This window comes from Simiduia aestuariiviva (assembly GCF_014192475.1).
In the GTDB taxonomy this organism is placed as follows: domain Bacteria; phylum Pseudomonadota; class Gammaproteobacteria; order Pseudomonadales; family Cellvibrionaceae; genus Simiduia; species Simiduia aestuariiviva.
Genome location: NZ_JACHXZ010000004.1, coordinates 171,019 through 286,361 on the forward strand (window position 1 = coordinate 171,019; position 115,343 = coordinate 286,361).

A 115,343-nucleotide genomic window follows, 5' to 3' on the forward strand; every position below is an offset into this window, starting at 1 on the left:
GCGCAAATACCAGCACGAAATCCTCGTGGGCCAGGTGGGCATCAACGTACCGGTTCCAGTGCCATTGCCCTTCTTCAGCTTCACGGGCTGGCGCGGGTCTTTCTTTGGCGATCAGCACGCCTACGGCAAACAAGCTGTGCGCTTCTACACCGAGACCAAAACCGTAACCGCACGCTGGTTCGACGACGATATTCCCGGTGGTCCAAACATGACCATTACCTTGAAGTAGTCCATTGCTCAATGCTGAACGGTTGGCAGGTGAGCGCCTTAGGGGCCGCGTGAATACATCCATGTAACTCGAGCGCCGGATCCCTCCGGCGACGCCCCTAAGACACTCACCCGCCACCCACCACCGACACAGTTTTAACAAAACATTCGCGATGTCTTAAAAAATAAAACGAGAGCGCAATGAATTTTGATCTAACCGAAGAACAACTCGCCTTCCAACAAGCCGCACGGGATTTCGCCGCCGGCGAAATGAAACCGCACGCCGCCGAGTGGGACGAGCAACAAATTTTCCCCGTAGACCTGTTCGCAAAAGCCGGCCCCATGGGTTTTATGGGCATCTACTCGCCGGAAGATTGTGGCGGCATGAATTTGTCCCGCGCCGACACCATGGTGATCGTGGAAGAATTGGCGCGCGCCTGCCCGAGCACTGCCGCGTTCATCACCATCCACAACATGGCTACGTGGATGTTGTGCAATTGGGGTGCCGACGCCCTCAAAGCCGAGTGGGCAGAACAGCTTACCAGCGGCGCCAAGCTCGCCTCCTACTGCCTCACCGAACCCGGTGCCGGTAGCGACGCGGCAAGCTTGCGCACCAAAGCCATAGTCGACGGCGATCACTATGTGATTAACGGCAGCAAGGCCTTTATTTCTGGCGCGGGCAGCACCGACATTCTGATTGCCATGGTGCGCACAGGCCAACAGGAAGACGGCGCCAAGGGCATCAGCTGCATCGCCATTCCGGCCGACTTACCCGGCATTAGCTACGGCAAAAAAGAAGTGAAAATGGGCTGGAACAGCCAGCCCACTCGCACCATCACCTTCGAAGATGTGCGCGTACCGGTGGCTAACCGCCTCGGCGCTGAGGGCGAGGGTTTTGCCATCGCCATGAAGGGCTTAGACGGCGGCCGCATCAATATCGCCACCTGTTCACTGGGCGCAGCCCAAGAGGCGCTGACCGTTGCGCAAGCTTATTTGCACGAGCGCAAACAATTCGGCAAACCGCTGTCGGCGTTTCAGGCACTGCAATTTAAACTGGCCGACATGGCCACGCGTTTAGTGGCAGCGCGCAACATGGTGGCACTGGCGGCGTTTAAGTTGGATCAAGATCACCCCGATAAATCCACCTACTGCGCCATGGCCAAACAGTTCGCCACCGATCACTGTTTTGATGTAGTCAATGACGCCCTGCAATTGCACGGCGGTTACGGTTACATTCGCGAATACCCACTGGAGCGCTTGCTGCGCGACTGTCGGGTGCACCAAATTCTGGAAGGCACCAACGAAATCATGCGCGTGATTGTGTCGCGCAAAATGTTAGCCGAACACGCAACGGAGACGATTCGATGAGCACTTGCGACCTATTGAAATTTGAAACCCGCGGCCACACCGCCATCATCACCATGAACAACCCGCCGGCGAACACTTGGACGCCGGAAAGCCTGAATTATTTAAAAGCATTGGTTGAACAATTAAACGCCGATAAAAATAACTACGCGCTGATTTTAGCCAGCGAGAGCGAAAAGTTTTTTTCCGCCGGCGCGGACCTCAATCGCTTCAACCACAACGACAAAGACCAAGCCTTTAGTTTTTGCGCAGCCTTTGGCGAAGCCTTTGAAGCGCTGACCAATTACAACGGCGTCTCCATTGCGGCCATCACCGGTTTCGCCATGGGCGGCGGCTTGGAAGCGGCGCTGTGCTGCGACATCCGCATTTGCGAAACCCAGTCACAGATGGCATTGCCAGAGGCCACCGTGGGCTTACTGCCCTGCGGCATCGGCACCCAACACCTGCCGTGGTTAGTGGGTGAAGGCTGGGCCAAGCGCATGATCTTGCTAGGTGAACGACTAAAAGCACCGAAAGCCGAGCAAATTGGGCTGGTGCAAGAAGTTGTGGAAACTGGAACAGTGTTGGCGCGCGCACTGGAATTGGCTGACAAAGTCGCCGGCCAATCGCCCACCTCAGTGACCCGCTGCAAGCAATTAATCATGGGCGCTCGCAACGCCACCTTGAACTCGCAGCTCGCCAAAGAGCGCGAAGAGTTCGTCAAATTGTGGGATACCCAAGATCAGAAAGAAGGCGTGGCCGCATTTATTGAAAAGCGCAAACCCGAGTGGAAAAACGCCTAGGGCGAGGAGCAACTGTGTCGGATCTACCCGTAATTTTTGAAACCCTCGCCACTGCCGATGGCAAACACATCGGCGTGGCGCGCCTGAACGCTGAAAAATCTCTTAACGCGCTAAACCTGCCGATGATTGATGCCTTGCATGCGCAACTGCAACGCTGGGAGCAAGACGATGCCATCGCGGCAGTGTGGTTAGAGGCTGCGGGCGAAAAGGCCTTTTGCGCCGGTGGCGATGTGGTGGCCCTGCACGCGGGATCAGCCGCCTACGGTGAGCAGTTACCCGATGACAGCGCACAAACATTTTTTGAACGCGAATATCGACTGGATCACTACCTGCACGTCTACCCCAAGCCTTTAATCGTTTGGGGCAGCGGTATCGTCATGGGCGGCGGCATGGGTTTGTTGTGCGGCGCCCCCGTGCGACTGGTCACCGAGACCACCCGCATGGCCATGCCAGAAATTACCATCGGCCTGTTTCCGGATGTGGGCGGCAGCTACTTTCTGAGCCGCACACCGGGCCGCGCCGGTTTATTTTTGGGGCTAACGGGCGCGCAATTCAATGGTACCGATGCGCTCTACTTAGGCTTCGCCGACGGCTTTGTGCCACAAGCGGAAAAAGCGGCCCTGCAGCACCATTTGTGCGCAGCCAAAGACTGGAGCAAAGACGCGGTATTCCAACACGTGCTGGGCTTTTGCAACGGCTTCAGTGACCAGCAACCCGCTGCACAAATTGAGCCGCATCAAGCGCACATCGACAGCGTCTGCAGCGGTGACAATCTGCTGGCGACCATCGACGCCATCACCGGTTACGACGGCGACGACGTCTGGCTGCAAAAAGCGGCTAAAACCTTGGCACGGGGCTGCCCTGTGACACCGTTTTTGGTGCAAAAACAATTGCAAAAAGCCTGCGAGCTCGATTTAGCCGACGTGTTTCGCATGGAGCTGACCATGGCCGTGAACAGCGCGCGCTTTGGCCACTTTAAAGAAGGTGTGCGCGCACTGCTGATCGATAAAGATCGCAGCCCTCACTGGACACCCGCCACCTTTGCCGAGGTGCAAAGTGCGCACATAGACGCCTTTTTCGAAGCACCCTTTAGCGTTCACCCCCTGGCCGACCTGTAACGGAGCACACTATGAGCAACACCCTAACAACTATTGCGTTTATCGGCCTGGGTAACATGGGTGGCGGCATGGCCGCCAACTTGGCCAAAAAAGGTTTCATCGTTAACGCCTTCGACTTAATGCCCGAACATTTGGAAAAAGCCCGCGCCGACGGCTGCAACACCTTCGGCAGCGCCGCCGATGCCGTGGCCACCTGCGACGCCGTGGTGTCCATGCTCCCCAACGGCAAAATTGTCGAGAGTCTGTACATCGACCAAGACGCCCTGCTCGATGCCATGCCCAAGGGCACACTGGTAATCGACTGCTCAACAGTCGCACCTGAAAATTCGCGCAGACTGGCACAAGTGGGCACTGAAAAAGGCATGCGTGTTATTGACGCACCGGTATCCGGCGGCGTTGCCGCTGCCGCTGCCGGCACACTGGCATTTATGTGTGGCGGCAGCGAAGCCGACGTAGACGCCGCTCGCCCCGTATTGGCAGCGATGGGCGCCAATATTTTCCGCGCCGGTGATCATGGCGCGGGTCAAGTGGCAAAAGTGTGTAACAACATGTTGCTGGCCATTCACATGGCAGGTACCGCCGAGGCGCTGCAATTGGGCGTCAATAATGGTTTGGATCCAAAAGTACTGAGCGACATTATGCTCAAGAGCTCCGGCTGCAATTGGAGCTTGGAGAAGTACAACCCCTACCCCGGCGTGCAAGAAAACTCCGCCGCAACGCGTGGCTACACCGGCGGTTTTATGGTGGATTTAATGCTCAAAGATTTGGGCTTGGCCATGCAATCAGCGCTGGCTAGCCAGTCGTCTATCCCCATGGGAGCCAGTGCGCGCAACTTGTTTAGTCTGCACAAAAAGAGCGGCGGCGAAGACAAAGGCGGGCTCGACTTCTCCAGCATTCAACAGTTCTACCAATAGCTGCGGGTGACATGCCACCCCGACTAGAGCGCTAGCTGCATGATCACATCGCAGCGGGCGTAGTCGGGGTGGCAGCGCTGCGGCAACACTGTAAAGCCATGCTTTCGATACAGCGCCAACGCGCGCTCCAAGCGCGAACTGGTGAGCAAGTCTAGGCGCACAGCGTTTAGTTCGCGCGCCAAATCAATACTGGCCGTCATTAATTGATGGCTGAGCCCTCGCCCCTGATGCGCGGGATCCACCGCCATTTTGGCCAACTCAAAGCTGTCAATGCCATTTTTTAGCAACGCACAACAGCCCAGCACCTCGCCCTCGTCTACCAAGGTCAAAATGTAACCGCCCTGCTCCACAATTACCTCGGGGCGCTCAAGCACCTTGCGATCCGACGCCTCAAGGGTGAAATGCGCCTCAATCCACGCGCGATTTAATGCCGAGAAACGCTCAAAGTCCGCGGCCACATTGACTCGAATGTCCAAACGCCCCCCCTTATAACCAGATATCCACCTATTGCGAACCTTATAACAATAGCGACCTAAAACGCACAATCAAGCAGGTTGAGCACCATGACCTATACTCAGTAGAAACCCCATATGACTATGACATGACTGCATCTTCCGCCCGAGAAAACGCCCTTTCGGACGCCCAACGCGTGGCTGAACTCGAAGCTCAGCTACGCGAGCGCGACGACGCCTTACGCACGCAACAAGCGCTGCTAGATATCGCGGATCTCGCCTATAAAGCGGGCAGCTTGGAACACCTGTTCGCCAGCAGCCACGCCATCATCCGCCAGTTCATGTACGCCAACAACTTCTACATCGCACTCGAACACAAAGACCGCAATACCATCAGTTTCCCGTATTACATAGACACCGAAGACCCATCCACCAGCGACGACATTGGGGAAATCCCCATTGGCGAAATGAATCGCAGCTTGACCGCCTACCTTATGCGCAACGATACCACCGTATTTGTGCGCAGCGCGGAGGAGTTCGAACAGTTACTGCACGACCGCGACCTGGAACTCGTGGGCAGCCCACCCCAGTGCCTGCTGGGCGTACCCATCAGGCGCACAGGTGGCCAGCAGGGCGCGATTGTGGTGCAGAGCTATGTGGAAAGTGCGCGTTTTACCCATGCCGATCGAGACATGCTGTCGTTTCTAGCTCAGCATATCGCCACGGCCTTTGATCGCTTTGAACAACGCGAATTACTGGAACTAGAAGTTGCCGAACGCACGCGCAGTCTGCAAGAAAAAAATCAACAATTAGAAGTTAATCTAAGAGAGCGGGAAGCCGACAAAAAACTGCAAGCCGCACTCTACAGTCTCGCGCAGCTGGCCCACGGCACCGACGACATCAACGCCACCTTTCCAAAACTGCATGAAATTTTAGGCAGCCTATTTTATGCGAAGAATTTTTACGTCGCCCTGATCAGTGATGACGGAGAGGAAATCACCTTCCCCTATTACTCCGACGACGTAGATATTAAAACCGAAACTCGAAAGCTCGGACATGGCGTCACAGAGTACACTCTGCATTCACTCAAGCCTGAGTTAATCCAACGCAATGACCTGATTCGATTAATTGAAGAAGGCGAGCTAGATCCACCCGGCACCCACCCAGAAAGCTGGATAGGCGCGCCCATAATTGTTGGCAATAGCGCCTTCGGCGTAATCGCGTCGCAAAGCTATGAAAAAGACCATATTTTTTCTGAAAAGGACTTGGAGCTCCTGAGTTTCGCCGCCGACCAGCTGGCCGAGACGCTCAAACGCCAACAGGATTCAGATGCCATCATGCTGGCCAACATTACCCTAGAGGCGCGAGTCGAACAGCGCACTTGGGAGCTGTCGCAAATCAACGAGCAAATGGAAAGTGAAATTGAGGAGCGTCGGCGTGCAGAAGAATTGCAAAAAACGCTGTTCACTATTGACGAGCTAACCCACCAAATCGACGATATCGGCCAGTTTTACAATGAAATCCATCAGCTCATTGGCAAGTTCATTCACGCCAAGCACTTCTTTATTGCTGAATACAATGATGACAACGGTAAGCTGTATTTCCCCTACTACGTAGATGACACGCAAAATCTAGCGGACTTTACAGAGTCTACTGACGACGACCCTATTCCGCACATGCCCTTCGAGCTCATTCGAAAAACCATGACGGCCTATGTCATACGCACCGGCAAGTCGCTGCTGGCCAATGACAAAATTCGCCGCGAGCTGGAGGCCGCTGGAGAAATTGGCTTAGTGGGCGTTGACCCCGTTGACTGGCTCGGCGTGCCGCTCATCAAAGACAACAAGGTCGCCGGGGTCATCGTCGTGCAAACTTACGACGAACAAAATCGGTTTGGAAAAATAGAACACGAGCTTTTACAGTTTGTGGCATCCCACATCACCACCGCCCTCGAGCGAAAAAGCTATCGCGATGCACTCGAAAAGCGCGTTGAAGAGCGCACACTAGAACTCGAACAAACCAACCACAAACTGCAAGAACAAATTTCCGTGCGCGAGCGCGCTGAAAATTTGCAGACAGCCCTGTTTCGCATCGCCGACATGACCAACAGCGCTACCGATATGACCACGTTTTATCGGCAAATTCATGAAATCATTGCGCGCTTAATGTATGCGAAATATTTCTTCATCGCGCTGCTGGATAGCGATCAGTCCAACACCCTCACCTTCCCTTACTACATCGACATTGAAACTCATATGCCCGAACCCAGGGCCATGGGCAACCACTTAACCGAACACGTTATTCGAACAGGTAAGCCACTACTCTTGACGCCTGACAATAGTGAAGACATACAAAAGGCGATCAAGATCAAAGGGAAGATTCCAGTTTCATGGCTGGGGGTACCGCTGATACTCGACGGCGAGATACTCGGCGCTCTGGTGGTACAAACCTACGACACCGCATTTGTATTAAGCAAAAACGAAGAAGAAATACTCACCTATGTGTCCCACCACGTGGCCACAGCACTCGACAGAAAGCGCGCGCGTGCCAAGCTAGAGCAGCGGGTTGAACAGCGCACCATGGAACTGCGTGAAGTTAACCTGTCGCTGGAGCGCCAAATAGACAAGCGCCGACAGATTGAAAAGCAACTGGAACACGATGCTTTTCACGATGCGCTTACACAGTTGCCTAACCGCATGTTGTTTATGGATCGGCTGAATCAACTGATCGCAAAAGGTGGCCGCGACACACGCTTTCGTTACGCTGTACTCTTTCTCGACCTCGATCGTTTCAAAGTCATTAACGACAGCCTTGGGCATTTAGCAGGCGATAAGTTACTACAAGAGGTGTCTAACCGATTGCTAAAACTAGTCAGGCCGCAAGATACCGTGGCGCGACTGGGCGGCGATGAATTCTGTATTCTCTTGGACGATATCCAAGGCCTCACCATGGCTGAATTAGTGGCCAAGCGCGTGTGCGATGACCTAACCCAGCCATTTAACATCGATGGCAATGAAGTGTTCACCTCTACCAGCATAGGCATAGCCTATAGCGCACTAAAATATACCGCCGCCGATGACATGTTACGCGACTCCGATGCCGCCATGTATCAAGCAAAAATGCTCGGCAAACGGCAATACTCCGTATTCGATAAAAGCATGCACGCCAAGGCGATGAATACGCTGAAGCTAGAAACCGAACTGCGCAACGCCATTCGCGCGGGTGACATTGATGTTTACTATCAACCCATCGTGCGACTCAGTGATCAACAAATTGACGGCTTTGAAGCCTTGGCGCGTTGGCACCACCCCAATCAGGGTTTGATCCACCCCGGTGATTTTATCCCACTGGCCGAAGAAAGCGGCTTGATTACTGAACTCGATCTCGCCATGTGTCTCAAGGCCTGCTTACAGGTTGCACAATGGCAGAGTGAAGAGCGGCCGCTTACCATCAGCGTAAACCTTTCTAGCAAACATTTTTCGCGCAATGATCTCGTCGAGAAAATTGCCGATATTTTAGAGGTGTCTTCGCTAAAGCCAAGCTTACTTAAGTTAGAAATAACTGAAAGCGCACTCATGGAGAATGTAACCACTGCACAAAAACTTCTTCGAGCGCTTAAGGATCTTGGCGTCACCTTGGCGATGGATGATTTTGGCACTGGCTATTCATCACTGAGCTACCTACATCGCTTCCCGCTAGATGTTCTTAAAGTCGATCGATGCTTCGTGGATGAAATTGACATCAAAAAAGAGAACAAAGCCATCGTCAGCACCATCGTCACACTGGCCAACACACTTGGCATGACTTCCGTTGCAGAAGGCATTGAAACAGCAGAGCAGTTAGCAACGGTAAAAGCCCTGGGGTGCGATCTTGGCCAAGGCTATTTATTTTCCAAACCCATGTCGCATCAAGACGCAGAGCGCGCGCTTAGAAGCGGCTAACCAATCGCCGTATATATTGCTAACGAATTCCATGGACGAGTTGAATGGACACGGTCCCACCAACACCTATACACGCGACACTCTCACTTACTGAAGCGTGCGCCCTCATGCTCTTGCAGCAGACACATCGCTGCAGAATTACCGACGACAGCAACCAAACATCTCACATACTCTATCGTGCAGATCTACTTCAGCTGTTGGCCAGCGAACCATCACGCGAATCTGAAACCCTGCTCAGCCTCATTAATTCCAGAGGCATTACAAACGCACGTTATCAACGACTGGCCACAATCCATCAGTGTCAACGCTACTATCTGGCTGATCAGGCAGGGCGTTTCATACATGTCAGCGATGCCCTTGCTGAATTGTTTAACACCACGTCAGAGGCACTATTAGGGCAATCAGCAGACACTGTTTTTCCGCTGGCGCAGGCACGAAGACTGAATCAATGGCACGCCGACGTCTTGCAGGCTAAGTCACCCACCGTTAAGCCACTGCCCTTTGCCGGCATCGATGGCACGCACATTACGCTGCTTACTTTGATGCCCATATCCGAGCCAGATTCACCCAGCGAAATTTTAGGGCTATTAACGTTAGCCCCGTCAGAGTGGCAACCCACCGAGGTCGACCGTATTACAGAAAACGAACTTGAAACCATTTTCCAATCGCTGCCAGATTTGTTTTTTCGATTGGCTAGTGACGGTACTATTCTCGACTATAGAGCACAGCAAAGCGCGGATCTGTATATGCCGCCGGAGCAATTTCTCGGAAAGCGCATGCAGGAAATTTTGCCCTGCGACTTGGCTGAGCTATTCACATGCCGAATGGACGAACAAAAATCCACAGGTGAGTTAATTACCTATGAATATGATTTACCCATTGGTACTGGCACAGCCCGCTTTGAAGCGCGGCTGCGAGATTTGCCTGGCACTGACGAAATCATCGTCATCGTGCGCAATATCACGGAGCAATATCGAGAACACCAGGCGCGCATTCGCGCAGAACAGCAGTTGAGCCTTGCGTTAGAGGCAGCAAAAGAAGGGGTATGGGACTGGGATATTCGCGCGGGACTGTGGAGCGCCAACGCGCGCTTTTTCACCATGCTCGGTTTCCCGCCTGCAGTTCAGCCGCAACCCATTCACCACTGGAATACCAAAATTCATAACGACGATGTCGAACGCCGCAAGCTGGCCTATGGATCATTGTTAACCGGTGACAGCGAAAATTTAGATGTGGACTTTAGGGTGCTCAATAGCGATGGCGGCTATCAGTGGGTACGAGCGCGCGGTAAGGTTGTCGAGCGAAGTCCTGATGGATTGGCCTTGCGCGCGGTGGGCACCCACGAAGAGGTTAGTGAGCGCAAGATGCTCGAGGAGCGCCTGAAACTGGCGGCGACCGTGTTCGAAAACACCGCAGAAGGCGTCATCATTGCAAACCCTCGTGGCCATATTATCGAGGTCAACCAAGGCTTTGTTGACGTCACCGGATTTAGCCGCGACGAGGTGCTAGGGCGGCACGTTCGCCTGTTAAATTCTGGCCGCCAAGCACCCGCCTTTTACCGCACAATATGGCGTGCACTGTTAACGGAGGGAAGCTGGCAGGGAGAGATTTGGAATCGTCGTAAGGACGGTCAAACCATTCCTGAGTGGCTAAATATTAATGCCGTCTACGACGACAACCAACAAATCAGTCACTTCGTTGCCGTCTTTTCAGATATTTCGGTGCTCAAACGCTCCGAAGAAAAACTCGATCACATGGCCCACCACGATGCGCTCACGGGCCTACCCAATCGACTCATGCTACAGGCGAGGCTCGGACGCGCGCTGGTGCACGCCAGTCGCAATCAAAGTTTATTGGCACTGCTGTTTCTCGATGTCGATCGGTTTAAGAAAATCAACGACAGCATGGGGCACACTATTGGTGACGGACTGCTAAAACAAGTGGGTAAACGCCTCAAATCTTGTGTGCGCGCAGAGGATACCGTGGCGCGATTGGGGGGCGACGAATTTGTAGTGCTCTTAGAAAACTTACCCAACGGTGAAGCGGCGGCGTTAATTGCGGAAAAAATACTACGGTCGATTCGCGAACCCTTTGATATTCAAGGCAAGGAGTTTTACACCACCACCAGCATTGGCATTAGCGTCTATCCAAACGATGGCAAATCGCCGGCCGACCTGCTGCGCAATGCAGACACGGCCATGTATCAAGTCAAGCAGAAGGGCCGCGATAGCTACAGCTTTTATACCGAACATCTCACCACCAACGCACAACGAAAAGCGGAAATGGAGTCTGAGTTGCATCGCGCGATTCTCAACAATGAGCTGATGCTTCAATATCAACCACAATTCAATCTCAACAATGAAGAGTTGGTCGGCATGGAGGCGTTAGTGCGTTGGAACCACCCCGTGAAGGGCATGATTCCGCCCGATTTATTCATCCCCCTTGCAGAGGAGAGTGGGCTGATAAATAAAATCAGTGAGTGGGTTTGCAATGCAGCCTGCCAACAGGTGCGCATCTGGCTGGACAAGGGCTTTCGCGTTCCGCGCGTCGCCGTGAATGTTTCAGGAGCCGAGCTAATGGGCGGCAATTTATTGACAAATTTTACCTCGGCCATGTCGACGCACCGCATTGCTGGCAGTCAGCTTGAGGCAGAGATCACCGAGAATTTTATGATGCAGGACGTAGAAAGAGCCGTAGGCTTGGTGAACGAACTGCGTGATTTAGGCATCGTTATTGCCGTTGACGATTTTGGCACGGGTTACTCCTCGCTGGCATACCTTAAAACACTCCCTATACACCGACTTAAAATTGACCGCACCTTTGTGCGTGAGATCCCCAACAATGTCAACGACATGGCCATCACCCATGCCATCATCGCCATGGGCGAGAGTCTTGGATTAGAAATTTTGGCAGAGGGCATTGAGACGCGGGAACAACAGGCCTTTTTGCGCTCGAAAGGCTGCAGCCTCGGGCAGGGTTATTTGTTTGCAAGGCCGCTCTCGGCCGAAAATATTGAGGGCTGGCTCGCCCACTGATCGCCCCTGTCCATTGGCTTAGTCAGTAGCTCTGGCACAAGGGATTTTTGCGCGTACAAACGCGTTGCTAACGCCGAAAAACATACAGCCTCTATGTTCAGCCTCGCTCAAAGTAACAATTGAACGGCAAGCTTGATTGCCTGAGCAAAGACTGGAAAGATAGCTGCTTTGTCTACTGCGAATAAAATTGATGCTGCCGTTTATCAATCCCGAACTACCCTGTGCTGAAATTGCTAGCAAGCTCGCAGCACAAGACTACGTAGTTATAAAAGATTTCTTAGCACCCGCCGTCGCCAGCCACCTACAGCAACTGATGTTGCAGCAGCCTTGGGATTTAGCATTCAGCCAGTCTCGAAAAGGACAGATATTGCGCGCTGCCGACATAGCCAAAAACCCACAACGGGAACAGCAGGCCAGCGCTCAGGCGTGGGCGGAACAAGAGTCTTTTCGATTTTCTTACCACAACATTGATTTGGTCAAAGCCTGTATAGAAAAGCGGCCGGTGGCTCCGGATTTAATCGCGTTGCTGGAGATTTTTAATACGCCGGCCTATCACGCACTGATGGCGCAACTAACTGGTTGCAGCGACTTTACCCGAATTTCTGCGCAGGCTACCTGGTATAGGCCGGGCGACTTTTTAACACTACACAACGATTTTGTGCACGAAGAGCAGCGGTTTTTTGCCTACGTCTTGAGTTTATCCGACCGCTGGCAAGCGTCGTATGGCGGACTATTACACCTGTTTGATGAACAGGGCAACGAGCGCGCCAAAGTAGTGCCCCAATTCAACTGCCTGACCCTGTTCAAAACACCGCAACAGCACCTAGTGTCAAAAGTGATAGACAATACCGCTGGCGCTCGGCTGGCAATCACCGGCTGGTTGAGCAAACCCAACCCAGTCTCAAACTCCCAGTAATTTTGTACGAAGAATACCTGCGAGGACGTACCTGCAAAAGCGCCTTAGCAATGGCAATGTTTTGGTTCCATTTCTGCAGGGCTTGCTATCGCCGACGCGGTACAGTAAATTCAGTTTCCTATAGGAAACCAAATTTTACTATTGGAAACAAACACCTTGTTGCGCATCTGCATCCAGAAGACCGGCGTATTTTGACTAAATATTCGCCATAAATAAGGTACAATGCGCGCCTTCAAATTTTCACCTCGTCTGGCTATAGCAGGGCTACCCCATGTTTGATAAATCGCAAACCATCGCATCCTTTGACCCGGAACTCTGGGCGTCTATTCAGTCTGAAGAAGTTCGCCAGGAAGAACACATCGAGCTGATCGCCTCGGAAAACTACACCAGCCCCATGGTCATGGTGGCGCAGGGCACCAAGCTCACTAACAAGTACGCTGAAGGCTACCCGGGCAAGCGCTACTACGGTGGTTGTGAATACGTGGATACCGCTGAAACCCTGGCCATCGAGCGTGCCAAGGAGCTGTTTGGCGCCGACTACGCCAACGTTCAGCCGCACTCCGGCTCACAGGCCAACAACGCCGTTTACGCCGCCCTGTGCGAACCGGGCGACACGGTGTTGGGCATGAGCTTGGCCCACGGCGGCCACTTGACCCACGGTGCCTCCGTCAGCTTTTCTGGCAAGATTTACAAGGCGGTACAGTACGGCATCAACACCGACACCGGCCTGATTGACTACGACGAAGTGGAGCGCTTGGCCGTTGAGCACAAGCCAAAAATGATCGTAGCGGGCTTCTCTGCCTACTCACAGATCATGGACTGGCAGCGCTTTCGCGATATCGCCGACAAAGTGGGCGCCTACCTGTTTGTGGACATGGCCCACGTTGCGGGCTTGGTTGCCGCCGGCGTCTACCCCAACCCCGTGCAAATCGCCGACGTGACCACCACCACCACCCACAAAACCCTGCGCGGCCCCCGTGGCGGCTTGATCCTTGCCCGCAAGAACGAAGCCATCGAGAAGAAATTGAACTCCGCGGTTTTCCCCGGTGGTCAGGGCGGCCCCTTGATGCACGTGATCGCGGCGAAAGCGGTGAGCTTCAAAGAAGCCATGAGCGATGAATACAAAGCCTACCAGCAGCAAGTGGTTAAAAATGCCAAGGCCATGGCCGCTACCTTTATCGAGCGCGGCATCAAGATCGTCTCTGGCGGCACCGAGAACCACCTGATGCTGGTGGACTTGATCGGCAAGGAATACACCGGTAAAGACGCGGACGCCGCACTGGGCGCCGCCAACATCACCGTCAACAAAAATGCCGTGCCCAACGACCCGCGCTCACCTTTCGTGACCTCCGGGTTGCGCGTGGGCACCCCGGCCATCACCACCCGCGGTTTTAAAGAAGCCGAAACCATCGAGCTGACTCACTGGATGTGCGATGTGCTGGCAGCGTTAGAAGCTGGCAACGCCGATGCCAAGATCGAAGAAGTGAAAGCCAAGGTCCTTGAAGTGTGCAAACGCTTCCCAGTCTACGGCGCCTAAACTGTGCGGCTGCCGACTCGATAGCTCCACCCCTACGAATAACAAAGCCCGCAATGCGGGCTTTGTTATTTCTGAACGCTGCGTTATGACCTATAGACCTGCCCAGCTAGCTGATAAAAGCCTACACTTCAGGTACCCCAGCAACGCCGAAACTACACCAACACAACACCAACACAACACTAAAACAACGTGAGGCAAACACCCACACCCGCTCGACGGCCCAGTCATGCAGCATAATTGGCCGTTACGCATTCGTATGCATAGCCAGGCAGGCCTATGAATACGTATGTAAAGCCTTGTTACTAGGGGCCTTGCCTCATTAGCATGAATTTCTCATCACCATAATAACTAGGTAATCTGAGGGATACCCTATGAGCAGCCGTTACAATCCATCAAAAGGTCTGCGCTTTGCGCCCACCTTGCTATCTGCCGCCATCATGGCCGCCACCGGCGTTCCTGCCTTCGCTCAAACCAGCGCAGACGATCAGGAAGCCATTGACGCCATCGAAGAAATTGAAGTTACCGGCTTTCGCCGCAGCGTCATGGACTCCATCAGCACCAAGCGCGACGCCGCTGCGGTTGTTGAAGCCATCTCTGCGGAAGACATCGGCAAACTGCCCGACTCATCCATCGCCGAAGCCATTTCCCGCTTGCCGGGCCTGACTTCTCAGCGTCTGGACGGCCGAGCAAGTAAGGTAACCATTCGCGGTTTCGGTGAAAATGAAAGTGCCACCACCTTTAACGGTCGCGAGCAGGTGTCCATTGGCGACAACCGCGGCGTAGAATTCGACCTCTACCCCTCAGAAATCATGAGCGGCGTTACCGTTTATAAGACCCCATCTGCCAACATTGAAGCCGAAGGCATTGCCGGCGTCATCGACATGCAAACCGTCAAGCCATTGAGCCGCGACGAGCGCGTGATTCAGTTAAACGGTCAGTTGGAACAAACCAGCTTTGACAAGTTGAACCCCGATGGCGACAACCAAGGCCACCGCGGTACCTTTTCTTACATCGACAAGTTTGCCGACGATCGTTTGGGTGTCGCTTTTGCCTACTCCACCATGAGCTCACCCAACCAGGAAGAGCGTTGGAATGCTTGGGGCTACCCAGAGTTCACCGTCGATGGCCAAAATTACTCCATCCTCGGTGGCGCCAAACCTTTCGTGCGCTCTTCCACATTGGAGCGCGACTCCATGATGTTGGTTGTTGAAGCGCAGCCCATGGACAACCTGAAGACTACCTTCGATGCGCTGTATGTCGATTTCACCGACGAGAAAATTCTGCGTGGTATCGAGATCCCCTTCGCGTGGGGTCAAGGTGCAATTTCTGCACAGCCTGAAAATGTCGATGCGGCATCTGGCTTCATCACCAGCGGCACCACCACTGGCCAGCGCGTTGTGGTTCGCAACGATCTTGAAAAACGCGATGCCAAACTGAACTCCTTCGGCTTCAACGCCGAGTGGGATGTCTCTGACGAGCTCGTGGTGGAATTCGATGCCAGCATGTCTTCAGTTGAACGGGACATTTGGAGTTTCGAAAGCTACGCAGGAACTGGTCGCGGCAATGATGTAGGTGTGGCTGACACGCTGACCTACACGTTTGATGGCGGCAATACCGGCGCCACCTTCGACCACGGCTTGGACTACAGCGACTACAACTTGATTCAAATGGGTGGTCCACTCACTTGGGGTTGGAGCCAAGCGCTGAACGACAAGTACAACATCGGCGGCACCCCACTTGAAAACACTGCACAGGACGGTTTCTTAAACGCGCCTGAAATCGATGATGAGCTGTCGTCTCTGAAACTCGCCGCCACCCAAATGGTGGATGCAGGTATCGTCAACTCCATTCAGTACGGTTTGTCCTACCGCGATCGCGAAAAGACGAAAAAGTCGCAGGGTTATTACATGACTCTGAACGCCTTCCCCGAAATGCTGACTGTGCCTGAAGAATACCGCTTGGGTTCTGCGTCATTGGATTTCATCGGCATGGGTAACATGATTGCCATCGACTCTGGCGCCATGTTGCGTGACGGTTACTACGACCTCACCGATGAAGCGCTAACGGGCATTCAGCACTTAACGAAGTCTTGGTCTGTTGCAGAAACAGTGACAGCCGCCTTTGTACAAGCAGACTTTGAAAGTGATATCGCTGGCATGGCATTGACCGGTAACGTAGGCCTACGCTATGTACAAACCGAGCAACGCTCTAAAGGCAGCGCTGGCAACACCATCGACGGTTTAGTTGTTGCATCGCCTACAAACATCAGCCACGACTATGAAAACTGGTTGCCCAGCTTGAATCTGTCACTGGCCATTGATGATCAGCAAACAGTTCGCTTTGGTGCGGCGCAAACCCTTTCGCGCGCTCGCCTGGACGAAATGAACGCATCAGTACAGGTGAACTACAACCAGCAGCCTGACAGCAATGGTAATTACTGGTCCATTAATGGCGGCAACCCTGCGCTGGAACCTAAAGAGGCCACCGGCTTCGACGTGACCTATGAAAATTATTTCAGTCAGGAAGGTTACTTCTCAGTCGCTTTATTCCACAAAGAGTTGGACAGCTGGATTTTTGATGGCACCTACGAAACTGAACTGGTCGGCGTTGCTGATCCAGCCACCGGTAATGTACCTGCCAACTCCACTGCCACCGGCAGCGGTAAAGTCAACGGCGGCGGCGGCACTCTGCAGGGTTATGAACTTGCCGTAGCGCTTCCGTTCAACGTATTCAGTGAAAGCTTGGATGGTTTCGGCTTGTTGGCCAGCCACACCGGCGTTGAATCCGACGTGAAAGATTTGAACGGCAACGACTACGAACTGCCCGGTTTGTCGAAGAGCATCGAGTCACTGACCATGTACTACGAAAACCACGGCTTCCAAGTTCGCACCAGCATGCGCAAGCGCGCTGACTTCAAAGGCGATGTCTATGGCATTGGCTTCGATACCGTGCAAGTTGATGTTAAAGGCGAAACCATTTGGGATGCCCAAATTGGTTACAACTTTGAAGACTCCGGTGTTACCGGCTTGGAAGGGTTGTCTATCTTCCTGCAGGCCTACAACCTAACAGATGAGCCATTCACTACCTTGAGCGGCGATAACGCGCTACAGGTGCGTGACTATCAGTCCTACGGTAGCACCTACCTGATGGGCTTCAGCTACAAGCTGTAATGTATCGTCTGTAAACGAAAAACCCTTGCGGCCCAGCCGCAGGGGTTTTTTTATGTCCGGGGCCTGCTGAACAGCCGCGCCCAAAGGCCTATAATGAATTTAAAAAAATAAAGAGAGAATTCCGTGCAGACACAAGAACCCGTGCAAAATCTCGTTATTCTTGGCGGCGGCACCGCCGGCTGGATTACCGCCTCACTGATGGCCAAAGTGTTGGGCAAGGTCATCAACATCACGCTGGTTGAGTCCGATAAAATCGGCACGGTGGGCGTGGGCGAAGCCACTATTCCTCCCATCATCAATTTCAATCAAGCGCTGGGATTAGACGAACAGGCATTCCTCAAAGCCACCAAGGGCACCATTAAACTGGGCATCCAATTCGAACACTGGCACAAGCAGGGCGCCAGCTACATGCACGCCTTTGGCAGCATTGGCAAAAATTTCCCGTTTTGCGATTTTCACCATTTTTGGCGCAAGCACCAGCTGCAGGGCAAGGACACAAATTTTTGGGATTTTTCGCTGAACTACCAAGCCGCAATTCACAACAAATTTGCGCCGCTTGCGAATATTCAAGGCACGAACTTGCCCGGCCTCTCCTACGCCTATCACTTTGATGCCGGGCTCTACGCGCAGTACTTGCGGCAATACAGTGAGTCAAAAGGGGTAAGACGCATCGAAGGCACCGTCAAAGAGGTCGGCGTCAACGCCGAATCGGGCCACATCGAACGGCTGCTGCTCGACGACGGGCAGCAGATTGCCGGCGACTTGTTTGTCGACTGCACCGGCATGAGTGGCCTACTCATCAAGAAAACCTTGCAGACCGGCTACATCGATTGGTCGCACTGGCTGCCCTGCGATCGCGCCATCGCCGTGCCCAGCAGCGCGCAGCACCCCATTGCACCCTACACCCGCTCCATTGCTCACGCAGCCGGCTGGCAATGGCGCATCCCGCTGCAACACCGCACGGGCAATGGACTGGTATTTTCCAGTCAGCACTGGTCAGATGCGGAAGCCGAAGCGGCGCTGATGAATAATTTAGACGGCGAACCACTGGCCGTCCCTAAGGTCATCCCCTTCACCACCGGTCGTCGCGCACAGCAATGGAATAAAAATGTGGTCAGCATTGGCCTTTCCAGTGGCTTTCTCGAGCCCCTGGAATCCACCAGCATTCATTTAATTCAATCGGCGGCCACCCGACTGATTAAATGCTTTCCCCATAACGGCATCAAAACCGCCGATATTCAGGCGTTTAATCAACAATCAATCGTAGAAATTGAGCGTATCCGCGATTTTATTATTCTGCACTACAAGGCCACCGAACGGGATGACAGCCCGTTTTGGCGCCAGTGTAGAGAGATGGAAATTCCCGACACGCTGGCCGAAAAAATTGAATTGTTTCGCGCCACTGGCAAGGTGTTCCGCGATTTCGACGATTTGTTTACAGAGGCCGCCTGGCAACAAGTGCTTATCGGCCAAGGCATATTACCCAACGACTATCACAGCATTGTCGACTCGCTCACCGAACAGCAGTTACAGGAGCTCATGGATAACTTGAAGACACTTATCGATGGCACAGTAACCGCGCTACCGATGCACGATAATTTTTTACCTAAGTGAGCCACCTAATGGCGTATTAGCGCCACTTGCGCAGGCCCCATTGCATGAATACGTATGCAGATGGTTTTACCTGAGACAGGGGTTTCATAGCATGTGGGCTACCCCATGCGGAATGCCACTCGCCTTCGCAAGTCGCCTAAAAAGGAAAACCCATGCGCTCTACGCTCGCAATACTGGTCGCCGTTGGTTTTGCTGCCACCCTAGAGGCAGCGAATGCCGCTACGACGCAAATTAGCAGCCCCAATGGCAGCTTGACGCTCACCCTGTCTGACGAGGGCGATGCGCCCAACTATCACATCACATTAAACGGTGCCCCCGTCATTGAGGCTTCGAAATTAGGACTGGTGACGCTGGAGCGCGGCGAACTGGGTGCGCACTATAAATTGTCCGCCCATACGCGAAGCAGCCAAAACACGCGCTGGGAACAACCCTGGGGCGAGCGGCGCTGGGTGGCCGATCACCACAACGAATTGCTGGCCACCTTTGCGCATGTCAATGGCGGAAAATTCAATCTGCGCATTCGCGCCTTTGACGATGGCATTGGTTTTCGCTACGAAGTCCCTGCGCAAGAAAAATCTACGCGCACGAATATCACCGATGAGCTAACAGAGTTCGCGCTCGCCAATGCCGCCAATACGCGCGCGCTCTGGATTCCGGGCCGCGGGTGGAATCGCTACGAATACCCCTACCGCAATACGCCCCTTGCCGATATGGGTTTGGCCCATACGCCGGCAACATTTAAAAACGGCAATGGCGTGCACATCAGCATTCACGAGGCGGCGCTTGTGGACTACGCCGCCATGGTGTTAGACCAGCGTCGACCCGGCATCCTGAAAGCCAACCTCACGCCTTGGTCGGATGGCATTAAGGTAAAAACCGGTGCAAGTTTTGTCACGCCTTGGCGCACGCTGCAGATTAGCGAATCGGCAACCGGCTTACTCAACTCCGATTTAATTTTGAATCTCAATGAGCCCAATGCCTTGGGTGATGTCAGCTGGGTAAAACCCGGAAAATATGTGGGCATCTGGTGGGGCATGCACTTGGGCGTTAACACTTGGGGCAGCGGACCCAAACACGGTGCCACCACCAAAAACACGACGGCCATGATGGACTTCGCCGCCGAGCACGGTTTTGATGGGGTGTTGGTTGAAGGTTGGAATGAGGGCTGGGACGGCGACTGGTTTAACAATGGCGATCTGTTTAGCTTTACCAAAACCTACGCCGATTTTGATTTAGCCGCCGTCACTGCGCACGCCAAGGCCAAGGGCGTGCGGTTAATCGGACACCATGAAACTTCCGGCAACGTCACCAACTATCGCAATCAAATGGCGGGCGCGCTGGACCTCTATGCGAAGGTCGGTGTTACGCAAATTAAAACGGGTTATGTGGCCGACGGCGGCAATATCAAGCGCATCGATGAACGTGGCCTTGTGCGCAAGGAATGGCACGACGGCCAATTTATGGTGAACGAATACCTGCACAATATTCGCGCAGCCGCCCAGCGCAAGATCAGCATCAACACCCACGAGCCCATTAAGGACACCGGCCTGCGTCGCACCTACCCCAACTGGATCAGTCGCGAGGGCGCGCGCGGTCAGGAGTTCAACGCGTGGGGCAGCCCGCCGAACGCACCGGATCACACCGTTAATTTGGCCTTCACGCGAATGCTTGCCGGCCCCATGGATTTCACCCCAGGCATCTTTAATTTAGCGTGGGATGGGCTAGATGCAGAAAACCGGGTGCAAACCACCTTGGCAAAACAACTGGCCCTGTACGTGGTGCTCTATAGCCCCATTCAAATGGCCGCCGACCTGCCCGAGAATTATTTGGCGCGCCCCAAAGCGTTTCAGTTTATAAAAGATGTGGTCACGGATTGGGAGCAAAGCCATGCCATTGCAGGCGAGCTGGGCGACTATGCAGCCTTCGCGCGTAAAGATCGACACAGCAGCACCTGGTTCATTGGCGCCATCACCGACGAGCAGGCACGAACCGTCACCTTGCCACTGCACTACCTCAAACCAAACACAAACTACCGCGCAGAAATTTACCGCGATGGCGAACAGGCCCACTGGAAAACCGCGCCCTACGACCTGCTCATCGAAACCCGTCGCGTCACCCATGCCGACCAACTCACCTACCCACTGGCTGCCAGCGGCGGACTCGCCGTGCGCTTGGTGGAGGAGAACCAATGAAGATTTCAAGCGCTAAGATCGCAACGATTGTTGCCCTATGTTTTATGTGGACGCCATTGCAAAGCCACGCCGGCATCGAGCGGGTGGAACCACCACACTGGTGGGTAGGCATGCAGAATACGTCCGTCGAACTGCTGATCTACGGCGACAATATCGGCGCCTATGACGTACAACTAGCATCATCAGACACAGCGCGAGCAAAAATATCAAAACGCACGCGTACCGATAACCCCAACTACCTTTTTGTCACGCTGGATATCGCCACCAACGCCGCGGCCGGCGTGTTAACGCTCAACTTCACCCATCCAGACCGCGCGACGCTGCAACACCACTATGAATTGAAGGCACGTCAGTTTGACCCTCAGAAACATCAAGGCTTTAGCAATCGCGATTTGATTTACTTACTCACGCCAGATCGCTTTGCCAATGGCGATCCACGTAATGATTCGCACCCGAACTATCGCGATAGATTAAATCGAGCCGACCCCTACGGACGTCACGGTGGAGACCTACAAGGCATCATCGATCATTTGGATTATTTGCAATCACTGGGGGTAACACAGCTGTGGCTGAACCCCGTGGTTGAAAATGCCATGCAAGAGGCGTCCTACCACGGCTATGCCGGTACAGACTTTTACAAGGTAGATCCCCGGTACGGCAGCAACGCGCTCTATCAAACACTCGCAGCGCAGGCGCGCGCGCGCGGCATTGGTTTAATCATCGATCTGGTGCCCAACCACAGCGGCATTGACCACTGGTGGTTGCGCGATATGCCCGCTGCCGACTGGGTCAATCACGGCGGAAAATTTGTGGAAACCAATCACATGCGCGAAACGCTGCAAGACATTCACGCCGCGCGTGCCGACCAACAAGCCTTCACCGACGGTTGGTTTGTGCCCACCATGCCCGACCTGAATCAACGCAACCCATTACTCGCCAACTATCTCACGCAAAATGCCATCTGGTGGATCGAGAGCGCACAACTCAGCGGCATTCGCGTCGACACCTGGTCTTATTCAGACAAAGATTTTCTACGCCAGTGGGTGGCAAGCATTCTCACCGAATATCCGCGGCTAACTATCGTGGGCGAGGAGTGGAGCACTGACCCCAACATCCTAGCCTATTGGCAGCGCGGGCAAAAAAATGCCGACGGTTATAGCACGCAAATTCCCAGCCTGTTTGATTTTCCATTGCAAGCTGATCTCATCGCATCGCTCGCCGAACAAGAGAGCTGGAATAGCGGCTTGGTAAAACTCTATCGAAGCCTAAGCCGCGACCGAGTCTATGCCGATGCCAGTGCGCTCACCATCTTTGCCGACAATCACGACATGAGCCGCGTGCATACGCAGCTGGGTCACGACCCGGCACTGACTCGCATGGCACTCACACTCGTGGCTACGCTGCGTGGCATTCCGCAGATTTTTTACGGCACAGAAATTTTAATGGCCAACCCCGGCACTGATTCGCACGGCGTCATTCGCACAGACTTTCCGGGTGGTTGGTCAGGCGACAAGGTCAACGCCTTTACCGGCAAAGGTTTGTCGACCGAAGCCCGCGCCATGCAAGCCTATGTGCGGCAATTATTTAGCTGGCGTAAAACGGCCACCGCAATTCATACAGGTGCCCTGCGTCACTACGCACCCAAGGACGGCGTTTACACCTTTTTCCGCTTTAACAATGCCGAACGCTGGATGATTGTCGTCAACAAAAATGCAACGGCCAAAATGCTGGACACCAACCCCCTGCGAGAAGATTTGGCGGGCTACAAATCGGCCACAGAAGTGTTTTCCCAGCGCACCACACCGCTGCGCGAAGGCCTGAGTTTGGCGGCCAAAAGCGTCACCATTTTCCGCATCCAATAGCCAATGCAACTACTGAGTCATTGAACATGCATAACAACACTAAATCACTGCGTCATTGGCGCCGCCATGTACTCGCCCTGCTGCTACCGTTGTCGGTCATTACGCCGCAGAGCTACGCTGACTTTGGCAATTACCAGAGCCACTCACTGACCGATACCCAGTTAACGATCATTACTGACGAGGGACAGCTCAAGATTGCGCCCCAGGGTGACCACGCTCTGGAAGTTCACTACGCCCCAACCGGCGTTGCGCAATTGCCCAGCTTTGCACTGCCGGAACAACGCGCCACGGCATCGGCGCTTTCGCTAAAGAACTTTAATGATCGGCTAGAGCTCACCAGCCAATCACTCAAGGCGATCATCCAAAAACACAATCTCACTATCGCCTACGAATTTAAAAACAAACCGCTGGTGGCGGAGGAAGCTGGGCTATTTGTACAGGACAGCTTGCGAGGCTTTCGCTTTGCGCTCACACATGGTGAAAAAATCATCGGTGGTGGGCAGCGCGTCATGGGCATGGATCGACGCGGCCAGCGCATGCCGCTGTATAACAAAGCCCACTATGGTTATAAAACACAATCAAACCAAATGTACTACAGCCTGCCCGCGGTGCTTTCAACCAATAAGTACCTGTTGGTGTTTGATAACAGCGCCAGCGGCAACTTAGATATTGGCGCCACCGAAAGTGATGTGCTGCAATTTGAAGCCGTAGGCGGTCGCACCAGCTACCTGATTGTGGCCGGCGAGTCCTACCCATCGCTAATTGAAAACTACACTTTGGCCACCGGTCGCCAACCCTTGCCCCCGCGCTGGGCCTTTGGCAACTTCGCCTCACGCTTCGGCTATCGCACCGAGCAAGAGGTGCGCGACACCCTTGCAGCCTACCGCGAACACGACTTCCCCGTGGATGCGCTGGTATTGGATCTATACTGGTTTGGTAAAGACATCAAAGGTCACATGGGCAACCTCGAATGGGATCGAAAAGCTTTCCCCAACCCGACAGCCATGATGGCGGATCTAAAAAAGGCCGGTGTAAAAACCGTTTTGATTACCGAGCCATTTATTTTAACCAGCTCTAGTCGATGGCAGGAGGCGGTTGAAAATGATGTGCTCGCGCAGAATGCTGCGGGCAAGCCCAAAACGTTTAATTTTTATTTTGGCAATACGGGTCTCATCGACGTTTTCCACAGGCCCGCACAACACTGGTTTTGGTCGGTCTACCAAAACTTAATGCTACAGGGCGTAGACGGTTGGTGGGGCGATTTGGGCGAGCCCGAAGTGCATCCCGACGACACCTTGCATCGCCTGCCCGAGCGAGTGGCCGCCGGTAGCGAGGTGCACAATGTCTACGGTCATCAATGGGCCAAGCTCGTCTATGACCAGCAGCGCAAGCACTTTCCCGACACCCGCCCTCTGGTGATGATGCGCGCCGGTTTTGCGGGTAGCCAACGCTTCGGATTTATTCCCTGGACCGGCGACGTAGCGCGCAGTTGGGCTGGCCTTAAACCGCAAGTTGAGCTGTCACTGCAAATGTCTTTGCTAGGATTGGCCTATACCCACTCGGATCTCGGTGGTTTTGCGGGCGGCGAAACTTTTGATCAAGAATTGTATGTGCGCTGGTTGCAATACGGTGTGTTTCAGCCGGTGTATCGCCCGCACGCGCAGGACAACATTGCACCCGAGCCCGTGTTTCACGACCAAACCACCCGCGATCTGGTGCGCCCTTTCGTCAAACTTCGCTACCAGTTATTTCCCTACAACTACACGCTCGCCTATGAAAATAGCACGCGCGGTATGCCCTTGATGCGGCCGCTGTTTTTTGAAGATGAATCTGCACCGGCTTTGATCGACAACAGCACCAGCTATTTGTGGGGCGATGCGTTTCTGGTAACGCCGGTAACCGAGGCGGGTATCAAATCGGTTTCAGTGCAGTTACCTAAGGGCGTTTGGTTTGATTATTTCAGCGGCCAACGCTACCGCGGCGGCCAAATCATTGAACAACCTACGGAGTTAGCCACGCTGCCGGTCTTGGTGCGCGCGGGCAGTTTTATTCCCATGGTGGCCGCAACGCAAAGCACGCGCGACTACGACAGCAGCCAGCTAACCCTGCATTACTATCACGACAAGACCGTAGAACGTGCACACGGAAAAATGTATGAAGACGACGGCCGCAATCCTAACGCCTTGCGCGACGGTCAGTTTGAATTGCTTTCTTTCAATGCTAAGCAGCTGCGCAATCGTCTCGATATTTCACTGAGTCATGCAGGCGGCTATTCGGGCCAGCCGCCTCAACGCAACATTAAACTGGTGGTGCACAATCAATCGCGCAAACCGCGCAGGGTTGCCCTAGAGGGCGAGTCAGTGCCCTTTGCCTATGACGGCGATGCACAGCGGCTTATCGTGCCGTTCAACTGGCAACACCAAAATCTAACCGTCTCTATTCATTGATTGCGGAGTCTACATGCGCATTGTTTATTTTCTAGTGCAGGCGGCCCTTATCGGTTGCCTATTGAGTTGCGACAGCAAGCAAAACATCGCTAAAGCCGAACCCGTTGCGGCAGTGACCACCGAAACACCCAGCACGGAAAAGGCCGTGGTCTATCAGGTATTTACCCGCCTGTACGGCAACACCAACGACACCAATAAACCCTGGGGAACCGCAGAGGAAAACGGCGTTGGTAAGTTCAGCGATTTTACCGACACCGCACTTGCGGATATCAAATCCCTCGGCACCACGCACGTGTGGTACACCGGCGTGCCGCACCACGTGCTGGTGCGCGACTACACCGCCTACGGCATTAGCAACGATGATCCCGATGTGGTTAAAGGGCGCGCCGGTTCGCCCTACGCCGTGAAAGATTACTACAGCGTCAATCCCGATCTCGCCGACAACCCAGCGCAACGGCTCGAAGAATTTGATGCGTTGATCGCGCGCACCCATGCCCACGGCATGAAGGTGATTATTGATATCGTACCCAATCACGTGGCGCGCAACTATCAAAGCCTCGGCAGACCCGAGGGTATTAGTGATTTTGGCGCGCACGACGACACCAGTGTGACTTACGCGCGCGACAACAATTTCTATTATGTTGTAGGTGAAGATTTTGAGGTGCCCACCGCCGTCGATTACCAACCGCTGGGCGGCGAGGCACACCCGCTGGCCGATGGTAAATTTGATGAATCGCCAGCAAAGTGGACCGGTAACGGCGCCCGCGCCCCCCAGCCCGACATCAATGATTGGTACGAAACCGTCAAAGTCAATTACGGCGTTAAACCCGATGGCAGCTATGACTTTGCACGCTTACCTGCGCACTTGCGCGGCGCCCACTGGCGCCAGCACGCCGCCTTTTGGGTTGACAAAGACGTGCCCGATAGCTGGCGTAAATTTTACGACATTACCCAATTTTGGCTGGCCCGCGGCGTCGACGGCTTTCGCTACGACATGGCGGAAATGGTGCCGGTGGAATTCTGGAGCTATTTAAATTCTGCCATTAAGCAAACTAATCCAAACGCGTTCATTTTGGCGGAGGTGTACAACCCCGATGAATACCGCAACTATATCCAGTTGGGGCTGATGGATTACCTGTACGACAAAGTAGAACTCTACGACACGCTGAAAGCGATTATTCAGGGCGAAGCTAAACCCGCCGCAATCATACCCATTCAGGCGCGCATGCAAGACATTGAACATCACATGCTGCACTTTCTGGAAAACCACGACGAACAGCGCATCGCCAGCCCTGAATTCGCCGGTGATCCGTTCAAGGCACTGCCCGCTATGGTGGTCTCCGTCACCCTCAGCAGCAGCCCCACCATGATTTATTTTGGCCAGGAAGTCGGAGAGCCGGGCGCGCAGGACGCCGGTTTTGGCAAGCCGTCGCGCACCAGCATTTTTGATTATGTGGGCGTACCCAACCACCAGCGCTGGATGAATGACGGCGCTTTCGATGGCGGCCAATCTACAGATGATGAAAAAGCCTTACGCAACTATTACAAAAAATTGCTCAACCTCAGCGTCTCGGAGCCAGCATTTACCGGTCACTACGCGGAAATTCACCAATGGAATCTCGATCAATCCACGCGCTACAACGAACAGCTGTTTAGCTTCGTGCGCTGGCGCGCCGGCCAAAAAATCTTAGTGGTGGTGAATTTCTCTGCGCAAAACTCATCGGTGTCGCTAGAGCTGCCGCCAGCCATTGCCAACCAATGGGGCCCTGTGATCAGCGCCACCGACACCCTTGAACATCGCCCTGTGTCAATCGAGGGTCAACAGCTGTCGCTAGAGCTCGCGCCCTACGGTTCTAGCATTATTCACATTAAAACGGAGCGCTGATGATGCGGCAGTGGCGCCAGTTAATTTGCATTTTGTGGGTGGCGTTCGCCGCGTCAGTCGCCACGGAATCTGTGGCCCATGAGCGCTTAGATCCACAAGGCGCGATCAGCGGCCGCGTGCAAGTGACCGAACCCCTGCTGCTACCCACCTTGGACCGCAGCCGCCAGCTGCGCATTTACCTGCCACCGGGCTACCATGAACGCGCGGATCGCTACCCTGTGGTGTACATGCACGACGGGCAGAATCTATTTGATGAGGCCACCAGCTTTGCCGGTGAATGGGGAATTGATGAAACACTGGACGAGCTGGCCCGCACCAAGGGCACACGGCTTATCGTGGTGGGCATCGACAACGGCGGCGACAAGCGCACCCACGAACTCAACCCCTATGATCACGACAAGTATGGCAAAGGCGAAGGCGCGGCCTATGTGCAGGACTTGGTCAATACCATCAAACCCTACGTGGATCGCCACTATCGCACGCGGCCTCAGGTCCAGCATACGCTCATCATGGGCAGTTCACTGGGCGGCTTGATCAGTCACTATGCCGCCCTCAGCTATCCCTCTGTATTCGGCGGCGCAGGCATTTTTTCACCGGCTTATTGGATTGCCGAACCCATATTTGAGGCCACTGCAGACACCGGCTTTAAGCGCCATCAGCGGCTGTACTTTTTAATGGGCGGCGCCGAGGGCGACAGCATGGTGCCGGATTTTAAGCGCATGCAACGGCTAGTGGCAGCATCGACTCATGAGGCACAATTTGCGCTGGTGCCCCACGGCGAGCATCGCGAGGCGTTTTGGCGCGCGCAGTTTTTGACCGCCTTGAGCTGGCTGCTCGCCGACGGCTCAACGGCAGCGGTCGCCAGCCCCTGAATATTCAGGCCGCTTGCCATCCAATCTTCAGGTCAAACCTGTACGAGGGTACCAAGAATAGCCAGCTGTAAAACTGCCGCTAAATCACTGACTTTATTAGTATTTGCACGACTGCCCAATAATTTAGCAGGGGCGCGAAAATACTTTCCTATATGACTAGACAGTCACTAAAACCACTTCCAGTATCTACCCTGAAAATCAAATTTAGGTGCTGTATCAGTGCGGGCCTGAACCTGCCTTTTCCTCAATTATTTTCAGCATTTTGTCTGTACAAAAAAACATAACTAACAGATTAGAGAGCTTTGAAAATGAATACTTCATCTCCTACCCGGCGCCAACAGTCCGGGCGCTTTACGTTATCCATGGCATTATTCAGCTGCTTGCTTGCGCCCCATTTTGTGGAGGCGCAAGGCTACAAACACGTGGCCGTCGCACCTGAGGATGCTCAACAACAACAGCTACCCAATGCCCAGGCCACCGGCGTCTTTAGCCACGCCAGTATGGTGGCCATACGCGCAGAGGCCGGCAGCCAATCAACCGATGGCATCACGCAATCCTTGGTGGTGGACAACCTAGAGGCAAGCCCGGTGGCCTTCATTGGCCCCAATGCGGAGCAATGGGACCTGCAAGTTATTGACCCCGATGGCGTGGCGGTTATCGACGAGCGCCGCAATGGCCAGATGCGCGTGGCCCCAGTGCGCGTTGGCAGTGAATCCTTTCCCGGCAAGCAGTGGCAGCTCGACGCTAAGAAAACCGGCCGCTGGCAGATTACCTTGCGCCCTAGTGGCCAGCAGGCGCTGCAGGCCACTGAGCGCAAGTCTGCAGAGGTGCTCGGATACCTCATGGCGAAAGGCGATCCAAATTACAAACTCTATAGCTATCGCGATACCCAAATGACCCTGCAGGGCGAACGCGTAAACCTAGTGGCGTACCTGGTGGAGAGCGGTCAAGACCGCGGCAAGCGCGCCGCCATGACCCGCAAACCCGCACTACCCGCCAGCATCACTCGCGCAACCGTCACCCTGACCGCACCCGACAACAGCGAGCAAACATTGATACTCAACGACGCGGGTATCAACGGTGATGCCGTGGCCGGCGACGGTCATTACTCTGTGGCCCTGCCGACGCATCAATTGGGCGTATATACCCAATCGGTCCGCGTGGAAGGGGTGCGCCCAGACGGTCTGGCCTTTACCCGCACCGCAGCAGACCTCTATCCCGTTGTGGCGCGCAGTCACGACTTCGACAAACGCGACGCCCGCCTCCATATTGACAGTGATACAGACGCGCGCATCACCGTTCCCGTACAGCGCATCAGCGGCACAGAGGCTGTGTTTGTAGCTGCCGAAGTGTGGGGCACCAACCGACGGGGCGAGCCAGAATTGGCCACTTGGGTCGGAGGCTTAGCGAGTGTCGAAGCTGGCACCAGTGGCGAGCAATTAACGTTGCACACCGACAGCCGCTGGCTCATGCGCAAACAGTTACAGGCACCTTTCAGCCTGCGCAATTTGCGCCTGCAGCACAAAGAATTCCACACCCCCATGGCCGTGAGTGCAGAAAAAGCCTTGCTGGTGGACAGCAAGGGCGAGCGCAGTTTGAACCGCGCGCGCAGCGGTGTGCTTGCCGCCAGCGGCCAACAAGTGAGCCAAGACATGCGCGCCAAGCGCGTCGGCCACGGTCGGCCCAGCAGCGAGCCCACCATGGCGGCGGCCGGTGGCGTGCTGATGCTGGTACACGGCTATTGCTCCAGCAGTGCGTGGAGCACCAGCCACTTCAGCAACGCCGTCGAGTTCAAGGATTACAACGCCAACCGCAGCCACGAGGCCTTTGCCCAGCGCATTCGCGATTTTGGTGCTAGCTATCCATCCTTCGGCGTGGTGGCCCATAGTCAAGGTGGCGCAGCCGCGTTACACCTCTATGCGCGCTACTACAGCGGCTTGGATTACGCCAGCGGCGGCCGCCTGATTCAGTCGGTGGGCACGCCTTACCAGGGCACGGCGCTGGCCGGAAATCTCGCCGTGCTCGGGCAAATATTTGGCGCCGGCTGCGGTAAAAATACCGACCTCACCTACAGTGGTGCCGCCAATTGGCTAGCTACCATTCCTAGCTGGGCGCGATCTCAAGTGGACTACTACACCACCTCCTTTAAGGATCGCTGGTGGGCCTACGACTACTGTCACTTGGCCACCGATTTGTTGTTAGACGACCCGGAAGATGGCACCACGGAAAAGTGGGCAGGCCAACTCTCAGGCGCGGTCAACAAGGGTCACAAAACCGGCTGGTGCCACACTTCCGGCATGCGCGATCCGGCCCAAACCCGCGACACCAGCCGCAACAGCAGTATGAGTAACAACGCGGCGCGCTAGCTGAGTTGAGCTCACTGCGTTCATTAAACGCCGCGCATCTGCGCGGCGTTTTTCATTGCCCTTTTACATAGCCCTTTTACATAGCCCTTTTTCATTGCCCTTTTTCATTGCCTAAGCCCCGCTTGCACAGTTCGATGGGCAAAGTTACTGTGGCCATGACTACTTGCAAGGACACTTCCCATGAACGCATTCTCTTCCACAAAAACACCCCTTTGGTTTTGGTTCATTGGCGTCTTGGCACTGGTGTGGAATCTAGCAGGGCTGCTCGCGTTTGGTTTTCATTTGATGATGACGCCCGAAATGTTAGCGCAACTGCCACCAGAGCATGCGCGTTTATACACCGAGGCGCCCGAGTGGCTCGACGTCGCCTTTGGCATCGCGGTGGTGGGTGGATTTTTGGCGTCGGTAATGCTGCTGTTGCGCAATATATTTGCGGTGATGCTGTTTAGCCTGTCGCTGTTGGGCGTGCTGGCACAAAACAGCTACAGCTTTTTCATGAGCAACACCTTCGATGTGCTGGGCCCCAATGCCATGATTATGCCGGCGGTGGTAGTCCTGCTAGCGGCCGGCCTATTGGTCTATAGCATTGCCATGAAGAATCAAGGATGGTTGCGCTAGAACGGCTTTGGCGTTGGTGTTGGCATTGGCGCCTGCACCGGAGGCATTTGCCGGCGATAAAAATTGCACAATATCGGCCATTGATCTGTGCGCTGGCAGCGCTGCAATAAGGTCTCTTGGAGCTGGCGCTGCAGCGGCGCCAGCAACCGCAGATGGCGCTGGTGAACAACTAAAAACATTTCTGCCACCACCAGCGTGCCAGCACTTTCGATAGCAGGCACATCACCGTCCATATGCGCCAGTGCATGCAATACCTTATCGCGATTGTGCACAAAGGCCTGCACGCGGTCAGCGGCCAACATTGCCATGGCGTTATCAGTGCCTGTGATCGCCACAATTTGTTGGTGCGCAATCATGTCGTGTAATTTCTTATCCACAATCCATGCGCCGCGCTCGAAGCCCACCAAGCCGCCCCCGGCAATGACCTCAGCCAATGAGGGCAATTTGCCATCGCGAACCTTGATAAAAGCGTCGAATTCAAATTCCGCAATGACTACGGGAACCTGTAAAAGATTTGCATAGGGGCCACGGTTAATTAGCTCAGCGGTGCGCAGGCAATTGCCATCGGCAAAGCCGCGGGCCACATCGGTGATGGCGCGGCGATTGGTGGTGGGAACCAAAACCAACTGCAATCCCAGCTCAGAAAATACTTCGCGGTAGAGCGCAGACAGCTCGCGGTAGATGGGGGTTTGCTGTTCAAACTGACAGGTCATCACAAAGGAGCCCGTCGCCATCGCCGGGGCTCCACTGAGGGTCCACAGCCAAATACTCAGCCACGCAACATACACTCGCCTAATCAACAACTGCCAACCTGTCGCCACAACACTCGTCCTTGGAATGAACTTCTAGTGTAGCGCACGGAACTCTGTCCACGTAAATCTGACCACGGAACTCTGTCCACGGAACTCTGTCCACAGAACTCCGTCGAGCCGAGGTGTTCGGTGCAGGAGCTAGCAGAATATCCATTCGCCGCGCTCTGGCTCAACCAAAGAATCTTCGGTTTAGTCCTTTGTCGGCAAGCCAAACAGAATATTATTTGTTTTAATGGTCCTCCGACTTACTTTTAATCGAAAGAGAAACACCGATGGTAAACTATATTTCGGATGCCGCACCGCTCGACCGCACAGACATTGCCATCTTGCAGACCCTGCAAGCCCAGGGGCGCATCAGCAATGTTGAACTGGCCGAACGGGTGCACCTGTCACCGCCTGCCACCCTCGCTCGGGTGCGCCGGTTGGAACAGGAGGGGTTTATCGAGGGTTACACGGCCTTGTTAAGCCGCGAGAAGCTAGGGCACGACAATTTAGCGTTGATCGAGATCGCGCTGGAACTCCACCAGCACACCCGCATCGCCGAAATTCTGTCGCAACTGGTGGACATGCCCGAAGTTATGGAGTGTTACCACGTCACTGGCGAGTACGATTACATGCTGAAAGTGTCAGTGGCCAACACCAAAGCGCTGGACGGGTTCATCTCCAGCCGCTTGATTCCATTGCCAGGCATTGCCCGCATCCACACCAGCATCGTGCTGAAAGAGCTGAAGGCCACCACCCAAATTCAGCTACCCGATAATTGAGAGAGCGCCACAAGCGCTCCAAAAATCCGCTGCTACCCGCGGCCCCAACGAGAGACAAGCGCTATGTGGAAGTCTGATCACATCGAAACCAATACCATTCACGGCGGCAAGACCAGCCAGGGCGAATTCGGCCCGCTGTCCACGCCCATCTACCAAACCTCGACCTTTGTGTTCGATAGTGTCCAGCAGGGCGCCGATCGATTTGCCGGTGAGTCCCAGGGCCACATCTACTCGCGTTTAGGTAATCCAACCGTGGATGAATTGGAAGCGCGTATGGCGCTGCTGGAAGGCACCGAAGCCGCCGCTGCGTTCGGCTCCGGCATGGGCGCGGTGTCCGCTTCAGTACTCGGCTTGTTGAAGCAGGGCGATCACATGGTCACCTCGCACCGCCTCTACGGTTGCACCTTCGCGCTGTTCAACCACCAACTGCCCGCGTTTGGTATCGAGGTCAGCTTTGTGGATCTCAGCGATGAAGCGGCCGTGCGTGGAGCGCTGAAACCCAATACCAAAGTTATTTACGGCGAAACACCCATCAACCCCTGCCTGTCGGTTATCGATTTAGACATGATTGCCGCCATCGCCAAGCCGCGCGGCATCACGACCATTATCGACAACACCTTCATGTCACCCGTGTTGCAACAACCGGCTAAGCACGGCATCGATATCATTTTGCATTCGGCGACCAAGTTTTTGAATGGTCACGGCGATGTGGTTGCGGGCATCTTGTGCGGGCCAAAGGAAATGATGGACCACATTAAAATGACCACGCGCAAAGACATGGGCGCCATTATCAGCCCCCACGATGCGTGGCTAATTATTCGCGGGTTAAAAACATTGCACCTGCGGGTGGAACGACACAATCAAAATGCCTTGTCATTGGCCACCTATTTGAGCGAACACCCCCTCGTTGCCAAGGTGGACTACCCCGGCCTTCCCGGTCACCCCGGTTACAAATTATTGGGCAAGCAAATGCGCGGCGGTGGCGGCGTCTTGGCGTTCGAAATGAAGGGCACTTTCGATCAGGCCGTGGCATTTATGAACCAATTGCAGATGTGCAAGCGCGCAGTGAGTTTGGGCGACGCGGAAACCTTGATTCAGCACCCGGCCTCTATGACCCACTCCACCTACGAGCCGGAAGAGTTAGCCGCGGCCGGCATTCCTCGCACACTGATTCGTCTCGCTGCGGGGCTCGAGCATGTGGATGATATTATTGCCGACTTGGAACAAGCCCTGAGTGCAGCCAGCGCCGGCGAAGCCGCAGCCTAAGCTAGCGCGCGCCCACTGAATGCATCGCGCTCAGTGGGCGCCTAGCCCTCCTAACGCCAATCAAAAACACTAGCGCAACTGGCGCGTCAATAGCACATCCATTTCTGCATCTTCAGCAACCATCTGAGGGTCTGCCACACGCACGCAATTGCGGCCATCCTGCTTCGCGCGATAGAGCGCCACATCCGCACGCTTAAACAATCGCTCAGGCAAGCCCGGCTGATATTGTTTCAAGCGCTCGGAGGTCAAGCCAATGCTTACCGTTAACTGGGCACTTGCGCCGAGATATTCAATTTTATGCTGTGCCACACGCTCGCGGATTCGCTCGGCCACGAGTTCCGCACCGGCCAAATCGGTGCCCGCAAGAATTATGCTAAATTCTTCACCGCCGTAGCGCGCGCAAACATCTGTGGCGCGGGGTAGCGAATCGCTCAAAATTTTTCCCAGCTCGCGCAGACACTCGTCGCCAAAATCGTGGCCGTAGTTGTCGTTAATGGCTTTGAAATGATCGCAGTCCACAACCAAAACGGCCAGCTGCACGTGATCGCGCGACGATAAATGACACAACTCATTGAGCTTTTCATCAAAATAACGGCGATTATTGAGCGACGTTAACGCATCGGTGCGGCTTTGCATTTCCAAAATCATTTCGTTGCGCAATGACGCCCAATACTCTCGGTGTTGTTGGCCGGCTAAGTTCAACATGTAGAATAAATAGGTGGCTATTAAAATAGATTCAGCCCAAGAATCTAACAGCCAAATGCTCACCACCAGCGGCGGTAAGATAAACGATATGATGTACGCAAATGACAAGGACTTCACCGGCGAAAAACTATTTGAACCACCGGCGAGAATTCCAGAACTCGAAAACGCCATTAAAAACAAAAAGTCTGCCTGCCCCATGGTTAATGACAACGCAAACATTGCCCCCCAGCAAGTGCTGTGCGTCAAGACCACCACATACATACTGCATCGCCACAACGCAAAGCCCTGCTCGAGACAGCGTTCGAGTAGCCGCATGTGTATCACGCGCAGCACGCTCGCCACCGTCAACACGCCCATAACGGACCACGCCAACAGTGGCGCGGCAAACATAATGCCCGCACTCGCGCTAATGATTAGCCACAGAATCGGATACAGCGTGATGCCGGGACGCGCGCGCGTAATCACGTCGCGCCACAACCGCAGCCGTGTTTGGACAAATTCCTCTGGAAGATCCTTCATGGGTTGATCTGGGTTCATCTAAGGGGCGCCTTAGTGTTCTGTGTACAGCCGGCGGCTGAGGCCAAATGAATCAGTTCCGCCGCTGCAACTTCCACATCTCATCTAAAAACCAGTCTAGCAGTCAATGCCAAAGGTTCACGAATACTTGCAGACACTGGCAACCTCTCGCTGCCGTTCTACCTTTGGCTATGTGGTGCAGGGTGTACAACTGGCAGCGTCGCGAGCAACCAGCATCGAAATAGAGCATCAAGAACCAAAATGTAAGCGCTTTACATCGAGAAAAAACGACGTAGTATGGATTTTTCGATCCACTCATCGGATACAAGGAATAACAATGCAGCCCTATTTGACGCGCTGGTTGACGCGCTGGACACCCGCTCTCTTTTCAGGTTTCGCACTGCTCCTATCGGCCTGCGCGCACCATGAGCCAGCGCCGGTTGGCCAGACGGCGGCGGATCTATTGGTTTGGTCTGACGAATTTAACCGTATCGATAGCGACAATTGGAGCTTTGAAACCGGTGGTGAGGGCTGGGGAAACAAGGAGCTGCAGTACTATACCGCCGGTCACAATGCACACATTGAATTCGACCCGCACGCCAACAGTCACGTGCTGGTAATCGAGGCGCGCCAAGAGAACCCGGCAAACTATCGCTGCTGGTATGGCCCCTGCACCTACACCTCAACTCGCCTCATCACGCGCAATAAGCAATCCTTTCAGTACGGTCGGATTGAGGCGCGCATGAAGCTTCCGCAGACCCAGGGCATTTGGCCCGCGTTTTGGGCGCTCGGCAACAATTTCGAAACTGATGGCTGGCCGCTGGGCGGAGAGATCGACATCATGGAACACGTGGGTTCAGAGCCCTCACTCACCCACGGTGCCCTGCACGGCCCTGGCTATTCCGGTAAAACACCCATATTCGGGACCCACGACGTCGGCGAGCCAGTGGACGCCAACTACCACACCTATGCGGTCGAATGGGATCGCCAATCAATTCGCTGGCTGGTAGATGACCAGGTGTTTTATCAGGTCACACGCGCGCAAGTAGAAGCCCACGGACAATGGGTGTACGACCAGCCCTTCTGGCTATTGTTGAACGTCGCCGTGGGTGGTGAGTGGCCCGGCAGCCCTGATGCCAGCTCAAGCTTTCCACAGCGCTTATACGTGGACTATGTGCGGGTATACCAGGCGCGCTAGTGCCACAATCCCAATCCGCTACTCAAGTGCAGCAACAACTCAAGCCGCAAGATTGCAGGCTGCACGGAGGCGACTATCCTTGGTTTCGCATCAGCCGCTCAGGCTAGCCGTTTTGTGCACATTCAGATGGCTCTCACTTTGGGGAGCACTAAAAGTGGCACTTGACGTTGAAAAATGTCTAAATACGCACCCTGAAGGGCATAGACGGGCGTTTTTGTCTGCCTTCGGGTGTACCAATGTGGCTTGGTGTCCACAGGGAGCCTAAGTTGACCCTCACCCTTTTTGTATGGATCGCATCAGCCGCTGCTTGGCCGTCAACCTTGATGGTGAGCACCTAAAATGCAATCGCAACCTTTCGAGCCGGATTGAATTGCGCAGGGGAGTGAACTTAAACAGGCGGGGTGACATGCGGTTCAACTGCTGAGCCTTCACAGCCCAACACAGACATACACTGAAAAATTACATTCACACATCAATAGGCAATTACTTAGCGATCGAACCCAATTTTAACGATCATCTCTTTGCCTTATTACACAGCAACTAGGAACGAAACATGGCCAAAGGCACAATCAAACGTTACGACTTTCGCAAAGGCTTCGGCTTTATTGTGGACGATAAAACCGGTGAAGATCTGTTTTTCCACAAGAGTGCATGGCAGGGCGACGGCCCCATTCGCCAGGGCTTAGCGGTCAAATTTGTCAACAAAGATTCGGACAAGGGCCCGCAAGCAGAATCTGTTATCCCCCTGGACGGCGGCAGCAAATCGTCTAACAGCAAGCCGGCCGCCAAACCTGCCTCCCTGGAAGAGCGCGTAGAGGCACTGGAAGGCGCGCTGCGCACCTGGAAAGTGTTGAGCTTTTTGGCGCTCGCAGGCGTGATCGCGTTGGCGGTTGAAAAATTTCTGATGTAGGACATTTTGTCCGCGCCAAAAAAGGAGGGCCAACAGTCATGTTGGCCCTCCTATTTTATGGCGAACAACTTTTTGGCCAACTACTTTTTGGCCAACTACTTTTTGGCCAACTACTTTTTGGCGAACAACGCTTTGGTCGCCGACCTGTCAACATACCGAACATTTTGTGGCAGCCACCTTAGATCGCCTCTAAGGCCTCGGCTAAATTTTTTACCGTCACAATCTCCATACCTGCCACGCCACCTTTCGGCGCATTGGCCTTGGGCACAATGGCGCGTTTGAAGCCGTGCTTGGCCGCCTCGCGCAAGCGCTCTTGACCCGAGGGCACAGGGCGAATTTCACCGGACAGGCCCACCTCGCCAAAGGCAATTAAATCCTGTGGCAATGGGTGATCGCGAAAACTGGAGACAATAGCCAGCAACAGCGCCAAATCCACGCTGGTTTCGCCCACTTTGACGCCGCCCACCACATTCACAAACACATCCTGGTCGCCCACCATAATGCCGCCGTGGCGGTGCAGTACCGCGAGCAACATGGCCAGTCGATTTTGATCGAGGCCCACAGCCACTCGGCGCGGATTTCCTAGCGACGAGCCGTCCACCAATGCCTGCACTTCCACTAACAGCGGGCGCGTGCCCTCCCACACCACCATGACGATGGAACCGGAAGCCACATCTTCGGCGCGCTGCAAAAAAATGGCCGAAGGGTTGGTGACTTCGCGCAAGCCCTGCTCGGTCATGGCAAACACCCCCAGCTCATTGACGGCGCCAAAACGGTTTTTATTGCCGCGCAAGGTGCGGTAGCGGGAGTCGTGACTGCCCTCGAGCAAAATTGAACAGTCGATCATGTGTTCCAACACTTTCGGGCCCGCCAGTGACCCGTCTTTGGTGACGTGGCCCACTAACAACAATACCGTGCCCGTCTGTTTTGCAAAGCGGGTCAAAAAGGCCGCGCTCTCGCGCACTTGGGTAACCGAACCCGGCGCAGACTGCACATCGGCCATGTGCATCACCTGAATGGAATCCACCACCATCACCTTGGGCTGCATGGCATCGGCCTGTGCGGCTATCTGCTCGATGCTGGTTTCCGACAACATCGACAATTTATCGGTGGGCAGATTGAGCCGACGCGCGCGCATAGCCACCTGCTGAAGAGATTCTTCGCCGGTCACATAGAGGGCTGGCATGTGTTCCGCCAATTTGCACAGCGTTTGCAGCAGCAGCGTGGATTTACCAGCGCCGGGATGCCCGCCAATGAGCACCACCGAGCCCGGTACTAGCCCGCCACCCAGCACGCGATCAAACTCTTCCATCCCACTGCTAACCCGGGGCAAATCATCGAGGCTGATATCCGACAATTTTTGCACCTTGCCGGTGGTGGCCCCCGCGAAGCCTGAAAACTGCTCAGTGCGGGCGGTTTTGGCGGGCGCCAAGCGAATTTCTACGATGGTGTTCCACGCATTGCACTCACTGCACTGGCCCTGCCATTTGCGATAGTCCGCGCCACAGTCATTACACACAAATGCCATCTTTGCCTTGGCCACACTGCCTCCCGACGGGCTCATTCATTGTCCAGCGGGCAGTGTACCCTAAGCGCTCACCGACGAAAGCGCCGGAAGGCCCTCGACAGTGATGATCCGCACCGGCCTTCAGTGGTAAAGTAGCGCCATGACCCACTCACTTATTCCCGAACGCCCCATCTGCATCAGCCCGTCACTGGCCGCCACCTTGGGACTCGAAGAGGCCACCTTGTTGAGCCTGCTCAACGACGCCCAAAATTTTTACCCCAGCCAGTCCAGCAACGGCTACCAGTGGTGCCATTTGGAGGGTGATCAAGTGCGCAAATTAATGCCTTTCTGGCGCGATCACGATATTGCACGCATCGCTAAAAGCCTGCGCGACAAGGGCGTGTTACTGATGTCTACCGCGCCGTTCCACGAAAGTCAGTCGCTGCGTTTTGCCATCAATGAGCGCCGCCCCGACGCCAGTGACAATCAACCCACACGGCGCCAAAGCGCGCCCACACCCGGCGCGCAACCCATGGCACCCCACTGGCAGCCTGGGGAAGAAGTGTATGCACAGCTGGCGCAACACAATATTCCACAACAGTTTGCGCGCGCGCAGATCCCCGAATTTGTCACCTATTGGCGCGATCAGGGCCAGGCTGCGCACTCCTGGAATGCTAAGTTTATTCAGCAGGTGCTGCGCAAGTGGCGCGACCAAGAGACCGACTTCAGCCGTCGCGAACAGGAAATCCCCATGACCAGTGGCTGGCGCCCCAGTGCCGACGCCCTGGATGTGCTGGTGCGCCACGCGGGTATCAACCAATGCTTTGTGGAAGATGCCATTGCCGAATTCGTGCTCTATTGGAGTGAACGGGGCGAGCCCTCGCGCACGTGGAACAGCAAATTCATCCAACACGTGCGCCGCCAGTGGGCGCGCTACCAGACCACCCTGCAGTACGACACTGAACCGCGCCCCATCCCCGCCAACTGGGCGCCCTCGGCAGACGTCTACGAGGTATTGGCACTGGCCAATATCGATTTACAATTTGCCAAACAGCAACTCAAAGAATTTGTAATCTACTGGCGCGACACGCATCAATTGCACAGCTCTTGGAATACTAAATTTCTACAGCACGTAAAATTTCAATGGGCCAAGCGCCTGAACGGTACACTGCCAGCGCAAGGTAATGGACATGCAAGACAGCAAAACACTGCTCAATCAGGCCGAACACGCGATCGCTCAGTCAGCGAGCAACTCACAGACCGAAGCTGGGCGCTCTGACAACGCGGGCAACAAGCCCGGCGCGGATTACATCGACGCCATTAATCAGGTGTTCGAGCTGTTTCGGCTGAACTACCACAATCAATATTTTGCCGCCTTCCCCGACATGGAATCGCTGAGCCTGGCCAAGCGCCTGTGGTTAGAATCCTTGAGTAGTTTTGCGCCAGACGTGATATTGCGCGGCGCCAAACGCGTCATCCAGCAATCGGATTATTTACCCACGGTGCACAAAATGCTGGTGGCCTGTGAAGGCGACAACCGCAGCCACGGCCTGCCCGATGTGCACGCCGCCTACGTGGAGGCCTGCAACGCCCCCTCGCCCAAAGCCGACCAGAACTGGAGCCACCCCGCGGTCTATTTAGCGGGCAAAGCCAGCGACTGGTACTTTCTTGCCAACAACACTGAGCGCACCGCCCTCCCCGTGTTTTCAGAGCACTACAAAAACTATTGCGATCAGGTGCGCAAGGGCATCAAGCTGGCGCTGCCCGATCGCAAGGCGCTGCCCGAACACATCGAGCGGCCACTCAGCAAAGATGAAAACTTGGCGCGCTTAGATGCCTTAAAAAAGCAAATCGGCCTAGATTGAGCTAAACACCTACCTAACGTTCCGTTTTTTGGAGAAGCACTATGGGTCCATTGGGCCGAGGCAACGGGCTTGCCGCTATTTTCATGGGCTACGTCGTGGGCGTTGCGGCGCTCGCCTTTTGGTTACAGAGTTCACCGCTGGAGGAGCGACGCGGATTTTTGCGGGAACCGGGGCTTGCGCTAACCGGTGAGGGAGCGGAAGAGCGCTTGAACGCGGAGGCGGTGCTCGCGGCCATGGCACTTGACCCCGAAGCCACCCAATTTAGTGACTATGCCGATCAGTACCTCAGCCGTCTGCATTTAGTGGGTAAAGACGGCGCCTTAAAGCGGGAATTGAATAACACCTACGACTACCGGAGCCTGCCCGACTTCGGCGCTATTACCGACATCCCCGCGCGAAAAAAAGCGTTTTTTGACTACCTGCGGCCCGCAGTCCAATACCAAAATCAGCTGATTCGCGAGCGCCGCTTAATTCTAAAGGGTATTGAAATTTCGCTGGTTAACGAGCGGCCGCTCACCAAGGCGCAACGGCGCTACATGGCACTGGTGCGCGAGCGCTACAAGGTGGAGGAAGACGCCAGCGATCGCGAAGCCGTCGACACGCTCATGCGACGGATGGATACCATTCCCGTATCCATGGTGTTGGCACAGGCTGCCATGGAGTCGGCCTGGGGCCAGTCTCGCTTTGCCCGCGAGGCCAATAATTTATTTGGTCAGTGGTGTTTCAGCGTGGGCTGCGGGGTGGTGCCCCACAGCCGCCCTGAGGGCGAAACCTACGAGGTGGCTAAGTTCGACAGCGTTGAAGCCGCCATCGCCGCCTATTTCCAGAATATCAATGCCTTTCACCGCTACAGCAGCATTCGCGAAATCCGCGAGCGCGCGCGCGCCAACAACCAGCCCTTGCGCGGTTACGACATGGTGGCGGGTCTCGAAGCCTACTCCACCCGAGGCCAAGCCTACATTGACGAGCTGCGCAAAATGATTCGTTACAACAAATTGGAGTGAAGACACCGAGCGCTGGGCACAATTGATGGCTCTCGGGCGTCCTGCCCTACGCGGCATTCGTACTTCCTGTACATCTCGCCGTTCTTGGGCGTCCTGCCCTGCGCGGCATTCGTACTTCCTGTACATCTCGCCGCTCTCGGGCGTCCTGCCCTGCGCGGCATTCGTACTTCCTGTACATCTCGCCGCTCTTGGGCGTCCTGCCCTACGCGGCATTCGTACTTCCTGTACATCAAAAAAAACCCGGCGGTTGCCGGGTTTTTTAGAATACACGCTAGGCTTAGCCGGGCGTTACATTCTCTGCCTGAGGACCCTTCTGGCCCTGAGTGATTTCGAAAGTCACAGCTTGACCTTCTACCAGTGTCTTGCGGCCGTTACCATTGATGGCGCGAAAGTGTACAAACACGTCCGGACCTGATTCCTGCTGCAAAAAACCGTAACCTTTTTCGTCGTTAAACCACTTAACAACGCCATTGTGCAAATTAGACATTTAAGACCTCGTCTTACAAATAAACTGTGCCAGTTCCCTTGGCGATTTCCAAACTTATCCATCTAGCAGCGCAGAGCAAGGCAAAATGTCTTTCGGCTGAGCAGCAAAACGGTAAAGCATAACCATTCTAGGTGGGTCTTGACGGGAGTACAAGGCCGCTTTACCCAGCCAATTTGTGAGTGCGCCTCGCCTATGGCTCACGTGGCCAATGGCCATCGTCCGTGGGGCGTAGAAAGGCCTGTGAAAACCAATAGAATCGCCCACGTTCGCCACTGGGCGCTGTGCAATTATAGCGACTGCGCCCAGCTGGAAGCGGGCGCTTGGCTTGAAACGTGCGCTCGGCCCCCGCTCCATCGAGCACCTCGGCCAGCCCCTGCCCACTCACATAGCAATTCACCGTTTGCGCCAATCTTTCCTTGTTAAAGGTCAGTGACAATTGCGGCTGGCGCACGCCCAAAGGCAATACGCCATCTGCCAAGGAATGACCCGCCTCATCGGCCAACTCAACGCCTGCCAGCGGCAGTGGCAACGCCTGCAGCTTTTGCGCGAAATCGTCAATTTTCACATAGCGCCCCCCAAAGGGAAAACGCGGCAGCACCGGTAGATCGCGCAGCGCCGCTGCGCCCGACTGTTGACCGAAAGCAAGCCAACCCCATGTCTGCATTAAATTCACGAGTGAAGCGTCATATTCGCCATAGGGGAAGGCCAGCACGGGCCAGGTTTGCTTCAACTCCTCCTTTAAGCGCGCCTGCGCACTGAGTAGATCCGATTTCACGTGCGCCGCCCACTGCGCGGGGCCCACGTCAGTTGGCCGTCGCACCAAATGCGTGTGCTGGTGCCCGTGATTCGCCACCGCCGCCCCTTCGCGCGCCAACTGTCGCAACTGATCCCAGCTCATGACGTGTCGCTGTCCGTGGTCAACGGCCTCTGTGCTGGCGAAGATCACGTAGGGCCAACCGTTCGCCTTGAGGATCGGGTGCGCCACCTCCAAGACCGACACATAGGCATCGTCAAAGGTGATCAATACCGTTCGATCCGGCAGCGGCTGGCGCGCCTGCACCAACGCCAATAACTCGGGTAACCCTATGACCCGAAAACCACTGGCCTTTAAGTGCGCCATGTGGTCTGCGAAATTCGTTGGTGAAATACTGGTGGCGGAGGGGGTGTCGTCGCTCACGTGGTGATACTGCAGCACCACCAGTGCACTGGCGCTCGGTGCCCACAATAGACTGGCAGCCAGGGCCAGCATAGCCATCAATCGGTGCATGCCTAGGTATAGCGAATTCAAATAACCACTATGCATCAAAACATCGCTCCTGTTTATGTAGGGCCTGCATTTAGCCCGTATACTTGGGCGGTCATTCTGCAGCGAGGACATTGCCATGTCCAACGTTCCGCATCCGGCGAACAGCACCTCGAACGCACTGCTTACCCCCAGTGCAAAACGCATAGCAAAAACCATACTCAATGGTTTTGATGCCTATTTTGCCGACTTCCAAAATATCACACTGGGTGCGAAAGCTCGTTTTGAAACCTGTAACTGGCTGGCTGTACAAGAGGCGCATATCGCGCGCATCGAGTTGTATAAGCGCAAAGTGATGCAGGTGTGTTCATTGGTTAAGGGCGTTACCAGCAAAAATGTTTTAGCGCTCGACATCTGGCAACAGGCGCGGCAAGCCTATGCATTACTAGTCACCAATCATCGCAACTATGAAATTGCTGAAACTTTCTTCAATTCAGTTTTCTGCAATCTATTCAACCACCAACAAATTCACGATCGCTATCTCTTTGTCAAACCCTCGAAGCAAGAGGACAACAAACAGCTGCGAGAATACGCCATTTATTTCAGCTATAGCGCTGAATTCGGGCTGACCAATGTAATAAATCGCATCTTCGATGATTTCGAATTCTCTGTGCCCTGGGAGGACCGAGCCCGAGATGTACGGCGCATGGTCGACGCCATTGAACAAGCGACTCTTGCCCTCCAGGACCTGCCTACCAACGACATGCGCATCGATGTCCTGGAGTCCATTTTCTACCGCAACAAGGGCGCCTACTTGGTCGCACGCGCGGTGATTGGCGACATCATCATTCCGGTTATTGTCCCGTTTCAACACAATGAGCAGGGCGGAATTTATGCTGACGCTATTCTACTCGATGGCGACAGCGCCAGCCGTGTTTTTAGCTTCACGCGCTCCTATTTCATGGTGGACACCCCCATCCCCTCCCGCTTCGTTAAATTTTTGCGCTCCATCATGCCCCGCAAAGATGTATCTGAGCTTTACAACGCCATTGGTCTAAACAAACACGGCAAAACAGAATTTTACCGCCACGTGATTCAACACATGAAACGCAGTGATGACCAGTTCGTTATTGCACCGGGCATCAAGGGCATGGTCATGAGCGTATTTACGCTGCCCTCATACGACGTGGTGTTTAAAATTATTAAAGACCGCTTCGACCCGCCAAAGAAAGTAACCGAGGTCATAGTCAAAGAAAAATACAAGCTCGTTTCGCGGTCCGATCGCGCAGGGCGCATGGCAGACACTCAGGAGTACACCAACTTTATTTTTTACCGAAATCGATTTAGCACTGAGCTACTGGATGAACTGCAAAAAGTGGCGCCCTCTAAACTCATCATCACCGACAAACTCATCATCATTAAACATCTCTACACCGAGCGTCGCATGGTGCCGCTGAATATCTATTTAGCTAAAGCCACAGACGCCCAAATAGAAGATGTTATGGATGAGTATGGCAACGCCATCAAGCAACTTGCCGCCGCCAATATATTTACTGGCGACATGTTGCTTAAGAATTTTGGTGTCACTCGGCACGGGCGCGTGGTGTTTTACGATTATGACGAAATATGTTTAATCACAGAGTGTGTATTTCGAAAAATCCCCGCCGCTCAAAATGAAATCGACGAAATGTCCGATCGCCCCTGGTATACCGTAGGTGAATTTGACATTTTTCCCGAGGAGTTTCGACTGTTTTTCAGCGGCAACTCAACCGCACGCAAGGCCTTCGAAAAGCGGCACGCTGATTTATACGATTATCGATACTGGCAAACTATTCAGGATGAACTCAGGGCGGGGAAAATTAACGACACCTTTCCGTATCGTCGGCACCAGCGTTTTGCGCGGACCTAATAAATTGGCGCTGGTAGATTATGGCGGAAACCTGCGCTAGCAGCTAAGTACAAAACTTGAGCCCCAAACCACCCTCTTCTATGCGCACGATAATCATATCGACCACCGGTGCATCCACCAACATGCCCTGAACCTGTCCGCGCACTTCCGTGCCCACAGGGGGCATCACCTCGGGATTGGCGACGATAAATATGCCGCCATCAGAAATGTCGCGCGTTTGGGCCAACACTTCACCGCAACTCGCGTGCTGTATCAATACGCGACACCGCACGGGAATTCGAGGGTAGCGGCGATTATCTGTGCTCATTCAAGGCTCCAAACATGACCACCGATTGACGGTGGTTACGGCTGCAGCAGAATGCGATCCAAACGGCTGCGATAATAAGTTATTGAAAAACGGTTAGTACCATCTTTCACAACCTCAAGTACCAACTCCGATTCCCCCACCTTAAGCAACTGGCCCTGTACTTCTTTGGCGCCGGTCACAATGACCACGGTGCGACCTATGTGCTCGCGGGCCTCATCAAAGCTGATTTCTACTGGAGCTGGCGGCGGCGCGGCGCGTTTAGGCTGCAATGGCGCAGTGCGCGTTACCCGCTGTTTTGGCTCCACTCTATTAAATATAGGCGAAACTGCCGTACCTGCTAGTTCTAGCTCCAGACGATCCACGAGCATGGCCTCTATAACCTCGAGACTAGGAACTTCATTGAGATTAACACCCAACACCCAGCGCGCCTTGAGCCGGCCAGATCGGAGCAAATAGTTTTCATAGGCGCTGCGGGCAGCTTCGGTCATGCTGAGGCCCTGATAATTTAACGAGTTCTCAATGGCGGCCACGTGCTGCGTTACTAATGCCTCGGGCGACAGCTCATGGTGCTTGGCACAAAAGGTTCGCCAAGCATCAATGCTGCGCACGTCGTGGTAGTTAATGCGCACCATGTCCAGCGTGCCAGCAGTGCGCAAATTTGGCGCCACATTGCCCAATCGCAAGTGGGTATTCAGGGAGTAGGCATCGGGTACCTGCACATCCAAGTCCAGTGTTAAATCGCGATTTTCAGCGGAGTAGTCGTAGGTGAATACCAGATTGCTTTCTTGATTGAGGCCCAGCATCCAGTCGGCGGGTTGATGGGCGGGGTCCATGCAATTGACGTCCCGCTCGAAGGTTTCTACTAGGTTGCCAAAATTGGCTGTGACGCCGGTTACGCGAACCTGCATGCGCTCTGGTGGCTCGCCGCCCAGCCGACGCTGAAACAGCTCTGGCAGCGACTGAAGATCGACCTCAATCTGCTGAATAAAGGCATTGAAACCGTCCTCATCATTGCTATTGAGCGTTATGCGCTTGACCACCACCGTGCCGTCGAAGCCCACATCCAACCGATCGTAGTTGACATAAACTACCGAGCGCACACTGGCGATTGCGTCATCGACGCTATTTCGAATTTCCCATTGCAGCAACCAGCGGCCCGCTAACAACAGCGCTACTAGCACTAACAATAGTTTGAACAGTGTCTTGCCCATGCGGCACCTCATCTCATCCTTGTAAACCACCGGCGGTGGTGGGGCCGCATTCACGACCCGATATCTGGCCCAGTCTAGCGCATTCGCGCCGCTAGCCCACTAGCCCTTGCGCGCAACTGCGACGCTGTCAACTTTTTGAAAGCCCCGCGGCAGCTTATTGCCCCGCCGTCCGCGCTCACCTCGATAGTGCTCAAGATCACTGGCTTTAAGTGTCAAATGGCGCTTGCCCGAATAGACCGTCAACTCGTCTCCTGCGCCCAACACGGCGAGTGCCAACAGAAATTCTTCGCGCGCCTGCAGGCGCGCCGAAGGAATATTCATGATTTTATTGCCCTTACCGCGTGCCAATTCGGGCAATTCGGTCAATGGAAACACCAGCAAACGCCCTTCGTTGCTGACCGCGGCCAAAAGCGCCGTGGAGGGCTCAGATACCGCACAGGGCGGCATAATCTGCGCGCCTTTGGGCAGCGTCACCAAGGCTTTACCCGCGCGATTTTTGGAGGCCAAATCGGCCAGCTTAGCGACGAAGCCGTAGCCGGCATCGGAAGCTAGCAGCACTCGCTCATCATCCGCCCCCATTAAAGCGCCCTCAAAGGTGGCGCCACTGGGCGGATTCAAGCTGCCGGTAATGGGCTCCCCTTGCCCGCGCGCTGACGGTAAATTGTGACTGGCCAGTGAATAACTTCGGCCCGTGGAATCCAGCAACAACACCGGCTGGTTGCTCTTACCGCGCACCGCCAGCTTAAAGCCGTCTCCGGCTTTGTAATTGAGCGCCGCGGGATCGATATCGTGGCCTTTGGCCGCACGAATCCAACCCTTCTCGGAGATCACCACCGTGATGGGGTCGGCCGACATCAATTCCGTTTCACTAAAGGCTTTGGCCTCTTCGCGCGCGACGATGGGCGAACGGCGGTCATCGCCATGCTGCTCCATTACCGCTAATAACTCTTTCTTTACCAGCGTCTTCAAACGCACCGCCGAGCCCAGTGTTTTTTCAAGATCGGCCCGCTCTTTTTCGAGCGCCTCCTGCTCTTGAAGAATCTTCATTTCTTCCAAGCGCGCCAATTGGCGCAATTTGGTTTCTAAAATGTATTCCGCCTGCGCCTCGTTTAAATTGAAGCGCGCCATCAACACGGGCTTGGGTTCGTCCTCTGTGCGAATAATGTGAATCACTTCATCCACATTTAAAAAGACAATCATCAACGCCGCCAAGCGATCTAATCGCTCATTGACCTTCTCCAGTCGGTGCTGAAGCCGTTTGCGGGTGGTGACAAGACGGAAGCTCAACCACTCACTCAGCAGCGTATCGAGCGCTTTGACGGCGGGGCGGCCATCGATGCCGATCATGTTCATGTTGACGCGATAAGTGCGCTCTAAGTCCGTTGTGGCGAACAAATGCTGCATCATCTGCGCCAGATCCACGCGGTTTGAACGCGGGACAATGACTAAACGCGTGGGGTTTTCATGATCCGACTCATCGCGCAGATCGGCCACCATGGGCAGCTTTTTGGCCACCATTTGTGCAGCGATTTGCTCGAGCACCTTGGCCCCGCTCACTTGGTGTGGCAGTGCAGTTACCACCACGTCGCCATCCTCTTCAATCCACACGGCACGCATCCGTAGACTGCCGCGGCCGGTTTCGTACATCTTGATAATGTCGTCGCGGGGCGTGATGATCTCCGCCTCAGTGGGCATGTCAGGGCCGTGAATAAATTCTGCCAACTCGGTGACACTGGCCTTGGGATGGTCGATCAAATGAACACAGGCCCCCACCACCTCGCGCAAATTGTGCGGCGGAATATCGGTGGCCATGCCCACGGCAATGCCCGTGGTGCCATTTAAGAGCACGTGCGGCACTTGCGCTGGCAGCACCGCCGGCTCGTTTAACGTGCCATCGAAGTTGGGCAGCCAATCCACGGTGCCCTGCCCCAATTCCGATAGCAACACCTCGCTAAACTTGGTCAGGCGCGACTCCGTGTATCGCATGGCGGCGAAGGATTTGGGATCGTCGGGCGAGCCCCAGTTCCCCTGGCCGTCCACCAGTGGGTAGCGATAGGAGAACGGCTGGGCCATCAGCACCATGGCCTCATAGGCGGCTGAATCCCCATGCGGGTGAAACTTACCGATCACATCGCCCACGGTGCGCGCCGACTTCTTAAATTTTGCGCTCGCCTTTAATCCCAGTTCGCTCATGGCATAGATAATGCGGCGCTGAACCGGCTTTAGCCCGTCACCCACGTGGGGCAGCGCGCGGTCCAAAATGACGTACATGGAGTAGTCCAAGTAGGCCTTTTCGGTAAATTCTTTAAGGGCGAGGCGTTCATCCGCTGGCATGGCGGTGATCAGATCAGACATGCTACTTCCTGCAATTCAATATTCGGCGCGGGCAATCCCGTGCGAGTGCCATGGCTTATACCAAAATCGAGCCTGCGCTGCCACTGCCCAAACGGCTTCAGCACAGCTAGAATGAAAGTCTGAGTCATACGGTAGGGGCGGGAATGCACCAACAGAGATCGGCAATATGGCCCATAATCGCCATGATAGTTGCCACCCAGGGACAGGCAGAGCTAAATGACGAACCCAATTGGTTTGATACAGCCAGCGTGGAAGCATGGCTCGAGGTTAAATCCAATCAGTGCGAACTAGCGCAAACACCTACTGCGTTTACCATCGAGCAGTGGCCAAGTCTATACGACTACTCGCCTCGGCTGTCACCCAGCGAGCATCGCCACAACTCATTGAGGCTGGACACCAGATCCAGAGAGCCGGTAAAGCTCCGCGGCGTGGAGGATTTTACGCCCTATCAGTCCGCCGCAGCCTTTGTGGCGCATTCTGTACAACACACACGCGTGGCGCTCTCAGATCCCAATTTATGGCCCACTTACAGCATCGCTGAGGCCGATAAAAACTGGCTCGACAACACCCGAGAGTACCTGCACGAAACGGCCCAGGAGCCAGTCATTTGGTTTGATAACTTTTTTGCCGTCAAGCGCGGCCCCAGTCATGCCAGCCATGATTTGCGCTTAACCCCCAAATTCGATTGCAGCGACATTCAAGGCTGTGATTTTTCGTTCTCAGTGCGCAGCCGCGTCACCCTGCCCTACACCCAAGAACGATTGCGGTTGCTGCTAACCAACGAAGACCCAGACACGCTATTCGACAGCTTGGACCGTCGCTCGGTAACACCCTCGCAGTCAGAGCGGCGCAACCCTATCTCAGCGGCCCTGAGCTGGGCACTGCGCACCACCGAGGACTACAACATCTCCATCTCCTCTGGATTACAGTTGCGCACGCCCATACGCGCTTTCGTGCAGGCCAACACCACGGGGCGCCTCAAGCTCACCGACAAAGCCCAGGTGACCGGGGGCCAAAGCGTCTACTACCGCAGCGATGAAGGCGCGGGCGCGCGCACCCAAATCGATGTGGATCACTCCATGGCCGATAGCCGACAGGACATACTGCGCTGGCGCCAGCGCTATGATGTGAACGAGGAGACCACTGGCGTAGACTGGCACTCGAGTGTGGAATATCTGCACCAGGTGGATCGGGATTTGGCTTGGGGCGCCGGCGTGGCTTCGAACGGTAACATCCACACATCCGCGCTCGCGGACGGCCACCGCGTATGGCTGCGCTATCGCAAGCGCTTTTATCGCGAGTGGCTATTTTGGGAACTGCAACCCTATGTGCGGTGGGATCGTGAACACGGTTTCGATCACGATCCCGGTATCGAGCTGAGTCTCGAAATCTATCTCGATGAAAAGCCCTAACGCATGCACTTACAACGATTCGCGCGCGCCTTCTTCGCTCCTCGCTGCTGCGGCCTGCACGTAGTCGAGTAGCGGCAGGGAGTGGCCCGGGCGCGTCACCAAGCGCACATGTGCTGGGGTCATTTGTCGCGGCTCCGCTACCCCGCAGGCATGGGCAATCATATTCAAACTGTCCGTCATCTGCTGGTGATACTGCGCCACGCGCAGCGCTTTTTCAGCGGGCACTAAGCCTCGCTGTAGGCGCTTATCGTGAGTTGTCACACCGGTGGGGCAGGTGTTTTTATTACACTGCATGGCCTGAATACAACCGAGGGCAAACATGAATCCACGGGCGCTATTGATGGCGTCAGCGCCGACACACAGGGCCGTTGCGACCGCAGAAGGGGTTATCAACTTGCCCGCCACAACAACTTTAATGCGCTCGCGCAACCCGTATTTTTGCAACAGCGCCACCAATTGGGGCAGGCTTTCTTTGATGGGCAATCCCGTGGTGTCCATCAATGGCTGAGGCGCTGCACCCGATCCGCCATCGCCGCTGTCCAGAGTTATAAAATCAGGCGCACTCGGGTGGCCGCGCTCGCCAATAAGCAAAAACAATTCGTCGAGCCAGCGCGCGTCGCCCAGCACAAATTTTATCCCGGTCGGTTTCCCCGTCACCCGTCGAACGCGCGCCACTAAATCTAGCAGATCGGACACCTGTTTTACTTCGGTGTGACCGTTGGGACTGATGGACGCCTCGGCCACGGGAATACCTCGAATAGCGGCAATTTCCTGCGTGACTTTTTCAGCGGGCAATATGCCACCTTTGCCGGGCTTGGCGCCTTGGCTCAGCTTAATTTCAAACATTTTTACTTCTGTTAGCGCGGCAATGTCCGCAAGCTTGCTGTCATCCAGTTCTCCGGCGGCGTTGCGCACACCGTATTTGGCAGTGCCTATTTGAAATATCAAATCGCAATGGCCGCTTAAGTGATGCGGCGATAAGCCACCCTCGCCGGTATTCAACCAACAGCCGGCGCGCGCAGCGCCCTTCGACAGGGCTTCCACAGCCGGCGCCGACAAAGCGCCAAAACTCATGGCGGAAATATTGAATAGCGAGCGCGTGCTGTAGGGGTTGGGGCAATCGGGGCCAAAGGTCAGCAGGGCCGGGGGTTCGTGCGCCTCATGGCTGATGGGGATTAACGCATTGAGAAAAATGGGGGTTCCGGGCTTATCGATATCGCGCGTTGAACCAAAGGCCACATTTAAGGTTTCGTTTTTTGCTGCGCGATAAACCCAGCTGCGATCCGCGCGATTGAACGGCATCTCCTCCCGATCGAGCGAAAAGAAATACTGGCGGAAAAACACGCCCAGGTGCTCAAACCAATAGCGGAATCGCCCTATGACCGGGTAATTGCGCCGGATGGTATGGCGCGTTTGCGTGCGATCCACAACGAAAGCCACCAACACCCATAACAGCAACCCCAATATCGCCACTGCCAACAGGTCGCCCAATATCTCTAACATCCACAATCCCCAGCCCATCGCCGCCTCTCCAGTTCTGTGTGAGCGGACATTGTAAGTCAAGGGCTGTGCAAGATGGTCTATTCTAGAAGCACACCCTCCGACCACACGGGAAAATGTCATGCAAGCGTCCGACTTAATGGTGCAGTGCCTCGAAGAGGAAGGCATCGAATATATTTTTGGTGTCCCTGGCGAAGAGAACGCCGACTTTATGATGTCGCTGGAAAAGTCGGAGCGCATTCGATTTATACTCACCCGCCACGAGCAGGGTGCTGCATTTATGGCCGAAATCTATGGCCGACTTACCGGCAATCCCGCGGGCTGTCTCGGCACTCTAGGCCCCGGCGCCACCAACTTGATTACCGGCGTGGCCGATTCGAACATGGATCGCGCGCCCATGTTAGTCCTAACCGGACAGGGCGCCTCCACCCGTTTGCACAAAGAGTCACATCAGGTGATGGACGTTGTGCACATGTTTAAACCCGTTACAAAATGGGCCACCACCGTTTGGCACCCGGAAAACATTCCAGAAATTATGCGCAAAGCCGTGCGTGTAGCACGCACCGAAAAACCCGGCGCGGTACACGTGGAATTGCCCGAGGATATTGCCAAGTTGCCCACGGACAAACGTCCACTGGCCGTACATAAATTTCGCAGACCAGTACCCGACGACAAAGCCATAAACCGGATATTTGAACGTATCAAGAACGCCAAGCGCCCGATCATCATCGCGGGTAACGGCTGCATTCGCCGGCGCGCCTCCAAACAACTGCGCCTATTTTGTGAGGCCACGGGCATCGGTGTGTTGTCCACCTTTATGGCCAAGGGCTGCGTGGATATGGACGCACCCTATTGCCTCTATACCATTGGACTCGGCTCCAAAGACATTCCTGCCTGCGCCGTCGATGCCGCCGACTTGGTAATTTGCCTGGGCTACGACATGGTGGAATACCACCCCAAACTGTGGAATAACGACCATTCCAAAGAGGTCATCCACATCGACTTTTTACCGGCTGAGATTGACGAAAACTACCACCCGGAACTTGAAGCGGTGGGCGATCTGGCCCACGCACTGTGGATGCTCAACGAGCGCGTGGCGGCTGAGCCGAATGCGTTGCAATTTGATTTAAGCCAGCAACAAGCCGTGCGACGCGACATGAGCGAAGAGTTGGCCAAGCACAAAAACGACACCACCGAGGGTCTAATACGCCCGCAAAAGGTGCTGTGGGATGTGCGCCAAGCGATGGGCGCGCACGACATTCTGCTGTCGGATGTGGGCGCCCACAAAATGTGGATTGCCCGCCATTTTCAGTGTCACGAACCCAACACTTGTCTCATTCCAAATGGCTTTTGCTCCATGGGCTTTGCACTGCCGGGGGCCATTGCCGCAGCGCTAGTACACCCCGATCGCAATATCGTCGCCATTTGCGGCGACGCCGGCTTCATGATGAACGTGCAAGAAATGGAAACTGCGCGCCGCCTCAACCTCAATATTACCGTGATGGTGTGGGCCGACAACGCCTACGGCCTTATCGCCTGGAAGCAAGACAACGAATTTGGCCGCCACACCGATCTCGCATTTGGCAATCCAGACTGGATGAAATTGGCCGAGGCTTTCGACTGGCATGGGCACCTCGTGGAAAATGCGCAAGACGTTGAGAGTACATTGCACCAATGCTTTGCAGAATCGGGCCCCAGCCTGCTAGTCATTCCCATCGATTACCGCGAGAATAATCTACTCACCAAGCGTTTAGGTGAACTTACCTGCTCCATATAGTGTTGCGTGAACGGCCCGCCCCACTACTGCGGGGCGGGCACCGTTAGCAACTGACAAAGTCAAAATGTGCTATTGGCCGTCATTTTTGTTTAAATGGTGGCCTCATCGTCAGGTACCCACGCCACAACTAGGCCAATAACAGCTCGGACTGCCCGAGTAGAATAAGGGCCAAGGCGCGTATTTGATGCATTCACTCGCTGTTAACTCACGGAGCAAACATGCAATTAGGTGAATTTATTTCCCTAGGTCTCTATTTCGTTGTAATGATCGGTATCGGTATTTACGCCTACCGAAAAACTGCTAAAGATGTCTCGGGCTATATGCTTGGTGGCCGCCAATTGGGCCCCGCGGTGACGGCATTGTCTGCCGGGGCCTCAGACATGAGTGGCTGGATTTTAATGGGCTTGCCGGGTGCCATGTATGTATCGGGTATCTCCAGCAGCTGGATCGCCATAGGCCTTGTTACCGGCGCATGGCTCAACTATCTGGTGGTGGCGCCGCGCCTGCGCGCATATACCGAAATTGCCGAAGACGCGATTACCATTCCCGATTACTTTGAGAAGCGTTTTAATGATCACTCGCGCACACTGCGCATTATTTCATCGCTGGTGATCATTATTTTCTTTACCTTATACACCTCTTCAGGTGTAGTGGCCGGCGGTAAATTGTTTGAGTCCTCATTCGGCCTTAGTTATTACGCAGGTTTGTACATCACTGCCGGTGTCGTTGTGGCCTACACCTTATTTGGTGGCTTTTTAGCGGTCAGCATGACCGACTTTGTGCAGGGCTGCATTATGTTCGTGGCGCTCATCTTAGTACCGCTAATTGCATACAGTCAGTTTGACGGCTTGGCCGACCTCAATCAGCACGTCTCTGCCGTGGATCCAAATCTATTTGGCTTTTTCACCGGCATTTCTGCTCTGGGTATTATTTCTAGCCTCGCTTGGGGACTGGGTTATTTCGGCCAGCCTCATATCATAGTGCGCTTCATGGCTATTCGCTCGCTGGGCGACATTAAAGCCGCCCGCCGGATTGGCATGAGCTGGATGATCGTAACCATTGTCGGCGCCCTTGCGATCGGCTTTGTGGGTGTAGGCTTTGTGGCAAAAACACAGGCTAATTTCACCGACCCAGAAACAATTTTCATCTTCTTCGCGAAACTTTTGTTCCACCCGCTGATCAGTGGCTTTCTATTGGCCGCCATTTTGGCTGCGATCATGAGTACCATTTCCTCGCAATTGTTGGTCTCTTCCAGCTCGCTCACAGAAGATTTTTATAAATCGTTCCTGCGTAAAGACGCGTCGCAAACCGAGCTGCTGCTAGTGGGTCGCATATCAGTGGTTGTCGTCGCGGCGGTTGCCATTAGCTTGGCCTATGATCGTTCGAGCACGATTTTGACGCTAGTGAGCAATGCGTGGGCCGGCTTCGGCGCCGCCTTCGGACCGTTGATTATTTTCAGTTTGTTCTGGAAGCGGATGACCCGTGAAGGCGCAATTGCCGGCATGGTGACTGGCGCGGTGACTGTTTTGATTTGGCTGTACGCACCAATCACCGTCGACGGCCAAAGTCTCAGCAGTTTAATGTACGAAATCGTGCCCGGCTTCGTGCTCGCCAGTATTGCATTGGTCTCAGTCAGCTTGTTGACCGCGGCACCCAGCGCCGAGTTACAGGCAACCTTTGACAAGGCCGAAGCCGCCGTGCGCGCATAACGCCATACCACCTATAAAAAAACGGGCGCTAGCGCCCGTTTTTTTATGTTCAACCGTCAATAACTCGTGGCATCAGTGGTTAAAAAGCGCATATCGAACACTGAAAACCACTCAAAACGGCTATTACCTCTTCGACCGAAATCAACAGGGTCTATATTTTGTGTTGGCAACCGCAATGAACTGCAGTGCACATGCTTTGAATCACACCACTATTGCGCCGACAGCCCACGCACCTGACTAAAAGGCAATGGCCCGGATTCTTCGATGCGAATGGCGGGCATAAAAGTGCCCACATCTAATTTCGCTTTCAGGCTGTAGGTGAGCGTTTGTGGCCGCTCACGAGTTAGCTCACTGATTAGGCTCAATACATCCACTAAGCTCGCGGAGACTTCGACCGTTAAGGGTGTTTCTTCGTAGGCACGCAGCACCGGCACATTGCTGGCGACACCGCTAAAAATATCGTGCCCTAAGATGCCAATCTGGTAACTCATACCCTGCAACACGATATCCGTGGCGTTGGGGTTGGTCACTCGCAACCCCACCACAAAGCGATGCTGGAATCCATCGGCAGTGAGTGGCTTGATGCTCATGAGCTTGACCTGCGGTTGCTCTAAGCGTGGCTGTAGGCCCGCACACGCGGCTAAGCACACCGCCATCAATACACTCACCACAATTTTCATAGGATTCCTTGCGGCATCAGCCGCCGTAGGTGTAGCTCGATTGGATACCCAAGGGCAAACCAATGCTCCAGTAAATTAACAAAAACGCAGTCCAACAAACCAACAGCGTTAACGCATAGGGCAACATGATGGAAATCAATGTACCGATGCCCGTGCCTTTCACATAGCGCTGAGCGTAGACCACAACAAGGGGGAAGTAAGGCATCAACGGTGTAATGATGTTAGAACTGGAATCACCAATGCGGTAGGCCGCCTGGGTGAGATCTGGAGAGATACCCAATTGCATCAGCATAGGTACCAAAATTGGGCCAATCAGGGCCCACTTTGCGGAGGCTGAACCGACAAAAAGATTCACAAAGCCGGTCAACAAAATCATGCCTACCACCGTAACTGATGCAGGCAGCGCCAATTCTCGTAGCGTATCCGCGCCTTTAACAGCCAACAGGGCACCAATGTTTGATGTGTTAAATGCGCTGATAAAAAGTGCACAGAAAAACGCCATCACAATGTAGTAACTCATGCCATCCATAGACTTGGTCATGGCATTGATGACATCGCGGGAATTTTTAAAAGTGCCTGCTAGGTAGCCATACACCACGCCCGGAATCAAAAATAATAGAAATATCAACGGCACAATGGATTGCATTAAAGGCGCCGAATAAGACGCCAACTCGCCGTTGGGCGAACGCAATGCGGACGACTCCGACCACACGGAGGCCACCAATAAGCCAATGCCCACTGCCATTGCAAATAGCGCCCATCGCAATGCCGACTGCTCTTTGCCCGTCACTTCAGCAAACTTGGGAATATCTTCGGGATCACCATCGACAACCATTTTCTGCAGCCGTGGCTCGATGATTTTATCGTTTAAATACCAGCCCACTAGAATCACCAATACACTCGAGGCACTGGTAAAAAAGTAGTTGTTAAGCGGATTAATCTGTATTGCAGGATCGAGAATCTGTGCCGCACTTTGGGTAAAACTCTGCAACAGCGGATCAATTGCTGAGGGCACAAAGTTGGCAGAAAAACCGCCAGAAACACCGGCAAACGCCGCAGTAATACCCGCCAACGGATGGCGCCCCATGGCGTAATAGATTACACCGGCCAGTGGAATCACCAGCACGTAGCCCGCATCACTGGCGGTATGACTCACGATGGCTACGAGAATCACAATGGGTGTCAACAAAAACTGTGGCGTTCGATCCAGTATTTTCTTAATACCGGTGTTAATGAACCCCGAGTGCTCGGCCACGCCGACACCTAGCATAGCCACCAACACCACTCCCAATGGTGCAAAGCCCGTGAAGGTTTTCACCATATTGGCTAAAAATGTGGCCAGTGAGCTGCCGGTCAGTTGATTGTGTACCACAATCGCCTCACCCGTGCGTGGATCGATCTCGCCGAAACTCATGCTCGACAACAACCAACTTAATGCCCACACAATGAGCAGAGAAAAGAAAAATATCATGGCGGGGTCGGGCAATTTGTTGCCCGTGCGCTCAATCCAGTCGAGCACGCGTTGAAGTTTGGTATCGGTTGCAGCTGCGGTCGTATCCTGCACGGCAGACTCCTTTTTATTGTTTATATGTAATTGGTTTTGTTCGTTATCTGCGACAACTTCGGTCAGCGCTTCAATAGCTTATCGCACATAGAGTGTAAAAAGCCGATGGCCTTACTATCGGCTCTGGGCAAAAGCTCCATGGCCCACTTTGTCAACTTGCTGTCGGCGCCGTAGCGATGCTCCAGCAATAACTGCGAAACCTTTTCGCGTAAAGCTCGATATTGTTGCGCATCGGAGCCGTTTACCGACTGAATTTCTGGCTGCGTAGTCGCTCGCAGGCCTCGCAGTTCGTAGGCGTAGAGCATAACGGCCTGAGCCAAATTAAGCGACGGGTAAGGCGCCGGTAATTCGATACTGGAGACGAGATCGCACAGTGCCAGGTCCTCATTGGACAATCCGCTAGCCTCACAGCCGAAAACCAGTGCTACACGGGCCACCACGCCGGCTTTATCCGCAATAAGCTCGCCCAGTTCGTGCGCCCGCGTGAGACTGCGCCACTGGTGTCTAGCTTTAGCAGATGTGCCGATGGCCAGATCTACATCGGCAAGTGCATCAGCCAACCCGGTATAAACCCGAGCGTTACCCAATACATCGGTAGAGCCGTGGGCAAGTATGCGGGCCTGCTTGTGGGTATGGGCCTCGGTATCCACCAAGCGCAAATGTTGCAGCCCCATGGTCTTTAGTGCTCGACAACTTGCACCCACATTTTCTGGCACGGCCGGTGCCACTAAAATAAATACCACTTCCATAATATTCACTCACTCAATGGCCGCTATTCTAATGGCAATAGTGGCCTCTGGGGTATGTTGTCCGCACTGCCGCTCTGCTAGGCTTTGGCCATCGAACTGCACGCCGGAGTTTTGCAATGCGTAAGACCAAAATCATCTGCACTATCGGGCCCGCCACCGACAGCTATCCGATGCTGGAAAAACTGGCGCACGCGGGCATGAATGTGGTGCGGCTGAACATGTCCCATGGCGACCACGCCAGCCATACCAAAGTGATCAAAGCGGTACAGCGCTTGAATCGCCAGTTGACACATCCAGTTGCCATTTTACTTGACACCCAAGGGCCAGAGATTCGCACCGGCGAGCGCGACAATGATTTAAATCTGCAGACCGGCGACGTCATTTCCGTGGTAGCGCGCGGCACCCAGGACGTGGAAGAACATTCGTTAATGGTCAACTACGCCGACCTCATCGACGACATGGACGTGGGCGACCGGCTAACCGTGGACAATGGGCTAATCAACCTGGAGATTCTGGAAAAGCACGAACGCGTCATGCGCTGTAAAGTCATCGACGGAGGCGTGCTTAAAAGCAAGCGCCACGTAAATCTCCCCGGCATTCGCGTCAACCTGCCCGCCATCACCGAAAAAGACCGGCAGGATATTTTGTTCGGCCTCGAGATGGACGTGGACTACATAGCCCTGTCCTTCGTACGCGAGGCCAGTGATATAGCCCAACTCAAAGAGTTACTGGGCGAAAAAGCCGATAAAATTAAAGTTATCGCGAAAATTGAAAACCAAGAGGGCGTGGAAAATATTGACGCCATCATCGACGCAGCAGATGGCATTATGGTCGCACGCGGTGATCTAGGTTGCGAAGTTGATTTTTGGGAGCTTCCCAACATTCAACGGCGCATTGTGCGCGCCTGCGCACAACAAGGTAAGCGCGTTATCGTGGCCACCCATCTACTCGAAAGCATGATTGACAACCCCATGCCAACGCGGGCCGAAGTGACCGATGTCGCCAACGCAGTGTACGAAGAAGCCGATGCAATTATGTTGTCGGGCGAAACAACGGTGGGCAAATATCCCGTTAAGTGCGTGGAGGCAATGAACAACATCGCCCTCACTATCGAGAAGCACCGCGGCCTAAACTTTACCGCCGATTTAGAAACCCGCGATCACAAACAAAATTTGGCTGCCAGTGCCGTACACCTTGCCGAGTCGCTTAAAGCAGCAGCCATCGTGGTCATTACCCGTCGCGGGCGCATGGCAAACTATGTAACCAATTGCCATCCACAGCATTCGCCAATTCACGCCTTTACCAACGACGGTCGCACGCGCCGCCAAATGGCCCTCAACCGGAATGTCTTTGCGCACAAACTATTATTTAGTAAAGATCCGGAAAAAACCCTGTGTAAAGCCTTCCAACAGCTCATCGACGCCGGCATGAACAGCGCTGACCAGGTGGTGGTGATATCCGACACGCTAGGCCACTATGATGCAGACGCAGGCCAAGGCATTGAAGCGATTCAAGTACGCACCTTGGGTAAAGCCCTGTAATTTTCAGAGGAGAATGTTATGAAGCTCTACGGTTCGAATACCTCACCCTATGTGCGCCGACTGCGCGTATGGCTAGCCGATAAGCCCTACGAATATATCAACATGGACATATTCGGGGCCGAAGGCCGCAAGCTGCTAAAGTCAAAAAACCCCACCTTGAAAATTCCTATGCTGGAAGATGGCAGCAGAGTGATTTTTGATTCAAGCATCATCTATCGCTATCTCTCGGAAAAATTTAAAACGCCAGCACTGAACTGGGATCAAGAAAACCAATTAACCTTAATCAATGCGGCGAGCGACTCACTGATACAGCTGCTGTTGTGCGAACGTTCTAATTTAGACACCCACAGCGACGTCATGTTTTTCAAGTTGCAGCGCGAGCGTTTAGCCGAGTTGTTTAGCGAACTGGACAAACAAGTGAATGCAGAAAAATTCAACCAGTGGCACTACCCTACCATAAGTCTGTATTGCTTAATCGACTGGGTGAAGTTTCGCGCGCTGCACGAACTGGACAGCTTCGGCGGGCTTACTGCTTTTCACCAACAACACCAGCAAAGCTCATTCATAGCTGAAACAGATCCGCGCCATTAAGCCTGTTAGAACATGGTGTTATCGTTGGCTGATTGTGCAGGCACGGCCTGCACAACATCCCAATGCTCAACTATTTTGTGATCGGCAACGCGAAAAATATCCACCACTGCTCCGCCTTGGGGACCCGGCCATCCGTAATAGTTTACATGCAGCACTACGAGGTCACCTTCAGCGATTGCTCGGACAATTTTGCCAACCGCCTTATCAGGCTTGGGCAGTGCTTTAATTAGCGCCTTCAGGGCAGCCTTACCATCGGGCAAATTGGGGTTGTGTTGGATGTAGGTATCGCCAATAAATTGATCTATCGCATCGGCATTGCGCTCAAACAAAACCTGTTGATAGAAATCAACCACCAGCGCTTTATTTGCCAAGGCGGCATCAAGACTGGCTGGCTTCGAATTCGCTATCGCACCTGCACTCGAAAAAGCGAACAATGCCAAACAGCCCAAAAATAGAAATACCCGCATCGACCTGCTCCTACTCACACCACATTAAGTCCTGCGGAGCCTAGCGAATACGCTAACAAATTATAGGAAATATTCGTTGAAATGCAGGTTGTGTGCGGCAAGCAGCCTTTGCCGCACAAGCAGGGCGTTGGCGCTAGATGGTTTTAGGCATGTAGACGTATGAGAGGACCGGCACTTCCATTTTCGCCACTAATTTTATTCTATTTGCTGCTTTCAATTGTGTCAGCCGAGTGGAAAAAAGGGTAACCGGGCACGCAATATGTTCCAATTCTGCAATAGCATCAATGCGCTCTTCATCCTTTTCACACACTTCGCCCAGCAATTCATAAAAGCTATTTATAATTTCATCAGCCGTCATTTTCTGATGAACCACGACCATTCGCTCGCGTATTTGCTCCCAATTCGCTGCCGTCATATTAGCCCGCTCTGAAAGCCGCCGTAATATTTTTCGAGACAGCCACTCTGACTTTTCGCAACGCGCCTCCTCCAAAAGCCGCTGCAACAGATCCTCACTCAACTCAACACCTACCTTTTCAAGCAATGCGGCAACCGTGGGATCTCTTAACTGCGCCTCCTCCCACAACCAAGCGTTGTATTCCTCTACGAAATTCTGAAAGGCATTGACGACATTACCCAGCGCTTTAACGGGCACACCATTGGGCGCTTGCTGAACCAACACTTGGTGCAGCGCGCCCAAGGATTCAGATTCTTCAATCACCAAACGGTCTTTTTGCGGCCTAGGTAAGGTGCCCGCATCGGCACTATTGGAAACCGCTAAGCTGCTACCGTCTGCGTAGGTTTGAAAAAGCTCAGATGCATAAACGGTATGAAAATCATCTTGATCTTCCAAATACACTCGACACTCGTAAATGGCACAACAAATGGCCAAATCGGCGTGTCCCCATAAGGAAATCAGCGCCTCAGCCTGCCCCATAATGGTGTCGAAATCGCCTTCGTGGGTAAATCCCGAATCCCGCAACCACTGCTGATCGCGTAGCAGCCGCGCCTGCTGAGTCCAATTGGCCTCGGGTGCTGAATGAATCTCAAAATTTATTGGCGGCAATACCATCTGCACGATGGCCATTTCATTGAATTGATCCGCCGAACGCTTTATCCAGCGATAGAACTTGAAACCGAAGTAGGCGGCAATTAATAGCACACCCAAAAAGATCAAGCCCAAAATCTCCAACCAGCCCATATCAGCTCCTAATTATTATTGACACACCCCTGTGGCCGAGCCCTACGATACCAGAAGTTAATCGCTTGCCAAGCGCCTAGGCACGGTGGCGACAAACGCCAGTAAATCAAAGAGTTGATCCAGTGAGTGCAAAGGTCTATCGTCTGCCATTCAGCCCTCAAGACCCTGCGCCATGTACACCAATTATTTTGGACTAAGGGACACACCTTTTTCCATATCCCCCAATCCACACTATTTGTTTATGAGCGACAAGCATCGCGAGGCACTGGGGCACCTGCTTTATGGCGTAGGCGTGGGTGGCGGCTTTGTACTGCTGACCGGTGAAGTGGGCACGGGCAAAACCACGATTTGTCGGTGCCTGTTGGAGCAGCTACCCGACCACACAGACGTTGCCTTTATACTCAACCCACTGCAAAACGCCCGCGAATTGCTCGAGAGTGTCAGCGAAGAATTGGGCGTCGACATCACGGCTGACCAGCGCAACCTGCGCGGGCTATCCAACACCCTGTACAAGTTCCTACTCGACAACCACGCTCGCGGGCGCAATACCGTCTTGATTATTGACGAGGCACAGAACCTTGACACCAAAGTACTCGAAATTATTCGACTGCTAACCAATTTGGAAACGAACACTAAAAAGCTGCTGCAAATTATTTTTATCGGCCAGCCAGAACTACAAGACCTACTCGAAAAGCCCGAACTGCGCCAGCTGGCACAACGCATTACCGCGCGCTTTCACATTGACCCGCTCAACGAAGAAGAAACACAAGCTTATATTCGGCACCGACTGCAGGTGGCGGGGCTACCCGCTAGCCAGCCATTATTTTCCACTGCCATCATGCGCCGGATTCATCGGCACTGTGGCGGCATCCCACGCTTGATTAATGTCTTTTGTGATCGAGTATTGCTGGGCACCTATGCCGAAAACAAAACGCAAGTGGACCGACGCACCCTCGCACGCGCTGCAGAAGAAGTGCTGGGCAAACCAAAGCGCGGTCAGCGGGTCTATTGGGTAGCCGCAAGCCTTTTGGGCGCAATACTGTTGAGTGGAGTTGGCTGGCAACTGGCGCCCGCACTGACCACCGCTGACACGCCAAAGGCCGCACCCACGCAGGACAAAACCACGCAGGGGATAACAGAGGCACCTCCATCGCCCCTAGACCGACTGCTGAAGTCCACCTTTCGCACCGAAGCACAGGCCCTAAGCGCGCTGTTTAACCACCTGCAACTGCCGCAGCTGAGCGGACCAGCACCGTGCAAGGACACCGCGGGCACAGGCATGAATTGTTCACGAGTCAACGTCGATAACTGGAACGGCTTGTTGCGCTACAATCGGCCCGCGGTTCTCCCACTGCAAAACGATAACGGCGAAACGGGCTACGTTGCCGTGCTTGGCTTAGGGGGCGGTTCGGCGCTGTTGCTGCACCGATCGGGCACCCAACAGCTACCCCTTATCGCCCTGAGCCCGCTCTGGAATGGCGCCCTGACGTTTGCCTGGTCTGGACCGGAAAGCTACGAAAAACCCCTGGCACAGGGTGATACCAACCCCGCTGTCAGCTGGGTTGCCAAGCGTTTCGCGGAGCTGGACGGCCAAGCGTCCCCGCTAACCAACGAGTTTTTTAACAGTGCATTGACGCGGCGCGTCAAACTCTTTCAAAACGATCAAGGGCTCGAAAGTGACGGCATTGTCGGATTGCAAACCTTGCTAAAGCTGAATGAGGCACTGGGCCTGGACAACACGCTGAGCCAACAAGTCTCACAACTGATGGGGCCACCCAACGCACAGCTGGTGGATGAAACCTGATGTCATATATTCTCGACGCACTTAACAAGTCAGAACAAGAACGGCGGGAACAACAGCACCCGCCCAATTTAAATGCCATTCACCAGCCTCAGGCCACGGCATCGACACAGAAGTTGTGGTGGCTGGGTGCCGTCATCGCGCTGGCGATCGCCGTCGCCAGCGGCGCCTACATGTGGCTGACAGTGAGCGCTGCAAACTCGCCAAACCGCCTGTCGAATTTTGAGGAAGCGATCTCGGCGCCCCAAAATAGCCCATCAGCGGTATCTACGATCGAGCCACGCACGCAGGCGCCTGCTGCCACACCGCTTAAACAGGTCCCTGCAGCCTCGCCGCTCAAACAAGTGCCCACAGCGACATCTGCCCCCGTCGACGCGCGACGCAAAGCCACTGCAGCAACCGGCTCCTCATCGCCAAACCGCACCGAAGTAGAATCGCTATATACCGAACCCAAGCGCGATACAGTTTCGCGCTCAGCCTCGCCCGCCCTGCCCCCTGACATCACCCAGCATGTAAGGGCAGCACTGCAAAGACAATCCGAGACACTGTCCATCGACGCGCTACCGTTTGAGACGCAAGCAAAGTTACCCACCATGTACTATTCGGCCCATATTTTTTCCAACGAAGAGGGCAAAGGGTTCGCAATCATCAATGATCGCGCACGCTATAAGGGAGACGTGCTAGGGCCGGGACTGTTTGTGCAGGAAGTGCGCGAAGGGGGAGTAATTCTCAACCTCGATGGTCAATCATTTTTGCTAGACGCATTGACCGATTGGCCTCCCGAGTAAGCTCATGCGTGAGCCAAATCGATAGCGTATTTTTAGATAACATAACCAAGTTAATTGGCGGATGGTTGACTTAACTCATCAATAACACAGCAATTCCTACCCTGATCCTTTGCCTTGTAAAGGGCCTGATCGGCGCGCGCAAACAACTGACTGCCAGTTTCACCTGCGCAAACTTGCGCCAGGCCTGCGGAAAAGGTAATCGACAACTGCTGATCCTTAAATTTAAATTTTGTGGCGGCCACGGCCTGTCGAATTTTATCCATTTTAGTAAGCCCGCCCGACACCTCAGTCTCCGGAAATAAAACGACAAATTCTTCGCCGCCGTAGCGCGCCATAAAGTCTACGTCGCGCAGCTGTTTTTGAATGGCATTACTCACCACCTTTAACACGCGATCTCCCACCTGATGACTGTAATCGTCGTTAAATTTTTTGAAATGATCGATATCGCAAACCACCAACGTGAGGTGTCGGCCGTAGCGTCGAAAGCGCTCTATTTCATGGTGGAGTCGCTCGTTATAGGCCTCGCGATTTGGCAGCCCCGTAAGATTATCAGTACAGGCTTTCTTCCGCTGCGCCTCCAACTCCGCTTGACGTTGATTTGCATCAGCCTGTAGTTGAGCGATAGTCAACTCGAGGGCTTTAATTTTTTGTAGCGGACCATCGTCGGCAGCGCGGGCTTGGCGATGGCGACTTAAAACGCCGGCCAAGGTGTGCACCCGGGCTTCTATAGTGTTTTTTAGCTCCGCCAAATCCGACATTGATTGCAGCGCCTGATCAAAAGCGCCGACCTCTTCGTCTAAGTCCACCAGTAATTGTTCTTCGCTCGCGGCCACAGCGTTGGCGGCATCCACTGCGGTTCCGGCCATAGTGATCATTTGATTAATTTGTTCGAGCAGGTGCAACAAGTACTGTTGATAGTCTTGTTTCGCGTTGACGATAAGCGCCATCACTAAGTCGCGAATGTCTTCGAGAGTGGGTACCAATTCGTACCAATTTAGGCCCTTGTCAATGCGGCTTTTAGCCGCCTCGGCCTTATCCGCCACATTGGGTTCCGGTTCTATTTGCGCGAGCAAATCACCTAAGACGCGCGAAATGCGGTCGCTTATTTTTCCAAAGGGTGGCTCGTGAAGAGGCGCGCCCGAGGGATGCTCGATCAACTCCCCACTAATCCCCATCGGTGTCGGATCACTGTGCGTGGATTCACTGGTGCCGGCATTCGGAGTTGCTGGCGACGTAGCTTCCGCCAGTGGCATGGCCCCATCGCCGCCTTCAGAATCTATATTGGGATCTGGCTGTGGCGCTTGTCGCTCGCCAGCAGCATGGGTTAAGGGCACCTCTTCCGTGGAGCTATCGGCCTCCTGCTGCGCCTCGTTGAGCGTTTCGCGGCTCGGTGCGGGGGGATTCGCTTTTGCGCCAAACAGCTTATTCAAAAGACCCGGTTGCTCGCGCTCCGCCAAGTTCGGCTCGGGCTTTAGATTGCTGAGCGCCTCGAGCACGGGGGCCCACTCATTTGCGAACGACTGCTGTTTAAATAATTTGGTGGCGAGTTTCAGGTTTTTTTTACTGGCACCATCGAGGGGGAAAGCCGCCAGCGCTTTTTGCAGCTCGGAAACCGCCGTGCGCTCGCGCTCACGGGTAACACTCAACTGGCGCTGGAAGTCCTCCAGCGTTTGCTCCAGCAGGGCTAACTGGCCAGGCTTGCCCCAGCTTTGACGCTTGGCCTGCTGAAACACGGGATTGAGGCCCTGCGAGAGCCGCTGATCTAAAAGCGCGGCGGTGCGCGCCAGCTTCTCAATAGCGCGCTGAAGGTCCGGCGCACCTTGACCGCTATTGGGGCTTCGCTCCTGCAGCAATTCGCGGTATTTTTCGCGCCAGTAGGCCGCATCTTTTACAGGGGTCGTCACGGGCTGTCCTTGATTACGCTAGCGTGTATAGCAGTGTAGACAGCGCCCACAAAAAAGGGCCCGCAATGGGCCCTTTTAGGATTTTCGAAGCGAGCCGTTAATTATTTGGCGCGCTCAGCTCGAATTTTAGCCACTAGGAAGTCAGCTACATCCAACATTTCCTGCTGGCCACCGGCGGCCCGAGTAGAAATGCGATACTTGCCATCTACCACCAGCTCGGGCGTACCCGTGATGCGGTAGCTACGAGCGCGGGCATCGGCCTGGCGAACTTTGCCAGTCACGCCGAAGGAGTTGAATACCTTGGCAAAATTTGCGGCGTCGACACCATTGGCAACGAACAGCTCCGCAATCTCATCCTCAGACGCCAAGCGCTTTTTACGCACGTTCATGGCATCGAACAGTGGGTCATGCATGGTGTCTAGAACATTTAAGGCGGCGGCGGTGTAGAAAGCGCGAGCGTGCAACTCCATGGCTTTATTCCACATGGCGGGCGAGCGCACGAAGGCTACGTCATCAGCCTGCTTTTCCTTCCACGCTTTTACCAGCGGCTCAAAGTGAAAACAGTGGCCACAGCCATACCAAAACACTTCGGTCACTTCGATTTTGTCGGCACTGCTGGTGCGCACGGGGTTGTCGAGCACCACATAGTGTTTGCCCTCTTCATATTTTGCCGGTGTTTGCGCGTCGGCACAGGCTACCAGAGACACCATTAGGCCCACCAAGGCCACAAGAATTCGCATAACATTTCTCCCGCGATTAAAAAGATTTGGCTGAATTATTGGGGTTTACAGGCCTGCGTGCAAGACCGCAACCGTTAAAGTGAAGTCAGCATAGGGCCAGTCAGATTAACCCCAACTGAACACCAATAAAAAAGGCGACCGAGGTCGCCTTTTGCGCTGTTGATTGCTTAGGGGTGCAGACCGGCGATGAAGTTAGCCAAAGCGCTGATTTCGGCGTCGCTCAATTGAGCTGCCACGTCGCGCATGATCTTGTTGTCGCCGTCGTTGGTGCGATTACCTGCACGGAAGTCTTTCAACTGTTTTTCGATGTAGGCCGCGTGCTGACCACCCAAGCGTGGGTAACCGGCGGGATCGTTGCCGGTACCGCCAGGGGAGTGACAACCGAGGCAGGCCGGTACGTTTGTTTCCATGTTGCCGGCGCGGTAAGTGCGCGCACCCAGCGCGAGGCTGTTGACCTTGGCGCCACTGTTGAGCTGAACCTCGGCGTCTTTCTTAGAGCCAGACAGTTGAATGGCTGCGCCATTGAAGTAGGCTGCCATATCCGCCAGGTCCTGAGCCGACATACCGTCTAACTGGCCTGCCATCTCCGGAACGGCGCGCGCGCCCGACTGAATATCCAACAACTGCTTGAGCAGGTATTTTTCACCCAAACCAGCGAGCTTTGGGAAGTTGGGTGCTGGGCTGTTGCCGTCGGCACCGTGACAGGCCGCGCAAGCGGTAGATAATGATTCGCCATTTTTGGCATCGCCCGCGAAGGCTAACTGAGACATGGCCACGAGGCCCAGCATCGCTACAACCTGCTTAATCAGCTTGTTCATGTGATTAATCCGTTATTTTGCTAGTAAGTTGAACACTGCGTTAGCCGCGCCGACACCCACGGGCTACAATCGCCACCCAAATAGCGGGCGGCCACTGGGCGGGCATTATATACTAACCGCCTGATAACACACCAATTTTACGGATTTCCATGGCAGAGTTACTCAATTTCAATCTCGCGCGCTACCTGATGAGCGCACCCACTTTGGCCCAGTGCCCTCCAGAAACCGGCGTTGAAGTCTGTTTTGCCGGACGCTCCAACGCTGGGAAATCCTCCGCAATCAACACGCTGACCAACAATGGCAAGCTAGCGCGCACCAGTAAAACGCCAGGGCGCACGCAGATGATCAACTATTTTACGCTCGGCAATCCAGAACAACGGATCGTCGATTTGCCGGGCTACGGCTACGCCAAGGTGCCCCTGGCAATGAAGCGTGAATGGGATCGCCACATGTCTGAATACCTGCAAGAACGCCAGACTTTGGCAGGCATGGTATTGATGATGGATGTACGCCACCCGTTCCAAGAATTTGACACCACCATGATCAACTGGGCAGTGGAGGCTGAAATGCCCGTCCACATCCTGTTGACCAAGGCCGACAAACTGAAGAAAGGGCCCGCCCAGTCCACCCTTTTGGATGTGCGCAAACATTTAACAGAAGCTAAGGCGGACGACCTAGTGAGCGCCCAGCTGTTTTCTTCCTTGAAAAAAACGGGCCTGCCGGAGCTTATCGCGGTGCTGAACCGCTGGTTTGCCGAGGGGCGCAAAGGGGAGAGCTAATAGGAATTGGCAAACGGCCCGTGATAGCCCGTTGCTGTCGCTGAGCAACTAGGTGAACCACTAAAAAAACCAAGCGCTATCGCAGGTCAGCAATTCCCATGGGCGGGCGCATCACAGTCGTCGTGGGTGCAGCTTGGCGGCATTTGCACATCCCTGTGCGGCGCGCCGTTCTCGGGCGTCCTGCCCTACACGGCATTTGCACATCCCTGCGGTCGCGCCGCTCTCGGGCGTCCTGCCCTTCACGGCATTTGCACATCCCTGTGCGGCGCGCCGTTCTCGGGCGTCCTGCCCTTCACGGCATTTGCACATCCCTGTGCGGCATAAAAAACCCCGGTGCTGTGGGCTACCGGGGCTGAAAAGGCTGCACCCATGTTGGGGCTGGGGTGCAGCGCGTTGACTAGCGCTTGGGGAACCCTAGCCAACAGTGATTTGAACCTGCGAACGGCGGAAAGTTGCAATCTTATCCTTTGCTTGCGCCCAGTGGATGGCTGAATAAGACGAGTGAAGGTCGGGAGTGGCTAAGCACGGGAGAGACGCGCCGGCTGGGCCCCGAGTGCCCGGTATGCAGTCCGCTTGGTGGGTGCAGGGGTGCTGCGGACTACATAAACGCTACTTGGTTAAAATGAGTTTACCCGCCTTGGTCTGCCGCAAGAAATAATCTTGCCCATCATGCTCAATCACGATCAGGCTTTGCCCCCCCAACAACTCGGCGCTGCCGATGCGAGCCTTAGCATCCACCGGCTGTCGCACCACCACAGCGCGTACGCTAGTTAAACTGGCATTCATCCTTACACCTCGCTCGATGAGTAATTGTGCAATCAGTATGCCTTAATGAGAATGATTGTCAATAGCATTTAAAGTGCTTTCAACGGCAATCTTTGTTGGCCGCGTAAACGACCCGCTTACTGGCGGGCGTGCACAAGGAAATTAGCCTTTCCTACTGGGGGCAGGCGCGCCGTTCCCGGGCGTCCTGCCCTCCGCGGCATTTGCACATCCCTGTGCGGGCGCGCCGTTCTCGGGCGTCCTGCCCTCCGCGGCATTTGCACATCCTTGTGCGGGCGCGCCGCTCTCGGGCGTCCTGCCCTTCACGGCATTTGCACATCCTTGTGCGGCATAAAAAAACCCCGCGTTTTGGGCGGGGTTCAAGATTCAAACAATCAATGGAATCCAAGGGAGAGCAAAACATCACATGGTACTGATAGTTATGACTCGCTCGGTTTTCGAAAGTTCAAAATAAATGCGGTTAGTGCGCTTCATCCCAATTATTGCCAACGCCGGCCTCAACCAATAGCGGCACTTTCAGATCGGCAGCGGCCGCCATGCGCTCGCACAACGCGGTTTGCAAGGCAGCGACATCAGCTTCTGCGACCTCCAGTACCAACTCATCGTGCACCTGCATAATGATGCGCGCATCGGGGGCGCCCTCAGCATTTAGCCAATGGTGAACATCAATCATGGCGCGCTTGATGATATCCGCAGCGGTGCCTTGCATCGGGGCGTTAATGGCAGTGCGCTCAGCGGCTTGTTGGCGCATTTTGTTGCGGTCGTTGATTTCGGGTAGGTACAGGCGACGGCCAAACAGCGTTTCCACATAGCCCTGCTCATGGGCCAACCTGCGGGTATCGTCCATGTAGCGGGCAACCCCCGGGTAGCGCTCGAAGTAGGTGTCGATATATTGCTGTGCTTCGTGGCGACCGATGTGCAACTGTTTAGCCAAACCAAAGGCTGACATGCCGTAGATCAAGCCAAAGTTAATGGCCTTGGCACTGCGGCGCATGTCGCTCGTGACATCCTCCAACGACACGCCAAAGACTTCCGCGGCGGTGGCCTTGTGCACGTCCAAGCCTTGACTGAAGGCATCCAATAAGCCTTTGTCTTCAGACAGGTGGGCCATGATGCGGAGCTCAATTTGCGAATAGTCCGCCGCCATCAGCAGATAACCCTCCGGCGCCACAAACGCTTGGCGAATACGTCGACCCTCTTCAGTCCTAATGGGGATGTTCTGGAGATTTGGGTCCGACGAAGATAGGCGCCCAGTGGCCGTTACCGCCTGATGGTAGGAGGTGTGAATGCGCCCCGTACGCGGGTTGATCATTTGCGGCAGCTTGTCGGTGTAAGTGCTTTTTAACTTGGACAAACCGCGGTATTCCATCAGGATTTTTGGCAGCGGGTAGTCCAACGCCAACTCTTGCAGCACCTCCTCAGCGGTGGAGGGCGCGCCCTTGGGCGTTTTTTTCAGCACGGGCAGATTCAACTTCTCAAACAATATGGCGCCGAGCTGCTTGGGGGACGACAAGTTAAAGGGCTCACCGGCAATCTCAAACGCTTCTCGCTCCAGCTCCACCAAGCGATTGCCCAGCTCCACGCTCTGCTCTCCCAACCGCTTGGCATCCACTAGAGCCCCGGTGCGCTCGACGGCAGACAACACCGGCACCAAAGGCATTTCAATCGTTTCGAACACCTGCTGCAGGCTAGACTCAGCGGCTACCTGCGGTGCCAATTGGCGGTGCAGTCGCAGGGTGATGTCGGCATCTTCGGCGGCATAGGGTGCCGCCTGCTCCAGCGCAATTTGATTGAAGGTGAGCTGCTTAGCGCCCTTACCCGCGATCTCTTCAAACTTTACCGTGCTTTCGTTTAGATAGAGGTTGGCGAGGCTGTCCATGTCATGGCGGGTCGCAGTGGCGTTTAGCACGTAGGACTCGAGCATTGTGTCGAAAGCAATGCCGCCCATGGCAATGCCATAGTTGGCCAAGACGCTGGCGTCGTACTTTAAGTTTTGTCCCACTTTGGCTGGGGTTTGGGCCTCTAGCAGCGGTTTAAGCTGGGCCAACACCCAGTCGCGTTCGAGTTGTTGGGGCGCCTCCATATAGTCGTGAGCCACAGGCACATAGGCGGCCTTGCCCGGCTCAACGGCGAAAGACACACCGACAATCTCCGCCTGCATGTAATCCAAGCTGGTGGTTTCCGTATCGAAGGCAAACAGAGGCGCTGCTTCTAGCTTGGCCAACCAACGCTCAAAGTCGGCCCGCGTGAGCAGGGTTTCGTACTCGCGCTCAACCGGCGCACTAACAGGCGCAGCACCGCCTGCGTCGGGCTGAGCGGACGCTGAAACGCCATCCGATTGCAGCTCTGCGACCCACGTTTTGAACTCTAGCTCTTCGAACAATGCCAACAATCGCGCGGGGTCTGGTGAGCCATTGGCCAGCTCGGTGAGCTTTTGAGGCAAATCCACGTCCAGCTTAATGGTGGCTAGCTCGTAGGAGAGGTAGGCCTTGTCTTTGTGCTCCTCCAACTTGGCGGCCATGGTTTTTGCACCGCGAAAAGACAGGTCAGCCACCTTAGCGAGGTTCGCGTAAATACTGTCTAGCCCGCCCAAACCCTGCAGCAGCGCCAAGGCTGTCTTCTCACCCACGCCCGGCACACCGGGAATGTTGTCCACCTTATCGCCCATAAGCGCCAAATAATCGATGATCAGCGAGGGCGGCAGACCAAATTTTTCCTCAACACCTGCGGGGTCCATGACGGTGTTGGTCATGGTGTTAACCAGGGTGACGTGATCGTTCACCAACTGCGCCATGTCTTTGTCACCCGTCGATACCACGACCGGCAGCCCAGCGGCCTCAGCTTGGGCGCAATAGGTACCGATAACGTCGTCGGCCTCTACGCCTTCAATGACTAACAACGGCAAACCCATGGCCTCGACGATATCGTGAATGGGTTGCACCTGTGGGCGCAAATCATCGGGCATGGGCGGGCGCTGAGCCTTGTAGTCGGCGTAGAGATCATCGCGAAAGGTTTTACCCTTGGCATCAAAGATCACCACGATGGGGCTTTGGGCATAGTCCTTCTGCAATCGGCGAATCATATTGATGACGCCTTTCACTGCGCCCGTGGGATTGCCCTTGCTATTGGTTAAGGGTGGCAAGGCGTGAAAGGCGCGATAGAGATAGGAGGAACCGTCGACGAGGACAACCGGGGTAGACATAGCAGATCCGTTGTTTAAACAAAGGCGCAAGGATACACCAAATGCCCCCTCACTGGCCGCGCTAGCTCACTGCCGCAGACTGGTACGCAAGTGTTACCGATGTGTTACCCATAAAAATGCGATCGAAAAACGTACAATTCACGCGAATCGCAATGAAAATCTACGGTTAGCGCACATTTTTAATGTCGAACTGTCATATTTCTGAAAAAAAGATAGCCTAATCTTTAGCCAATTGTTACCATGCGTAACAATTGAAAGGCGACTACCGCCTACAACTGATTTTTAGTGGTATCGACAACCAAGGTCGGTAACACCTCAACCCCTTAACGGAGGGCCGCACCATGAAAAAGCTTGGTTTTCTGTTGTTAGCATTAACGACTCAGGCCGCCTTGGCGGCGCCGCAACCCAATGTATCTGCCGCCGTGGCAGTGACAGGAGCGAACGCCAGCTGGACTGCCGAAGCCGTAGAAAGCAATGCCAATACAACGCAATTGAAAGAACTGGACAGCGCCACAATCAATCTTGGCAACCTGATCAACGCCGATCTGGACGAGAAGATTGCCCAGCGTTTGCGCGAACAGGCCGAGGCCAAGTAGCACCAGATTCCGCCCCCTTGGGCAGCCCACCGGAGCATCCGGTTTCGCTAGTTTTGATATCGCACGTGTTATACATCGCTGATGTGGCCGGTGGCGCAAGCCCCGGCCTTTTTTGTGGGCGCTAGTTACGCCGGTGCAAGGCAGTCCTGCAGACCACTGGCCAACTGTTCGAGTAGCCGCTCGTAACGCTGTGGCGCAGGGCCCACGCCGGCACCCATGGGGTCGAGTACCACCTGCCGCAAACCCAGCTGCCGAGCCAGTTGCTGACTGTTGTGACTGTCATAGAAGGACTCTGTCACTAAACATTTAGCCCCAGCTGCTTGCTGTTGGAGCGCCATGAGGTGGCGAGCGCCCGGCTTTTGCTCCGGCGTCAGCGCCACCCACGCCAACTGTCGAAGTCCAAAGCGCTGGTTAAAGTGCCCATAGGCTGGGTGGTGGGCGATGAACGCCATTTCCCCGAGCGGCGACAACTGCTGTGCCAACCGCTCCGTCAGTGCGCTAAGGCGGGCGAGCGTTTGATCGCGCCGCACAGCAATGGCCGCGGCCTGATCGGGCGCCGCCAATATCAATTGCGCAGCCAACCAACGGATAATCAGCACGGCATTGTCAGGGTTTAGCCAAAGGTGTGGATCGCGGTCGCCATGGGCGTGATCGCTGTGCGCGTCTTGGTGCGGCCATTGCAACCCAGGTAATTGCATTACGGGTTGCGCAGCTGGGTGTTGGCGCAGCGGTTTTTCTAAAAAAGGCTCCAGTATAGGCCCCACCCAAAGCACCAGATCCGCCGACTGCAGCGCGCGCAAATCTGAGGCGCGCAGCGCGTAATGGTGGGGTGAGCGATTGGCCGGCAGCACCACTTGCAGCTGATCTTCGGGCCCCAAAAGGGGCTCCGCCAGCATCGCAAGCGGCTCGATGGACACCACCAATCTAGCTGCTTGTACACCACTTACACCGAGCGACACCCCTAGTGCTAAACACCATACCCAATAGCGATGCATACCCGCACTACCCCTAAAATGTTATATGATAACATATCATTTTCCCATATCAGCACGCCCATGCCCCAACACGCCTTGCCATTTCGGCGCCACAATCATCAACACTGCATCGCGGACGCCCTCGCGGCGGCCCGCGCACTCGCCAAGGCCCGCGGACTGCGCCTTACCTTACAGCGCGAACAGGTATTGCGGCTGATTTGGCAAAATCACAAGCCCGTGGGCGCCTATCAACTCATGGAGCAATTGGCCGAGCTCACGGGCAAGCAAGTGGCGCCGCCCACCGTCTATCGGGCCCTAGAATTCCTGTTGGAACACCGGCTGATCCATCGACTCAATAGTTTGAATGCGTTCATTGGATGCGCCTGCCCCGACACCGGCCACGCCGGCCAATTCGTTATTTGTCGCGCCTGCGGTATCGCGCTGGAGCTGAACGAGGCCAGCGTCCGCGTGCCCATTCAAGCGCTGGCGCAATCTGTGGGTTTTCAGATAGAGCAACAGACACTGGAACTCTCAGGCCTGTGCCCCAACTGCCAAACCGCGGATGCCATCACCGAGGAACCATCGTGACCCGTCTCATCGAAGCCAAGAATATCGGCTTAACACTGGCTGATCGGACTATTTTAGAGGGCGTGAATCTGCAGTTGCACGCTGGAAAAATCACCACCTTGATAGGCCCAAACGGCGCCGGCAAAACGAGTTTGGTGCGCCTGCTGCTGGGCCTGCAACCGGCGAGCCAAGGGGAGCTCTGGCGCAAACCGAGTTTGCGCATAGGATACATGCCGCAAAAATTGCATATCGATGCCTCGCTACCGCTCACCGTGCAACGCTTTTTGCAGCTGGGGGGCGCCGGCGCGGCCGCGCTCAAGAACGCACTGTCGCTCACCGGCATAGCGCATTTACTGGCCAGCCCAATGCAACGATTGTCGGGCGGAGAAGTTCAACGCGTGCTGCTCACGCGCGCACTGGCCCGCGAGCCGCAACTATTGGTATTGGATGAACCGGTACAGGGCGTAGACGTCAATGGTCAGGTGGCGCTCTATGATTTGATCGATCGCATCCGCGCGCAGCAGGGTTGTGGTGTACTCATGGTGTCGCACGACCTCCACCTGGTCATGGCGCACACCGACGAGGTGATCTGCCTGAATCAGCACGTCTGTTGCCACGGCCATCCAGAGAGCGTCACCAGTGACCCCGCCTATCTCGCACTGTTTGGCGCCAAGGCAGCACAGACCTTGGCCGTGTATACCCACCACCATGATCACAAGCACAACTTGCACGGCGACGTGGTGTGTAATCACGACCACAGCCTGCCGCTGGAAGACTGCCCGCCCGCTGCTCAAAAGGATGAATCCAATGCCTGATTTTATGCTCCACGCGTGGCTTGCCGGCGCCGCAGTTGCCGTGGTCGCCGGCCCCTTAGGGAGCTTTGCCGTGTGGCGCCGCATGGCGTATTTTGGCGATACCTTGGCACACTCGGCCCTACTCGGCGTGGTCTTCGGCCTGCTGTTAGACGTCAACATCAATTTGGCCGTGACCTTGGGCTGCCTTATTTTAGCCACCGCGCTGGTACTGCTGCAGCAGACGCGCGTGCTCGCCACCGACACCCTGTTGGGAATTTTATCGCACTCCACACTGGCGCTCGGGCTGGTTAGCATCAGCTTATTTGGCAACACGCGCGTCGATTTGATGGCCTATTTATTCGGCGATCTGCTGACCGCCGACAGCGGCGATGTGATTACCATTGCCACGGTGGCCGCACTGGTGCTCGGGCTGATTGGTTATTTTTGGCGCTCGTTAATTGCCATTACTGTGCACGAAGAATTGGCCCGCGTGGAGGGCGTGCGCGTGGGCGCCGTGCGGATGTTGTTGATGCTGGCCATGGCGCTGGTGATCGCCATCGCCATGAAAGTGGTGGGCGTGCTATTGATTACGGCGCTGCTCATTATTCCCGCGGCAGCGGCGCGGCGATTGAGTCAAACGCCCGAATCCATGGCGGTGATGGCGAGCGCGCTGGGCCTAGTGGCAGTGACCTTAGGGTTGGTCAGTTCTTACTTTTTAGATACGCCAGCGGGCCCAAGTGTCGTGCTGGGTGCCAGCCTGATGTTTGGGCTGACACTGTTCAAAAGGCAGTCGTGATACGGGGCTTAAAGCGCCCCGCTCGACTGGCCAAATTTCACGCTGGCATCCGGCGCAGGCAGCTCCGGCAGGTTGCTGGCAATCATCTTAAGTCCCTGCTGGTAATAGCCGGTACTCAATTCGTGCTCACCCAGCGCCGCCATCAATCGCGCCAACTCTGCGTAAGTTTCTGGCGCAGGGCAAATTTTCAAACTTGATTCAAAGTATTCACGCGCCTTGCCCCAGAGTTGATTGCGCAGCGACAAGCGCCCCAACGCCAACAACAGAGTGGCGTTGCGAGGCCGCTCTTTAAGCCAGCCCTCGCCCACCAATAATTGCTTGGCCGTATCATCGCCCTTGAGTCTGCCGAAACCGTCCAGCAAGCGATCGTCCCAACTCTTTTGCAAACTCTTGCGCAGCAAGGCTTCGGCCTCACCTTCGCCCACATGCTGCACCAGTAGCTGGGTATAGGCGATGAGCATGTCGGTATCGCGCTGGGTGCGGGTGTCAAACTGCTGCCACACTTTGTGTAGCGCGGCGGCAGTGTTTTCGCCTTGGGCCGATTCCACCGCCTGAGTGAGCTGATAAATCTGACAGCGCCGCTCCAATTCTTTGAGCGTCTGTTCGGGCAGGGGTTTGTGCTTTTTCAACAACGGCAGCAACTTTTGCAACGACGGCCAATCCTCCAACGCCACGTAGGACTGGCGCAAGATATCGAGCACCACGGGGTGGTTGGGCGCGGTATCGCGCACCCGCTCCAGTGCCGCTAAGCACTGCTCGTAGCGCTGATCCATGAGCTCGATGCGCGCCTGCGCCAAGGCGGTGGCCAACTGAAATTGCGGGCCCACCTGTTCAGCTTTTGCCAATAGCGACTGCGCCTCGTCTCGATCACCCAACTCATAGGCCGAGCGCGCGGCAGCTAAATAATTAATGACTGGCACAATGGAGCGGTCTGCAGATTTTAAAAGCTTTTTGCGGGCAAGTTTCCAATTGCCCTCCATGAAGTCCACCAACCCATCGGCCAACTGGTTGCGGTTGCGCTCTTCACTGCCGTGCATCACATAATGGGTCACACCCAAAAATCCACGAATCACCGTAAATAATGCACGCAAAACAATCCAGGCCATCAAGCCAAAAATAAGTAGTGCGAGGATGGCAAACCACAGGCTGGTTTCTAGGCTATAGCCATAGACGGATACCAGCAGATAACCACTGTCTTTTGCCAACTCGCTGATGAGCAAACCACCGGCTAACAGGGCAATGGCAACGAGCAAAACCAGTCGCTTCACGGGCGCACCCCCAACTCCAAGCGATACTGACCAATAAATTGATCCAAACTGCGCACAGTGCCAGAGATGTCTGGCAACTGGCTGTTCACCGAGCGGGCCGCCAAACCGTCGAGCTGTTCCATCATGTGATTGCGTTCAATGGAAACCGGAAAGTACTCCTCTAACCACTGGCGCGCCTGCTGTAAATTATTGCCATACAACTCGCCATCGGCGCGCAACAACGCGAGTTGCGCCACCTGTAATTTGAGTTTTAGATTCTCCCGCACACGGGTTTCTTGATCCGGCGACAGCAGCGGCTCTACCGGTTTTTCCAAGCGCTTTACGCGTACGTAGCTGGCCAGTTCGCGGGTGAAATTGCGCCAACCTACAGTGATCTTTGACCACAAACTGTCGGGGTTTTTGTGAATGACTGCGGGCTCCACCGCTTCGTTGGCAAACTCGCGCGGCGGCTGCGCCAACGCCAGTGCATCCACTTGGATCAAAATCGCATCCAGCGCGAAAAACACGCCGGTATAGTCCACAGCTTGAAGGCTTTGCAGTTGCGCTAAGTCCTGCGCCAACTGCTGGCGCGTAGCCATTAATCCGGCGGGATTGCCAAGCGCCGTCTCCGCTTGGGCCAACAGCTGATCAGCCAGCTTGAACAGTCCCACCGCGCTGGTCGCCGAACGCTCGAGCTGCAAGCGCTGGCTGGCTTGGCGGGTGAGAAACTGCGCCTCGTTCAATAGGAACTGGGTGCGACTGGCCGCGGTCATCTGCGCCAACTGCTGGTGCTGTGCAGCCAACTGAGCCTCAACTCGATCGGCGAATTCATCGTACACCCGCTGACTGGCCGACTGGGCCGCCTCGAATCGACTCAGGTTGCGCGCCAGCTCCACACTCAATTTTTGTTGCTCGGCGCGCTGGGCCTCCGCTGCCGCCGACAAGTTCGACACCTGTTGGGTCGCCCATTCCGTAGTGGACTCTGCCTGCTTAGCCAACTGCTGCCAGAGCCAGAAACCCCCACTGGCGGCGGCCACGGCCAACAACAAGATGGCGAGCCACAGAGGCCAAAGCGTCGATTTTTGGTTGGCGGTTTCGGCAACAACAGCGGGCGTTGTTGATTCAGATTCGGTTTGAGCCACAGGTCTGCCTCTGTCGTTATGCATCGGGCGAATGCCCTTGATTAGATTTTGCGTTATTTTTCGTTGTTAACCGCACGCGCTGACGGTACGCCATCTTGCGCCGCAGTCAGTGCTTGCCGCAAGCGCGCGGCCATGGCCCCATCGGTGGCGTTGTCGGCCACTAATATGTGAGAAAACCCCATAGCCTCAGCCATCGCCGCCACGCGCGCGCCCGGCACCAACAGCGGCCAGGTGCGCCAAGAATAACTGTCGGCCTGATCTTGCAGCAGCTGATACAGGTGCTGCAAGGACTCTCCACTATGGACTGACAGCCATGCTGGACCTAGCGCTAATGCATCGCCGACGCGCGCCGGCGCATCTACCGGTAATTCACGTTCGTACAGCTCACAGTAGTCTACCCGCGCGCCCCGTGCGCGCAAGGTGTCGCCCAAATGGGTGCGCCCACCGCGGCCCCGAAAAATTAAAATCTGTTTGTCTTTGAGTTCGGACAACGCCGGCAACGCCAGTAGCGCTTCGCTGTTCATGGCACTAGTCAATGGCAATTCACTGACCACCGGCAGACCAGCTGCGGACAGCGCTGTAGCAGTGGCCTGACCCACCGCTAAAAACTGGCAGTGCAAAGGCAACTGAGGCCAGTATTCGTCCAGCCACTCAGTGCCGTAATGGACGGCGTTTTGGCTGATAAAAATCGCAAAATCGTAGCGATCAAAATCGAGAATTCGGTCGCGCACGGCTTGTTGCTGAGCGGGCTCACGCAAGGGCGCGATGGCCATTACCGGTACGGACACCACGTCCACATCCGGCGCAGAAAACGCCTGGGTTGTAGCCGCAGCTTGGTGGGCGGGACGCGTCAGCCACAGGCGCCGCTTCATGACTGAGCGTAAACTTCCGCCAAAATTTTATCGGCACCCTGTGCCAGCAATTGCTCGGCCACCTGCACACCCAACTGTTCGGCCTGTGCCGCGGGCGCCCGCGCCTCGGCGCGCAACACCCGCTGGCCGTCCACGCTCGCCACCAAGCCACGCAGCCACAATTCGCCCTCTTGATGCACGGCAAATCCACCAATGGGTACCTGGCATCCGCCTTCCAAACGGCGATTCATGGCGCGCTCGGCGGTCACTTGCTGCGCCGATAGTGTGTGGTGCAGCGGTGCAATCAGCGCCTGAACACGGCTGTCGTCGGTGCGGCATTCAATGCCCACAGCCCCTTGGCCCCCGGCGGGCAGCGAGTCGTCGGTAAGCAGGTATTCGCGAATGCGGTCTTTCTCGCCCAATCGAATCAAGCCTGCCGCGGCCAGAATAATGCCGTGATATTCACCGGCATCCAGCTTGCTCAGCCGGGTGTTTACGTTGCCGCGCAAAAAGCGAATATCCAAATCGGGGCGACGCGCCAACAACTGCGCTTGGCGGCGCAAACTCGATGTGCCCACCACGCTGCCGGCAGGCAATTCCGCCAAGCTGTTGAAATGGTTGGCGACGAAGGCATCGCGCGGGTCTTCGCGCTGGCAAATCACGTACAGACCCAGCCCCTCCGGAAATTCCATGGGCACATCTTTCATGGAGTGCACGGCGATATCCGCGCGCCCCTCCAAGAGCGCCGTTTCCAGCTCTTTAACAAACAACCCTTTGCCGCCCACCTTGGCCAGCGGCACATCGAGAATCTTGTCGCCTTTGCTCACCATGGGCACCAGTTCCACTGCCAGCCCACTATGGGCGGCCTCTAGACGCGCCTTGACGTCATTGGCCTGCCAAAGAGCCAGAGCGGAAGTGCGGGTAGCGATGCGCAGTGTTGCGGTCATGAATCATCCTTAGGGGAGCGACATGTAAAAGGCCGCCATCATACCACTAGAGTTTGGCCAGCAGCTCTTTCAACTGGGGTACGTGCCGACGGCTCACCACCGGCTTGACGTCCACATCGGCCAGTCGCAATCGGAAGTGGCCATCACCCGTGCGCTCTAGGCCGAGAATGTGCTCAAGTGACACCAACGAATTGCGGTGCACGCGAATAAAGCGACCCTGAAATTCGGCCTCCAAATCTTTGAGGGTGTCATCGATAAGGGTCTCGCCCTCCGCGTGGTGCACGGTGACATATTTCTGGTCGGCCAAAAAGAAGCGCACATCGGTGAGCGGAATCAATTCCACGCCGCGCCGCGTTTTGGCACTGATGTGCTGGCGACCCTCGGTCAAAGGTTGCTGCTGATCGCGCAGCTTATCGATCTGCAAACGATTGAGTTTGGCGGCCTTGTCGAGCGCGTTTTTGAGATCATCCAACTGTACCGGCTTAAGCAAATAGCCCACGGCCTCGGTGCCGAATGCATCCAGTGCGTATTGATCGTAGGCGGTGCAAAAAATTATCGCGGGCGCGTGATCGAGTTGCGCAATGTGGCGCGCGGTAGCGATGCCATCCTCACCGGGCATGCGCACATCCAACAGCACCACCGACGGATCGTGGGCTTCGATTGCCTTTAGCGCAGCCTCGCCATCGGCCGCCTCGGCCACCACTTCTACGGCGTCCAATTGTTCTGCCAGCCGCCGCAGGCGGGCCCGCGCTAAAGGTTCATCATCGACGATTAACAGGTCCATTCCAGTCTCCTAGTGATCCGCTAAGGGATAGCTGATACGCACGCAAAAATGATCCGCCTCTACGCCCACATCGCAGCGCGCCGCGCTGCCATAGTGGGCCGCCAATCGATCGCGAATGTTGGCCAAGGCCATACCGTTTCCCGGCGTGGGGGCCGCTTGGCCAAGGGGATTGCGCACCAGTAGTTGCAGTCGATTATTCTCGGCCTGCAGATCAATCTCAAGTAAACCGCCCTCGCGCCGAGCGCCAATGCCATGATAGAGCGCATTTTCGAGCAGTGGTTGCAGCAACAAACTGGGCATTTGCACGCCCTCCGGCAGAGTCCCCAAGCGCCAATCCACCTGCAACCGGTCGCCGAGGCGCGCACCTTCCATGGCCAAATACCGGCGCGCGAGTGCCAATTCACGATCCACCGGCACCAGCGCCGCCTCCGATAAACTGGCGCGAAACAACGCGCTCAAATCTTCAACCATGTGCTCGGCGCGAGCCGGATCTATGTGAATTAAACTGGCAATGCTATTCATGGCGTTGAATAAAAAATGCGGCCGTATGCGCGACTGCAAGGCTTGAATGCGGGCCTCCAGTTCGGCCCGCTCACCGCGTTGCAACTGCTGCTGTAAATAAAAATACTGCAGGCCAATGCCTGCAAAAATGGCCGCTACCACCAGGTCAGCACCCAGCGCCGACCAATCCAGCGGTTGCGGGCTCCACCAATAACCGAGAAAAAACCACTGACCCAACAGGGTAAAAAGAAAGGTGAGTGAGAGTATCAACAGATAACTGAGCAACACCGCCTGCCACAGAGGTCGGCGCGCCATGAGCGGTCGCAAGTTACAGATGCACGCCGCACTGGCCAAGGTGATCCACTGCACCATAAACGAGGTGAGCGCTAGTTCTACCCAATTAAAGCCCAGCAATCCACCATCGTTGAGCACCAACACGATCGCCAACAATTCGGCAATCATCACGAGCCGCAACAGCGAGGGCCCGGTGCAAAGATTGGGAAGATAATCGAGATCGGCGTCAGCGCCTGAGTTCACTGCGTGTTCCTTTTGCTTTTTGTTATTGAATCACGGCTAAGCGGCGACAACAATTGCCCAAACACCCACAAAACGCGAAGACTTCAGGTGAATAGCGCTGCAAACCACACCCAAAGACACGATTTATTGCGCAACCCAGTGCCGCTGTCATCGCGCCCGCTGGCGCAAGTCGCTATAATGCCCGCCATTTTCGCACGACATTCACGCACACACTAATTTTGGACAGGCATCGCCACAATGAGTCACGACAACAGCATAAAACCCTGGGGCGGACGCTTCAGTGAAGCCACCGACGCTTTTGTAGAGCGCTTTACCGCGTCGGTCACCTTCGATCAGCGCCTGTACCATCACGACATCAATGGCTCTATCGCCCACGCCACCATGCTAGCCGAAGTCGGCGTGCTCACCGACCCTGAACGCGACCAAATTATCAGCGGCCTCGAAGCCATCCGCGCCGAGATAGTCGCCGGCAAATTTCAATGGTCTGTGCAATTGGAAGACGTGCACATGAACATCGAGGCCGCGCTCACCCAACGCATTGGTATCACCGGTAAAAAGCTTCATACCGGTCGTTCGCGTAACGATCAAGTGGCCACCGACATTCGCTTGTATTTACGCGACGAGATCGACGCAGTGGCGCAAGAACTCACTCGTCTGCAGCGCGGCTTAGTGGGTTTGGCCAAGCGCCACGCCGACACCATCATGCCCGGTTTCACACATTTGCAGACGGCACAGCCAGTGACCTTTGGCCACCACCTGTTGGCGTGGAACGAAATGTTGCAACGGGATTACGGTCGCCTGATTGACTGTCGCAAGCGGGTCAATCAATCGCCCTTGGGCGCCGCAGCGCTAGCCGGCACCACCTACCCCATCAATCGCGCCCGCACGGCCGAGCTACTGGGGTTCGACGCGCCCACCGCCAACTCGCTAGACTCCGTCTCCGACCGCGATTTCGCCATCGAGTTTGGCGCCTTTAGCGCGCTGCTCATGACCCATCTATCGCGCGCCAGTGAAGAGCTGGTGCTGTGGACCTCGGCGCAGTTCAATTTCATCAACCTGCCCGATCGCTTTTGCACTGGCAGCTCCATCATGCCGCAAAAGAAAAACCCCGATGTACCCGAGTTGGTGCGCGGCAAAACCGGCCGCGTGAACGGCCACTTGGTATCACTGCTGACACTGATGAAATCGCAACCGCTCGCCTACAACAAAGATAACCAAGAAGACAAAGAACCGTTGTTCGACACCATCGACACCGTTAAGGACTGCCTGCGGGCGTTCGCCGACATGGTGCCTGCAATCGAACCCCGTCAGGCCGAAATGCTGGAGGCCGCCAAGCGCGGTTTTTCTACGGCCACAGATCTGGCCGACTACCTCGTTCGCAAGGGCGTCGCGTTCCGCGACGCACACGAAATTGTGGGCAAGAGCGTGGCCTATGGCATTGCGCACGACAAAGACTTGTCGGAGATGAGTCTGACCGAGCTGCAACAATTCAGCGCTAGCATCGAAGCCGATGTTTTTACGGTATTAACGCTGGAGGGTTCAGTCGCTGCCCGCGATCACGTGGGAGGCACGGCACCGGCTCAGGTTCGCGCCGCCTGTGCAAGGGCGCTCAAGTTGCTTGATCAACGCCCGGCCTAGATCATGAACACAGCGGGGGCGAAGCGGCGCCCCCGTGCCTATACTTGAGCTGCTTCCTCCGCAGCGTGATGCCATGACCGCCGACAATCAACTCGACCAGCTCCTCAGCACTATAGAACTCCTGAAAGCGGAAAACAGGGAGTTGCAGGCGGCGCTCGCGCAGCAATCCAGCCAACAGCAACACCAGCGCAACCACGAACTGTTCTTTGAACAGTGGGCCGCGCGCCTGGCTCGACCTGAGCCCAACAATGACATTCATCAGGCCCTAGCGGCCCTGAACCTGCATCTAGATATCGATTTTCTCACCCTATTTAACTATCAGTCGGCCAGCCAAAGTTTTGCCTACTGGCAGGGCTATCCGCCCCGCGACGCCACAGACACCGACGCCGGCACCCCCAACCTGAGATACCCCTGGATCTTCCAGCGCGCACGCCAAAAACAAACCACGGTGATTTATCACCGCAACGAACTCCCGTCCGAGGCCCGCGAAGACCGAGACACGCTCGCGCAACACGACATCGAAGCCCTGGTGGTGGTGCCCCACTTCAATGCCAATGGACTGGTGGGCATTGGCACTTACGGCCTCAACAAAGCGCGCTATCGCTGGCAAGCGTCGCAGATCAAACTGATGCAGGACTTCACGAAAATCGCCTTCAGTCACCTCGCACAGCAGGCGCTGTTAAATCAACAGCTACTGCACAACGATGTCTTACAAAGCGTGCTTGACTCGGCAAAGGTGGGCTACTCCGTTTGGGAGCGACAGGGCGGTCGCATCACCTATTCACCCAACTGCTCAGAGCTGCTTGGCTACCCAACAGGCACCGATATCGACGTGTTTTCACACATACACCCTGAGGACCAAGCCCAAGTGGTTCAAAAGATGAACTACTCCATTCGAACCGGTGAACACCACAGCTTCACCTATCGGGGCCTAGACAATCGCCAGCAGGTGCACTGGTACCATCAAAAGTCCAGCATCATTCGCACCGACGACAATGGCCGCGTAGTGCGCTTGGTGTGCTGTTTTGTCAATATCGACGAAGAGCAAAATGCCAAGACGGAGCGGCGGCGGGTGCGCCAACTGGAGTCGCAATTAGCGCGGTTGGTAGTCGATGTGCATGGCGACGCCGACGACTTACAGCAGAGCTTTCACAATGCTGTGCGCTCGCTGAGTGAATTACTCGAGGCGGACCGCAGTTTCATTTGCTACCGACATCCCGACACCAACGCACTGCTGCTGCGCTACGAGTGGCACGCCGAGGCCATCGACAGCATCGAACCGGTGCTAACACGCCACACCAAACACCCCTTGGCCTATTTAACCGGCGACACGCTACTGGCCATCGACCGCGTAGGCGATGCCCATCGCGCCACCATTCCCGTGGAAGACAATTGCCAATCGGCAATGATTGTGCCACTGCACCCGGTCCGGCAATTCAGTGCGTTTTTAGTGATAGAGCGGGTACTTGAGGGCCGGCGCTGGAGCGCCAGCGACAAGCGCTTTGCCTCCACGGTGGCAGATGCCATCGGCAGTCGCTACGTGCGCCACAAACTCACCGAGCGCCTAGTCCGCAGTGAACAGCGCTTTCGCGATGCCATGGACACCACCGAAGACGGCATTTGGGAGTGGGACTTAGACACGGACGAGGTGTACCTGAGCCCTGGATTATTGCGTATGGCCGGCTATGAACCGGGTGAACTGCCTAGCAGTGGTGACACCCTGCGCGGTCTCGTCCACCCAGAGGATCAGCCCAAGCTGGCTGGCGAGTTTGCAAAGCTCAAACACAACCGCGTGCCATTCGAACATGGCCGCATTCGCTGGCGCCACAAAAACGGGGCAATCCTGTGGGTCTTTGGCCGCGCCCAGTGTGTCGAACGCCGACCGGATGGCAGCATTAAGCGAATATTGGCTGTGGTGAGCGACCACACCCACATCATGAAACAACAGGAGGCGCTGAAAGTTGCCCGCCAGCGGGCCGATGACGCGAACGTGGCCAAAACCGAGTTTTTAGCCCGCATGAGCCATGAGATTCGCACCCCGATGAATGCCATTATCGGCATGAGCCATCTCGCCAAAGACACCCCGCTGAACGAACAACAGCGCAGCTACATAGAGCACATCGATCAAGCCTCTACCGCGCTGCTACATATCATCAATGAGGTGCTGGACTTCTCCAAAATTGAAGCGGGCAAACTGACCTTAGAAAATGCCCCCTTTCGATTTGAGTCCCTGTTCGATCAGCAGGACAAACTGCTCAGCCTTCGGGCCAGCGAAAAGGGCGTTGAGCTGCTCTTTCAACCGGACCCCGCGATTCCCGATCTCTTGGTAGGGGACGTCTTGCGGCTTGGGCAGATCCTTACCAACCTCACCACCAACGCCATCAAGTTCACCGAGCGCGGCCACGTACTGGTAAAAGCCCAACTCTTGACCAGCGACCCCAAGAGCGTGCGCATTGCGCTGTCGGTAACGGACACTGGCATAGGCATTTCCGAAGCCCAGCAGCGCATGTTGTTCAACCCCTTCACTCAAGCAGACGGTTCCACCACCCGCCGCTTTGGCGGCACCGGCTTGGGCCTCTCGATCTCGCAGCGACTGGCAAAGCTAATGGGGGGCGACATTCGCATCGAAAGCCGCCCCGATGCGGGCAGCTGTTTCACGTTAGAGGTCGCCCTAAAACCCTGTCAGCAAGATGATCTCGCTGAGGGTCAATCCGTGAATTTGGGCAACCTGCGCACGCTGGTGGTCGACGATAACGCCACGGCGCGCGAAGTCATCAGCGCCACGGCGCGCGCGCTAAAGCTCACCACCGATACGCTGCCCGATGGCAAAGCCGCAGTCGCGGCGGTTAAGTCGGGCGCCCCTGCCTACGAACTGATTTTGATGGATTACGACATGCCGGACATGGATGGTCTAGCCGCAAGCAGGGCCATTCGCGCACTCGGTGGCAGCGCGCCCCCCTTGATCATCATGGTTAGCGCCTACGACAAAGAGCAACTGATCACGCCAGACGTCGCAGAATTAATTGACGGATTTGTCAGCAAACCCGTCACTCAGTCGCGCCTACTGCAAGCCATCGCCGCGGTCCTTGGTCAGGGCGCCGACAGCCACCAACCGGCGCCACACAGCGACTATTGGCCAGAACTCCAACATCAGCGCGTGCTCTTAGTGGAGGACAACCCCGTCAACCAAAAAGTGGCTGCCGGCCTGCTCAGGCGCCAACATGTGGACTGCGACATCGCCAACAACGGCCAAGAGGCCATCGACCAGCTGCTGGCTAAGGGGCCCGACCACTACGCACTCGTGTTGATGGACGTAGAAATGCCCTTGGTAGACGGCTATCAGGCCACGCGCTTCATCCGCGGTCGACCCGAATTCAATCACCTGCCCATCATCGCCATGACCGCCCACGCCATGAAGTCCGATCAAGATAAGTGCCTGCAGGCAGGCATGGACGCATTCGTGCACAAACCCATTAAACCCGACAAGTTATATCAAAGTTTATCGGACATGCTTCGCAATCCCGACCGCACACCCCCCAAAACTGGTCTAAGCTAATCTACTTGGGGCTTCTGCGCGCGCAGGATTCGAGCGGGAGCAATAACAACCATCCAGGGCACGCAGTTGAACCCGCCTTGTGGGTTTACCCATGATCGGCTGAACAGGTACTGCATGGATAAACCACCGCAGGCGCAAGACCCGCTCGCCAAGGCCCACACTCGCATCGCCGAGCTAGAGGCCGAGCTAGCTGCACACAAGGCTCCCCCCAATCCCCGCTTGGGCGACTTGGCGGAAGCTGAGGCGTGGCTGCGCCAAGTGATCTCTGAACTGTTCAATCACGACAACCCAGAAGCGCCGCAAAAGGCCCTGGCAGCGCTGGGTGAGTTTTTACAGTTAGACGATTGCTTACTCGCGCGCATTGGCGAAGATCAACTGCACTGGGAATTGATCTGGCAACGCAATCCCAATGACAGCGAGCAGCAGGTGTTCAGCAAGTTCAAACTGGAGCACATGCCAACGGCACACGGGCAAATGCTGCAAGGCAAGATCGGCATCGATAGCAACCTCGCCGCCAGCGGTTATTCCACCCCAGAAACCCAAACAATGTCTGAACTACTCGATATTCGGGCCTATTTAATGGTGCCTGTGCAGCACCATGGGCAGCTGCACAGCTTTTTAGCACTGACGCAGCGCGGGCACCCACGTCGCTGGAGCGACACCGACATTCACGTAGCTGAAACTTTCAGTGCTGTGTTAAGTCTGGCATTGAGCCGACAAGAATCACTGCAGGCACTGAGTATCAGCCAACAGCGCTTTTTAGATGCCATGGCCGCCACGCGCGACGGCATTTGGGAGTGGGATTTACAAAGCCATCAATTCTATATGAGCGACGGCTTTTACCGCATGCTGGGCTACCAACCAGACGAGTTAAAAACTGACTTAACACACGTCACCCAGCTCTTGCACCCTGACGAGCGCCACCTATTCTCTCGCTTTACCGAAGTAGCACAGCGCGCCGACCTAGATAGCGCCCCCTTAGGCGCACGAGAAATACGCTTTCTGCACCGCGACGGCCACATTATTTGGTGTTTCGTGCGCGCAAAATTTACCCATTTCAACATCGCCGGTCGCCCCACGCGCATGGTTGGCGTCAATGCCGACATCTCGAAATTCAAAGCCGTGCAAGAAGAACTGACCATTGCCAAAACCTTGGCAGACTCCGCCAGCCAGTCAAAAACTGAATTTCTGACCCGCATGAGCCACGAAATTCGCACACCAATGAATGCCATAATCGGTATGGGGCACCTATTAAAAGACACCCATTTATCACGCCAACAAGGTGAGTTCCTAGCCAACATCGATCACGCCGCAAACGCATTGCTCAATTTGATCAACGAGATTCTCGACTTCTCTAAAATTGAATCTGGATCAATCGTGCTCGAGCAAAATCACTTTGATCTATTTCAATGCTTGAACAAATTATCGCAACGCTACTCGCCAACTGCAGAACAAAAAGGCTTAGAGATATTTTTTCACATTGACCCCGATGTACCACAGTTTATTAAAGGCGATACGTTTCGACTGCAACAGGCGCTCGGCAACCTCATTGATAACGCCATCAAGTTCACACCCAGCGGAAACATATATGTGGACGTCAAACCTCTTGTGGACTGCCAAGAATATGTGGAATTGCAATTCAGCGTAAAAGATACAGGCATCGGCATGAATGCCGATCAGCTGAGCGAATTGTTTACGCCATTTATGCAAATAGACGGCTCCAGTCGGCGTCGCTTTGGCGGGTCAGGCCTTGGGCTAACCGTTAGCAAACACCTTATCGAATTGATGCATGGATCGCTGCACGTCCAAAGCCGGCCAGAACAGGGCACTGAGGCCACCTTTAACGTGCGCTTTAGTCCAAGCCAAATCGGCGCCGAGCCTCTACGCACACGCAATAGAAACATACGGCCACTGCGCACACTGGTGGTGGACGACAATAAAGCGGCGCGCCAAATCCTCGCCAATCTAGCGCTTCATTTAGAACTCACAGTCAGTGCCGTAGGTAGTGCCCGTGAAGCTTACCAGGTCCTAAAATCCGCCGACTCAGATCCAGATCACTACATTGAGCTGGTGCTCATGGACTATAAAATGCCAGAGGAAGACGGCCTGAGCGCCAGCAATAACATTAAACACCACTGCGGACTTAAACATGTTCCCGCGATCATCCTGGTATCCGCCTTTCAAAAAGGGGACGTGCTTCGCGAAGGCGACGAAAACATTGAGCACTTCATCACCAAACCCGTCAGTCAATCACACCTATTTGACGCCATTGCTGAAGTTTTCGGCGAGACGGCCTACCGAACGGAAAAGATCTCATTGAGTGATGGGGCACTGGCCAACAAGCTAAAAGGGGCACACGTATTACTGGCTGAAGACAACGTCGTGAATCAAAAAGTGGCCGTGGGAATTTTGAAAAAAATGAATGTAACCGTCAGCTTAGCCAACAACGGCCAGGAGGCAATCGACATCCTCTACGCCCACCCTATGGACACCTTTGCCTGCATACTCATGGACATGGAAATGCCGGAAGTCGATGGCTACGACGCGACACGCCGCATTCGCGCCGGCGCCCACTGCCAATCAATCCCCATTATTGCACTCACTGCACATGCCATGCGCGGAGATCGCAAACGGTGCCTGGATTCAGGAATGAATGCCTACCTCACCAAACCCATTAAACCGGCACTGCTCTACCAAACAATCGCAGGTGTAATTACCTCAGACCAACCGCAGACGCCCTAGCAACGCACCATGCGAGCCGAAAAACTCACCAGCCAATCGCTGCCGCTTCAGCTCGACCGAGATAGCGTCGCGCAAATGAAAAGCCGCTTCCTTGCACTTAACGCCCACCGTTTGACACTTGCAAAGCAACCGCTAAGCGAACGCCAACAAATGGCTCTTGAGGCACTGCCCCTGCTGTTACATTTCAATCACCCAAGACTCCCCGGTTATCTGTCCAAGATCAGTCCAGCAGGCTTCAGTGGTTTTACGCCGACGACAGAGCACCAACAACTTTTGAAACAACTGGCGCGCGGCTTTCGCTCCCAAGCTAACCCAAATCGGAAAATGCCCCTCTTGGCACTATTTGTGATGGGCAGTGTCGGCACAGTGGCCCAAAGCGCCAAAAGCGATATGGATTTCTGGCTTTGTTACAGCGAAGAGCTCAGTGACGACGCACTTTCGCTGCTGCATAGAAAGTGTGAAGCCATTAGTCAGTGGGCCAAAACCCTGGGCTTGGAATGGCACTTTTTCCTCATGCAAGCTGACGCCTTTCGAAAAGGAGAGCACAGCCGGCTCTCAAGCGAATCCAGCGGTAGCGTTCAGCATTTCTTACTGCTCGACGAATTTTATCGCTCCGCGATATTGCTCGCGGGTCGAATGCCACTATGGTGGTTTATCGGTGACACTCGTCGCGCGGATTACGATAAAACCAAAGCCGAGATTACACACAAAACATTTTTGCGCCCCACCGAATGGATCGACTTTGGGCCGGTGGGCGATGTGCCCGCAGCCGAATACGTCTCGGCGGCGGTTTGGCAGCTCTATAAATCCATTCAGTCGCCCTATAAATCACTATTGAAACTCTTGATACTTGAGGTTTACATCAGTCGCTACCCCAACGTATTGACGCTTTCCGACAAAATGAAGTTACTGGTGTATACCGGCGTAACCAATGCAGCAGCGCTCGACCCATACCTTTTATTGTTGGAAGAACTCACCGCCTATTTTGTAGAGCGCAAGGAATTTGAGCGCCTAGAATTGATGCGCCAGTGCTTTTATTTCAAAGTCGGCTGCAGCTTTAGCGCGTTAACCAACACCTACAGCAAGCTTGAGGAGGAGAGTCACCCGCTGCTAGCAGCACTACAAACCTGGCAATGGTCTACCTATGACTTCGACCATCTCGATAGATCGGAAAATTGGAATGCACAGCAGGTGTTGGCCGAACGCAAGCGTCTGGTCAATGAACTCACCGCCAGCTATCGACAATTGTTAGCACTCGCGCGATCTACGCACCAACCCATTTCACTCAACAATCAAGAAATCTCAATTCTAGGTAGAAAACTGCACGCGGCGTTTGAACGAAGCGCAGGAAAAATCGAGTTCATCAACCCCGGCATCAGTAAAAATATTCGCGCGCGCTATTTGTTTTTTGAATATCAATCCACCCATTGGTCACTGTACCTAACCAATGGCAACTGGGAAAAGAGCCGCGCGCCACTCGCCAGCGGAACAAGCGTATCGGATTTGATTTGCTGGTGCCTTTTTAACGATATTGCCTACACCAATACGCGCATTAAAATCGCCGGACACCCACACTACAATGAAGCCGATTGCCGGCGTTGGTTGGCGGTGTTGCAACGGCTGGATTATCAGCCGCACCTGGTTACGCAACACGCGAATTTTACGCGCCCAGCAGAACCGCGCTTACTGTGCATTTTATTCAATGATCCCGCACACAAAACCGACACAGACAGCGCTGATCACTACAGTCTGCTGACCATAAACAGCTGGGGCGAAGTGCGCTTGCAACGCTTCGGCAGTGACTTGCAAGCACTGCTGACAACCTTTTGTAAGCCGCTGCCGGCCGATTGCACGCTACGCTTGGATTGCCTGAACGGGCAGACACCGCGCACCCAAATTCAACAATTGCAGGGCCTGATCAATAAGTTGCAAACGGCATTGCCCGGCGAACCCCCCAAGCGATTGCTACTCGGATTAGATAGCCAGTGGGTATTGACCGAGCGCCGCGCAGACTGGCAGGTGCAGGTTCTTGAGCGCAACGCTGCGCTGTGGCGACAACTGGCGCAGCCGCTGCCCACGCGGCACCAATTGCATTGCCAATTGTTCGGCGAGCCACTACCACATAGCGATGAGCTGCGTGCCATTGCCGAACACAGCGATCAACATGCAATACACATTTTTTATCGCATCCGCGAGGGCATGGCGGTGCTTTATCTCTGCGATGAACGAGCCAGTATCGTTCGGTTTCAACAGCGCTTTTTTTCCGAAGATACCCTGTTGCGGCCCCTGCACCATTTCATTCGCGCCTGCCTACAGCGCAACCCCTTGGACTGCGGCCAATCGCTGTTTGGAATATTTCCGGTGAATTTTTTTGAAATGCGGAGTCGAGGGGGCGAGCTCTCTGTTGAGCGTCGATTAGCCACCAGCGATCTCGCCCGCATGCAACTGATCAACCTGCAATTTGCAGTGCACCGAATCGATCTCGACGAGCCTCCACACCACTGGCAGCTCGACGCTTGGCTCGACGGAGAGCCCGTGCTTGGGAGGCAAGGCCAGACGCTGCTCTCTGCGGTGGCGCATGCACTGTTGGTGCAGCGCCGCTCGGGCCATCGATACCCTTGTTACATTACCGATCTGGACCTGTCCGCCTGCGCAGCGCAGCTACAACCCCATGGACAATTGCAAACCAGCCATTACTTTCAGGTTAAAATCCGCCTAGAACAAGCGCTTTACTCGGCTTTACTCGCGCTATAAACATTGCGCAAAATCTTCTCTAGTGCGTTATTGAGAGGATGCACATCCTAACGGTATACTTGCGCCCCATTTTGAAAGGTCACACCATGAACAAGGCAATGCTGTCACTGATAACTGTCTTTTTGCTCGCCGCCTGCGGGCAAACCGGGCCGCTGGTGCTGCCCCAAGACGCACCTGCCACCGAAGCACAGCCCTCTGACGAGCGCACGGGTCAATAGTCCATGTCCTACTTCCCTCGCATAGCGGGCCAACTGCACGCCGAAGCCGTACCGCTCACTGAACTGGCCTCGCAATTTGGCACCCCCACCTACGTGTACAGTCGCGCGGCCATAACTGACGCCTATCGCGCTTATGCAGACGCGCTGGGCAGTCACCCGGGCATGGTGTGTTTCGCGGTTAAAGCCAACTCCAATCTCGGTGTGTTGGGCCTACTCGCGGATCTGGGTGCAGGCTTTGACATAGTGTCTGAGGGCGAGCTCGAGCGGGTGTTGCTCGCCGGTGGCAAGCCAGAGCGCATTGTCTTTTCGGGCGTTGGCAAGACCGCAAGCGCACTGCGCAAGGCACTGGAAGTGGGCGTGCATTGCTTCAACGTAGAGTCTGAAGCCGAACTTGAATTGCTTAACGACGTAGCGGTACACAGTGGCTTGCGCGCCAATGTGTCGCTGCGGGTCAACCCCGATGTGGATGCGCAGACTCACCCCTACATCTCCACGGGCTTGAAAGAGAACAAATTCGGCATCGCCATCGAGCGCGCGCCAGCGGTATACGCCCGCGCGGCCGCACTGCCGGGCCTGAATGTCGTGGGCGTTGATTGCCATATCGGCTCGCAGTTGACGCAGTTACCCCCCTTTCTCGATGCATTGGATCGGCTGCTGGTGCTGATCGACCAACTCAGTGTCAAGGGAATCGTCTTGCAGCACTTGGACATCGGCGGTGGCTTGGGCGTGACCTACAAAGACGAAACGCCACCACCCGTGGCCGACCTGGTTCATGCCGTTAAAGCGCGCCTGGCCGAACGCCAGCTGGCATTGGTGCTGGAGCCCGGCCGATCTATCTGTGCTAACGCCGGCGCACTGCTGAGCGAGGTGCTGTTTTTAAAACCCACCGAGCACAAAAATTTCGCCATCATCGACGCGGCCATGAATGACAACATCCGCCCTGCGCTCTACCAAGCGTGGCAGGACGTACAGCCGGTGCTAACCAGCGCCTCGCCCAGCCAGCGCTGGGATCTGGTGGGCCCGGTCTGTGAAACCGGCGATTTTCTCGCCAAAGACCGCGATCTGGCACTTGCAGCAGGCGACCTGATCGCAGTAATGTCCACGGGTGCCTATGGCTTTACCATGAGTTCCAACTACAACAGTCGACCCCGTGCCGCCGAAGTCATTGTCGACGGCGACCGCGCCCACCTGGTGCGCGCCCGAGAGAGTTTGGCTGACCTGACCCGTGGTGAAAGTCTCTTACCCACTTAAATAGACCGCGCAGCCCGCTGCGTGTTTAGGACCCTAGATGCGCCTGCGCTTTAGTAAAATGCACGGCCTTGGCAACGATTTCGTCATGATCGATGCCATTAGCCAAAAAGTCAGACTTAACGCCGACAAAGTTCGCAAACTTGCCGATCGCCGCTTCGGCATTGGCTGCGATCAAGTGCTCATTGTCGAAGAGCCCTCCAACCCCGACGTGGATTTCCGCTACCGCATCTACAATGCCGACGGCAGCGAAGTCGAAAACTGCGGCAACGGCGCGCGCTGCTTCGCCAATTTTGTGCGCGAGCGAAAGCTGACAGGCAAGCAAGTGATCAAAGTTGAAACGGCCAGCGGCATTCTAGAGTTGCACGTTAAACGCGGCGATCAGGTACAAGTGGACATGGGCAAACCCATACTCGCGCCCGCAGACATTCCCTTCAATTCCCAGCAGCAGAGCACCATCTACCCACTGCACATCGATGGGCAAACACTGCAGATCAGTGCCGTCAGCATGGGCAATCCGCACGCGGTGTTGGTGGTTGATAATTGCGCCGCAGCGCCGGTTGAACGCCTGGGGCCCCAAATCGAAAACCACCCTGACTTTCCCAACCGCGTTAACGTGGGCTTCATGGAAGTGCTGTCGCGCACAGAAATTAATTTGCGCGTATACGAGCGCGGTGCCGGCGAGACATTGGCCTGCGGCACTGGGGCCTGTGCGGCGGTGGTAGCCGGGCGCTTGCGCGACCTGTTAGACTCGACCGTAACCGTCAACCTGCCGGGCGGCGCACTGGTCATAGAATGGGCTGGAGGCGATCACCCCGTGCGAATGACTGGCCCCACAGCCCAAGTTTTTCAGGGCCAGGTAAAACTATAATTAGCAAGGACTGTTACTGTGGCTGAGCACACCGTCACCGACGCCGAAGTCGCCGCCTATCTCAAGCAACACCCCGATTTCTTTGAGCGCCAACCCGATTTGTTGGCCGAATTGCAATTGCCCCACGACAGCGGCAATGCCATTTCGCTGGTCGAGCGCCAGGTCGCCGTGCTGCGCGAGCGCAACATGGACATGCGCCACCGGCTCAGCAAGCTCCTCGACAATGCCCGCGACAACGATAAGTTATTCGACAAAACCAAACGATTAGTATTGGCGCTACTCGAAGGCCGTAAAGCCGAAGACACCGTCAATTCGCTGTTTTACAGTTTTGATAAAGACTTTCACATTCATTTCACGCGCTTGATTTTGTTCCGCCCAAGCGCCGGTAAATTGGGCCAAGCGCGCTGCGCCACGCTCACCGACGCCAAGGCGCCACTGGCCAAAATCCTGAAATCCCAAAAGGCCCTGTGCGGCCAATTGGGCAATGAAGAAAAAGCCTACATCTTTGGCGAACAGGCTCCCCTAGTCGGATCGGCTGCCGTGGTGCCCTTGATTCACGGCACCTGCTTTGGCCTGCTGGCGGTGGGCAATCGCGACGCTAACTATTATCGATCGAGCATGGGTACGCTGTTTTTAGCCTATATCGCAGAAATCTTGAATCGCACACTGCCCTATCAGTTGGAGCCCTAAGAAATCGTGGACGCGCTGCCCTTTGCCGACCAGGTTGGGCGCTTTCTGCAAAACCTCAAGGGTGAACGCAATCTATCGCCTCACACCTCGGCCGCCTACGCGCGCGACCTGCGCAAGTTGCAGCTTTGGTGCGCCGAGCGCGAACTCGCACTGGACCAACTCACCATTCACCACCTGCGCCAAGCCCTCGCGCAACAGCACCGCGGTGGTCTGTCCGGCAAAAGTCTGCGCCGCTGGTTATCGGCCTTGCGCAGCTTCTTTGACTACGGCGTGCGACAAGGCTGGCTAGCCAACAATCCCGCCGCCGGCCTCAGCGCACCCAAAACCGATAAACGCCTGCCCCACACCCTCGACGTCGACGAAGTGGGCCAGCTGCTGAGTTTTGCCGATGAAACTGAATACAGCGCCCGCGATCGAGCACTACTAGAGCTCACCTACTCCTCTGGCCTGCGTTTGGCTGAATTGGCCAACCTCGATCTCGGTGATGTTGATCTGGCAGATGCCACTGTGCGAGTCACGGGCAAAGGCGAAAAGACGCGCATGCTACCGGTTGGGCGCATGGCGGTGCGTGCACTCAAACAGTGGTTGCGCGAACGCGGCGACTTTGCCCAAACGGGCGAGCTGGCGCTCTTTGTGAGCCAGCGCGGCACCCGCATCAGCCACCGCCGCATCCAGCAGCTGTTCGCCCACTACAGTGCACACATGGGGCTCGATAAGGCCCTCCACCCACACATGTTGCGGCATTCTTTCGCCAGCCACATGCTCGAGTCGTCCGGTGATCTGCGCGCAGTACAGGAACTTCTTGGGCACGCCAACATTAGCACCACGCAGATTTACACCCATTTGGATTTCCAGCATTTGGCCAAGGTGTATGATCAAGCGCACCCCCGCGCCCAACAAAAAAGCCAGACAGCCAAAGACCGCACAGAAAATCCGGATATTGACTCTAGCCAGTGCTAAACGGCGCGTGTTAGTCTCAGTGCTCTACCGCTGCTACCACCCGCGCGGCCATCCACGCCGGCGCCCCATAAAAACAATCGCACTGGTAGCCAATAGGTGTATCGTGACACGCGCAATAAAACTGATCAGCTTCGATTTAGACAACACCCTCTGGGATGTTGAGCCCGTTATTCAATCAGCTGAAGCCACCACTCAGGCGTGGCTAGAAGAATTTTGCCCAAAACTCGTTACCCGCTTTAGTGCTGAGCAGTTGCGCCAAGCGCGCCTGGAGTACTGGAGCAATCACCCCGAATTTAGACACCTCATTACCCGCGTACGGCGCGACAGTTTGCGCATTAAGCTCATTGAAGCCGGCTACTGCTTGCACCAAGCCATCGAATTGGCAGATATGGCCATGGATGTGTTCATGGACGCGCGCCACCAAGTCACCTATTTCGAGCACGCCTTAACCACTCTCAATCAACTGGCGCCGCACTTTAAACTCGCGGCCATTAGCAATGGCAACGCCAGCCCCAAGCGGCTCGGTCTGCACCAGTTCAGTTTTCACCTGAGTGCTGAAGACGTAGGCGCAGCCAAACCCAGCCCCGAGCCCTTCGAGCTCGCCATGGCCATGGCCGCGGTCAAACCCTCGGAAATGATCCACATCGGTGACTGTCCCAAAGACGACATCGCCGCCGCCGCCAGCCTCGGCATTAAAACCATCTGGTTTAACCCCAAGCGCGCACCTTGGCCGCGGGCAGAAGTGCAACCCGATGCCACGGTGCACAACTTAAGCGAGCTCTCGCTGGTCATTGATACCCTCGGTCGACCCAGCCCGCTGCAGGCACAATCGGCCTAAACCGTGGACCCGATCAGCAAAACCCAATCGAGCTTTTACCGCCGCCTGTACGTGGCATACCTCATCCATCAGGGTGTGCACACAGTGCCCGCGCTCCAAGCCCACACCGGCATGCCTAGGCGCACCGCCCAAGACACCATTGCCGCGCTGCATGAACTCGACATTCACTGCGAATTCGAGGGCGCAAATAAAATCGGCCACTACCGCATCTTCGACTGGGGCCCAATCAACCTGCAGTGGGTGGAACACAACGCCCACAGGATCGCCAGCGCGTTGGGCTACCCCAACGCCTGAATTACAGACACAAAAAAGCCCGCTTAACGCGGGCTTTTTACCATTGCCGTGATCTATTTAGACGCGGCTAATATGTGATCCACTGCAGCTTTGATTTCGTCGTCGGAGCAATCCATGCACAAGCCTTTCGCCGGCATGCCATTGAGGCCGTTGATGGCATTGGCATAGAGTGAATCCATGCCCTGAGCTAGTCGAGGCGCCCACTGGCCTGCATCGCCCATTTTCGGCGCGCCGGCAGCACCGGTGCCGTGGCAGGTTACGCACTTAGTGCTGTACACCTGCTCACCGGTACGAGGACCTGAGGCAACGGCTGCAACTGGTGCCGCCGCACAGGCCTCACCTTCCATACAGCTATTGCCTGCTGGCTTTATGCGCTCAGCAATCTCCTGGCTGCGGTCAGCCAAGGTCACCATGGATACACTCAACCCCAAACCGGCAGCCGCTAGCAGACAGAATACTTTCTTCAACTGGCTCACTGAAAATCCCCTTGATAGTCCCAATGGCCAAACCTGGCCGAAAGGCCGCATTATAGCCACAAAGCCAGCTGGGCGGAAACCAACTTGGTGCGTGGTATGCTCAAGCTATACAAAACTTCTACCCAAGGGTTTTTTGGGGGGTCGTCGGCTGCCATACGTCATCACAGCATTCCGGCCCTAGGGTTTAATTTATTGGTAGCCACACTCGCTACACGCGCACACGAGGAATCCCGTGAGTTCTAACAGTCAGGCTTTTGATGAATGGATCAGACACCGCTTTGTGGCGCTGAATTCTGAATTGGAACAACGCTATGCCCAACAGGCGGACAGAGCCAATGTGGTGGGCGTTGGCGACGATTTAAAACAACAGTTGGAATCCGAGGGCCGCGCGTTAATCAGCGCCCTGCTAGCCGAAGGCAATACCGATCAAGGGTTCGACAAGGCCTTTGACCTGCTGGGCAGTGTGGGGCTCTACATGGCCGCCTGCCGGCGCCACGAGATCACCGAGCCGTCGCGTGAAACAACCTCACCACTGGTAGAGGCATCGGCCTTGGCAATGCACATAGGCGCCTCAATCGGCGTCACGCCACGCTTTGCCACCGCCCACCTCACCACCCACAACCGCGCCGTGAACGGGGTCTACAAGCGATTTACCGATTTGCCCGATGAAAAGATTTTCGTCGACTACAACACCCGTGGCATCTTGGCTTATAAGCGCGCTGCCGACGCACTGCTGAAAATTCTGCCACTGGGCATTGCACACCCCATCACACAAGATTTATTACAGGTGGCCGAACGCGCCCTGCAAGATGTGATAGACGCCAATGATCAACTCTTCGACAAACTCGATACGGACCAGTTTTTTTATTGCGTAAGGCCCTACTACAAACCCCACCGCGTGGGCCAGCAAGTCTATCGCGGCGCCAATGCGGGCGACTTTGCCGGCATCAATGTGATCGATATGCTATTGGGCCTGTGCTTTGCCAATGAACCCTCCTACTCGCAAATTCTGGTGGATAAATTTCTCTATATGATGCCCGAGGATCAACTCATCCTGCGCGACAGCATGCGTCGCACCAGCCTGATGGACAGCTTCCTCGAACACCAAGCAGACCGCGACCAAGATTGGTACCAAACCAACCTGCGCCACTTTTTGGCAGTTTGCGAACGGCACGGCGACACCGCTATCCAACACCACGACCAACTGGTGAGCAAATACATTGAGAAACCGTCTGCCCACATCGAACAACAACACATTGAAAAAATAACCGCCAGCGGCCCGCCCCTGCACGTCCTATTGGGCGCCCTAGAGAAACTGCGCGATCGACGCGCAGCGGCGCCACGCACTGACATCCGCACGCGACACGACGACATTGCGCACCTGAAATCGCTGTTGGTACCGTCATGAGCACCACTGCACGCAAAGCAGATTTCCATTTACCCGAACACACCTATCTGCTCAACCACTCGGTGGGTCGGCCGCTGCGCAGTAGCCTCACAGCTTTTACGGACAGTTTTATTGCCCCCTGGCGCGATTCAGGGCAGGAGCCCTGGCAGGCGTGGCTAAAAATTATTGGCCAATTTCAGTCCGCCTTAGGGCAACTGTTTAACGCCCCTGCCGATCAATTTTGCCCGCAGGTCAATCTTTCGGGCGCGGTGGCCAAACTCTTGCCCGCTATAGCGCAACTGCAAAAACCAGCCTGCGTCGTGCTGATGAGTGAAATCGACTTCCCCAGTATGGGCTTTGCCGTGTCAAAGGCATTGCCACACTGTGAACTGCGCTTTATTCCCGCCGATGCTGACGTCACCGAGCTCGCTACCTGGGCCAACGCGCTGACTGAAGACGTTGATCTGGTGTTTATCAGCCACGCCTATTCAAACACCGGCCAGCAAGCACCCGTGCAAGACATAGTGGCGCTGGCCCAATCACACCAGGTGATGAGCATTGTCGACGTTGCGCAATCGGCCGGCATCATTCCTTTGGATCTGGCCCTCATACAGCCGGATTTTTTGGTGGGCTCCTCCGTAAAGTGGCTGTGCGGCGGCCCCGGTGCCGCCTATCTCTGGATTAACCCCAACCGACTAGCGGACTGCACGCCACGGGATGTGGGTTGGTTTTCACACGAGAACCCGTTCGAATTTGATATTCATCAATTTCGACAACACCCAACCAGCTTGCGCTTCTGGGGTGGCACGCCGTCCATTGCCCCCTATGCCTTTGCCGCCCATAGCATCGCCTATTTCAATGAAATAGGCGTGGCGGCGCTGCGCCAACACAATCAACAATTGCTAGACTTAGCGTCACAGCAACTGCAGTCGGCGCGCGTATCGCCCGCGATCAGCGACCACCGCAGCGGCACCTTAATTTTAGATTTTGGCAGTCGGCAGTCAGAGGTACTTGCAGCGCTGCAAAAGGCCAACATCAGTGTCGATGCGCGCAACCTCGGCATGCGCGTCTCGCCGCACATCTACAATGACAGTGCCGACATGCAGCGCCTCGTGGACGTGGTGACACGGGCCCTATCTTAACGGCCGAGCATGGACTTCGACCCGCAAGGTGCGTATTATGCGCCGCGTCTACCTCGCCCTGAGCCTGGCTTTGAGGATGGCATAAAAAGTTTAAGCACCCGTAGCTCAGCTGGGTGGAGCCGGTAAAAGTGAAGCACTGCTTCGCCCGGCGAAACGACCGACAGCTATGCTGGCGGGCCGGCCCCGAAGGGGAGCGCGAAGCGGTCTATCCGTTTAGCTGAGCAAGACACAATTTAAAAATGTGCGATGATATATCCAGACTCGCACTAAAAAAGTTTAAGCACCCGTAGCTCAGCTGGGTGGAGCCGGTAAAAACGAAGCACTGCTTCGCCCGGCGAAACGACCGACAGCTATGCTGGCGGGCCGGCCCCGAAGGGGAGCGCGAAGCGGTCTATCCGTTTAGCTGAGCAAGACACAATTTAAAAATGTGCGATGATATATCCAGACTCGCACTAAAAAAGTTTAAGCACCCGTAGCTCAGCTGGGTGGAGCCGGTAAAAGTGAAGCGCTGCTTCGCCCGGCGAAACGACCGACAGCTACGCTGGCGGGCCGGCCCCGAAGGGGAGCGCGAAGCGGTCTATCCGTTTAGCTGAGTCGTAAAGAATTTAAAACGTGTAAGTAAATCCAGTCTTGCACTAAAAAGTTTAAGCACCCGTAGCTCAGCTGGGTGGAGCCGGTGAAAGTGAAGCACTGCTTCGCCCGGCGAAACGACCGACAGCTACGCTGGCGGGCCGGCCCCGAAGGGGAGCGCGAAGCGGTCTATCCGTTTAGCTGAGCAAGACACAATTTAAAAATGTGCGATGATATATCCAGACTCGCACTAAAAAAGTTTAAGCACCCGTAGCTCAGCTGGATAGAGCGCTGCCCTCCGGAGGCAGAGGTCTGGGGTTCGAATCCCTTCGGGTGCGCCAATTAAAAAAGCCCCCACGCCCAAAAGCGTGGGGGCTTTTTTAATTGCCAACCGCAGCGTTTCGTTCGAACCCCAGGTTCGAGCCGGAGCAAAGCGAAGACCAGCGACCAACGGGAGCTCATCCCTCTCTAATTACACACTTTCCCTGCCACGCATTTACCCAACCAGCGTGGGGGCTTTTTTAATTGCCAAGCGCAACTTGGCACTCGATACCCGCCGGCAACTGACCGTTTTTATTGTCGATTTCCGCTCGTACTCTATAGGTACCACTGGCGGCGTCGACGATGGGGTCCACTAAAATGATGCGCGCGCTCACTTCCCCGCCTACCGGTTCAGCGGGAAACACCCTTAGCTTTTGACCTTCTTTCACCACGCCCCAGGAGTCAAAAGGCATCACAACTTCCACACGCAATGGGTTGAGGGACGCGATAGCCAGTACTGCCTCTGTTGTTACAAATTCACCGGGCTCGACAAAACGATCGATCACCACACCGTTAATAGTGCTAACCACCTTGCGTAAATTGAGAACGGCCTTAGCCTGCTCAAGTTCCTGCAATGCTACGTCAAATTCCGTTTTGAATTCGTCGCGTTCGTGAATTGAAATGAGTTCATCACGATATAGGCCCTCATTGCGTTCATATTGCCGCAAGGAAAACTCTGCACGCACTTTTGACAAGGCTACTGCCGCTGCTTCAACGTCGGAACGCAATGAAAACAATTGCTGCCCTTTTTTTATGCGCTCACCAACAGCGACATTGACCGAATCGAGCACCCCGCCCACGGGGCTACTTACATCAATACGTACACTGGGCTCTATCATGCAACCGATTGCTGATAGCCTGTCTTCTTGAGCACCTGCCATCTGACTCGTTAACAAAACAGCTATGCCAACACATATTTTCAGCGTCATATTACTTCCATTAATTTTGCGTAGTTGCGATGACGTCTTAACGCCAGTCATCGTCACCTAGAAACGCCAATAGATTGCGTTCCCGTTCATCCCCACGCAATGTAAATTTTCGCTCAATGCGATGCCGTTGTTCCAATCTCGACTGCGCAAAGCGTTGAATTTTAAAACCCAACCAACTGCCAAGCATCGGCAGTGATAAAAATGGGCTCAAGGCCTGCTGAACTCGAGCCGCATACACCTGCACCAAAGGATCTTGTCGAGACAAAATGTACTCTACACTACCTGGATCCCCTTGGCGCGCACAGCGGCCTTCAAGCTGCCGGTCTATTCTGCGCGCATCCTGTAGCTCGGCAATGATGACATGCAAGCCGCCAGCGTCACGCACGTCATTATGGAGCTTAATATCGGTTCCACGACCTGCCATAGAAGTGGCAATGGTAACTGCCCGCGGCTGCCCTGCGGCCGCCACAACGGCAGCTTCATCGGCGTCTTGCTTAGCAGTGAGCAATTGCACCGGAATTCCCGCAGCGATCATAAGCTCTTCAAGCCGGTGAGATAGGGCGACCGTTGCAGTACCAACCAAGACACTGCGGCCCTTGGCAATCTCACGCTCAACGGCCTGGATAATGCGAGATTCTTTCTCAGCTAAGGTCGGCACAACTTGATGTTTCAATAGCTTACGACGACTTGCCCGAAGCAGCGGCACCTTCACCAAACGCAAACCGTAGACCCCAAAAAGTTCATGCCCCACTTCCTGCGCTGTTCCACTCATACCCGACAGGTAGAAATACTTCCGGAAGAATTTTTGATAGCTTATTTTAGCCAACGTCTTCTGCGGGCTGGTGAGCTCGCAGGATTCCTTAATCTCGATCAGTTGATGTAGACCACCCTCCCAAGAGCGATCTTCAGCTAGCCGCCCCGTATACTCATCTACAATCATGACTTTATCGTCGCGCACAATATAATGCTTATCGCGTTCAAAAAAATGCAGCGCACTCAGCGCCATTGTCACTAATTCCATTGCCCGCGCTCGAAGATACCAACCCTTCGGCGCGCCCTCATAACACCAGTCACGCGCCTCAATCGCGTCACGCGCGCGATCCGTAAGGACTGCTCGTCGGTTTTTTTCATCGAGAAAGAAATCTAATTCCTCTACCAGATCTTGGGTGAAACTCATTACTGCATTTAGCAACGCTTCACTGTCCTTTAGGGCCACTTCTCCGCCTGATATCACGAGCGGCGTGCGCGACTCATCGATCAACACACTATCCGCTTCATCCACTATGGCAAACACCAGACCTTGATGCATCAGACGATCGATAGTCGCGATTCCTTTCAATTGATTCCTATAGATGTCATGGGCGCCTCGAGCCTCGCCTAACACTATGCTGTCCTTAAGATAATCGAAAACCAATTCATTATTCGAGGTATAGACGATGTCGGCGGCGTAACATGTCTGTCTTTCTGCTAACGTGCGCTCATTGATTATGACCGAACAATGCAACCCTAAATACTTGAATAGGGGCTGCATTTCCTCACAGTCGCGCTCCGCCAAATAATCATTTGTGGTGATTAAATGAACCTTAATACCCGCCAACGCCGCAGTTGCAGAAGCTAGCGTACAGGCGAGGGTTTTACCTTCACCGGTCGCCATCTCAGCCATCATGCCTTGCAACATGAAAAAAGACGCTTTTATTTGAGTGGTGTGATGTCGCATACCTAGAGATCGCCCTGAGGCCTCTCTAATCAATGCAAATGCGCTTATAACACGCTGGCGATTGAGCGCCTTGCCAGTCAATTCAGCGCGCAATGCCGTCAATTTCTGTAAGAACTCAGCCTCGTTAAGTTGTGCCAACGCCTCAGATGCCCGCACCACTTGCGCAGCAAAGTGCGAGGGCCGCAAGCACAACCGAAGCAAGGGCCAGAAAATCACGATGTAGACCTTGCGAGCCAGCCTATCGAACCACGACAAGGCCAACGCTGGGCGCTCCGGTCGCAGCTGCTCCGATGTGGGTATACGTCTTGGAAAGCGGTTAAACATCTAGCTGCTCAATAAACACTTGTCGCAGTTCGCGATACCAACGCCAACCCAATGGCTCTGGACTCAATTGAAATTTGATGTAAACACGTTCGTGGACTCGCAGTAGTTTTCCGGATGTAACAGCCACATCTAGCGTTATATAGTTCTCGACAGCGCGTATTTCCTCTGTGCTAGAGGGATCAATTACAATGCTTCCACCACCGGTCTCTGTGAGAATCGCACTGGGTAATACTTTGCTAACTCTGGGCACTACGGTATCTAACGCTGCCGACAAAGTCGTCGAGCGGTCGACCGCTTTACGAACCACCACTCCTTGCAATCGATCCAATACAACATCTGCCTGATACTCTGGCAAGGCCGTGCGAACCGATAAAGGCATTGCAGCATCCGCTTTAGCATCCTTATTATCAATTACATAGCCAATGAGTTCACCGCGCCGAATAAATTGGTCCCGCTCAAACGGCCGCTTTTGGTATACCAGCTGACCCGATGCGGGTGCATACTTTTGGGTATTCGCTAGCGCAGACTTAACACTGTCCAGCTCTTCCTCAAACCGCTGCATTTCGGCTGCCAATTGCAGCGATTTGGTACGATCTGCATAGGCCGATCGAACACGTGCACGCGCCTCCTGAAGCTGCGCCTCCAAGAGCGCTGCGCTGTCTTTCAGTTCATGATTTTCTAAGCCAAATAACAGGTCTTCATGGGTCACCTGATCACTATCAGATCGCTCTATAAACGCCACAAAGCCTGACTCAGATGCGTAAATTCGCCTCGATTCATCTGGCCACACCACCCCGTCCGTTGTATAGCTATAGGGCATTGGCAACAGGAAAAGTAGACTAGAAAGCCCTAGCGCAGTGCAACCAACCACCCATTTAGGATCTCGCCCCTGTACGCGAAATACTTGTTCCCGAAATGGTAGAGATACGGTTTTCATAAACGGAATAAACCAGCTAGAAATGAGTGTCCAAATACCTATCACCAAGCCCGCGATAAAATAGTGCGCGGCAACAAAAAGGAAAATTGAAATACTGATGAAGATTCGGTAGCAAAATGCAAATAGATTGTAAAAAAACAGCCAATACCTTTCGCGCTTATCGCTGCTTGGATCTTCTAATTCCTTAAACCCAAAAAGGTATTTTTTAACCAGAAACCCCCAATAAGACACCGACTTTTTTGCCAAACCGGGAATTTCTAAATAATCAGACAGAATGTAATACGCATCAAATTTAAGTAACGGGTTACCGTTAAACAGCAATGTGGATACCCCAGCCATAAAGGCAATGTTATATAAAATTGCCTTTGATAAGCCGTCGCTGGCATAGCTCCAAAGAATCACCGCCAACGCCGCTATGAACAGCTCCACAATTATGCCCGCAGCCGCAACCATCATGCGCTGACGCTTATCGGTGAACACTGCGGACTCGGAGGCATCGACGTAAGGCATTGGAAAAAACACCAAGAACATGATGCCTACTTCGTGAACTTGCCCGCCATATCGACGCACGGCATAAGCATGCCCTAATTCATGGATGATCTTTATCAGTGGATAAAGCAACCACAACAACATTAAGTTCTCGGCCGCTAATAATCGATCAGCCATATTGCTCGTCAATGCTTCAAAATTCTGCACTGCGATGAAACAGCCCCACGCCAAGATGGCTAGATAGAGCAGCCAAACTCTAGGCTTCAACAACGGATCGAGTACCGGGCACAGTGAATCTAATAATCGGGTCGGATCGAACAATGGGATTTGTAACGAAATCGGCGAATAGACTTTTTGTAAGGACTTTCGCTCTTTCTTCTGTCCGCGGCGAGTGAAGAGATCACGGGCATTTGCAGGCACATTGAGGTAAATCATGTCAGCTTGGTAAAGGCTTGCAAGCAAGGAGATGATATCTTCCTGAGTTGGCATATCGTGCTTTAGCTGATCGCCGGCCAACGTCCATATATCATTTAAACTGCGCTCGCCATTCATTAGACCCACTACCTGATAGGCCTGCGGTGAAAAAAGTTGTACGGTGCCTGCAACGGGATCCCGCAGGGTGTACCAGATTTCGCCTCGCTTTGGCTGGGGGGCTACATCAACCTGCGGCTTTATGCGCGGCGTCAGCTTTTCCACTAAATACCAATTTTTGCTGAACAGCCCCATGCTACCCCCAGAAGGACCACAGCTTCAGCGAAAGCCAATGGCGTAGATCCCGGGTCCACATATCTATCAAAAGTTGCTCACCCACCTCAATTTTTCCAATGCCTACCAGGCCCGGTCGAAAAACCTGGTTGTCATTTTCGAAGGTGGCCTCGACTCGGAACACCGTAGTGCCGTCACGCACTTCAGCAACTGGCGTTAAATTAGTCACTTCAAAATTAAAGGTGTGGTCTGTTGCCGATGAAAATACCACGCGCCCACGCTGCCCCAACTCCACTTCGGCAATATTGAATTCACTAACGAATAAAATGAGCCGGTAATCCGTCATCGGAGAAATTCTGAACAACTCATCGCCCTGATTAATTGCCGCGCCTACCTGTTGACTTAAATCGCCGCTGACCACCAATGCATCGTAAGGCGCCTGAACTCGTGCGCGCTCTAGATCGCGATCCGCAGACGCCAGCTGGGCTTTCGCTTGCTCGACCTTGGCTAAAAATATTTGCGCTTGCGCCCTATCTCCTTCTGCCAGCGCCTCTGTATATTGCTTATTGGCCTGGGAAAGCTGGCTAATCGCCTGAATTTTAGTAAGCCTAAGATCGCGGTCATCCATTGCCAAAAGCTCGGCGCCTTTCGCAACTTGATCGCCAGCGCGCACATTCGCACTTTTCAAATAGCCGCTGAAGGGCGCTGATATCAAGCGTATCGCGGACGGCTCCAGCTCTGCGTCAGCACTAATACGGTAGTTACCAGTGACCACACTAAAAAATAGCACTGAAGCAAGCACACACAATGCTACAACTTTTCGCTTTACGTAACCGTGCGCAAACAATTTCTCTTGTTGGACTTTTAGTCTTCGTGCCAATACCTGCCAAATTGATAGATCAGCCAATCGCTTGGTTTCATAGCAGGCGCCAGCTAGAGAAAGGTGTGCATCTATAGCATCCAGCTCCGCGATTGAAAAACTCACCGTTGCAGGGCGCTCAAATGTAAGCACAAGGTAGGACTTTTGATTAGCAAAAACCGGCACACAGGCTATACACGCATTATTTTGTGCTACCGACAACTTTTCGAGCTGTACATATATTCCGACATCGTCGTCTTTGCGTGGCCAGCAGAGCCGTCGCTGTTGATCAATGGCCTCCTGCATAGCAAGCCGTATTTTTTTTGTGACAGCGCTATTGAGTGCGTGGTCACTGCTGCCCGACACAACTTGCAGTACCGCCTCGCCGCCATGAACTTCACCAATACACACGCGATCACAGCTATAGGTTTTAGCCAAGTAATCGGCCCATTGAAGGCCGACTTCATTTATTGCCTGTGATTTATTCATTGTCAGGATGCCGTCGAGCAGCTGCTCTTGTTGCATTCCCCGCTGGCGTTGCTGCTCCAATAATTGCTTCCGGAGTCTTACTTCTAGCCACAAACACACTTTTTCGACTTGGCTCAGTACCGACTCAATCTCCGCATCGCCGTAGTCAAAACGGCAAGCAAAGACGGCACAAATGCGTTCATCAATTGATACTGGATAGGCTAATCCGCAGACAGATGTACCCTGTGCAGGTGGCACCACAATGGCTCGCTGACATTCGATGCTATCTTCAATAAGATTGCCAAGTTCCTGTATATCAGCGCAGGGATTCGGCCACAGTGCCGTTGGCTTTAATGATTCGCCGGCTTCAGTTAAGGTCAATAATGCCGACGCAAGTGCAGGAATTTCTGTTAAGACAAATTGCAGCCAATAGTCTGCCCACTGAGGCTGTTCCGCGAGTTGATTCAAAGCGTCTAATGATACGCTTTGACGTTCAACTAGGTGCACATTGGCCTTAGGTATTTCGTGCATATTAGCGATGATCCAGTCAACAATTTTGAGCGTGATATTTCAGACAAAACCGTTTTCAGCTAGAGATAAAAAAGGCAAAGCTTGGGCTTTGCCTTTTAGGTCTATTGTGCGGCTAGCCAAGCTACCAATTAAGGAGCATCGCCCACTTTACCAAAACGGTTTTCATACTCGTCTACCACCTTGCCTAACAATACACTCAAACGTTTTGCCGCGTGCGGATTCAGGATAATGCGATCAGTGAGCGAAATCGCCACTTCCTTTTGCCCCGTGTGCCACGTGGAGTTCGTGCCAAACAATAAGGTCACCTCTTCACGGGTGCTGGACACGTTACACACATTTGCATAGGTGCTTCGCATTTTGCTGTCATCCCAGGTGAGTTTGGGTGACGCCGCGCCTTTTTTTGTTTCAGCCATGAAAGGCTCCTTGCTCATCAATATTATTGTTTAGGTTTTAATTTACCATCATCCCAGGTGTATACCTGTCGGCCATTCGGCCCATGACCTGCCAACCACGACGGCCCACTCTTCGTGCTCGGGCGCCCTACCGTCCAACCGCGCTGAGCAGAAACTGCGGCCAATAAGGCCGCCGCCTGCAATGCTGAGGCCGTGTCGCTATCGTCCTCGGTCGCTCGATTAGCTTCACCGTTGGATTGTGGTTGATCGGTCTCTGAATCGAGAGTACACGCCGTCGCACCTTCCGGCAACTCGACTGGCTGTCCATCCGCATCCAGCGGATTCATACACTCTTGCTCATGGCTATTGGTACCTTCAGTACCTGCCTCACCACCCGTGGCAGGTGCTGGAAGGTTCTGTAGAAATTGTATCATTTGCTCATCAGTTAGCTGAGCAACATCACTACTGGAACCCACCGGTGCCAAGGATAAGGCCGCATCGGATTTGATGTTACTGACATCCACTTCCGTCACACGCAGTAACGTTTGCAAACGCAATTCCGCAACTACACCACGATTGTTGTATAGCTCCTCTTGATTACCTCCAATAAGATCTAAGCCTGAAGGTACGGCTGAAACCACAACACCATCGGTGTCCGGCACTGCCGTAATTCGACCGTAGTTGCCCAACATAATGTCGGTGGTAAAGCGACCCACAAACGCATCAGCGCCGGCACCGCCGAGCATCCAATCAAAGCCCGAACCACCAATCAGGGTGTCGTTACCGCCCTGACCCAAGTCTGACGTATCCACATAGAACTGGTTTAACTCATCAAATCCGATAACACCAAAGTCACCAAACAGAATGTCGTCGCCCTGCTCTCCATTCAAAAGATCGTCGCCACCGCCACCGAAGGCCCAGTCATCGCCACTGCCCAGCAGCAGGTTGTCATTACCTCCCAATGGCACGGTGGTGGTTATTGCCTCAACAAAGTCGTTGTCGATGTAGCTTAACTCGCCCTGATCACCGAATACGATATCGTCACCTGCACCCGCATTGACGACATCGCTGCCGAGACCAGCCAAGATACGATCGCTGCCTGCGCCGGAATTGATAGTGTCGTCACCTGCCGTGTCGATCGAGACATCGGTTGTCGCCATGAAGGTGATGAAGCCTTGGCTATCGTAGGTTATGAAACCGTTGTCGCCGATGATGTTGTCATCGCCATTGCCGGTAGTGACGAGATCATCACCACGGCCTGCGAGCACGGTATTGCCGCCGTTACCCAGAATAAACTGATCGTCACCACCAAGTGCTAACTCGCGGGTTTCGACCAGCTGCAGAGTGCCGGCACTGTTTAACGTTATATCGCCGTTATCGGCAATGAAGGTGTTGTGACCATTGGCAGCGGTCACCACATCGGCACCATCGCCGAGGATTGCCATCGTATTTGCGCTACCAATGGTCACTCGATCAGCGCCACCGAGCCCGGCTAGATCACTGTTCATCGCTATGAGGATGTTTTCTTCAAAGCTCAGGCGCCCTGTATCAGCGAGTAACCGCAACTCACCGTTGCCACTGATCACTGTGTCCTGACCCAGGCCCGCAATCACGCGATTAAAGCCACTGCCAACCAACAGGGTATCGTTACCCGCGGTGGCGGCGGTGAGGTCGGTACTTTGCATCAATGATACAAAACCGTTGGCGTCGTAATCGATTTGACCGTTGTCGCCGATTACGTCATCGGCACCGTTACCGGTGGTGACTGTGTCACTGCCAAAGCCGGCAATAACGGTATTGTCGCCATTGCCCAGGGTGACCTTATCGTCTCCACCCTGTGCGCGGCTGGTGCTAACCAGTTGCGTCAGTACGCCGGATGTTGTCCAGGTAATTTGACCGTTGTCGGCCAGCACTTGATGATTACCGTTGGCGGCAGTCAGTTGATCCGCACCTGTGCCCAGTATCAAGACGGCGTTACCTGCGCCCAAATTGACACTGTCGTTACCGCCCAGTGTTTCCTCTAGACTGCGCGCAGACACTAGCACGCCGGCGCTGTAAACAAACTCGCCGTTGTCACCCAACAGGTGATCCACGCCCGCCAATGCCGTCACACTGTCATCGCCCAAGCCGGCAATGACGACGCTGTCGCCGCTACCGAGCGCCAAGGTGTCATTACCACCAAAGGTGGTTGCTGTGCTGATGGCTTGCGCTAGCACGCCGTTGGTGAATACAAAATTGCCGTTATCACCCAGCACCCTGTCGGTACCTGCACCGATGCTCACGGTATCGCTGCCGGTACCGGCAATCACCAATGTGTCACCATCGAACAGCATAAGACTGTCGTCAGCACCCTGTTGCGTTACGATGCTCTTGGCACTTTCGATAATGCCGCCTGCACTCCACAGAATTTCGCCGTTGTCGCCCAATACCGTATCGGTGCCGACACCAGTAGTGACCGTGTCTTGGCCGTTACCTGCGATGACAACCGCATTGCCATCGCCCAGTGTGAGCAGATCGCTGTCGCCTTCCGTGGTTTCGGTAGACGTCGCGCGAATTAACACTTGGTCGAGATAGGCAAGCTGACCGTTATCGCCCAGCACATGCTCATCGCCGCTGCCACTGGTGACTGTGTCCTGACCCAGGCCCGCAATTACGCGATTGAAACCACTGCCAACCAACAGGGTATCGTTACCCGCGGTGGCGGCGATGAGGTCGGTGCTTTGAATCAATGACACAAAACCGTTGGCGTCGTAATCGATTTGACCGTTGTCGCCCATAATTACGTCATTGCCACTGCCAGTCACAACGCTGTCATTACCGAAACCGGCCACGACCGTATTGCTGCCATTGCCGAGCGTAATGTTATCGGTGCCACCCTCACTGAGGGCGGTTGAAACGATTTGTGTCAGAACGCCTGTGGCGTTCCACGTCATGGCGCCGTTGTCGCCGAGTACCCAGTGATCGCCACTGCCGGAGACCAAGGTATCTTGCACGGTGCTGGCCCCCAGCAGTGCCACGCTGTTGCCATCACCCATAGTGACTAGATCATCGCCACCGAAGGCTTCGTCATCGCTGGTCACCGAGCGCAGTACACCTACTTGCCAAAGCGCAGTGGCGTTATCGCCAACCACCAAACTGTCACCGGCAAGAATATCGATGCTGTCGGCACCCAATCCACCCAACGCTTGGTTATAACCGCTGGTAGCACCCAATTGCAGGGTATCAATATCGCCCACAAGCTGGCTCGCACTCACGCGCGTTAAGCCAGTGGCGTCATAGGTGATTTCACCCAAGTCGCCCAGCACGATATTGTCGCCGTCGTGATCGATAATGAGGTCTTCACCCAAACCGCCGACAATGCGATCGGCACCCAAGCCACCGTAAATAGTGTCGCCACCGCCGACGGCTAAATTCACGGAGGTGATCAGTGTCATGTTGGCCAACTGGCTGGCCAACAAACTGGTTCCAATTGCATCTTCGACAACGCCTTCGTCACCGAAAATGATGTCGTCGCCACTGCCGCCATCGATCGCATCGGCGCCTGCGTTGCCGCGAATCAGGTCAATATCGGCACCGCCATAGATAACGTCAGCATCGGCGCCGCCTTCCAAGGTATCGAAACCAAGCTCACCGTAAACGCGATCGGTGCCGCCGTTGGCATAGACGCGGTCATCGCCGTCATTACCGTAGATAACATCGTCGCCCTGACTACCGAAAATAAGATCACCTGCTGTACCGGCATTGGCGCGAATGGCCAAATCGGCGGTACTCGCGTTGATAACATCGGCACCCTGCTGACTGAAAATATCCAGACGGCGCGCTTCTGCATCCGCGACTAAATCCAATCCAAGATGTGCAGGATTGAGCAAGTCGTCAGCGGCACTAACTGTAATTTCGTCGGCGCCTTCGTTGGTGTAAAGGGACGTTACCGTCTGCCCTTCAAGGTACACACTGCTGACGGTAATCAGGTCATTGCCACTACCGGTCCAAATTACCAAGTCACTGTCAAAGTTGCCTGCAGTGGCAGTGTAGTTAATATCGCCAACGGCGGCACCGGTTAGTGCGGAATTCGTTATGGTGATCGGTGTCGATGCATCACTGCTATCGAAATCGCTCACGTACAAACTGTTTTCACCCATGCCGGCATCGATATACACATCACCTAGAATGCCATCGAGTGTGCCATGGGCCGAGTCGCCGTTGGCAAAGTCACCGTTTGCATCACTGCTGATTTCAATGTGATCCGCACCTTCACCCGTGTATAGATGCGTGGCGGTATTTTCGGCGGTGGATTGAACGGTAACCGTATCAGCGCCAGTGCCAGTGTAGACATTCAAAGTCTCGACACCGTAGTAGTTAATACCGTCCATGCGTGTCGCCAAACTCACATCACCTTGCACAGCGGTGATTGACGTCGCAGATAGCTCGCCACGGAAACTAATTAACCATTCGTCACCCACTTTCACCACCGATACATTATTTGTATGCGGCAAATTATCCTGACTGTTATTGGGATTGACGATTGGCAATAGCGCCGCTAGCAGCGCGTCTGCATCGGCATCCCATGCAATATTTGCGGTCCACTGATCCAACACCTGCAGCGCATAATTGCCGCTTGTTGCATTGATGCGCAGCGTTTGCGTTTGACCGGAGGTGGCAAGCGGAGAGCCATTGCGTAATGTGCTAACGCGCGCATCTTTGGTTATTGCGTCCACCAATACATTGCCCGCGCCATCTAAAACAACATCTGACTCTACAAGAGCGTCGGTATTAATAATGACCTCCGACACATCGACACCGGACATTTCACCGCCAAATGTGATCAGATATCGATGCCCGCTAGCGCTCACTTGGTGATTAACGTTAACGCCACCTTGCACACCAAAATGTGTATTCAGCGCTGTCGCTAAATCCGCTCCGTCAATGCCGTAGGTCAGCGCCGTTATCACTCCCGCGCTGCCAAAGTCTAAATCGAAAGTGCCACCCGCTGCGCGAATAACTAGCTGCTGTTGCTCTGACAGCGAGGGCATATCCAAACCGGTTAATGTTGTCGCATTCACCTGCAATTGATTGGCGACTGCATCGGCGCTGTCATCCAGTGTCAGCGTGTCAACCCCATCACCCGTATCAATCGCCAACAGTGCGGCAATCTCATCGGCCAACTGCAAGTCACTGCCAACATGAACCGCGTCATTG

The 115,343-nt window shown here is 54.8% G+C and carries 85 protein-coding genes and 1 tRNA gene (2 of these 86 only partly in view); 52 read left to right on the forward strand and 34 right to left on the reverse strand.

Annotation, left to right across the window (positions count from 1 at the left end; genetic code table 11):
* From FHS30_RS13905 to mmsB, 5 genes are all read left to right on the forward strand, one after another.
* Positions 1-229 carry the 3' end of a CoA-acylating methylmalonate-semialdehyde dehydrogenase gene (locus FHS30_RS13905; RefSeq protein ID WP_221197317.1) on the forward strand. Its footprint begins 1,289 nt before the window's first position, so the window shows 229 of its 1,518 coding nt (coding positions 1,290-1,518); the start codon falls outside the window, past its left edge; the stop codon is at positions 227-229.
* 179 nt (positions 230-408) lie between these two features.
* Positions 409-1,575 (forward strand): acyl-CoA dehydrogenase family protein, encoded by a 1,167-nt coding sequence (locus FHS30_RS13910; RefSeq protein WP_183911119.1) that lies wholly within the window; start codon positions 409-411, stop codon positions 1,573-1,575.
* Positions 1,572-2,354: an enoyl-CoA hydratase gene (locus tag FHS30_RS13915; RefSeq protein ID WP_183911120.1), complete on the forward strand. Its 783-nt coding sequence runs from the start codon at positions 1,572-1,574 to the stop codon at positions 2,352-2,354. Before FHS30_RS13910 ends, FHS30_RS13915 begins: the two co-directional genes overlap by 4 nt.
* Before the next feature lie 14 nt (positions 2,355-2,368).
* A complete protein-coding gene (locus FHS30_RS13920) occupies positions 2,369-3,472 on the forward strand; it encodes a 3-hydroxyisobutyryl-CoA hydrolase (RefSeq protein WP_183911121.1) in 1,104 nt (367 codons plus the stop codon).
* Positions 3,473-3,483: 11 nt separating this feature from the next.
* On the forward strand, positions 3,484-4,386 hold the full coding sequence (gene mmsB, locus FHS30_RS13925) for a 3-hydroxyisobutyrate dehydrogenase (protein WP_183911122.1): 903 nt from the start codon (positions 3,484-3,486) through the stop codon (positions 4,384-4,386).
* Between the two features lie 23 nt (positions 4,387-4,409).
* Here the strand turns inward: mmsB and FHS30_RS13930 are convergent, their stop codons facing one another.
* A complete protein-coding gene (locus tag FHS30_RS13930; RefSeq protein ID WP_183911123.1) occupies positions 4,410-4,862 on the reverse strand; it encodes a GNAT family N-acetyltransferase in 453 nt (150 codons plus the stop codon).
* Between the two features lie 125 nt (positions 4,863-4,987).
* On the opposite strand from FHS30_RS13930, the gene FHS30_RS13935 reads away from it, so the two are divergent.
* The 13 genes from FHS30_RS13935 to FHS30_RS13995 all read left to right on the forward strand — a co-directional run bounded on the left by FHS30_RS13935 (position 4,988) and on the right by FHS30_RS13995 (position 31,293).
* Positions 4,988-8,779, forward strand: a complete 3,792-nt coding sequence (locus FHS30_RS13935; RefSeq protein WP_183911124.1) for an EAL domain-containing protein — start codon at positions 4,988-4,990, stop codon at positions 8,777-8,779.
* A gap of 44 nt (positions 8,780-8,823) precedes the next feature.
* Positions 8,824-11,814: a bifunctional diguanylate cyclase/phosphodiesterase gene (locus FHS30_RS13940; RefSeq protein ID WP_183911125.1), complete on the forward strand. Its 2,991-nt coding sequence runs from the start codon at positions 8,824-8,826 to the stop codon at positions 11,812-11,814.
* Between the two features lie 190 nt (positions 11,815-12,004).
* Positions 12,005-12,730 (forward strand): 2OG-Fe(II) oxygenase, encoded by a 726-nt coding sequence (locus FHS30_RS13945; RefSeq protein WP_183911126.1) that lies wholly within the window; start codon positions 12,005-12,007, stop codon positions 12,728-12,730.
* Between the two features lie 271 nt (positions 12,731-13,001).
* The gene (gene glyA, locus FHS30_RS13950) at positions 13,002-14,267 is read left to right on the forward strand and encodes a serine hydroxymethyltransferase (RefSeq protein WP_183911127.1); all 1,266 of its coding nucleotides are present in this window, start codon (positions 13,002-13,004) and stop codon (positions 14,265-14,267) included.
* 371 nt (positions 14,268-14,638) lie between these two features.
* Positions 14,639-17,437: a TonB-dependent receptor gene (locus tag FHS30_RS13955; RefSeq protein ID WP_183911128.1), complete on the forward strand. Its 2,799-nt coding sequence runs from the start codon at positions 14,639-14,641 to the stop codon at positions 17,435-17,437.
* A gap of 123 nt (positions 17,438-17,560) precedes the next feature.
* Positions 17,561-19,051, forward strand: coding sequence for a tryptophan 7-halogenase (locus FHS30_RS13960; protein WP_183911129.1), 1,491 nt, complete (start codon positions 17,561-17,563; stop codon positions 19,049-19,051).
* A 152-nt stretch (positions 19,052-19,203) separates the two neighbouring features.
* Positions 19,204-21,243, forward strand: coding sequence for a glycoside hydrolase family 97 protein (locus tag FHS30_RS13965; RefSeq protein ID WP_183911130.1), 2,040 nt, complete (start codon positions 19,204-19,206; stop codon positions 21,241-21,243).
* Positions 21,240-23,105, forward strand: a complete 1,866-nt coding sequence (locus tag FHS30_RS13970; protein ID WP_183911131.1) for a glycoside hydrolase family 13 protein — start codon at positions 21,240-21,242, stop codon at positions 23,103-23,105. Before FHS30_RS13965 ends, FHS30_RS13970 begins: the two co-directional genes overlap by 4 nt.
* A gap of 26 nt (positions 23,106-23,131) precedes the next feature.
* Entirely contained in the window at positions 23,132-25,552 is a 2,421-nt protein-coding gene (locus FHS30_RS13975) for a glycoside hydrolase family 31 protein (protein ID WP_183911132.1), read from the forward strand.
* A gap of 13 nt (positions 25,553-25,565) precedes the next feature.
* On the forward strand, positions 25,566-27,437 hold the full coding sequence (locus FHS30_RS13980) for an alpha-amylase family glycosyl hydrolase (protein WP_183911133.1): 1,872 nt from the start codon (positions 25,566-25,568) through the stop codon (positions 27,435-27,437).
* On the forward strand, positions 27,437-28,309 hold the full coding sequence (locus tag FHS30_RS13985) for an alpha/beta hydrolase (protein WP_183911134.1): 873 nt from the start codon (positions 27,437-27,439) through the stop codon (positions 28,307-28,309). Before FHS30_RS13980 ends, FHS30_RS13985 begins: the two co-directional genes overlap by 1 nt.
* A gap of 308 nt (positions 28,310-28,617) precedes the next feature.
* Complete coding sequence (locus tag FHS30_RS13990; protein WP_183911135.1) at positions 28,618-30,675, forward strand: choice-of-anchor X domain-containing protein; 2,058 nt, start codon at positions 28,618-28,620, stop codon at positions 30,673-30,675.
* Between the two features lie 180 nt (positions 30,676-30,855).
* Positions 30,856-31,293 carry a hypothetical protein gene (locus FHS30_RS13995; protein ID WP_183911136.1) on the forward strand — a complete coding sequence of 146 codons (438 nt, stop codon included), beginning with the start codon at positions 30,856-30,858 and terminating at the stop codon, positions 31,291-31,293.
* Here FHS30_RS13995 and FHS30_RS14000 read toward each other — a convergent pair.
* The gene (locus tag FHS30_RS14000; RefSeq protein ID WP_183911137.1) at positions 31,290-32,114 is read right to left on the reverse strand and encodes a hypothetical protein; all 825 of its coding nucleotides are present in this window, start codon (positions 32,112-32,114) and stop codon (positions 31,290-31,292) included. The genes FHS30_RS13995 and FHS30_RS14000 overlap by 4 nt on opposite strands.
* A 263-nt stretch (positions 32,115-32,377) precedes the next feature.
* Between FHS30_RS14000 and FHS30_RS14005 the strand changes: the two genes are divergently transcribed.
* Positions 32,378-32,869 (forward strand): Lrp/AsnC family transcriptional regulator, encoded by a 492-nt coding sequence (locus FHS30_RS14005; RefSeq protein ID WP_183911138.1) that lies wholly within the window; start codon positions 32,378-32,380, stop codon positions 32,867-32,869.
* 63 nt (positions 32,870-32,932) lie between these two features.
* The gene (locus tag FHS30_RS14010) at positions 32,933-34,135 is read left to right on the forward strand and encodes a trans-sulfuration enzyme family protein (RefSeq protein ID WP_183911139.1); all 1,203 of its coding nucleotides are present in this window, start codon (positions 32,933-32,935) and stop codon (positions 34,133-34,135) included.
* A gap of 69 nt (positions 34,136-34,204) precedes the next feature.
* Here the strand turns inward: FHS30_RS14010 and FHS30_RS14015 are convergent, their stop codons facing one another.
* Positions 34,205-35,377, reverse strand: a complete 1,173-nt coding sequence (locus FHS30_RS14015) for a GGDEF domain-containing protein (RefSeq protein WP_183911140.1) — start codon at positions 35,375-35,377, stop codon at positions 34,205-34,207.
* A gap of 316 nt (positions 35,378-35,693) precedes the next feature.
* On the opposite strand from FHS30_RS14015, the gene FHS30_RS14020 reads away from it, so the two are divergent.
* Positions 35,694-36,554 (forward strand): glycoside hydrolase family 16 protein, encoded by an 861-nt coding sequence (locus FHS30_RS14020; RefSeq protein ID WP_246341349.1) that lies wholly within the window; start codon positions 35,694-35,696, stop codon positions 36,552-36,554.
* Between the two features lie 553 nt (positions 36,555-37,107).
* The gene (locus tag FHS30_RS14025) at positions 37,108-37,464 is read left to right on the forward strand and encodes a cold-shock protein (protein WP_183911142.1); all 357 of its coding nucleotides are present in this window, start codon (positions 37,108-37,110) and stop codon (positions 37,462-37,464) included.
* Between the two features lie 178 nt (positions 37,465-37,642).
* Here FHS30_RS14025 and radA read toward each other — a convergent pair whose 3' ends face one another.
* A complete protein-coding gene (gene radA / locus FHS30_RS14030; RefSeq protein ID WP_183911506.1) occupies positions 37,643-39,007 on the reverse strand; it encodes a DNA repair protein RadA in 1,365 nt (454 codons plus the stop codon).
* 124 nt (positions 39,008-39,131) lie between these two features.
* On the opposite strand from radA, the gene FHS30_RS14035 reads away from it, so the two are divergent.
* Genes FHS30_RS14035 through FHS30_RS14045 form a run of 3 tightly spaced genes read left to right on the forward strand, consistent with a single transcriptional unit; the run spans position 39,132 to position 41,840 of the window.
* Positions 39,132-40,250 (forward strand): DnaT-like ssDNA-binding domain-containing protein, encoded by a 1,119-nt coding sequence (locus FHS30_RS14035; protein WP_183911143.1) that lies wholly within the window; start codon positions 39,132-39,134, stop codon positions 40,248-40,250.
* Positions 40,162-40,836: a replication protein P gene (locus FHS30_RS14040; RefSeq protein ID WP_183911144.1), complete on the forward strand. Its 675-nt coding sequence runs from the start codon at positions 40,162-40,164 to the stop codon at positions 40,834-40,836. The genes FHS30_RS14035 and FHS30_RS14040 overlap by 89 nt, the downstream gene beginning before the upstream one ends.
* Positions 40,837-40,877: 41 nt before the next feature.
* Complete coding sequence (locus tag FHS30_RS14045) at positions 40,878-41,840, forward strand: glucosaminidase domain-containing protein (protein ID WP_183911145.1); 963 nt, start codon at positions 40,878-40,880, stop codon at positions 41,838-41,840.
* Between the two features lie 277 nt (positions 41,841-42,117).
* Here FHS30_RS14045 and FHS30_RS14050 read toward each other — a convergent pair whose 3' ends face one another.
* Together FHS30_RS14050 and FHS30_RS14055 are read right to left on the reverse strand one after the other, a co-directional pair.
* Positions 42,118-42,327 (reverse strand): cold-shock protein, encoded by a 210-nt coding sequence (locus FHS30_RS14050; protein WP_183911146.1) that lies wholly within the window; start codon positions 42,325-42,327, stop codon positions 42,118-42,120.
* A 190-nt stretch (positions 42,328-42,517) separates the two neighbouring features.
* Positions 42,518-43,630, reverse strand: coding sequence for a polysaccharide deacetylase family protein (locus FHS30_RS14055; RefSeq protein WP_183911147.1), 1,113 nt, complete (start codon positions 43,628-43,630; stop codon positions 42,518-42,520).
* 79 nt (positions 43,631-43,709) lie between these two features.
* On the opposite strand from FHS30_RS14055, the gene aceK reads away from it, so the two are divergent.
* Positions 43,710-45,479 carry a bifunctional isocitrate dehydrogenase kinase/phosphatase gene (gene aceK / locus FHS30_RS14060; RefSeq protein ID WP_183911148.1) on the forward strand — a complete coding sequence of 590 codons (1,770 nt, stop codon included), beginning with the start codon at positions 43,710-43,712 and terminating at the stop codon, positions 45,477-45,479.
* Positions 45,480-45,522: 43 nt separating this feature from the next.
* Here aceK and FHS30_RS14065 read toward each other — a convergent pair whose 3' ends face one another.
* The 3 genes from FHS30_RS14065 to parC form a co-directional block, all read right to left on the reverse strand.
* Positions 45,523-45,786, reverse strand: coding sequence for a PilZ domain-containing protein (locus FHS30_RS14065; protein WP_183911149.1), 264 nt, complete (start codon positions 45,784-45,786; stop codon positions 45,523-45,525).
* Positions 45,787-45,821: 35 nt separating this feature from the next.
* Entirely contained in the window at positions 45,822-46,997 is a 1,176-nt protein-coding gene (locus FHS30_RS14070) for a hypothetical protein (protein ID WP_183911150.1), read from the reverse strand.
* A gap of 99 nt (positions 46,998-47,096) precedes the next feature.
* The gene (parC, locus tag FHS30_RS14075; protein ID WP_183911151.1) at positions 47,097-49,352 is read right to left on the reverse strand and encodes a DNA topoisomerase IV subunit A; all 2,256 of its coding nucleotides are present in this window, start codon (positions 49,350-49,352) and stop codon (positions 47,097-47,099) included.
* A gap of 182 nt (positions 49,353-49,534) precedes the next feature.
* Between parC and FHS30_RS14080 the strand changes: the two genes are divergently transcribed.
* Positions 49,535-50,764: a hypothetical protein gene (locus tag FHS30_RS14080; protein WP_221197319.1), complete on the forward strand. Its 1,230-nt coding sequence runs from the start codon at positions 49,535-49,537 to the stop codon at positions 50,762-50,764.
* Between the two features lie 9 nt (positions 50,765-50,773).
* Here the strand turns inward: FHS30_RS14080 and FHS30_RS14085 are convergent, their stop codons facing one another.
* Positions 50,774-52,285: an FMN-binding glutamate synthase family protein gene (locus FHS30_RS14085; RefSeq protein WP_183911153.1), complete on the reverse strand. Its 1,512-nt coding sequence runs from the start codon at positions 52,283-52,285 to the stop codon at positions 50,774-50,776.
* 100 nt (positions 52,286-52,385) lie between these two features.
* Between FHS30_RS14085 and FHS30_RS14090 the strand changes: the two genes are divergently transcribed.
* Together FHS30_RS14090 and putP are read left to right on the forward strand one after the other, a co-directional pair.
* Positions 52,386-54,041: an acetolactate synthase large subunit gene (locus FHS30_RS14090; RefSeq protein WP_183911154.1), complete on the forward strand. Its 1,656-nt coding sequence runs from the start codon at positions 52,386-52,388 to the stop codon at positions 54,039-54,041.
* A 218-nt stretch (positions 54,042-54,259) separates the two neighbouring features.
* The gene (putP, locus tag FHS30_RS14095) at positions 54,260-55,750 is read left to right on the forward strand and encodes a sodium/proline symporter PutP (protein WP_183911155.1); all 1,491 of its coding nucleotides are present in this window, start codon (positions 54,260-54,262) and stop codon (positions 55,748-55,750) included.
* Between the two features lie 209 nt (positions 55,751-55,959).
* On the opposite strand, the gene FHS30_RS14100 is transcribed toward putP, so the two are convergent.
* From FHS30_RS14100 to FHS30_RS14110, 3 genes are all read right to left on the reverse strand, one after another.
* Positions 55,960-56,430, reverse strand: coding sequence for an LEA/WHy family protein (locus FHS30_RS14100; protein WP_183911156.1), 471 nt, complete (start codon positions 56,428-56,430; stop codon positions 55,960-55,962).
* A 16-nt stretch (positions 56,431-56,446) separates the two neighbouring features.
* On the reverse strand, positions 56,447-57,994 hold the full coding sequence (locus tag FHS30_RS14105; protein WP_183911157.1) for an AbgT family transporter: 1,548 nt from the start codon (positions 57,992-57,994) through the stop codon (positions 56,447-56,449).
* Positions 57,995-58,056: 62 nt separating this feature from the next.
* Positions 58,057-58,743: a tRNA/rRNA methyltransferase gene (locus FHS30_RS14110; RefSeq protein ID WP_183911158.1), complete on the reverse strand. Its 687-nt coding sequence runs from the start codon at positions 58,741-58,743 to the stop codon at positions 58,057-58,059.
* Positions 58,744-58,859: 116 nt separating this feature from the next.
* Between FHS30_RS14110 and pyk the strand changes: the two genes are divergently transcribed.
* Both pyk and FHS30_RS14120 read left to right on the forward strand, forming a co-directional pair.
* Positions 58,860-60,284, forward strand: coding sequence for a pyruvate kinase (pyk, locus tag FHS30_RS14115; protein WP_183911159.1), 1,425 nt, complete (start codon positions 58,860-58,862; stop codon positions 60,282-60,284).
* A gap of 18 nt (positions 60,285-60,302) precedes the next feature.
* Positions 60,303-60,875: a glutathione S-transferase family protein gene (locus FHS30_RS14120; protein ID WP_183911160.1), complete on the forward strand. Its 573-nt coding sequence runs from the start codon at positions 60,303-60,305 to the stop codon at positions 60,873-60,875.
* A gap of 5 nt (positions 60,876-60,880) precedes the next feature.
* Here FHS30_RS14120 and FHS30_RS14125 read toward each other — a convergent pair whose 3' ends face one another.
* Positions 60,881-61,342 (reverse strand): nuclear transport factor 2 family protein, encoded by a 462-nt coding sequence (locus FHS30_RS14125; protein ID WP_183911161.1) that lies wholly within the window; start codon positions 61,340-61,342, stop codon positions 60,881-60,883.
* A gap of 133 nt (positions 61,343-61,475) precedes the next feature.
* Positions 61,476-62,540: a hypothetical protein gene (locus tag FHS30_RS14130; RefSeq protein WP_183911162.1), complete on the reverse strand. Its 1,065-nt coding sequence runs from the start codon at positions 62,538-62,540 to the stop codon at positions 61,476-61,478.
* Positions 62,541-62,781: 241 nt separating this feature from the next.
* Here FHS30_RS14130 and FHS30_RS14135 point away from each other — a divergent pair, with 241 nt between their 5' ends.
* Positions 62,782-64,344 carry an AAA family ATPase gene (locus FHS30_RS14135; RefSeq protein WP_246341350.1) on the forward strand — a complete coding sequence of 521 codons (1,563 nt, stop codon included), beginning with the start codon at positions 62,782-62,784 and terminating at the stop codon, positions 64,342-64,344.
* The gene (locus tag FHS30_RS14140) at positions 64,344-65,129 is read left to right on the forward strand and encodes a general secretion pathway protein GspB (protein ID WP_183911164.1); all 786 of its coding nucleotides are present in this window, start codon (positions 64,344-64,346) and stop codon (positions 65,127-65,129) included. Before FHS30_RS14135 ends, FHS30_RS14140 begins: the two co-directional genes overlap by 1 nt.
* Positions 65,130-65,179: 50 nt before the next feature.
* Here the strand turns inward: FHS30_RS14140 and FHS30_RS17395 are convergent, their stop codons facing one another.
* The 3 genes from FHS30_RS17395 to FHS30_RS14155 form a co-directional block, all read right to left on the reverse strand.
* The gene (locus FHS30_RS17395) at positions 65,180-67,033 is read right to left on the reverse strand and encodes a diguanylate cyclase (RefSeq protein ID WP_183911165.1); all 1,854 of its coding nucleotides are present in this window, start codon (positions 67,031-67,033) and stop codon (positions 65,180-65,182) included.
* A gap of 101 nt (positions 67,034-67,134) precedes the next feature.
* Positions 67,135-67,773, reverse strand: a complete 639-nt coding sequence (locus FHS30_RS14150) for a thiol:disulfide interchange protein DsbA/DsbL (protein ID WP_183911166.1) — start codon at positions 67,771-67,773, stop codon at positions 67,135-67,137.
* A 167-nt stretch (positions 67,774-67,940) separates the two neighbouring features.
* Positions 67,941-68,591: a c-type cytochrome gene (locus FHS30_RS14155; protein ID WP_183911167.1), complete on the reverse strand. Its 651-nt coding sequence runs from the start codon at positions 68,589-68,591 to the stop codon at positions 67,941-67,943.
* A gap of 149 nt (positions 68,592-68,740) precedes the next feature.
* Here FHS30_RS14155 and yihA point away from each other — a divergent pair, with 149 nt between their 5' ends.
* Positions 68,741-69,370 carry a ribosome biogenesis GTP-binding protein YihA/YsxC gene (gene yihA, locus FHS30_RS14160; protein WP_183911168.1) on the forward strand — a complete coding sequence of 210 codons (630 nt, stop codon included), beginning with the start codon at positions 68,741-68,743 and terminating at the stop codon, positions 69,368-69,370.
* A 609-nt stretch (positions 69,371-69,979) separates the two neighbouring features.
* Here yihA and hemP read toward each other — a convergent pair.
* Together hemP and polA are read right to left on the reverse strand one after the other, a co-directional pair.
* On the reverse strand, positions 69,980-70,156 hold the full coding sequence (gene hemP / locus FHS30_RS14165; protein WP_183911169.1) for a hemin uptake protein HemP: 177 nt from the start codon (positions 70,154-70,156) through the stop codon (positions 69,980-69,982).
* A 457-nt stretch (positions 70,157-70,613) separates the two neighbouring features.
* Positions 70,614-73,355 carry a DNA polymerase I gene (gene polA / locus FHS30_RS14170; protein ID WP_183911170.1) on the reverse strand — a complete coding sequence of 914 codons (2,742 nt, stop codon included), beginning with the start codon at positions 73,353-73,355 and terminating at the stop codon, positions 70,614-70,616.
* A 341-nt stretch (positions 73,356-73,696) separates the two neighbouring features.
* Between polA and FHS30_RS14175 the strand changes: the two genes are divergently transcribed.
* Positions 73,697-73,951, forward strand: coding sequence for a hypothetical protein (locus FHS30_RS14175; protein ID WP_183911171.1), 255 nt, complete (start codon positions 73,697-73,699; stop codon positions 73,949-73,951).
* A 125-nt stretch (positions 73,952-74,076) separates the two neighbouring features.
* Here FHS30_RS14175 and FHS30_RS14180 read toward each other — a convergent pair whose 3' ends face one another.
* A complete protein-coding gene (locus FHS30_RS14180) occupies positions 74,077-74,946 on the reverse strand; it encodes a zinc ABC transporter substrate-binding protein (protein ID WP_183911172.1) in 870 nt (289 codons plus the stop codon).
* Positions 74,947-75,006: 60 nt separating this feature from the next.
* Between FHS30_RS14180 and FHS30_RS14185 the strand changes: the two genes are divergently transcribed.
* From FHS30_RS14185 to znuB, 3 genes are read left to right on the forward strand one after another with little or no spacing between them, the layout of a single operon-like run.
* Positions 75,007-75,513, forward strand: coding sequence for a Fur family transcriptional regulator (locus tag FHS30_RS14185; RefSeq protein WP_183911173.1), 507 nt, complete (start codon positions 75,007-75,009; stop codon positions 75,511-75,513).
* Complete coding sequence (gene znuC / locus FHS30_RS14190) at positions 75,510-76,307, forward strand: zinc ABC transporter ATP-binding protein ZnuC (protein WP_425502380.1); 798 nt, start codon at positions 75,510-75,512, stop codon at positions 76,305-76,307. The genes FHS30_RS14185 and znuC overlap by 4 nt, the downstream gene beginning before the upstream one ends.
* Positions 76,300-77,082 carry a zinc ABC transporter permease subunit ZnuB gene (gene znuB / locus FHS30_RS14195; protein ID WP_183911174.1) on the forward strand — a complete coding sequence of 261 codons (783 nt, stop codon included), beginning with the start codon at positions 76,300-76,302 and terminating at the stop codon, positions 77,080-77,082. The genes znuC and znuB overlap by 8 nt, the downstream gene beginning before the upstream one ends.
* Positions 77,083-77,090: 8 nt before the next feature.
* Here the strand turns inward: znuB and FHS30_RS14200 are convergent, their stop codons facing one another.
* The 6 genes from FHS30_RS14200 to FHS30_RS17330 are packed head-to-tail and all read right to left on the reverse strand — an operon-like array spanning position 77,091 to position 83,091.
* Complete coding sequence (locus tag FHS30_RS14200; protein ID WP_183911175.1) at positions 77,091-78,350, reverse strand: heme biosynthesis HemY N-terminal domain-containing protein; 1,260 nt, start codon at positions 78,348-78,350, stop codon at positions 77,091-77,093.
* Complete coding sequence (locus FHS30_RS14205) at positions 78,347-79,471, reverse strand: uroporphyrinogen-III C-methyltransferase (RefSeq protein WP_183911176.1); 1,125 nt, start codon at positions 79,469-79,471, stop codon at positions 78,347-78,349. Before FHS30_RS14205 ends, FHS30_RS14200 begins: the two co-directional genes overlap by 4 nt.
* A gap of 53 nt (positions 79,472-79,524) precedes the next feature.
* Positions 79,525-80,343 (reverse strand): uroporphyrinogen-III synthase, encoded by an 819-nt coding sequence (locus tag FHS30_RS14210; RefSeq protein WP_183911177.1) that lies wholly within the window; start codon positions 80,341-80,343, stop codon positions 79,525-79,527.
* Complete coding sequence (gene hemC / locus FHS30_RS14215; protein WP_183911178.1) at positions 80,340-81,269, reverse strand: hydroxymethylbilane synthase; 930 nt, start codon at positions 81,267-81,269, stop codon at positions 80,340-80,342. The genes FHS30_RS14210 and hemC overlap by 4 nt, the downstream gene beginning before the upstream one ends.
* Positions 81,270-81,315: 46 nt before the next feature.
* Positions 81,316-82,053 (reverse strand): LytR/AlgR family response regulator transcription factor, encoded by a 738-nt coding sequence (locus FHS30_RS14220; RefSeq protein ID WP_183911179.1) that lies wholly within the window; start codon positions 82,051-82,053, stop codon positions 81,316-81,318.
* A gap of 9 nt (positions 82,054-82,062) precedes the next feature.
* The gene (locus tag FHS30_RS17330) at positions 82,063-83,091 is read right to left on the reverse strand and encodes a histidine kinase (protein WP_183911180.1); all 1,029 of its coding nucleotides are present in this window, start codon (positions 83,089-83,091) and stop codon (positions 82,063-82,065) included.
* A gap of 237 nt (positions 83,092-83,328) precedes the next feature.
* Between FHS30_RS17330 and argH the strand changes: the two genes are divergently transcribed.
* The 11 genes from argH to FHS30_RS14280 all read left to right on the forward strand — a co-directional run bounded on the left by argH (position 83,329) and on the right by FHS30_RS14280 (position 98,900).
* The gene (gene argH / locus FHS30_RS14230; RefSeq protein WP_183911181.1) at positions 83,329-84,729 is read left to right on the forward strand and encodes an argininosuccinate lyase; all 1,401 of its coding nucleotides are present in this window, start codon (positions 83,329-83,331) and stop codon (positions 84,727-84,729) included.
* A gap of 34 nt (positions 84,730-84,763) precedes the next feature.
* Entirely contained in the window at positions 84,764-88,285 is a 3,522-nt protein-coding gene (locus FHS30_RS14235; RefSeq protein WP_183911182.1) for a response regulator, read from the forward strand.
* Between the two features lie 114 nt (positions 88,286-88,399).
* The gene (locus FHS30_RS14240; RefSeq protein WP_183911183.1) at positions 88,400-91,027 is read left to right on the forward strand and encodes a hybrid sensor histidine kinase/response regulator; all 2,628 of its coding nucleotides are present in this window, start codon (positions 88,400-88,402) and stop codon (positions 91,025-91,027) included.
* 9 nt (positions 91,028-91,036) lie between these two features.
* Positions 91,037-93,781, forward strand: a complete 2,745-nt coding sequence (locus FHS30_RS14245) for a class I adenylate cyclase (RefSeq protein ID WP_183911184.1) — start codon at positions 91,037-91,039, stop codon at positions 93,779-93,781.
* Between the two features lie 86 nt (positions 93,782-93,867).
* A complete protein-coding gene (gene lptM, locus FHS30_RS14250; protein ID WP_183911185.1) occupies positions 93,868-93,999 on the forward strand; it encodes an LPS translocon maturation chaperone LptM in 132 nt (43 codons plus the stop codon).
* 3 nt (positions 94,000-94,002) lie between these two features.
* Positions 94,003-95,250 (forward strand): diaminopimelate decarboxylase, encoded by a 1,248-nt coding sequence (lysA, locus tag FHS30_RS14255; RefSeq protein ID WP_183911186.1) that lies wholly within the window; start codon positions 94,003-94,005, stop codon positions 95,248-95,250.
* A gap of 37 nt (positions 95,251-95,287) precedes the next feature.
* Positions 95,288-96,118 carry a diaminopimelate epimerase gene (gene dapF / locus FHS30_RS14260; protein ID WP_183911187.1) on the forward strand — a complete coding sequence of 277 codons (831 nt, stop codon included), beginning with the start codon at positions 95,288-95,290 and terminating at the stop codon, positions 96,116-96,118.
* 18 nt (positions 96,119-96,136) lie between these two features.
* The gene (locus tag FHS30_RS14265; protein ID WP_183911188.1) at positions 96,137-96,808 is read left to right on the forward strand and encodes a DUF484 family protein; all 672 of its coding nucleotides are present in this window, start codon (positions 96,137-96,139) and stop codon (positions 96,806-96,808) included.
* A 6-nt stretch (positions 96,809-96,814) separates the two neighbouring features.
* Positions 96,815-97,768: a tyrosine recombinase XerC gene (xerC, locus tag FHS30_RS14270; protein ID WP_183911189.1), complete on the forward strand. Its 954-nt coding sequence runs from the start codon at positions 96,815-96,817 to the stop codon at positions 97,766-97,768.
* 103 nt (positions 97,769-97,871) lie between these two features.
* Positions 97,872-98,606 (forward strand): HAD family hydrolase, encoded by a 735-nt coding sequence (locus FHS30_RS14275; RefSeq protein ID WP_183911190.1) that lies wholly within the window; start codon positions 97,872-97,874, stop codon positions 98,604-98,606.
* Positions 98,607-98,609: 3 nt separating this feature from the next.
* On the forward strand, positions 98,610-98,900 hold the full coding sequence (locus FHS30_RS14280) for a helix-turn-helix domain-containing protein (RefSeq protein WP_183911191.1): 291 nt from the start codon (positions 98,610-98,612) through the stop codon (positions 98,898-98,900).
* Positions 98,901-98,953: 53 nt separating this feature from the next.
* On the opposite strand, the gene FHS30_RS14285 is transcribed toward FHS30_RS14280, so the two are convergent.
* A complete protein-coding gene (locus FHS30_RS14285; RefSeq protein ID WP_246341375.1) occupies positions 98,954-99,367 on the reverse strand; it encodes a c-type cytochrome in 414 nt (137 codons plus the stop codon).
* Positions 99,368-99,608: 241 nt separating this feature from the next.
* Between FHS30_RS14285 and FHS30_RS14290 the strand changes: the two genes are divergently transcribed.
* The 3 genes from FHS30_RS14290 (at position 99,609) to FHS30_RS14300 (ending at position 102,816) form a co-directional block, all read left to right on the forward strand.
* Positions 99,609-100,784 carry a monodechloroaminopyrrolnitrin synthase PrnB family protein gene (locus tag FHS30_RS14290; RefSeq protein WP_183911193.1) on the forward strand — a complete coding sequence of 392 codons (1,176 nt, stop codon included), beginning with the start codon at positions 99,609-99,611 and terminating at the stop codon, positions 100,782-100,784.
* A complete protein-coding gene (locus tag FHS30_RS14295; RefSeq protein WP_183911194.1) occupies positions 100,781-101,905 on the forward strand; it encodes an aminotransferase class V-fold PLP-dependent enzyme in 1,125 nt (374 codons plus the stop codon). Before FHS30_RS14290 ends, FHS30_RS14295 begins: the two co-directional genes overlap by 4 nt.
* An 834-nt stretch (positions 101,906-102,739) precedes the next feature.
* Positions 102,740-102,816: transfer RNA gene (locus FHS30_RS14300), tRNA-Arg, on the forward strand.
* Positions 102,817-102,996: 180 nt separating this feature from the next.
* On the opposite strand, the gene FHS30_RS14305 is transcribed toward FHS30_RS14300, so the two are convergent.
* The 6 genes from FHS30_RS14305 to FHS30_RS14330 all read right to left on the reverse strand — a co-directional run.
* Positions 102,997-103,635 (reverse strand): efflux RND transporter periplasmic adaptor subunit, encoded by a 639-nt coding sequence (locus FHS30_RS14305; protein WP_183911195.1) that lies wholly within the window; start codon positions 103,633-103,635, stop codon positions 102,997-102,999.
* Positions 103,636-103,762: 127 nt separating this feature from the next.
* Positions 103,763-105,766 (reverse strand): preprotein translocase subunit SecA, encoded by a 2,004-nt coding sequence (locus tag FHS30_RS14310; protein WP_183911196.1) that lies wholly within the window; start codon positions 105,764-105,766, stop codon positions 103,763-103,765.
* Complete coding sequence (locus tag FHS30_RS14315) at positions 105,759-107,918, reverse strand: site-2 protease family protein (RefSeq protein ID WP_183911197.1); 2,160 nt, start codon at positions 107,916-107,918, stop codon at positions 105,759-105,761. The genes FHS30_RS14310 and FHS30_RS14315 overlap by 8 nt, the downstream gene beginning before the upstream one ends.
* Position 107,919: 1 nt before the next feature.
* A complete protein-coding gene (locus FHS30_RS14320) occupies positions 107,920-109,755 on the reverse strand; it encodes an efflux RND transporter periplasmic adaptor subunit (protein ID WP_183911198.1) in 1,836 nt (611 codons plus the stop codon).
* 128 nt (positions 109,756-109,883) lie between these two features.
* Positions 109,884-110,168, reverse strand: a complete 285-nt coding sequence (locus tag FHS30_RS14325; RefSeq protein WP_183911199.1) for a DUF3467 domain-containing protein — start codon at positions 110,166-110,168, stop codon at positions 109,884-109,886.
* A gap of 23 nt (positions 110,169-110,191) precedes the next feature.
* Positions 110,192-115,343 carry the 3' end of a DUF4347 domain-containing protein gene (locus tag FHS30_RS14330; protein WP_183911200.1) on the reverse strand. It continues 30,245 nt past the right edge of the window, so 5,152 of the gene's 35,397 nt are visible here — the last part of the coding sequence; the start codon falls outside the window, past its right edge; its stop codon occupies positions 110,192-110,194.

Bases quoted from the DNA above. Each gene is read 5' to 3' on its own strand.
- FHS30_RS13910 (WP_183911119.1), top strand. From the start codon at position 409: ATGAATTTTGATCTAACCGAAGAACAACTCGCCTTCCAACAAGCCGCA.
- FHS30_RS13915 (WP_183911120.1), top strand. From the start codon at position 1,572: ATGAGCACTTGCGACCTATTGAAATTTGAAACCCGCGGCCACACCGCC.
- mmsB (WP_183911122.1), top strand. From the start codon at position 3,484: ATGAGCAACACCCTAACAACTATTGCGTTTATCGGCCTGGGTAACATG.
- FHS30_RS13935 (WP_183911124.1), top strand. From the start codon at position 4,988: ATGACTGCATCTTCCGCCCGAGAAAACGCCCTTTCGGACGCCCAACGC.
- FHS30_RS13940 (WP_183911125.1), top strand. From the start codon at position 8,824: ATGGACACGGTCCCACCAACACCTATACACGCGACACTCTCACTTACT.
- FHS30_RS13945 (WP_183911126.1), top strand. From the start codon at position 12,005: ATGCTGCCGTTTATCAATCCCGAACTACCCTGTGCTGAAATTGCTAGC.
- glyA (WP_183911127.1), top strand. From the start codon at position 13,002: ATGTTTGATAAATCGCAAACCATCGCATCCTTTGACCCGGAACTCTGG.
- FHS30_RS13955 (WP_183911128.1), top strand. From the start codon at position 14,639: ATGAGCAGCCGTTACAATCCATCAAAAGGTCTGCGCTTTGCGCCCACC.
- FHS30_RS13965 (WP_183911130.1), top strand. From the start codon at position 19,204: ATGCGCTCTACGCTCGCAATACTGGTCGCCGTTGGTTTTGCTGCCACC.
- FHS30_RS13970 (WP_183911131.1), top strand. From the start codon at position 21,240: ATGAAGATTTCAAGCGCTAAGATCGCAACGATTGTTGCCCTATGTTTT.
- FHS30_RS13975 (WP_183911132.1), top strand. From the start codon at position 23,132: ATGCATAACAACACTAAATCACTGCGTCATTGGCGCCGCCATGTACTC.
- FHS30_RS13980 (WP_183911133.1), top strand. From the start codon at position 25,566: ATGCGCATTGTTTATTTTCTAGTGCAGGCGGCCCTTATCGGTTGCCTA.
- FHS30_RS13985 (WP_183911134.1), top strand. From the start codon at position 27,437: ATGATGCGGCAGTGGCGCCAGTTAATTTGCATTTTGTGGGTGGCGTTC.
- FHS30_RS13990 (WP_183911135.1), top strand. From the start codon at position 28,618: ATGAATACTTCATCTCCTACCCGGCGCCAACAGTCCGGGCGCTTTACG.
- FHS30_RS13995 (WP_183911136.1), top strand. From the start codon at position 30,856: ATGAACGCATTCTCTTCCACAAAAACACCCCTTTGGTTTTGGTTCATT.
- FHS30_RS14005 (WP_183911138.1), top strand. From the start codon at position 32,378: ATGGTAAACTATATTTCGGATGCCGCACCGCTCGACCGCACAGACATT.
- FHS30_RS14010 (WP_183911139.1), top strand. From the start codon at position 32,933: ATGTGGAAGTCTGATCACATCGAAACCAATACCATTCACGGCGGCAAG.
- FHS30_RS14015 (WP_183911140.1), bottom strand. From the start codon at position 35,377: ATGAACCCAGATCAACCCATGAAGGATCTTCCAGAGGAATTTGTCCAA.
- FHS30_RS14020 (WP_246341349.1), top strand. From the start codon at position 35,694: ATGCAGCCCTATTTGACGCGCTGGTTGACGCGCTGGACACCCGCTCTC.
- FHS30_RS14025 (WP_183911142.1), top strand. From the start codon at position 37,108: ATGGCCAAAGGCACAATCAAACGTTACGACTTTCGCAAAGGCTTCGGC.
- FHS30_RS14035 (WP_183911143.1), top strand. From the start codon at position 39,132: ATGACCCACTCACTTATTCCCGAACGCCCCATCTGCATCAGCCCGTCA.
- FHS30_RS14040 (WP_183911144.1), top strand. From the start codon at position 40,162: ATGCAAGACAGCAAAACACTGCTCAATCAGGCCGAACACGCGATCGCT.
- FHS30_RS14045 (WP_183911145.1), top strand. From the start codon at position 40,878: ATGGGTCCATTGGGCCGAGGCAACGGGCTTGCCGCTATTTTCATGGGC.
- FHS30_RS14050 (WP_183911146.1), bottom strand. From the start codon at position 42,327: ATGTCTAATTTGCACAATGGCGTTGTTAAGTGGTTTAACGACGAAAAA.
- FHS30_RS14055 (WP_183911147.1), bottom strand. From the start codon at position 43,630: ATGCATAGTGGTTATTTGAATTCGCTATACCTAGGCATGCACCGATTG.
- aceK (WP_183911148.1), top strand. From the start codon at position 43,710: ATGTCCAACGTTCCGCATCCGGCGAACAGCACCTCGAACGCACTGCTT.
- FHS30_RS14065 (WP_183911149.1), bottom strand. From the start codon at position 45,786: ATGAGCACAGATAATCGCCGCTACCCTCGAATTCCCGTGCGGTGTCGC.
- FHS30_RS14070 (WP_183911150.1), bottom strand. From the start codon at position 46,997: ATGGGCAAGACACTGTTCAAACTATTGTTAGTGCTAGTAGCGCTGTTG.
- parC (WP_183911151.1), bottom strand. From the start codon at position 49,352: ATGTCTGATCTGATCACCGCCATGCCAGCGGATGAACGCCTCGCCCTT.
- FHS30_RS14080 (WP_221197319.1), top strand. From the start codon at position 49,535: ATGATAGTTGCCACCCAGGGACAGGCAGAGCTAAATGACGAACCCAAT.
- FHS30_RS14085 (WP_183911153.1), bottom strand. From the start codon at position 52,285: ATGGGCTGGGGATTGTGGATGTTAGAGATATTGGGCGACCTGTTGGCA.
- FHS30_RS14090 (WP_183911154.1), top strand. From the start codon at position 52,386: ATGCAAGCGTCCGACTTAATGGTGCAGTGCCTCGAAGAGGAAGGCATC.
- putP (WP_183911155.1), top strand. From the start codon at position 54,260: ATGCAATTAGGTGAATTTATTTCCCTAGGTCTCTATTTCGTTGTAATG.
- FHS30_RS14100 (WP_183911156.1), bottom strand. From the start codon at position 56,430: ATGAAAATTGTGGTGAGTGTATTGATGGCGGTGTGCTTAGCCGCGTGT.
- FHS30_RS14110 (WP_183911158.1), bottom strand. From the start codon at position 58,743: ATGGAAGTGGTATTTATTTTAGTGGCACCGGCCGTGCCAGAAAATGTG.
- pyk (WP_183911159.1), top strand. From the start codon at position 58,860: ATGCGTAAGACCAAAATCATCTGCACTATCGGGCCCGCCACCGACAGC.
- FHS30_RS14120 (WP_183911160.1), top strand. From the start codon at position 60,303: ATGAAGCTCTACGGTTCGAATACCTCACCCTATGTGCGCCGACTGCGC.
- FHS30_RS14125 (WP_183911161.1), bottom strand. From the start codon at position 61,342: ATGCGGGTATTTCTATTTTTGGGCTGTTTGGCATTGTTCGCTTTTTCG.
- FHS30_RS14130 (WP_183911162.1), bottom strand. From the start codon at position 62,540: ATGGGCTGGTTGGAGATTTTGGGCTTGATCTTTTTGGGTGTGCTATTA.
- FHS30_RS14135 (WP_246341350.1), top strand. From the start codon at position 62,782: ATGAGCGACAAGCATCGCGAGGCACTGGGGCACCTGCTTTATGGCGTA.
- FHS30_RS14140 (WP_183911164.1), top strand. From the start codon at position 64,344: ATGTCATATATTCTCGACGCACTTAACAAGTCAGAACAAGAACGGCGG.
- FHS30_RS14150 (WP_183911166.1), bottom strand. From the start codon at position 67,773: ATGCGAATTCTTGTGGCCTTGGTGGGCCTAATGGTGTCTCTGGTAGCC.
- FHS30_RS14155 (WP_183911167.1), bottom strand. From the start codon at position 68,591: ATGAACAAGCTGATTAAGCAGGTTGTAGCGATGCTGGGCCTCGTGGCC.
- yihA (WP_183911168.1), top strand. From the start codon at position 68,741: ATGGCAGAGTTACTCAATTTCAATCTCGCGCGCTACCTGATGAGCGCA.
- hemP (WP_183911169.1), bottom strand. From the start codon at position 70,156: ATGAATGCCAGTTTAACTAGCGTACGCGCTGTGGTGGTGCGACAGCCG.
- polA (WP_183911170.1), bottom strand. From the start codon at position 73,355: ATGTCTACCCCGGTTGTCCTCGTCGACGGTTCCTCCTATCTCTATCGC.
- FHS30_RS14175 (WP_183911171.1), top strand. From the start codon at position 73,697: ATGAAAAAGCTTGGTTTTCTGTTGTTAGCATTAACGACTCAGGCCGCC.
- FHS30_RS14180 (WP_183911172.1), bottom strand. From the start codon at position 74,946: ATGCATCGCTATTGGGTATGGTGTTTAGCACTAGGGGTGTCGCTCGGT.
- FHS30_RS14185 (WP_183911173.1), top strand. From the start codon at position 75,007: ATGCCCCAACACGCCTTGCCATTTCGGCGCCACAATCATCAACACTGC.
- znuB (WP_183911174.1), top strand. From the start codon at position 76,300: ATGCCTGATTTTATGCTCCACGCGTGGCTTGCCGGCGCCGCAGTTGCC.
- FHS30_RS14210 (WP_183911177.1), bottom strand. From the start codon at position 80,343: ATGAAGCGGCGCCTGTGGCTGACGCGTCCCGCCCACCAAGCTGCGGCT.
- hemC (WP_183911178.1), bottom strand. From the start codon at position 81,269: ATGACCGCAACACTGCGCATCGCTACCCGCACTTCCGCTCTGGCTCTT.
- FHS30_RS14220 (WP_183911179.1), bottom strand. From the start codon at position 82,053: ATGGACCTGTTAATCGTCGATGATGAACCTTTAGCGCGGGCCCGCCTG.
- argH (WP_183911181.1), top strand. From the start codon at position 83,329: ATGAGTCACGACAACAGCATAAAACCCTGGGGCGGACGCTTCAGTGAA.
- FHS30_RS14240 (WP_183911183.1), top strand. From the start codon at position 88,400: ATGGATAAACCACCGCAGGCGCAAGACCCGCTCGCCAAGGCCCACACT.
- FHS30_RS14245 (WP_183911184.1), top strand. From the start codon at position 91,037: ATGCGAGCCGAAAAACTCACCAGCCAATCGCTGCCGCTTCAGCTCGAC.
- lptM (WP_183911185.1), top strand. From the start codon at position 93,868: ATGAACAAGGCAATGCTGTCACTGATAACTGTCTTTTTGCTCGCCGCC.
- lysA (WP_183911186.1), top strand. From the start codon at position 94,003: ATGTCCTACTTCCCTCGCATAGCGGGCCAACTGCACGCCGAAGCCGTA.
- dapF (WP_183911187.1), top strand. From the start codon at position 95,288: ATGCGCCTGCGCTTTAGTAAAATGCACGGCCTTGGCAACGATTTCGTC.
- FHS30_RS14295 (WP_183911194.1), top strand. From the start codon at position 100,781: ATGAGCACCACTGCACGCAAAGCAGATTTCCATTTACCCGAACACACC.
- FHS30_RS14305 (WP_183911195.1), bottom strand. From the start codon at position 103,635: ATGATAGAGCCCAGTGTACGTATTGATGTAAGTAGCCCCGTGGGCGGG.
- FHS30_RS14310 (WP_183911196.1), bottom strand. From the start codon at position 105,766: ATGTTTAACCGCTTTCCAAGACGTATACCCACATCGGAGCAGCTGCGA.
- FHS30_RS14315 (WP_183911197.1), bottom strand. From the start codon at position 107,918: ATGGGGCTGTTCAGCAAAAATTGGTATTTAGTGGAAAAGCTGACGCCG.
- FHS30_RS14320 (WP_183911198.1), bottom strand. From the start codon at position 109,755: ATGCACGAAATACCTAAGGCCAATGTGCACCTAGTTGAACGTCAAAGC.
- FHS30_RS14325 (WP_183911199.1), bottom strand. From the start codon at position 110,168: ATGGCTGAAACAAAAAAAGGCGCGGCGTCACCCAAACTCACCTGGGAT.